At 59.3% G+C, this 115,343-nt stretch carries 76 protein-coding genes and 1 tRNA gene (1 of these 77 running past the window's edge); 65 read left to right on the forward strand and 12 right to left on the reverse strand.

Annotated elements, in window-relative coordinates; all coding sequences use genetic code 11:
* The 7 genes from RWL87_RS02880 to RWL87_RS02910 form a co-directional block, all read left to right on the forward strand.
* Window positions 1-1,302, forward strand: a 1,302-nt coding sequence (locus RWL87_RS02880) for an LPXTG cell wall anchor domain-containing protein (protein WP_313968839.1), incomplete at its 5' end; no start/stop codon positions are given.
* 737 nt (window positions 1,303-2,039) lie between these two features.
* Window positions 2,040-3,992 carry an adhesin gene (locus RWL87_RS02885; protein ID WP_313968840.1) on the forward strand — a complete coding sequence of 651 codons (1,953 nt, stop codon included), beginning with the start codon at window positions 2,040-2,042 and terminating at the stop codon, window positions 3,990-3,992.
* 298 nt (window positions 3,993-4,290) lie between these two features.
* Window positions 4,291-6,066: a propanediol dehydratase gene (locus RWL87_RS02890; protein WP_313968841.1), complete on the forward strand. Its 1,776-nt coding sequence runs from the start codon at window positions 4,291-4,293 to the stop codon at window positions 6,064-6,066.
* Between the two features lie 498 nt (window positions 6,067-6,564).
* A complete protein-coding gene (locus RWL87_RS02895; RefSeq protein ID WP_313968842.1) occupies window positions 6,565-8,409 on the forward strand; it encodes a hypothetical protein in 1,845 nt (614 codons plus the stop codon).
* A 338-nt stretch (window positions 8,410-8,747) separates the two neighbouring features.
* Window positions 8,748-10,367, forward strand: coding sequence for an enoyl-CoA hydratase (locus RWL87_RS02900; RefSeq protein WP_313968843.1), 1,620 nt, complete (start codon window positions 8,748-8,750; stop codon window positions 10,365-10,367).
* 196 nt (window positions 10,368-10,563) lie between these two features.
* Window positions 10,564-13,305 (forward strand): HtaA domain-containing protein, encoded by a 2,742-nt coding sequence (locus RWL87_RS02905; protein ID WP_313968844.1) that lies wholly within the window; start codon window positions 10,564-10,566, stop codon window positions 13,303-13,305.
* An 83-nt stretch (window positions 13,306-13,388) separates the two neighbouring features.
* Window positions 13,389-14,129 carry a CbiX/SirB N-terminal domain-containing protein gene (locus RWL87_RS02910; RefSeq protein ID WP_313968845.1) on the forward strand — a complete coding sequence of 247 codons (741 nt, stop codon included), beginning with the start codon at window positions 13,389-13,391 and terminating at the stop codon, window positions 14,127-14,129.
* A gap of 129 nt (window positions 14,130-14,258) precedes the next feature.
* Here the strand turns inward: RWL87_RS02910 and nirD are convergent, their stop codons facing one another.
* Window positions 14,259-14,585 (reverse strand): nitrite reductase small subunit NirD, encoded by a 327-nt coding sequence (gene nirD / locus RWL87_RS02915; RefSeq protein WP_005505749.1) that lies wholly within the window; start codon window positions 14,583-14,585, stop codon window positions 14,259-14,261.
* Window positions 14,586-15,129: 544 nt separating this feature from the next.
* On the opposite strand from nirD, the gene nirB reads away from it, so the two are divergent.
* Window positions 15,130-17,799 (forward strand): nitrite reductase large subunit NirB, encoded by a 2,670-nt coding sequence (gene nirB / locus RWL87_RS02920; RefSeq protein ID WP_313968846.1) that lies wholly within the window; start codon window positions 15,130-15,132, stop codon window positions 17,797-17,799.
* A 1-nt stretch (window position 17,800) separates the two neighbouring features.
* Window positions 17,801-18,712: a uroporphyrinogen-III C-methyltransferase gene (gene cobA / locus RWL87_RS02925; RefSeq protein WP_049352392.1), complete on the forward strand. Its 912-nt coding sequence runs from the start codon at window positions 17,801-17,803 to the stop codon at window positions 18,710-18,712.
* Between the two features lie 275 nt (window positions 18,713-18,987).
* On the opposite strand, the gene RWL87_RS02930 is transcribed toward cobA, so the two are convergent.
* Together RWL87_RS02930 and RWL87_RS02935 are read right to left on the reverse strand one after the other, a co-directional pair.
* The gene (locus tag RWL87_RS02930; protein ID WP_313968847.1) at window positions 18,988-19,962 is read right to left on the reverse strand and encodes a DUF6318 family protein; all 975 of its coding nucleotides are present in this window, start codon (window positions 19,960-19,962) and stop codon (window positions 18,988-18,990) included.
* 334 nt (window positions 19,963-20,296) lie between these two features.
* Window positions 20,297-21,232 carry a DUF6318 family protein gene (locus RWL87_RS02935; RefSeq protein ID WP_313968848.1) on the reverse strand — a complete coding sequence of 312 codons (936 nt, stop codon included), beginning with the start codon at window positions 21,230-21,232 and terminating at the stop codon, window positions 20,297-20,299.
* A 1,526-nt stretch (window positions 21,233-22,758) separates the two neighbouring features.
* Here RWL87_RS02935 and ileS point away from each other — a divergent pair.
* The 17 genes from ileS (at window position 22,759) to RWL87_RS03020 (ending at window position 45,285) form a co-directional block, all read left to right on the forward strand.
* On the forward strand, window positions 22,759-26,100 hold the full coding sequence (gene ileS, locus RWL87_RS02940; protein ID WP_313968849.1) for an isoleucine--tRNA ligase: 3,342 nt from the start codon (window positions 22,759-22,761) through the stop codon (window positions 26,098-26,100).
* 116 nt (window positions 26,101-26,216) lie between these two features.
* A complete protein-coding gene (locus RWL87_RS02945) occupies window positions 26,217-27,878 on the forward strand; it encodes a folylpolyglutamate synthase/dihydrofolate synthase family protein (protein WP_313968850.1) in 1,662 nt (553 codons plus the stop codon).
* A 436-nt stretch (window positions 27,879-28,314) separates the two neighbouring features.
* Complete coding sequence (locus RWL87_RS02950) at window positions 28,315-28,992, forward strand: TenA family protein (RefSeq protein ID WP_313968851.1); 678 nt, start codon at window positions 28,315-28,317, stop codon at window positions 28,990-28,992.
* A 362-nt stretch (window positions 28,993-29,354) separates the two neighbouring features.
* Complete coding sequence (locus RWL87_RS02955) at window positions 29,355-30,017, forward strand: vitamin K epoxide reductase family protein (RefSeq protein ID WP_313968852.1); 663 nt, start codon at window positions 29,355-29,357, stop codon at window positions 30,015-30,017.
* Between the two features lie 281 nt (window positions 30,018-30,298).
* Window positions 30,299-30,538 carry a hypothetical protein gene (locus RWL87_RS02960; RefSeq protein ID WP_005505761.1) on the forward strand — a complete coding sequence of 80 codons (240 nt, stop codon included), beginning with the start codon at window positions 30,299-30,301 and terminating at the stop codon, window positions 30,536-30,538.
* Between the two features lie 557 nt (window positions 30,539-31,095).
* Window positions 31,096-34,920 carry an Rne/Rng family ribonuclease gene (locus RWL87_RS02965; RefSeq protein ID WP_313968853.1) on the forward strand — a complete coding sequence of 1,275 codons (3,825 nt, stop codon included), beginning with the start codon at window positions 31,096-31,098 and terminating at the stop codon, window positions 34,918-34,920.
* A gap of 497 nt (window positions 34,921-35,417) precedes the next feature.
* A complete protein-coding gene (rplU, locus tag RWL87_RS02970; RefSeq protein ID WP_005505764.1) occupies window positions 35,418-35,729 on the forward strand; it encodes a 50S ribosomal protein L21 in 312 nt (103 codons plus the stop codon).
* Window positions 35,730-35,769: 40 nt separating this feature from the next.
* Entirely contained in the window at window positions 35,770-36,027 is a 258-nt protein-coding gene (gene rpmA / locus RWL87_RS02975; protein WP_005505766.1) for a 50S ribosomal protein L27, read from the forward strand.
* 193 nt (window positions 36,028-36,220) lie between these two features.
* Window positions 36,221-37,828, forward strand: a complete 1,608-nt coding sequence (obgE, locus tag RWL87_RS02980; RefSeq protein WP_070831046.1) for a GTPase ObgE — start codon at window positions 36,221-36,223, stop codon at window positions 37,826-37,828.
* Window positions 37,829-38,192: 364 nt separating this feature from the next.
* Window positions 38,193-38,942, forward strand: a complete 750-nt coding sequence (gene nadD / locus RWL87_RS02985; protein WP_049354513.1) for a nicotinate-nucleotide adenylyltransferase — start codon at window positions 38,193-38,195, stop codon at window positions 38,940-38,942.
* Window positions 38,935-40,002: a sulfite reductase subunit alpha gene (locus tag RWL87_RS02990; RefSeq protein WP_313968854.1), complete on the forward strand. Its 1,068-nt coding sequence runs from the start codon at window positions 38,935-38,937 to the stop codon at window positions 40,000-40,002. The genes nadD and RWL87_RS02990 overlap by 8 nt, the downstream gene beginning before the upstream one ends.
* A gap of 66 nt (window positions 40,003-40,068) precedes the next feature.
* Entirely contained in the window at window positions 40,069-40,506 is a 438-nt protein-coding gene (gene rsfS / locus RWL87_RS02995; protein WP_044142238.1) for a ribosome silencing factor, read from the forward strand.
* A gap of 194 nt (window positions 40,507-40,700) precedes the next feature.
* Window positions 40,701-40,773: transfer RNA gene (locus RWL87_RS03000), tRNA-Ala, on the forward strand.
* A gap of 112 nt (window positions 40,774-40,885) precedes the next feature.
* Window positions 40,886-41,851: a cation diffusion facilitator family transporter gene (locus RWL87_RS03005; RefSeq protein WP_313968855.1), complete on the forward strand. Its 966-nt coding sequence runs from the start codon at window positions 40,886-40,888 to the stop codon at window positions 41,849-41,851.
* Between the two features lie 358 nt (window positions 41,852-42,209).
* Window positions 42,210-43,586, forward strand: coding sequence for a glutaminase (locus tag RWL87_RS03010; RefSeq protein ID WP_313968856.1), 1,377 nt, complete (start codon window positions 42,210-42,212; stop codon window positions 43,584-43,586).
* 345 nt (window positions 43,587-43,931) lie between these two features.
* A complete protein-coding gene (locus tag RWL87_RS03015; RefSeq protein ID WP_313968857.1) occupies window positions 43,932-44,969 on the forward strand; it encodes a polysaccharide deacetylase family protein in 1,038 nt (345 codons plus the stop codon).
* A gap of 43 nt (window positions 44,970-45,012) precedes the next feature.
* Window positions 45,013-45,285 (forward strand): hypothetical protein, encoded by a 273-nt coding sequence (locus tag RWL87_RS03020; protein WP_303976317.1) that lies wholly within the window; start codon window positions 45,013-45,015, stop codon window positions 45,283-45,285.
* 95 nt (window positions 45,286-45,380) lie between these two features.
* Here the strand turns inward: RWL87_RS03020 and RWL87_RS03025 are convergent, their stop codons facing one another.
* The 3 genes from RWL87_RS03025 to RWL87_RS03035 form a co-directional block, all read right to left on the reverse strand.
* Window positions 45,381-45,926 (reverse strand): excalibur calcium-binding domain-containing protein, encoded by a 546-nt coding sequence (locus RWL87_RS03025; protein ID WP_313968858.1) that lies wholly within the window; start codon window positions 45,924-45,926, stop codon window positions 45,381-45,383.
* A 262-nt stretch (window positions 45,927-46,188) separates the two neighbouring features.
* A complete protein-coding gene (locus RWL87_RS03030; RefSeq protein WP_313968859.1) occupies window positions 46,189-46,941 on the reverse strand; it encodes a DsbA family oxidoreductase in 753 nt (250 codons plus the stop codon).
* Between the two features lie 233 nt (window positions 46,942-47,174).
* Entirely contained in the window at window positions 47,175-48,290 is a 1,116-nt protein-coding gene (locus RWL87_RS03035; RefSeq protein ID WP_313968860.1) for a polysaccharide deacetylase family protein, read from the reverse strand.
* 177 nt (window positions 48,291-48,467) lie between these two features.
* Between RWL87_RS03035 and RWL87_RS03040 the strand changes: the two genes are divergently transcribed.
* From RWL87_RS03040 to RWL87_RS03085, 10 genes are all read left to right on the forward strand, one after another.
* Entirely contained in the window at window positions 48,468-49,577 is a 1,110-nt protein-coding gene (locus RWL87_RS03040) for a phosphatase domain-containing protein (RefSeq protein ID WP_313968861.1), read from the forward strand.
* 785 nt (window positions 49,578-50,362) lie between these two features.
* Window positions 50,363-50,587, forward strand: a complete 225-nt coding sequence (nrdH, locus tag RWL87_RS03045) for a glutaredoxin-like protein NrdH (protein ID WP_294641911.1) — start codon at window positions 50,363-50,365, stop codon at window positions 50,585-50,587.
* Window positions 50,588-50,661: 74 nt separating this feature from the next.
* Window positions 50,662-51,192: a class Ib ribonucleoside-diphosphate reductase assembly flavoprotein NrdI gene (gene nrdI / locus RWL87_RS03050; protein WP_313968862.1), complete on the forward strand. Its 531-nt coding sequence runs from the start codon at window positions 50,662-50,664 to the stop codon at window positions 51,190-51,192.
* Window positions 51,165-53,345, forward strand: a complete 2,181-nt coding sequence (gene nrdE, locus RWL87_RS03055; protein WP_313968863.1) for a class 1b ribonucleoside-diphosphate reductase subunit alpha — start codon at window positions 51,165-51,167, stop codon at window positions 53,343-53,345. Before nrdI ends, nrdE begins: the two co-directional genes overlap by 28 nt.
* A gap of 146 nt (window positions 53,346-53,491) precedes the next feature.
* Entirely contained in the window at window positions 53,492-54,469 is a 978-nt protein-coding gene (gene nrdF / locus RWL87_RS03060) for a class 1b ribonucleoside-diphosphate reductase subunit beta (RefSeq protein ID WP_049354717.1), read from the forward strand.
* Window positions 54,470-54,724: 255 nt separating this feature from the next.
* Window positions 54,725-55,768, forward strand: a complete 1,044-nt coding sequence (locus tag RWL87_RS03065) for a zinc-binding dehydrogenase (protein WP_313968864.1) — start codon at window positions 54,725-54,727, stop codon at window positions 55,766-55,768.
* 244 nt (window positions 55,769-56,012) lie between these two features.
* Window positions 56,013-57,725, forward strand: coding sequence for a formate--tetrahydrofolate ligase (locus RWL87_RS03070; protein WP_313968865.1), 1,713 nt, complete (start codon window positions 56,013-56,015; stop codon window positions 57,723-57,725).
* Between the two features lie 1,262 nt (window positions 57,726-58,987).
* Window positions 58,988-59,761 (forward strand): MBL fold metallo-hydrolase, encoded by a 774-nt coding sequence (locus tag RWL87_RS03075; RefSeq protein WP_313968866.1) that lies wholly within the window; start codon window positions 58,988-58,990, stop codon window positions 59,759-59,761.
* Window positions 59,762-59,902: 141 nt separating this feature from the next.
* Window positions 59,903-62,791, forward strand: coding sequence for an excinuclease ABC subunit UvrA (gene uvrA, locus RWL87_RS03080; RefSeq protein WP_313968867.1), 2,889 nt, complete (start codon window positions 59,903-59,905; stop codon window positions 62,789-62,791).
* A gap of 44 nt (window positions 62,792-62,835) precedes the next feature.
* Window positions 62,836-64,038, forward strand: coding sequence for a histone acetyltransferase (locus RWL87_RS03085; protein ID WP_313968868.1), 1,203 nt, complete (start codon window positions 62,836-62,838; stop codon window positions 64,036-64,038).
* 98 nt (window positions 64,039-64,136) lie between these two features.
* Here RWL87_RS03085 and RWL87_RS03090 read toward each other — a convergent pair whose 3' ends face one another.
* Both RWL87_RS03090 and RWL87_RS03095 read right to left on the reverse strand, forming a co-directional pair.
* Complete coding sequence (locus tag RWL87_RS03090; protein WP_313968869.1) at window positions 64,137-65,636, reverse strand: glycoside hydrolase family 1 protein; 1,500 nt, start codon at window positions 65,634-65,636, stop codon at window positions 64,137-64,139.
* Window positions 65,637-65,829: 193 nt separating this feature from the next.
* The gene (locus RWL87_RS03095) at window positions 65,830-67,329 is read right to left on the reverse strand and encodes an anion permease (protein WP_313968870.1); all 1,500 of its coding nucleotides are present in this window, start codon (window positions 67,327-67,329) and stop codon (window positions 65,830-65,832) included.
* A gap of 391 nt (window positions 67,330-67,720) precedes the next feature.
* On the opposite strand from RWL87_RS03095, the gene RWL87_RS03100 reads away from it, so the two are divergent.
* The 7 genes from RWL87_RS03100 (at window position 67,721) to RWL87_RS03130 (ending at window position 79,250) form a co-directional block, all read left to right on the forward strand.
* Window positions 67,721-68,419, forward strand: coding sequence for a lipoyl protein ligase domain-containing protein (locus RWL87_RS03100; protein WP_313968871.1), 699 nt, complete (start codon window positions 67,721-67,723; stop codon window positions 68,417-68,419).
* 101 nt (window positions 68,420-68,520) lie between these two features.
* Window positions 68,521-69,411 (forward strand): fumarylacetoacetate hydrolase family protein, encoded by an 891-nt coding sequence (locus tag RWL87_RS03105; protein WP_313968872.1) that lies wholly within the window; start codon window positions 68,521-68,523, stop codon window positions 69,409-69,411.
* A gap of 940 nt (window positions 69,412-70,351) precedes the next feature.
* Window positions 70,352-72,916 (forward strand): YPDG domain-containing protein, encoded by a 2,565-nt coding sequence (locus tag RWL87_RS03110; protein WP_313968873.1) that lies wholly within the window; start codon window positions 70,352-70,354, stop codon window positions 72,914-72,916.
* Window positions 72,917-73,046: 130 nt separating this feature from the next.
* Window positions 73,047-73,481, forward strand: a complete 435-nt coding sequence (locus RWL87_RS03115; RefSeq protein ID WP_313968874.1) for a metalloregulator ArsR/SmtB family transcription factor — start codon at window positions 73,047-73,049, stop codon at window positions 73,479-73,481.
* 132 nt (window positions 73,482-73,613) lie between these two features.
* Window positions 73,614-75,647: a threonine--tRNA ligase gene (thrS, locus tag RWL87_RS03120; RefSeq protein WP_313968875.1), complete on the forward strand. Its 2,034-nt coding sequence runs from the start codon at window positions 73,614-73,616 to the stop codon at window positions 75,645-75,647.
* Window positions 75,648-76,058: 411 nt separating this feature from the next.
* Entirely contained in the window at window positions 76,059-77,876 is a 1,818-nt protein-coding gene (locus RWL87_RS03125) for an AIPR family protein (RefSeq protein ID WP_313968876.1), read from the forward strand.
* A gap of 1,104 nt (window positions 77,877-78,980) precedes the next feature.
* Entirely contained in the window at window positions 78,981-79,250 is a 270-nt protein-coding gene (locus RWL87_RS03130) for an aminotransferase (protein WP_313968877.1), read from the forward strand.
* Window positions 79,251-79,339: 89 nt separating this feature from the next.
* On the opposite strand, the gene RWL87_RS03135 is transcribed toward RWL87_RS03130, so the two are convergent.
* From RWL87_RS03135 to RWL87_RS03145, 3 genes are all read right to left on the reverse strand, one after another.
* A complete protein-coding gene (locus RWL87_RS03135) occupies window positions 79,340-80,347 on the reverse strand; it encodes a hypothetical protein (protein WP_313968878.1) in 1,008 nt (335 codons plus the stop codon).
* Between the two features lie 183 nt (window positions 80,348-80,530).
* The gene (locus RWL87_RS03140) at window positions 80,531-83,437 is read right to left on the reverse strand and encodes an FAD-binding and (Fe-S)-binding domain-containing protein (protein ID WP_313968879.1); all 2,907 of its coding nucleotides are present in this window, start codon (window positions 83,435-83,437) and stop codon (window positions 80,531-80,533) included.
* A gap of 240 nt (window positions 83,438-83,677) precedes the next feature.
* Window positions 83,678-84,613 (reverse strand): hypothetical protein, encoded by a 936-nt coding sequence (locus RWL87_RS03145; RefSeq protein ID WP_313968880.1) that lies wholly within the window; start codon window positions 84,611-84,613, stop codon window positions 83,678-83,680.
* Window positions 84,614-84,734: 121 nt separating this feature from the next.
* Here RWL87_RS03145 and RWL87_RS03150 point away from each other — a divergent pair, with 121 nt between their 5' ends.
* The 21 genes from RWL87_RS03150 to RWL87_RS03250 all read left to right on the forward strand — a co-directional run bounded on the left by RWL87_RS03150 (window position 84,735) and on the right by RWL87_RS03250 (window position 112,897).
* A complete protein-coding gene (locus RWL87_RS03150; RefSeq protein ID WP_313968881.1) occupies window positions 84,735-86,435 on the forward strand; it encodes an ion channel in 1,701 nt (566 codons plus the stop codon).
* Between the two features lie 492 nt (window positions 86,436-86,927).
* On the forward strand, window positions 86,928-87,578 hold the full coding sequence (locus RWL87_RS03155) for an aspartate ammonia-lyase (RefSeq protein WP_294458606.1): 651 nt from the start codon (window positions 86,928-86,930) through the stop codon (window positions 87,576-87,578).
* Between the two features lie 87 nt (window positions 87,579-87,665).
* Entirely contained in the window at window positions 87,666-88,241 is a 576-nt protein-coding gene (locus tag RWL87_RS03160) for an HIT domain-containing protein (protein WP_313968882.1), read from the forward strand.
* A 533-nt stretch (window positions 88,242-88,774) separates the two neighbouring features.
* Window positions 88,775-89,953, forward strand: a complete 1,179-nt coding sequence (locus RWL87_RS03165) for a hypothetical protein (protein WP_313968883.1) — start codon at window positions 88,775-88,777, stop codon at window positions 89,951-89,953.
* Window positions 89,954-90,169: 216 nt separating this feature from the next.
* Window positions 90,170-91,453: a Mur ligase family protein gene (locus RWL87_RS03170; protein WP_070543618.1), complete on the forward strand. Its 1,284-nt coding sequence runs from the start codon at window positions 90,170-90,172 to the stop codon at window positions 91,451-91,453.
* On the forward strand, window positions 91,453-92,220 hold the full coding sequence (locus tag RWL87_RS03175; protein ID WP_297604976.1) for a type 1 glutamine amidotransferase: 768 nt from the start codon (window positions 91,453-91,455) through the stop codon (window positions 92,218-92,220). Before RWL87_RS03170 ends, RWL87_RS03175 begins: the two co-directional genes overlap by 1 nt.
* A 136-nt stretch (window positions 92,221-92,356) precedes the next feature.
* The gene (locus RWL87_RS03180; RefSeq protein WP_313968884.1) at window positions 92,357-93,115 is read left to right on the forward strand and encodes a YebC/PmpR family DNA-binding transcriptional regulator; all 759 of its coding nucleotides are present in this window, start codon (window positions 92,357-92,359) and stop codon (window positions 93,113-93,115) included.
* Between the two features lie 284 nt (window positions 93,116-93,399).
* On the forward strand, window positions 93,400-94,056 hold the full coding sequence (gene ruvC, locus RWL87_RS03185) for a crossover junction endodeoxyribonuclease RuvC (protein WP_313968982.1): 657 nt from the start codon (window positions 93,400-93,402) through the stop codon (window positions 94,054-94,056).
* 209 nt (window positions 94,057-94,265) lie between these two features.
* On the forward strand, window positions 94,266-94,886 hold the full coding sequence (gene ruvA, locus RWL87_RS03190) for a Holliday junction branch migration protein RuvA (protein WP_005505871.1): 621 nt from the start codon (window positions 94,266-94,268) through the stop codon (window positions 94,884-94,886).
* 171 nt (window positions 94,887-95,057) lie between these two features.
* Window positions 95,058-96,044, forward strand: a complete 987-nt coding sequence (gene ruvB, locus RWL87_RS03195; RefSeq protein ID WP_172855776.1) for a Holliday junction branch migration DNA helicase RuvB — start codon at window positions 95,058-95,060, stop codon at window positions 96,042-96,044.
* A 315-nt stretch (window positions 96,045-96,359) separates the two neighbouring features.
* Entirely contained in the window at window positions 96,360-96,719 is a 360-nt protein-coding gene (gene yajC / locus RWL87_RS03200; RefSeq protein ID WP_313968885.1) for a preprotein translocase subunit YajC, read from the forward strand.
* Between the two features lie 99 nt (window positions 96,720-96,818).
* Window positions 96,819-98,510: a protein translocase subunit SecD gene (gene secD / locus RWL87_RS03205; protein ID WP_313968886.1), complete on the forward strand. Its 1,692-nt coding sequence runs from the start codon at window positions 96,819-96,821 to the stop codon at window positions 98,508-98,510.
* A gap of 2 nt (window positions 98,511-98,512) precedes the next feature.
* The gene (secF, locus tag RWL87_RS03210; RefSeq protein ID WP_313968887.1) at window positions 98,513-99,715 is read left to right on the forward strand and encodes a protein translocase subunit SecF; all 1,203 of its coding nucleotides are present in this window, start codon (window positions 98,513-98,515) and stop codon (window positions 99,713-99,715) included.
* 298 nt (window positions 99,716-100,013) lie between these two features.
* Window positions 100,014-102,491: a bifunctional (p)ppGpp synthetase/guanosine-3',5'-bis(diphosphate) 3'-pyrophosphohydrolase gene (locus RWL87_RS03215; protein ID WP_313968888.1), complete on the forward strand. Its 2,478-nt coding sequence runs from the start codon at window positions 100,014-100,016 to the stop codon at window positions 102,489-102,491.
* Between the two features lie 388 nt (window positions 102,492-102,879).
* On the forward strand, window positions 102,880-104,505 hold the full coding sequence (locus tag RWL87_RS03220; protein ID WP_313968889.1) for a type I restriction-modification system subunit M: 1,626 nt from the start codon (window positions 102,880-102,882) through the stop codon (window positions 104,503-104,505).
* Window positions 104,506-104,507: 2 nt separating this feature from the next.
* Window positions 104,508-105,617 carry a restriction endonuclease subunit S gene (locus tag RWL87_RS03225; RefSeq protein WP_313968890.1) on the forward strand — a complete coding sequence of 370 codons (1,110 nt, stop codon included), beginning with the start codon at window positions 104,508-104,510 and terminating at the stop codon, window positions 105,615-105,617.
* 160 nt (window positions 105,618-105,777) lie between these two features.
* Window positions 105,778-109,173 carry a type I restriction endonuclease subunit R gene (locus RWL87_RS03230; RefSeq protein ID WP_313968891.1) on the forward strand — a complete coding sequence of 1,132 codons (3,396 nt, stop codon included), beginning with the start codon at window positions 105,778-105,780 and terminating at the stop codon, window positions 109,171-109,173.
* Window positions 109,174-109,591: 418 nt separating this feature from the next.
* Window positions 109,592-110,488, forward strand: a complete 897-nt coding sequence (locus RWL87_RS03235) for a hypothetical protein (protein WP_313968892.1) — start codon at window positions 109,592-109,594, stop codon at window positions 110,486-110,488.
* 401 nt (window positions 110,489-110,889) lie between these two features.
* Window positions 110,890-111,138, forward strand: a complete 249-nt coding sequence (locus RWL87_RS03240; RefSeq protein WP_005505891.1) for a hypothetical protein — start codon at window positions 110,890-110,892, stop codon at window positions 111,136-111,138.
* Between the two features lie 231 nt (window positions 111,139-111,369).
* Complete coding sequence (locus tag RWL87_RS03245) at window positions 111,370-112,101, forward strand: DUF6318 family protein (protein ID WP_313968893.1); 732 nt, start codon at window positions 111,370-111,372, stop codon at window positions 112,099-112,101.
* A gap of 88 nt (window positions 112,102-112,189) precedes the next feature.
* A complete protein-coding gene (locus RWL87_RS03250; RefSeq protein WP_313968894.1) occupies window positions 112,190-112,897 on the forward strand; it encodes a DUF6318 family protein in 708 nt (235 codons plus the stop codon).
* 340 nt (window positions 112,898-113,237) lie between these two features.
* On the opposite strand, the gene RWL87_RS03255 is transcribed toward RWL87_RS03250, so the two are convergent.
* Window positions 113,238-114,506 (reverse strand): DUF349 domain-containing protein, encoded by a 1,269-nt coding sequence (locus RWL87_RS03255; RefSeq protein WP_313968895.1) that lies wholly within the window; start codon window positions 114,504-114,506, stop codon window positions 113,238-113,240.
* Between the two features lie 302 nt (window positions 114,507-114,808).
* Between RWL87_RS03255 and hisS the strand changes: the two genes are divergently transcribed.
* Window positions 114,809-115,343 carry the 5' portion of a histidine--tRNA ligase gene (hisS, locus tag RWL87_RS03260; RefSeq protein WP_070847768.1) on the forward strand. It continues 827 nt past the right edge of the window, so only the first 535 of its 1,362 coding nucleotides appear in the window; its start codon is at window positions 114,809-114,811; its stop codon lies off the right edge, out of view.

Below are 115,343 nucleotides of genomic sequence, written 5' to 3' on the forward strand. Positions count from 1 at the left end.
CCCACTACCCCCTCCACCCCGGCTCCCGAGGTGAAGCAGGCTAACCCCTTCGTCTCCATCGAGAACGCACGCTTCTCCGGTGATGCGCAGTTTAACACCGTGAGCGTTGTTGGTACCGGCTTCTACGGCGAGAAGGTCGGCCCCGGCGTCCAGGTCAGCATCTACGCGCTGGATGAGAACCAGCAGATTACCGGTGACGCCATCACCACCGTGTCCGTGTCTGCGGACCAGATTCAGGATGGCTCCTTCAAGACTTCCTTCACTGTCGAGGCAAGCAAGCTGCCCGCCGGCGCTTCTTACGCCCTGGTTGCTGTAAGCAACCCGCAGGCTGCTCAGGCTGACCAGAAGCTCGTGGCTCTCTCCTCCTTCAAGGTCACCGAGACCACCTCTACTGAGGCTCCCAAGAACGAAGAGACCCCCGCTCCCGTAACCCCGGCACCGGAGACCCCGAAGGCTGACGAGACCCCGGCACCCGAGGCTCCCAAGACTGAGGCGCCCAAGGAAGAAATTCCTGCTCCGGAAGCACCCAAGACTGAGACCCCCAAGGCTGACGAGACCCCCGCTCCGGAGGCTCCCGCAGCACCCGAGAACGCAACCCTCACCACCGAGGATGCTTCCCTGGATCCGAACGACCAGTACAACGTTCTGACCTTCAACGGCTCCGGCTTCACCCACGAGTCTGTTGCTAACGGCGTGCAGATTGCAATCTTCCGCCTGGATGCAAACGGTAACATCACCGGTGACGCTCTGGCAACCCACGACGTTCCCGCTTCTGAAATCGTGAACGGCACCTTCCGCGTCAAGGTCAGCGTTCTTGCAGAACTGCTGCAGCCCGGTTACGCCTACGCAATGGTGGCAACCAGCGACCCGAACGGCCTGGTACACCAGGTAGCAGTCACCACCGCTACCGTGAGCGATGCGAACAACCCCGCACCGACCCTGCCGGCAGCTACCGAGGACGATAACACCACCGTTCGTGATAACGGCGACGGCACCACCAGCGTCTTCACCGCTGAAATGCGCGAAGACGGTTCGGTTGTCGTAACCGAGACCCGCATGCCTTCTTCTCAGGCACCCAAGGCTAAGGTTGGCAACGCATCCGCTGCTACCTCTTCGAAGGGCCACGGTCTGAGCACCTCCGGTACCAAGGGTTCGACCTCGACCTCTTCGTCGGCTTCTTCCTCTTCGAAGCAGCAGCTGGCACACACCGGTGCTGAGGGTGTTGCAGGTATCGCAGGCGTTGGCGCCGCAGCTCTGATTGCTGGTGCTGCACTGATGCTCCTGCGCCGCCGCAGCCTCTAATAGCTCAGGCTCTATAGCCAGGCTCTGAACATCCGATGCTCACCGCACGGTGAGTGGATTAAGTGCCGTCAATACTCTGAAAGGGTATTGGCGGCACTTTTGCGTGTCGGCAGTTTTGTGTTGAGCTGTTTTGAAATGGAGGCGGGTGGCAAAGTGTGTGCGGCAAGCTGGGGGAGAGGTGCGGGTGTTCTCTTTCGTGGTGGAGGCGCGGGGCGGTGTAGCGAAATGATTTTGCTGGGTTATTTGGCGCGCAATTATTGGTACGTATGCTTGTAATCAATGCGCATGTAAAAGCGGTGTGACCTGCTATTTTTTCACTTAAAAGAAATAAATTAAATGCATGAATGTGCAGAATATTTTTATCTCAAATCCATTAAAACTGCATATGCATGCAATAAAACCTTGAGCTTCAAGGGAGAGTTGAAAAATTTTACCTAGTCCATGCAGTTTGAGTGCTCTTGATGCTGTTCTGAAGGGTAAAAAATATGCCGTGTGGGTTATTGCACAGGAAAATAGTTGGGACGTAAAGCGTCTTTACAGCAATAACAAGAAAAGTATTGTTAGTGTGGAATTACCGATAAATAGAGCGATTCCCTTCGCGGTAACTTCCACTAATACATGAACGTTATGACTAGTCCGTACGTTATAGCGTTCAATCCCGAAGAGACACCCGTCCAACTTCGATCCGTGGCACCCTCCGGAGGGTATCGTTCACACTCACAGAAAAGGTGTGTCCCATGCCCGAACCCGCTCACTCAAAAACCCGAGCAACAGCTGCTATTGCTGCTTCGGTCCTCTCCGTCACCGGTGTTGGTGCTGCGCACGCAGATGTGCAGGTGCAGAATACCGGTGGAATGGCTTCACCGACTACGGTGGAACCCGATAACCCTCCCTCCGAGGCAAACGCAACCCCCATCGAAAACGTTGTTGCCCAGAATTCCCCTCAGGTGTACGTAGAGCAGGGCGTTGTCATTAACCCCGCACGCTCCCAGAGCATCACCGTCAGTGGTGAAGGCTTCACTGGTGGTCCTGTTGAGCGGTACGGTGTGGCAGTGTACGTCAGCGAGTACCGCCAGTATCCCCTCTACGCGCTGGGCCGTGGTTCCGCAGTGACGATGACCCTAGTGCCTGAGCTTGATGTAGAAGGTGGCCGCTTCAGCACCCAGCTGACCCTGCCCGCAGGTACCCTCGACCCCGACCAGCAGTACGTCGTGGCAACCGCCGTGGTTGACCCTGCCAAGGGCTACGCGACGGAGGATCCCTCCTATAACTCCTCCGCACCCCTGGAAATGCTGCCCACCAATACCCAGGACGAGCCGCTCAATGTTCAGATCCTCTCGGGTCAGATGGAAATCCCGCAGGAGAAGAACCTGGTGGTCTACAAGGTTACCGGTCTGGGTGAGGCGCAGGCTTTCGAAGTGATGACCTACGTCTACGCCCTGGATAGCCAGGGTAACCGTATGCTGCTGGCTGTTTCTCCCGCACGTGCCGACGTCGTGAACGGCACCCTCCTGGACGGCATTGAAGTGCCCGGATCCATGTTGGAAGAAGTGCAGGGTGTCCACGAGAACCTGCGTTACGTGCTGAGTGTTGAGGTTGCACCCTCTGCCGCTAATGGTTACACCGCCCAGGAAGTTGAGGTTCCCTTCATGAATGGTTGGAATGTACAGCACGGCTCCGCTCCGGTTGCCACCGCTGAGCGCGCAATGGCGGAGCAGGCACAGGTTGAAGAGGAGGCGCAGTCCGAGCAGGGTGCCCAGGCTGAGCAGGCTCAGACCGACCAGGGGGCCCCGAGCGTTCAGCCTGAGCAGGCAGTTGCCGCGAGCCCCGTCGAGCAGTTCGACCACGTACTGCCCGAGAACGACCCGCGCCGCCACTACAGCCTGCCGCGCAACACCGTCTTTGACCGCGTCCACAACACCACCGAAGAACAGACCAACAACACCGCTAACCCTGTGATGACCGCCCGCCTGCACGTAGAAGAAACCGTAGTCCCTGAAAACGATTCCGCGAAGACTCTGACCCTGCGCGGCGAGGGCTTCACCGGCGTTAACTCGGTGCACCTGATGGTTAATGCTGTCGACGAATACGGCGTAGCAACCGGTGGTGTGATTGCTTCGGCTGATGTCTCTGAGATTGACGTCTCCGGCGCTTTCACGGCCCAGGTACAGATTCCCGGCTCGGAACTCAAGCCCGGCACCACCTACCGCGTGAGTGCTGTAGCGGAGGATGAGCAGGGTACCGTGCGCATGGTCAACGGCGGCTTCACGGTTGCGCGCGATAGCGTGGATAACGCGCCCGCAACCCCAGAGCAGGATGCACCTGCGGCGGATGTACCTGCGGCTGAGGCTCCTGCAACTGACGCCTCGGCACCTGCTGAGCCCACCGAATCTGCATCTGCCGATTCTGTATCTGCAGAGTTTGCTCCCGTGGCTGATCAGGCCTCCGCCACCGAGCAGAAGGCAGGGGAGAGTACCCCCGTTCAGCATGCTTCTGCTCAGAAGGTTGAAGCACAGGCATCTGGCGGTCAGAAGGCTACCGCCGGTACCCAGCAGAAGCGTGAGCAGCTGGCGGCTACCGGCGCCTCCAATATGCTGGTCATTAGCGCAGCTGGATCGCTGTCGTTGCTTGCCGGTATGCGTTTGAGCCGCCGTCGCCGTAGTGAGATGCAGCTCAATTCTCGCCGCTAAAGCGGAGCAATTATTGCCCCACTAGGCAAAATATGCACATAGATGTAGGGATGTCCGAAATGCAAGATTCGGGCGTCCCTACATCTTTAACTTTTTCTAAGGTTATACCTATAATTTAGAGTGCTGTCATAGACGGTACTATCACTCTTTACCACCTCGCTCACCCCGAGGTGGGGAGTCGCTGTGAAGCGCCTCCGGTCACCGATATCAGAGAACCGTTATTCTGCGCCTACTTCCGACCTTTGGGCGCAGGAGTCATACGACGATTCATCGCACTCACTCACGAAAATAGGTGACCATGTTTTCCACGCAGCGAACTGCTCGCGGCGCGGCGCTAGTAGCGTCTGCCGCCCTCGGTTTGGGCGGCTCCGTCGCGCCTGCAACTCTGGCCCCCGCAACCTTTGCATCTGCCGCTCACGCGCAGACTCAGCAGACTGAAAAGCCTGAACTTCCCATCGCCGTTGCCACCGATGTGGTTAGTCACGACATTACCCTGGACTTGGTTGCTCAGAGCAAAGACTACACCCTGCTGTCGATGACTGGCGTGACTTCCCTGGACAATCTGAAGGTTCGCCTGGTCGCTATTTCCGTTGATGACGGTCCCGTGGCGGCAATGACCGTGCCCGCCTCCCAGATGACTGCCTCCCTGAACGATGAGGGCGCCCTGGAAGTGAGCCTTCACCAGCGCCTGAACGTTGAGCAGCCGTACATGGTTGAGGTGCTGAACCTGCGCACCAATGACACCGTCTCGGTGGAGTTCATGCCTGAGCACGGTGTGACTGTCGACGAGATTCTGGCGAGCCGCCAGAACATTTTCTTCCCCGACACCCCCGGCGTTCCCCGTGCTAACCGAGCGGAGGCGAACCCCGCCCCCGAGGTGTCCCTGAGCCCCAGCGCATCCCCGAGCACCGCGAAGGATAGCCCGCGCCCGACGGTTGCCCCGGCACCTTCTGTATCGCAGAGCGTTTCGGCGCGTCCTTCCGCGAACGCATCCGCTAGTGCGTCGGCGAATGCCTCGGCGAGCGCGTCTGCTGCTGATGCGACGCCTGCTGAGGTGACCGAGGATCGTCTGCTGGTGCATTCCCGCTCCGATCAGGCTCCCGCGGAGACCCGCGAGGCGACCCTGGAAATTTCCACCGCAGAACTGCGCGGCTCGGATGAGCTGCAGCCGATTAGCGTGCGCGCTAGGAACGTGGCGGAGAGCGGCCTGGGTTATGACGTGATGGTCTTTGAAATGCCCGCCGATGGCGGTGCGGTGGGTTCGCCGCTGGCGACCACTCACGTGAGCCCGCAGCAGGTGACCGACGCTTCCTTCTCTGCTGATTTGAAGGTGCCCGGAACCTCCTTGCATGCGGGTAAGCGTTACCGCGTGGTTGTGGTGGGTGGTGACTCCACCGAGGAGCTGAAGCTCATGGCAACTAGTGCTTTTGGTGTGAGCGTGATTCAGCGTGCGGTTCCTGTTGATTCGGCTCCGAAGCCTGCGAATACTACTGTTCGCCCGGTGATTTCTGATGTGAATCAGCGTGTGAGCCCTTCGGCTCCTTCGGGCCGTGTGAACGCTGTGGATTCTTCAGATGCCTCTGCGGATGCTTCAGATTTGGTGACTGATTCTGTCGCCAAGATTCCGTCGGTGGATAGTGCCCTGGGTTATATTGTGCAGGCGCAGCAGTCGGCGCGTGCGATTACCGCGCAGGCTCGTAGTTCTGTGGCTGAGACTGCGGTGGTTCCCTCGACGATGGTGATGTCTGGTTACGCCGTGATGTTGCCTGGTCGTACCGTGGTGAACCTGCTGGGTTACCAGTCTCCTGAGGGGGAGACGGTGACTGTTGCTTCGCCGCAGGAGAATGTGGGCGCCGCCGGTTCGGGTAGTTTCTATACGCGTAGCTCGAAGTCGCGCGGTGATTCTTCTGGTTCCAAGCTGGAGGCGAGTGCTCAGGATAACGGTCCGCTGCCGGAGGGTACTTTGCCGCTGAGTATTGCTCTGCTGGGTTCGGTTGCCTTTGTGGGTACTGCTGTGGCGGTGAATGTGTATCGTCGTCGCCTTGAGGGTGTTGAGGAACTGAGTGCTGAGTAGTTTAGTGCATCCGTTTCTTGGTGCTGTTTAGCGCTGTGAGGCGTGTGGGTGGCTCCTTGTAGGGGAGTTGTTGAGTGGGAGGCGCTCTGCCGAGTGCGTGCCGTGTGGGTGCGTGTTTGGTGGGGCGCCTTTTGCGTGCCTGGGGGTTGGCTCTGTTATACAGTGACACTGTTCTATAGTGGCACTGTTATACAGTGGCTCTGTTGCGCCTTGGGGCGGTGTAAAAATTTCTTTTTAGTGCACTGCTGGGAATATTTTATAGCATTCGAATTTTGCGTTATTTATATCTCAGTAAAGTATTTAATTCCCTTTTATTTCGGTAATTATTGCGACATAAAGTTTTAGCACATGAATGCAATACAACATTTAGTGCAATATCCGTGTTAGGCTAGGGTGTAACCGACGTACTGGTGCGCAAATACTTGGATAGAAACACCGGGCTTGTGGTGAGCCGTCCCTAGTCCACGCTTTGCGCCTACATCGATCGAAATGGCACACATGACTATCACTCGACTTCCGAAACGCATTCATGCTTTTTCGCTTGCTGCCGCTCTAGGCGCAAGCGCTTTTGTGCTTCCTGGCGCCTCCGCAGTAGAGGCTGAAGCAATTAACGTGAATGATTGCCTGACGGCTCTGGTTAATAGCGAATTTGAATCAAACTGCCCCTACGAAGACCTCGAACTTGAAATTGACACCATCGAGATTCAGGTTCAGTCCATCAAGGACGGTCAGGCAACTATTAAGCTCGCGCCCCTCTATGAGGGTGGCTACGTGGGCGACGCCTCCAAGGTGTACCTGGTAGTGCAGTACTACGGCACCACCGGCACGGTGCTCGGATCTGACACCTACGAGCCGTCCGCACTGCAGGTTGAGCGCGCTGATGATGGCTCCATGCTGGTCACCTTTGAGATGCCGCAGATGCCCCAGGAAGGCTACTACTCCATGAGTGCCATGGACCTGGTGACCTCCGATGCGGGCTACGGCGAATTCATGATCTCTGAGGGCTCCCTCGTTCCGCACACTATCCCGGTAGAGGACGACTCTGACGAGGTGATGGTGGACAAGAAGGAAAACGCCCACCAGGTGCCCACCATTGACGAGCTGAAGACGCTGGATAAGCTCCGCGAAGAGGAGCAGAAGAACCAGCAGTCTGCAGACCAGAAGGGCAGTAAGGACAAGGTTAAGACCGAGGTTCCCTCTGAGTCCGCTGAAAACCCAAACCTCGAAACCCACACCCAGAAGCTGGAGCAGGTCCCCGGCGGCTCCACCTCTTCGCGTGATACCCAGACTCTGAGTGCTACGGAACTGAAGGTTGCGTATGCTGAGGTCCGATCCGATAAGGAAACCAAGCCGGTGACTATCAGCGCGGAGCGCGTGCCCGCGAACGCGGCTGGCTACGACCTGATCGTGGTTGAAACCGATATGAGCGGCAACCACAAGGGTGATGCGCTGTCCATTACTCGCATCAGCTCTGACCGCATCGTGAATGGTTCCTTCAAGGAAGAGATCGGCATGCCCGGCTCTCTGCTGAAGACCGGCTCCGTGTACACCGCCTACCTGGTGCGTGCCGACGATACTGAGTATGCAGAGGAAGTTGTTTCGGTGCGTTTCAAAGTCAGTGGCGCGGCGACCGGCGAAGCAACCTCCTCGACGAAGGATGAGCTGTCCCGCCAGGATGCAAGCGCATCGCACACGCCCAGCACCAATGCAGCCGAGGCAACCGGCGGCACTCAGGGTAGCCCCTCCGTTGCTACTAGCGTCGTCTCCAATAACGCCGTCTCGACTCGTTCTGACGCAACCCAGTCGGGCTCGGGTCAGTCTGCCGCGAGCGCACCCCGCTCCACCCTGGATGCGGTGAGCGCCATGTCTAAGGCAAAGGAAGCGAAGGCTGAGCGTCAGCGTCAGGCTCTGCAGACTTTGGCTCAGGCGCGCACGATGAGCCCGCGTTCGGCTTTTGAACCGACCCGCACTAACCAGGTTTCGGCGTATAGCTCGGGTTCTGACCCGGCGTCTATTGCTGTTGCCGCAAACCTGGACGCTCTGACCGATGAGGAAAAGGCTGCTTCGGCAAATTCCGGTAACGGCAATAAGGGCTTTACGCCCGTCGTCCATTCGGAGGCTAATAGTCGTTCTGCTTCTGCGAACTCGAATGCTGTTCAGATGTACTCTAACCCGAATACTGACCGCCAGGACGGCGTGAAGGCTGCGGTTTCCACCGCGGCTCCTGCCAGTGAAGAGGTTGCTCAGCACGGTGTTGCTTTCTGGGCTCTTGGCGGCGTTGGTTTGGCGCTCGTGGTTGGTGCCGCCTGGATGGCGCACCGCCGCGGTTTCTTGGGTGGCTAATGCGCTAGTCAGGCGTTTTCTGCCGGCCGTGTGCAGTATGTTTTTCGTTTCATGAGGAATGCTCGCCCCCGCTATCTGTAGGTGCAGATAGCGGGGGCGAGTCGCGTGTTCAGGGTGTTCAAAAAAACTCTACCCTCGCGTGAATAAACCTTAAGGTTCGTGATAGGGTTGAAATAACCGATAAATAGATGCGAGCTATTGTCAGGTCTTCACCACCTGAAATACGAAGCGGAGCATGGTACGACGGATCCGGGTGCATGACGCGCCTGAAGGGCTCCACGCGGCACGTGAAGAACGAGCAATAGTGCGCATATTTCCACCACGAAAAGACGCATTGCATGAGTAATTATTCAGCGAAGCACCGTATTGTCACCGCAACCATTTTGGCTGCGGGGCTTCAATGCGGGCTTGTTGTACCCTCTGTCGCGGCGGAGGCACCCGTCACGACGCACTCTGCCGTGCAAAAAACCGCCACCCCGAACCAGACTGAAGACAATCAGCAGGTGCAGGGCGCAGCCTCCACGATTACCATGAAGGCGCAGCTCAAGGACGGCGGCTATCTTCTACGCTGGACGGGCTTCCCTGAGGGCCTGGAGGCATCCAGCGTGCTGGTTGACGTGAACTTCTACACTCCTTCCGGTGAGTACGGTGGCTCCGTCCTGGAGAGCCCGACCCTATCCGAAGGTGTCAAGGAGGGGGAGTTCCGCCTCCTGATGAGCCCTGCAACGGACTCGAACGTCGTGTACGTGATCGTTCTGGAGGATACCGCGCACGGTGTCTCCTACGAATTCTTTGTGACCGAGCAGGGCAACCGCCTGGTCCAGACCGCTGACCCGCGCAACGGCAAAGCAAAGCCCACCGAACCGCCGGTCGATATTGAACGTGAAGAAGCAGAAACCGGTGAGGTGACTGCTCAGCCGACCCCCGAAGCGGTGAACCTGCCGGCGCCCACCGCTACGTCATCCACCGATACGAGCGATAACACGGTTCGCCGTACCGTAGACAACCCGCAGAACCATGATTCTGGGCAGTACGTTATCTCCGAAGACAACAGCGTGTACGATCCGATGAACCAGCGCGATGGCAAGGCGCACCTGTCCATTCAGGACTCGCAGGGCGACTCTCAGGATGACACGAAGCCCGTCACGGTCCGCGCCACGAACTTCCCCGGGAATGACAAGGGCTACGACCTGATCGTCATGGAAATCGACTCCAACGGCAACACTGTTGGTGATGCGCTCGCCATTGTTCATGTTGGCCCGGAATCCATTTCTGCGGGCGCTTTTGAGGCTGTGATTGGCGTGCCCGGTGCGTCCCTGCAGATCGGTAGGACCTACTTGGTAGCGGCTTTCGATGCTTCCGGTGACGGTAACCTTCAGCTCAATACGGTGCGTTTTACGGTGACCCAGGCGTCTGCTGAGAATGATGGCTCAGCGTCCGGTTCGTCGGCTTCGAATGGGGAGAAGCCGGTTGCGGCGCCTTCCGCGTCTTCTTCGGTTCCCGCTGATGCTGCGGGCGCATCCGGTACGGAGGCACCCGCCGCGGGGTCTAAGTCTAAGACCCGCGGAATTCAGGCCGACAGTGCTATGGCTCCGGGCACGAACGACGCCACGATTTCTATTCCGCGCCCCTCGGGTGGTTCTGCTACCGAGTCTTCCTCGGCTCTGGGATACCGCACTGAGGAGGCGCAGCCTGTTCAGGTCGCGACTCCCGAGTCTAATCTGCCTTCCGGCACCGATTCGGCGGCTCAGTCTCGCCGTGCCGCGATTCTGAATGGTTCCTCCTCGCAGGTGCGTACCGATCCCGGATCGCCGAATGGTGTGAAGGCGTCGGAGGCGCAGATTACCCGCAACATGGATAAGAGCTCGCCCCTTCTGCCGATTTTGGTGACCCTGGGTGGCGGCCTGATTCTTGGTGCCCTGGGCATGTCACGTATGCACACCTCGAAGAAGGATTAGCGGCGGTAGGGCCGGGGGAGTAGCGGCCCTTCTTGCCTGTTGGGATGTGCTGGCGTGGGGTGGGTGTATTGCCCTGTCAGTGCACGGTGAGGTGCTTTGTCATAAAACGGTTCACTTGGTGCGTATCTTGAGAAATACTCACTCTATCGATATAGTAAGCCTGTCCTAACAGTGTCGATAGTATGGATACACACCAATGAAGATTTTCACATCTGGCACCCGCCTCTCCAAGGGAGCCTGCGCCCTCGCTGTTGCTGGCGCTGTTGCCCTGCCCCTGGCACCCGTTCTCGCCGAGAACATTAATATCGCCGCACAGAACGTTGCCGCACAGAACGTCGCTGCAGGCGACCAGGCAACCGCTGGCGCATCCTTCGGCTGGGGCGTGCGCGCCTCCTTCCTGTCCTACAACGGTATGCCCCGCGAAATGACCGATGGCGCTGCCTGGGACGCAACCGCAAAGCAGTTCACCTTCACCCCGACCTCCACCACCGTCTCTGAAGACGGCAAGCAGGTCACCCTGCAGGCTTCCGGCCGCCTCTGGTTCACCGGCCACTGCGCCGAAGGCCAGGACCCCGAAACCGGCTGCGCCCTGAACCTCACCTTCTCCAACCCCCGCGTGGAACTGAACCTCGCTGACGGCACAGGCTCCCTCTACATGACCGTGCGCACCAAGAACTACGCCTCCGGCAAGTTCGAGGGCCCCATGGAAGTCAAGATGGCGACCCTGAGCACCGGCACCGCCAAGCAGAGCGAGAAGGACGGCGTGGTCAGCATCAGCGGCATCTCCGCGAACCTGACCGCCGACGGTAACCACGCCTTCTCCGACTTCTACAACGAAGGCGCCAGCCTCGACCCGCTGAGCATCTCCTACAACGGTAGCGCAGCTAACACCCCCAAGAGCGCCTACAGCGTCGCTGAGTCCTACAACACCGGCGCGGGCGTGAGCCTGCCCCAGAACACCGCACGTCTGGGTCAGAACCACATCGTGCACGTGGCACCCCCGAGCTTCGGTGGCGACACCACCTACACCGTGCTGACCAGCTCCAACCTGAAGATGACCGATACCGGCGTCCTGAAGGCAATCAAGGGCGTTTTCGCGGTGGACGCTGACGGCAACCGCATGCTCGTCATCGGCAGCGAGACCAACAAGCCCGAGCTGTACACCGTGACCGCTGAGGGTAAGCTCGTCTCCTCCGGTACCTACTCCGACGTTGATCTCGGCGCCAACACCGTCAAGGCAATCGGCTACAACCCCGCCAACAACACCTGGGGCATCGTCAGCATTGACGGCCAGGGCGGCGGCAAGCTGACCATCATTGACGCATCCGGCAAGGCAACCTCGCAGGCTCTGCCGAAGCCCGCCTCCATCGACCCGCAGGCTGTGAACACCTACTCGGTCGACGAGTACTACGGCGACGCGTTCTCCAACAACACCGTGACCCTCGCACCGCTGCCCGACGGCAGCTTCGTGTACGCGCCGTCGACCTCCATCTACGATGCGGCCGGCGAAAAGGTGGTTCAGAAGGGTCACCTGCTGCACATGAGCAGCAACGGCGTATCCCTGGTGCCGAACTCCTCGCCCGAGGGGTACACCACCACCCTGTCCTCGACCCTGGTCAGCCCCAAGGGCTACATTTACCGTTGGAACAACTGGTCCGGCGGTAAGGTGCAGATCCTCAAGTACGAGAACGGCACTTTCAGCGTGGTCCGCGAGTCCGCCACCCTTGAGGGCTTCGAGAAGACCGAGATCGCTACCATGTTCCTGACCCGCGCGGGTAACGTGGTCGTGGTGGACGCATCCGGCTCCCGCCTGGTGTTCATGGATGACACCCTGAACAAGGTGAACGAGGTGGTTCTCTCCTCGATGCGCAAGACCGACAAGAGCGGCGGCTACAACGCCCTCGAGCTGCCCAACGGCGATATTATCTACCCGACCAGCTTCGAGAACCCGAACACCTACGAGGATCAGCTGTGGCTGAACCGTTTGGCAGCGAACTCGGCACCGGAACCGACCCCGGCACCCGAGCCCACTAAGTCTGCTGAGCCGACCGTTGCTCCCACTGTGGCACCGACCGCAGAGCCCACTAAGTCTGCTGAGCCTACTGTCGCACCGACCATGGCACCCTCTGCTGAGCCGACCGTCGCGCCCACCGAGGCACCGACTGTCGCGCCTTCTGCTGAGCCGACTGTTGCTCCTACCGAGGCACCGACCGCAGAGCCCACTAAGTCCGCTGAGCCGACTGTTACGCCCACCGAGGCGCCCTCTGCTGAGCCGACCGTGGCACCGACCATCGCGCCTTCTGCTGAGCCCTCGGCAACTGCAGAACCGACTGCTGAGCCCACCAAGAGTGCAGAACCCACCGCAGTGCCTTCGGAGGAGCCCACCTCGCCGTCTCTGCCGACCGCGTCCGTGGTTCCTTCTGTAGCTCCTTCTGCAACCCCGAGCGCTTCTATGTCCCCGAGCGCATCGGTGAGCGCGTCCCCGACCGCGGTTCCGAGCGTTCCCGCCGTGACCCCCTCGGCGAGCGAGTCCGCATCCGCTAGTGCATCTGCTTCTGCGAGCGCATCGATGAGCGCATCGAGCTCCGCAAGCAGCTCCAGCAGCGCTTCGGCAACCGCGTCGACTAGCGAGTCTGCATCCGCAAGTGCATCCGCATCTGAGACCGCCACCGCTGACCAGAACGCAGCCGGCCACAAGGGTGGCTCCAACGGCGGTTCTGACGCAGGTTCCGGCGCCTCCGACAACTTGGGTGTGAGCGGCTCCAACGGCGGTTCCTCTAACGGTGGTTCTTCCGCAGGTGGTTCCTCGACCTCCGGTAGCTCCTCCTCGAAGCTGGCACAGACCGGCGCATCCGGCGCTATGTTCGCAGCAGCAGCTGGTGCTATCACCCTGGCTGCAGGTACCGCACTGGTCGTGGCACGCCGCCGCAAGAGCTAAAATTTAGCCTTCGTGCAACACCCCGTTTCGTCACTCGTGTTCATGAGTGGGGAAGCGGGGTGTTCCTTTCATACAATGGAAATATGACTATTCTGAATGTAATCGCAACCTCGCACGGCACCGACTCGGTCGCCGGTCGCGAGGCTATTACGCTGATTCGTGAGCAGATCAAGTTCCTGCTCGCGCAGCGTAACGACGGCGTGGAGTACCGTATCCACGCCGCATATGTGGATGTGGAATCTCCCAGCGTTGATGATGCCGCAGCCTCTCTGCCCAATGATGAGCCCTGCGTGATCGTGCCGATTCTGCTGTCGACCGGTTTCCACACTCAGGTGGATTTGCGCCGTGCCGCACGCAATAGCGGTATTGAGCGTATTAGTATTGGCGAGTCTCTGGGCCCGGATGCGCGCCTTGCCGCACTGACCCGCGCCCGCTTGGAAGAGGCTGGTTGGACTCCCGGCGATGGCCCCGTGGTTCAGGGGGCTGCCGGTTCTTCTCGTGCTGATGGTCGCGCGGATATGAGCCGTGCGGCTGAGCTGCTGGCTGAGGAGCTGCACGTTCCGGTGCATCACGGCTTCGTTGCCGCTATCGATCCGAAGTTCCACGAGGTGGTTGCTGAGCATCAGCCTAAGTTTGCCGCGACCTACCTGCTGGCGGAGGGGTTCTTCGCCGGTAAGATGCGCCGTGATGCTGAGTCGACCGGTGTGCCGGTGAAGGTTGCCGCGCCGCTGGTGAACGCGCAGGGTGGCGCTTCTGCTGCCGTGGTGGCGGAGTGCTTTATTGACCGCATGGATGCGGCTATTGCGCAGCTGGACGTTGCCTAGTGACTCAGGTTTGCGGCGCGTGTAGATGCGCTTGCAAGGCTGAAAGTGTTAATACAAAAAACCTCGGGACGTTATGTTCCCGAGGTTTTTTGTGTTGCTGTGGTTGAGAGCCGTGGAGGCTGACCGTGCTTAGGCGGTCTTGAGGTAGACGTCGCCGTCGCGGACCTCTACGGGGTAGACCTTGATGGAGTAGGAGGGGTCAGAGACGCACTCGCCGGTGGTCAGGTCGTAGACCTCCTTGTAGAGGGGGGAGGTGATGGTGGGGTTGCCGTTCTTCTCGCCGACGATGCCGCGTGCGAGGACCAGTGCCTGGCTGTGCGGGTCGAGGTGGTCGCCTGCGAAGATGCCGTGCTTGGTCTTGTAAATCGCGTACTGGTAGCCGTCGACCAGGGCGACTTCGCCCCAGTTTTCTTCGAGGTCAGATTCGGCGCAGATGCGTACCCAGTTCTCAGCCATGGGGGTTTCCTTTCGAAGCGGTGGTCTGCGCCGCGTGGGTGCAGGACACAATAGCGGTTCGTGTGTTCTTTGTTTGGAGTTTACCTTATGAAACCCACATTTGGAAATAGGGCACGCGGAGGGTGCTAAAGGTTATTTTTACCCTAAAAGATGACCTTGAATTTTATAGATTAGCCTTACCTAAATTGAGTTTAGATAAGGTAAGAATACCCTATTTCAGCCCGGTATTCCGCGGATTTTTTAGAAAATTTTCCCAAAAAATACGGATTTTCGATGCTTCGACCCCGCGCCAGAGTGTACGATAAAAGTCGTAGTTTAAAACGCCTTTTGACTGCCTGAAGAAAACAACATAATCCCACACAAAAATGTTTCGTAATTTTCAGATGCATTCTAAAGAAGCGGGCGCTCCAACTACTCGGTACGCATCAGGTACGAGCCCAGTGGCACGGAAACTAGGAGTTCCAACGCCAGGCACGACCCAGCCGCACACTGAGGGTAGATAAGTGCCATGAACTACCTGCATTACAACTAGGAAGGAAAATCCATGTCGCACACCCCCCGCAACATTCTCGTTGTCGGCGCAGGCCCCGCTGCGTGGCGTTTTGTACGCGCGTACCACGAAGGCGCTGAAGCTGCCGGTCGCGCGGCGGACACCATCACCGTCCTCAACGATGAGCCCTACATCCCCTACGACCGCGTTGCTATCGAGCAGATCTTCAAGGACACCGAGAAGGACCTGACCCTCGGTGATCCCGAACTGTGGAATGCAGAGAACATCAACCTGGTCAACAACTGCCACGCAGAGAAGCTTGACCGCACCCGCCGCGTCGTCACCGACACCGAAGGCAACGAGTACCCCTACGACGTGCTGGTCTTCGCGACCGGTTCCCGCGCGGTTCGCATCCCCATTCTTAACTCGGACGCCGCACACGTCTTCCGCACCATCGACGACGTGAAGAACATGGTCGCCGAGGTCAAGCGCCTGCAGTCCACCCTCGGCCGCGCACCCCGCGGTATCGTCGTCGGTGGCGGTCTGCTCGGTCTCGAAGCAGCTGAGGGTCTGAAGGACCTGGGCGCAGAGCCCACCATCCTGGACGTGGCACCCTGGCTGCTCTCCGTTGAGGTTGACCAGGGCGGCGGTTACGCCGTGAACGCCCAGATTAAGGCAACCGGCATTGAGATTGAGACCGGCGTGTACATCTCCGGCATCAACAAGGACGCTGACGGCAACGTCGTCTCCGTCTCCATCGCAGATTCTCCCTCCGAGGATGCAGAAATCCGCACCCTGCCCGCCGATATGGTGGTCTTCGGTGCCGGTATCCGCCCCAACGACGAGCTGGCACGTGACGCTGACCTGGCACTGGGTGAGCGCGGCGGTATTCTCGTCAACGACGCATGCCACTCCTCCGACGAGCACATTTGGGCTATTGGTGAGGTCGCCTGCGTACTGGGCCGCACCTGGGGTCTGGTCGCACCGGCTAACGCTATGGCTGACGCTGTGGCAGCTAACCTGCTCAACGACAACGAAGAAGCTCAGGTTGAAGAGTTCGACATCGCAACCAAGCTGAAGTTCTCCGGCGTTCAGGTCGCTGGCTTCGGTGACCGTCGCGGCACCACCGAGGGTTGCCTCGAGGTTCTGTTCGCAGACCCCGCACGCGGCATGTACCAGAAGATCGTGACCAGCGGCGACGCAAAGACCCTGCTCGGTGGCGTGTTCGTCGGTGACACCGCTCCCTTCGACTCCCTCAAGCCCCTGCTCGGTCGCGAACTGCCCGCTGAGCCGAACGTCTACCTGACCGCTGCTGGTGGCGGCGACGGCATCCCCGACACCGAGCTGCCCGACGACGCAATCCTGTGTTCCTGCAACAACATCAGCTTCGGCGCTGTCCGCGAGGCTATCGTTGACGGCAACCACGATGTTGCATCGCTGAAGTCCTGCACCACCGCGGGTACCCAGTGTGGTTCCTGTGTCCCGATGCTGCAGAAGACCCTTGAGCAGCAGATGAAGAAGATGGGTCTGACCGTCTCCAAGGCACTGTGTGAGCACTTCGACTTCTCCCGTGCAGAGCTGGCTGAGGCTGTGCGCCTGACCAACCTGGACGACTTCGACTCCGTGCTGGCACGCTTCGGCCACGGTGGCGACGGCTGTGCTATCTGTAAGCCGACCGTTGCATCGATTCTCTCCTCCTTCCGCAACTCCTACGTTCTGGATGCTGGCCGCGGTGGCCTGCAGGAGACCAACGACCGCGCACTGGCGAACATGCAGAAGAACGGTACCTACTCCGTCGTTCCGCGTATTCCCGCAGGTGAGATTCCCGCTAAGAAGCTGGGCGTCATCGCAGAGGTCGCTGAAGAGTTCGGCCTGTACGTGAAGATTACCGGTGCACAGCGTATCGGTATGTTCGGTGCTCGCCTGGAGCAGCTGCCCTACATTTGGGAGCGCCTGGTGGATGCCGGCTTCGAGTCCGGTCAGGCATACGGTAAGTCCCTGCGTAACGTGAAGTCCTGCATGGGTTCGACCTGGTGCCGCTTCGGTGTTCAGGACTCCACCGGCATGGCAATCCAGCTGGAGAACCGTTACCGCGGTCTGCGTTCCCCGCACAAGTTCAAGTTCGGCGTGTCCGGTTGTAACCGTGAATGTGCTGAGGCACAGGGTAAGGACGTTGGTCTGATTGCAACCACCAACGGCTGGAACCTGTACCTGGGTGGTAACGGTGGTGCAAACCCCGCTCACGGTCGCCTGTTCGTCAAGGATGCTTCCAGCGAGGACATCATCCGCTACATCGACCGCTACCTGATGTACTACATCCGTACCGCAGATAAGCTGCAGCGTACCGCTCGCTGGCTTGAGGATCTGGATGAGGAGCACGGCGACGGTCTGGCACACCTGCAGTCCGTCCTCATTGAGGACTCCCTGGGCGTGTGCGAGGACCTGGAGCGCGACATGCAGCGTCACGTTGACTCCTACGAGGACGAATGGGCAGCAACCCTGCGCGACGAGCGTCGCCTGCGCCGCTTCCGTGCCTTCATCAACGAGCCCAACGGCAGCGACGAAGGTTCGCACCTGTACGTGCTGGAGCGCGAGCAGATTCGCCCCGCAACCCCCGAGGAGATTGCGGCGGCAGAAGCTGGCGAGTCCGACACCGTCCTGCTGACCGGTGCCAAGATTCCCGTGGGTAAGCCCAGTGACCTCAACCCGGTCCCGGCAGCGTAGTATGTGCCCGAAGATTCCTCCGTTCCCGCCCCGCGAGTTCGCCACTATTGACGAGGTGCTCGCGGGCGGGGCGCCCGGGCACAGCCTGGACGATAGCGTGACGGAACGCGGCATTCTTCTGCCCGGCGAGCCCGCCGAGAACCCCGGCAAGGTCTACATTGTGGGTGGCGGCCCCGGTGCCGCTGACCTGCTGACCCTGCGTGCGGCGCGTGCCCTGAGCGAGGCGGACGTGGTTCTTCTGGACCACCTCGCCCCGCAGGAGTACGGCGAGTACGCACCGAACGCCCTCATCGTTGATGTGGGCAAGGTTCCCGGTAAGCATGCTGTTCCGCAGTCCCGCATCCAGCAGCTCATGATTGATTACGCGCTCTCGGGTAAGACCGTGGTGCGTTTGAAGGGCGGCGACCCGTACGTGTACGGTCGCGGTGCTGAAGAGCTGGATGCGTGCATCGCCGCCGGCCTGGAGGCCGAGGTTATCCCCGGCATTACCAGCGCTATTGCGGTTCCTGCGCGTGCGGCGATTCCGGTGACCCTGCGTAAGGTGTCCTCGATTTTCACCGTCATTTCTGGTCACTCCGGCCTGTCGGAGACCGAAGTTTCGGCGGTTGAGGCGACCCTGCGTGCACAGGGCACCGTGGTGCTGCTGATGGGCGTTCGTACCCTGCCCGATACGGTGGCGTCTCTGCTCTCTCGTGGGATTGAGGCTGACACGCCACTGGCAACCATTGAGAACGGTTTCTCTGAGAAGGAGCGCGTGACTGTCACGACCCTTGAGAACGCTCAGGTGGATTGCGCATCGGTTAAGGCGCCGGCTATTACCGTCATCGGTGAGGTCGTGCATTATGCTCGCGATAATCAGAACCGCTTTGTGAGCGAGGTTCACGAGCGTCTGCGTGAGCGTTCTACCTCTTAGAAGGCGGCGCGCCAGATAGTCGCGCCAGATAGTATTGCACAGCCCCGCATCCTTGGTTTTCCTAGTTGCCAAGGAGCGGGGCTGTTGCTGTGCCTGCTGGTATTGCTGTGCTGTAGTTGCCACCTGCCGGGCGCTGAGGCGCTCGCTGGCGCAGTAGCGGGGGAGCGCTGCGGTACAGAAGCACAGGAACATACGAAAGCGGGGCGGGTATCAGTCGATACCTGCCCCGCCTCATGCTTAGGGTCGTTTATTCTTATGACCTCTAGGTTGAGCGACTAGATCTTGAAATCGCTGCTGCTACCGGAGCTAGAGCCACCGGAGCTGCCGGAGCCGCCACCGCTGGACTTGCTTGCCGAAGCCGATGAGGAGGGGCCCTCAAAGACCTGGCGGAATTCGTCGCTGTACTTCGATACGAAGTACTCGCGGCTAGTCACGCGCCACTTGCCCTCGGCGTACACCACGTAGATCACGACATCCAGGGTGCTTGCCTTCTGAACCTCACCGGTACCCTTCTGGTAGATGGTGTATTCCTTGACAACGTCCCGGCAGGGGAACGCCACAACAGCCAAGTCGGTAGAGGCAAGAGCCTTCGCATCCTTGTCGTCACGGATGCTCAGCTTGCTCTCGTAGTCCTTAGTCCAACCGCCCGCAGCGTAGAGCTTGGCAATAGCCTTCAGGTTGTTGACCAGACCGCTGTCAGCGCCGTGGACCAGACCCTTGAGGTACTGCAAATCGCCGCTGTACATCGCGGCAATGTACGCGCTTTGGTAAGCAGCCAGGGTCTTGTAGGCGCCCTCGAGACTGACGGTACGCTGAGCCACCGTATCAATGACCGGAATCGGGACGTTCTTCGCGGGGGAGGTGTCGGTCGGCTCAACATAGTGTGCAATGGCGGGCTTGTACTCGTACTTGACGTCGCCAATGTACTTCTTATAGTCCTTCAAAAACTCGTCGGACGGAATAATCTTCGCGCTGTTACGGCTCGACGAGGACGAAGACGACGAAGCGGATGCCGAAGCCGAGGCAGACTCAGAAGGCGAAGCCGACGCAGATGCCGAGGGGGAAGCGGAGGCGCTCGGGGAGCCGGAGAAAGTATCACCGGTACCGGTGGGGCGAATATCCTTGTTGAAAGCGCATCCTGCTAGAGCCAAAGCACCGGCGGTCAGACCGCCAAAAAGAACGGCGCGGCGGGTCAATCCGTTTCGGTCGTTAGCAGAGAAGCTGGTGTGTGCACTCGGCCGGAAGGACATGGTATCTCCTGAAAGTGGTTGATCGAGGTAACTCGCAACGCTGCGATGCGTACGAGAGACTCTTCCTCATCGTTTTGTATGGTGCGCGGTACAGGGGAAGTACCGGGATACGAGTGTGCCGAAGCGTGAACTGCGGCGATATGAAGTATCCACTTCTTACTATAGAAGACTGGTTTTAAAACTTCGTCAAAAAACCCTGGACATTGTCTTTAAAGCACAATAACCCAAAGTCGGTGAGGTGCTGAGGGGGCACCTTCACGACTTTGGGCTAGTGCGTATGAAATTAATGAAACGGGGCTAGTTTAGACTGTGCCGGAATTATGCCCCTGCGGATTTAGACCTTAGTGGAGTCGCGGCCCGAAGAACCACTAGAACCAGCGGAACCGGAACCTCCGGAGCTAGAAGAATCGGAAGAGCCCTTGCCGCCATTCAGACGCTCGTTCAGATAGTCGTTGCCGATTCGCCACCACTTACCCTCGGTGTAGAGCATCACGTGCGGAATGGCTACCTGAGTAATCGCCGGTATCTTGCGTTCGGAGCCGTCCGGCTGATGGATGGCGGTGGCAGAATACTTGGCGTCTATCATGATTTCTACGTAGCCGTCACCGTTCTTCAGGGCGGTTCGAGGCTCCGTATTCCGCATGGAAATGCTGCACGTGAAGTCCATGTACCAGCCGTTCTGCTCATACAGTTCCTTGACTGCTTTAACCTCGTCGACGGCGCTCTTGTCTGCCGGGTAGGTCAGCTCAATCGCCTGATCTGCGTAGCGACCATCCTTGAGTGCGGTGATCTGTGCGCTGTAGTAGGCGCGCAAGGTCTCGTAGGCACCCTGGAAGGTCGGTTCCTCACGGTGCGGAACGGTCTTGAGGGGCTTGGGTACGTTCTTCGCCGGGGAAGAATCCGTTGCGGGCTGGTACTCACCCATGTATTCGCCGGTCAGCTTCAGGGGGCCGGGGTACTTTTCCCAACCCTCAACGAGTGCATCCTTAGATACGGGTACGCGCGCCGCACCGGACGAACTGCTCTTAGCGCTTGCTGATGCGGTCGCCGAGGAAGTAGCGGTAGCAGACGGTGAACTAGAGGCAGAAGCGGAAGCGCTCGCAGAAGGAGCAGCGGTGGGGGAGCCAATCTTAGCCTTCGCCTCTTCGCTCAGCGGGCGAATATCGGAGGCGCAACCAGCCATGAGGGAAACCGCGCCACCGAGCAGCAGGGTGCGGCGGCTTAAGAGGCGGGAAGTAGCGGAACGGGTACTCGAAGAGGGTGAGAGCATCGGTGAACTCCTTGATTATTCCCGAGGCGGGCTCGGGGCACCCGGTGGCGGGCGCGTGGTTGTATGGCGTGTTGGGTGAGGCTGTGAAAGGGGTAAAACCTAGGCTAGGTGCCGCGGGTTTAGTTCCTGTCCGGAAGTGACCTCGGGGTGTACTCAACGCCGGGGCGAGGGGTACAGGCGAACTCATCGAAGAGATTGTCAGAAACATGCCAGATTCGTACCGTTCCAGCTTGTACTCCGGCGTGTGCCGGTCTAATTTCTGTTGGCTTTAGCTACCTCTCATCTGTGTCTCAGCAGCGAAAGCTTCTTGAATCGTCGTTGATGTGTTACACGGTTCATTTTAGACTATTTTGAATTCAAAATGCACGAAAAGCCACCTTAGTAATTCCTGGGAGCCTATAGACCGCTCAAGATATCAATCACCGTAAAGTATTGTGACTATGCCTCAGTGATGGGGAATTGTTTGATGGGGCGGGTCATTTGGTGGGGGTCTCTGCGCGCACCAGATTTAGTGATTTCAGTCATATTTATGGCTAGGGTAGTCGAGGGAACTGTGTCGTAATATTTCCCGAGGGTGGGGGATGGGGCTGTGACTATCCCAGTCTTCGGGTGTTGAGAAAGCCTTGAGTACCGCGGGAGAAATACCCGATTCAACAAGGGGAAATCCGCTCGGTATTCCCGAAATATGCACTCTATTCACCCACTATGCACTGCCCTTCGACCTGGAAAAATCGGTTCCCACACGGGGTGTTGAGGGGGTGAAAACTTTCAAGGGTGAATATCTAGTGGAATTACATCGGTGTTCACCCCATATCTTGTGGTTGCACTGACTGCAATCCTGTGGGATCCCTCGAAAAAATCGAAACCCACTTAAAGCAACACCGAGGGAATGTAAAAACATACATCCTTAAACACGCCCGAGCGCGGGTAGGGTAAGACTCTTTAAGCCCCCTACTCGCTCTATATATCGCCGAACGAAGAACCATTCTGTTTTGCGCCTCCAGCATTGGCGCATCAGAAAAGTACCGTTCAAACCCACAGCCCGCGGGGTTGCATACAGACACAAAAGCCACATAAACTATTAGTGTTTGCAACGACCCGGCCATCACCGGCGAGCAATTCGGAAGAACGGACCGCACCTGCGGGCGCCCGTCAATCGCTGCGGCGAGGGCGTCTTAGCGGAAGAGATGTAGTCCCAGTAGAACCGGACGGTTAAGCCCGATATAGCTGTAATAAGCGACTGATACCCGCCCAACGCGCCGCTCTTCCGGTGGCTAGGTATCGCGGACACGCGACACCCCGCTAGCCCCGGGAGGGTTCGGTGCGTTGAGCTGGTTAACTCAGTAAGCAAGGTGGTACCGCGCCGCATCCTGACCCCCGGAACAACGGTAAGTCAGCGATGCCCAGGCGTCCTTGCACCCGTCATGTCAACCCTCACCCGCTGAGAGGTGACGAGTGCACGCACCCGCGTACCGCGCCCGTCACCCGCATCTCAGCGTTGAGAACAACAGATAAGGGCGCACCCAATGTCTAACGTATACCCCAAGGCGAGTGCCTTCGAAGCCGCAGGAAGCGGCGTCACCGCATCGCCCAAGTTCCCCGCACTTGAAGAAGCAGTCCTCGACTACTGGAAGAAGGACAACACCTTCTCTGCATCCGTCGAGAACCGCCCCGCAGGCGAAAACGGCGAAAACGAATTCGTCTTCTACGACGGCCCTCCCTTCGCTAACGGCCTGCCCCACTACGGCCACCTGCTTACCGGCTACGCCAAGGACCTCGTCGCACGCTACCAGACCCAGCGCGGCCACAAGGTGGAACGCCGTTTCGGCTGGGACACCCACGGCCTGCCCGCAGAACTCGAGGCAATGAAGCAGCTCGGCATGACCGACAAGCGTGAAATCCTCGAAATGGGCATCGACAACTTCAACGACGCCGCCCGCGCATCCGTGCTCAAGTACACCAACGAGTGGGAAAAGTACGTCACCCGCCAGGCACGCTGGGTCGACTTTGAGAACGACTACAAGACCCTGAACGTTGAGTACATGGAGTCCGTCATCTGGGCGTTCAAGCGCCTCTACGACAAGGGCCTGACCTACCAGGGCTTCCGCGTGCTGCCCTACTGCTGGAAGGACGAGACTCCTCTCTCCAACCACGAGCTGCGCATGGATGACGACGTGTACAAGGACCGCCAGGACCAGACCGTCACCGTCGCATTCCGCCTCACCGCAGACACCGCCCTCGGCGCTGACGAGAAGGTCGCCGCTGAACTCGACGGCGTCGAAGCACTCGCATGGACCACCACCCCCTGGACCCTGCCCACCAACCAGGCACTCGCCGTCGGACCCGAGATTGAATACTCCGTCGTACCCGGCGCAGGCAAGTTCGAGGGCCGCTCCTTCCTGCTCGCCTCCGACCTGCTCGGCTCCTACGCCAAGGACCTCGGCTACGAAGGTGACAACCCCGCCGAGGACGCTGCCGCAGCCGTCACCGCACGTTACACCGGCTCCCAGCTCGAGCACGTGCGCTACACCCCGCTGTGGGACTACTTCACCGACACCGAAAAGTGGGGCACCGAAACCTCCTGGCAGATCCTCGTCGCCGACTACGTCACCACCGGTGACGGTACCGGCATCGTCCACCAGGCACCCGCCTACGGTGAAGACGACCAGAAGGTCTGTGAAGGCTACGGCATCCCCGTGATCCTCTCCCTTGACGAAGGCGCAAAGTTCCTGAACCTCTTCGCCGAGCCCACCGCCTCCGGCTCCACCGCCTTGGCAGAAATCGCAGGCGTGCAGGCATTCGACGCGAACCGCACCATCATCAACGCCCTCAAGGCAGACGATGTGCTGATCCGCGAGAAGTCCTACGTGCACTCCTACCCGCACTGCTGGCGCTGCCGCACCCCGCTCATCTACCGTGCAATCACCTCCTGGTACGTGAAGGTCACCGACTTCAAGGACCGCATGTACGAGCTGAACAAGCAGATCAACTGGATCCCGGAAAACGTGAAGTACGGCCAGTTCGGCAAGTGGGTTGAGAACGCACGCGACTGGTCCATCTCCCGTAACCGCTTCTGGGGCTCCCCGATCCCCGTGTGGGTTTCGGACGACCCGAACTACCCGCGCATCGACGTGTACGGCTCCCTCGAAGAGCTCAAGGCAGACTTCGGCCGCCTGCCCCTGAACAAGGACGGCGAACCCGACCTGCACCGCCCGTACATCGACGAGCTGACCCGCCCAAACCCGGACGACCCGACCGGCAAGTCCACCATGCGCCGCGTGGAAGACGTGCTCGACGTCTGGTTCGACTCCGGCTCCATGCCCTACGCACAGGTGCACTACCCCTTCGAGAACCAGGAATGGTTCGAGAACCACTACCCGGCGGACTTCATCGTCGAGTACATTGGCCAGACCCGCGGCTGGTTCTACGTGCTGCACGTGCTGGCGACCGCGCTCTTCGACCGCCCCGCGTTCAAGAACGTCATCAGCCACGGTATTGTGCTCGGCTCGGACGGGCAGAAGATGTCCAAGTCCCTGCGCAACTACCCGGACGTCTCCGAGGTCCTCGACCGCGACGGCTCCGATGCGATGCGCTGGTTCCTGATGTCCTCCCCGATTCTGCGCGGCGGCAACCTGATCGTGACCGAGCAGGGCATCCGCGAGGGTGTTCGCCAGGTCATGCTGCCGCTGTGGAACGTCTACCACTTCTTCGCCCTGTACGCTAACGCCGCCAACAACGGTGAAGGCTACAGCGCAAAGCTCAAGTACGACTCGCAGCACGTGATGGACCGCTTCATCCTCGGCAAGACCCGCGAACTCATCGAGCAGGTCACCGCAGCGATGGACTCCTACGACATCTGGAACGCCTGCGAATACCTGCGCCAGTACGCCGACGCACTGACCAACTGGTACGTGCGCCGCTCCCGCGAGCGCTTCTTCAACGAAGACACCGACGCATTCGACACCCTCTACACCGCACTGGTGACCGTGTCGAAGGTTGCCGCATCCCTGCTGCCGCTCAGCAGCGAGGAAATCTACCGCGGCCTCACCGGTGAACGCTCCGTGCACCTGGCTGACTGGCCTGAGGCATCCGCTTTCGCTGACGAGTCCGACCTGCTGGCTCTCATGCAGACCGTGCGTGAGGTCTGCTCCGCCGGTTCGGCACTGCGCAAGGAAAAGAAGATCCGTGTGCGCCAGCCGCTGCAGAAGATGACCGTGGCAATTGCACCCGAGCAGTTCGCTGCGCTGGGTACCGCCTTCGGCGAGAAGGGCGCGGAGTACTTCGCGAACATCGTCGAGGACGAGCTGAACCTGCGCCAGGTGGAGCTGGTCAGCGCCGACACCGTCGACCCCGCCGACTACGGCATCTCCCAGCAGCTGAAGGTCAACGCACGTGCGGCAGGCCCGCGCCTGGGCAAGCAGGTGCAGGTTGCCATTAAGGCTTCCAAGTCCGGTGACTGGACCGTGACCGAGGACGGTACCGTCCTGGTCGGCGTGGCAGCTCTGGACGGCGGCCTGGCTCTGGAAGAGGGCGAGTACGAGCTGGCAACCGTGGTTGCCGCTGACGCTGAGGGTGCTGAGCACACTGCGGCTGCGGTTCTGCCCGGCGGCTTCCTGGTCCTCAACATTGAGCTGACCGACGAGCTGGTTGCCGAGGGTATCGCCCGCGACACCATCCGCGCTATTCAGCAGGCACGTAAGGACGCCGACCTGAACGTTGCGGACCGCATCAACCTGAGCATCGCGGCACCGGAGGAAACTCTGGCAGCTCTGCGCGCCAACGAAGCACTGGTGACCGGCGAAACCCTCGCCGTGTCCCTGCAGCTGAGCGAAGCAGACGAGCTGAGCATTAGCGTCGCCAAGGCATAAAACGCCTGAACCGTACGGCCGTCCCGCCCCCTTGATTGGGCGGGGCGGCCCGTCGTCTATCCCGCCGCACGGTGGGCCCCTGCCGGCACCGGCTGGCTATCCCAGTGAGGAGAACAATGAGCGAGAAGAACTACCCCGCAATTCCCGACCCCGAGGGCGTGGAGCGGGTCTACGGTGAACTGCTGGCGCGAGCACCCGAAAACAAGATGGCGCCGCGCCTGGACGCCGTAGCCCGCGCCGTCGAAATCCTCGGCGACGTGCACCGTGCCGCACCGGTCATCCACATCACCGGCACGAACGGCAAGACTAGCACCGCCCGCATGATTGAGGCGCTGCTGCTCGGCCACGACCTGCGCGTGGGCCGCTTTACCAGCCCGCACCTTGAGAGCGTCACCGAACGTATCTGCATTAACGGTGCACCCGTACCGGACGCCACCTTCGTGCGCATTTGGGACGAAATCGCCCCCTACCTGCAGATTGTGGACGCGGAGATGACCTCCCGCGGCGAGCCCGCACTGACCTTCTTCGAGTCCATTACCGTGCTCGCCTTCGCGATTTTTGCGGACGAGCCGGTGGACGTGGTGGTGCTCGAGGTCGGTATCGGTGGCACCTGGGACTCCACGAATGTTGCCGACGGCGTGGTCTCCGTGGTCACCCCGATCGGTCTGGACCACACCGATATGCTCGGCGAAACCCTCGCCGAGATTGCGACCGAGAAGTCCGGCATTATCAAGCCCGGCGGCTTCCTGATTTCTGCCGCTCAGGACCCGGAAGCGGCGGACGTGCTGCTCGCCTCCGCCCGTGAGAAGGAAGCATCCTTCGCCTTCGAGGGCGTGGAGTTCGGCGTGGTCTCCCGTGAGCTTGCGGTCGGCGGTCAGCTGCTGACCCTGCGCGGCCTGGCTGGCGAGTACCCGGACGTGCCGCTGTCGTTGCACGGTGCGCATCAGGCTCAGAACGCCGTGGTGGCTCTCGCTGCCGTGGAGGCGTTCTTCGGCGGTCAGCGTCAGCTGCCCGAGGACGTGGTGCGTACCGCGTTTGAGACGGTGCGCTCGCCGGGTCGCCTGGAGGTGGTGCGCACCGAGCCGCTGACCATCCTGGACGCGGGCCACAACCCGCACGGTGTGCGTGCTTCCGCGGCCGCGCTGACCGAGGCGTTCAAGCTTTCGCACCTGCACGCCGTGGTCGGCATCCTGGGGGAGAAGGACGCCCTGGGCATGTTTGAGACCATGCGCGAAGAGTACGTGGACGCCTCGGACGGCACGTTCCGCCTGTACCTGTCGGCCTCGGATTCGCCGCGCGCGATTGCCCCGGAGCGCCTGCACGAGCTCGCCCTGGACGCTGGCATTGACGAGGACTCGATCGAGGTGTTTGAGCACCTGGACGAGGCGATTGCCACCGCCATGGAGAACGCCCTCTTCGAGCAGGAGTCGGCGGGTGTGCTGATTACCGGCTCGATCACCGTGATCGGCGAGGCACGTACCCTGCTGGCCAAGCACGCGGAGGCGAAGACCCCCGGTGCCGAGGCCGAGGAACTGCCGGACGAGCTGCCCGCCGAGGGTGCTTATGCGGGTTCTGCGGGTGCGGCGTCGGCTTCGACTCTGGCTGCCGCGGCGGCTGCGGCTGCCTCCGCTGAGCCGGATGAGCTGCTGAACGACATCATGGCCGAGCTGGGCGGCGAGTCCGCGGCGGGTTCTTCGCTGGAGGATTCGCTGGGCCTGCCGCTGGGTGATTCGTACACCGATGATTTCTTCGGTGACGATGACTCCGAAGACGAATAAAGCCCACTGAGGTTATTGATGAGAAGGCGGGGCGCCGCTCTCTGCTGGTTTTACTGAGCTAGTATTACCGGCTGGGGGAGCGGTGCCCCGCTTTTTCGCGCTCTGCCTTTTCGCACCCGGCCTTTTTGTGCCTCCGCCTTTCTGTCTTTTGCCTCTGCCCTCGCGCTCCCACTTGAACCCACGTTCCCTCACGCGTTCCCAGGGGCTCTCACCTAACCCCAATCACCCGATTTTCTTCGGCATACCCCGCCCTCACCCACCCAAAAAATCGAAAAGAACGAAAATTTTGGGCACCGGGGTCCCAAAACCGGGCACGCCTTGGCGTCACGGTGCTATATTCGCTGAGGCGCCGGCCCCAATGTCTGAGGCCGCACCAACACACCCGCACACATACGCATACCAGCGACGGTATGCCACATAGCGAAAGGCACCCATCATGCCCGCACCCTTCACCGATTTGATCGGCACCGATTCGTTCACCGAGTCCCTACGCCAGGAGAACATTGCCACCTGGCTCTCCGCCACGAATCACCGCTTTGTTGCTGAGCTTTTTGACGGCTCGATTGCCCCGCAGGTCATGGCGGGCTACCTGGTGCAGGACTACCGCTTCCTTGATACGTTCCTCGCCCTGATTGGTGGCGCTATCGCCAACGCTGACACTCTCGCAGGCCGCCTGCGCCTGGCACAGTTCGCCGGTGAAATTGCCGGTGACGAGAACACTTATTTCCTGCGCTGCTTTGAGACTCTCGGCGTGACCGAGCATCAGCGTGAATCCATGCCCGATACGGAGGCGACCACCGGCTTCAAGCGCCTCTTCCTGGATGCGGCGGCAAGCGGCAGCTACGCGGCGATCCTGTCGGTGCTGGTGGTTTGCGAGGGCCTGTACCTGGATTGGGCGTCGAAGGCTCCCGCCAAGCGCCCCGATTCTTTCGTGCACAACGAGTGGATTACCCTGCACGACTACCCGGAGTTCCGTGAGCTGGTTGATTTCCTGCGCCGTGAACTGGACCGTGTGGGCCCGGCGGATGCGCAGGCTGCCCGCGAGTTCTTTAGCCGCGCGGTGGAGCTGGAGCAGCAGTTCTTTGACGATTCGTACACCCACCCGCTGCCCTAGGTAATACCGCCCTAGGTAATGCCCCGGATTAAAGCCCTAGAAATGTCCCGTTGAGACCCCCGGAAGGTTCCACCCGCCGCTAAATTGCGGGCTCCTCCCGGGGGTTTTCGCGCGTTAAAGACTTCCCGAAGACACCTCGAAAGCGCCCCGAACGAGCCCTGAAAGTGCCCCGAAAAAGCTCAGAAAACGCGCCCATCTGCGTAAAATAGCACGTCATAAACGGAACATACAGGCTAACAGTGTGCCATTTGGCGGTGTGAGAGGCTAGGATAAATGGGGTACCGCTTCCGGGGTGCTGGCTATGCCGCACCGGTATGTACCCGCTACTGCACGAGGTGAAACACACTATCTAAAGGAGTCGTATGAGTACCGCCGCATCGAGTACTACCGAGCCCAACCACACTGAGGCAGAAAAGCAACAGGGGCGCACGGGAACCGCTGGCGGCTACTCTGACCGACAGCTCGGGTTCTGGCTGATTGGTGCGGGTCTGATTGCGCTGATTTCTTCGGCGATTCTGGTGTATGAGCGCCTGCAGATTTACATTGATGCCGGCCACTCCACGGTCTGCGACATTAACGCCCTGCTCAGCTGCGGTACGGTGATGCGCACCCCGCAGGCGGAGGCTTTCGGCTTCCCGAACCCGTTCATTGGCCTGGTGGGCTTCTCGATTGTGGTGACTATCGGTGCCGCGATGATGGCGGGTGCACAGTTCAAGAAGTGGTTCTGGGTCTGCATGGACATTGGTTTGGCTGCGGCGACCGCATTCATCATGTGGCTGTGGTACCAGACGACGTTCCAGATTAACGCACTGTGCCTGTTCTGCATGATCGTGTGGATTATGACCATCACGCTTTTTGTGAAGACCACGGTTCGCAATATTTCGGTGGGGGTTATCCCGGCGTCGCAGTCGGTGCGTGAGAGCGCTCGCGGTTGGTCGTGGTTTGCGATTAGCCTGTGGTTGATCCTGATTTTCGGCATTATTGTGATCCGCTTCTTTGAGGTCATTGTGAATATGATGCGCTAAGCGTTGAGCTGTATCGCCCCGGTGCCTGTTGGTGCCGGGGCGTTGCTGTACCCGCAGGCAGATTGCGCCGGTAGATTGCGGCAGGCAGATTGCGGCGGGCAGCGGGGGAGGCGCCGGCGACCCGTGTAGTGAAGTCAGCGGGGAGGCGGCGCGGGTGCGTATAATGGTCAGGTATATTCATGAGCGGCATGAGCCGGAGCCGTCCGCGGGTTTCACCTGCGGCGTCGACTGCCTGCCGTTCTGCTGGACGCTAGATTCTTGATACCCCTTCGAGGAGAACCGTGAAGACTGCCGGAATTGCCGCAATGGGCGCTGCTGCCGTTATTTTCTTGACTGCCCTGCTGTTGCTGACTGCCGGTCACTTCTCGCTGCTGTGGGTGATTCTGCTGGTGGTTTCTCCGTTCGTTTTCATTCTGGGTGTTCCGTTTGCGACCGGTTCCGGTCCGGAGTACCTGCCGACTGACCCGAAGCTTGCTCAGCAGGCTCGTGAGGCGCGCGATGCGGAGCTGGGTTTGGACTAGTCCCTCCTCTCAAGAACTTTTGAAGCCGGGTGGTGCGTAGTGGCACGCCCGGCTTTGCTGTACCCGCTACGGTGCTCGCCGCAGTGCCCGCGCATCCGGCTGGGAAGTGATGCCCGGATTGGGTGCCTTGGGTGGCTTAGAGGCACCCGCTACCGGGTATAATGAAAAACGGTGTCTTGTGCGCCCCGCACGCGCATGAAGATCCCCACCAACGCATCGAGGGAGAGTACCCGATGAGCGCCGGCTATAAGCCGCGGAGCATAACTGTCGCACCGCGCGGGCCGCCCGCCTCGGCGAAGAAACCCGAAGACCGGCAGGGCACCCAGGAAGGGTGTGAGCGTGCCGTGCTCGAGAGCGAGGTGGCTGTGACCGTCGCGGCGCGCTCTGCGTTCCGCCCGCTCGCCCCCTACGGCAGAAGCACTGAATGAGATAGTGCCCGCGAAGAACGCGCACCGTAGGGTGAGGCTTGAGCCGCGGTGGCAGCAACTAGGCTTTGCGCTGTATGCGCGCTGTTAAAATCCTTGCGGTGCGGAGCAGGGTGTAACGAAAGAAGATTAATGTCTGACGAGAAGAACGTCGAACTTGGGGTTTTTGAGGCGCTGAACGCCCTCGCGGAGGAGAAGAACGCCTCTGCAGAGACCCGTGAAACTCTGCGTAAGAATGTTCGTGAGAGCTCTGAGGCTCAGCAGGGTACTGAGCGCCGCCGTCCGGGTCGCCCGAAGAAGGAGAAGGCTCCTGAGGTTCCTCTGGATGAGGCGATTGCTGCTGGCCTGACCAACCTGCGTAACGCGAAGGCTAAGCATGCGCCGGCACCGAAGGTTGCCGCTCCCGTTGCGTCTGAGACTGAGGTTGCTTCTACCCTCGATAGCCTGTTTGCGGCTGCTGAGAAGAAGGCGGCTGAGCCTGCTGTTGAGGAGAAGACCGCTAAGGTCGAGACCGTCGAGAAGACCGCGAAGGTTGAAGAGATCGCCAAGGTCGAGAAGGTTGCTAAGACCGAGACCGTGGAGAAGGCCGCCAAGGTCGAAGAGATCGCCAAGGTCGAGAAGGTGACCAAGGCAGAAAAGACCGAAGAAGCCGCAGAAGAGACTGCCGAAGCTGAATTCGTTGAGGGCGAGGCCGCCGCAGAAGCCGAGGTTGCTGCCGAGGCTGAGGAGACTGCCGAGAAGCAGGCTGAGAACACCGAGGCTGACTCCGCAGACGCAGAGCCCGCAACTGAAGCATCTGCAGCTGAGGAACCTGCCGCTGAGGAGCCCGCACCGGCTCCCGAGCCCGTCAAGACCATTAGCGACCTGCAGCGCGAAAAGCTGCAGGAGCTGCGCTCGCGTACCCCCATGGGTGCTATGCCGCTGTTCATGGCGCCCGAGCCGGAGGAGCTGAGCGAGCTCGCTGTTGCCGCCAAGCTGGAGCGTGAAGCCCGCCGCGCCGCTGCCGAGGAGCAGAAGCGTAAGGAGCGCATGGAGCGCCGCCGTGAGGAGGCTGCCGCTGAGGCTGAGGTGACGAGCCACCGTCGCCGTCGCCGTCGCCGCGGTACCGAAGATATTGAGATTGAGGGCGGCGTTGATGATGACGTTGAGACCGTCACCAAGGTGCGTGCGCCGCGCCTGGCTGACTCTCACGCATCCAACACCGTGACCGGTGTGCGCGGTTCTACCCGCCTGGAGGCGAAGCGTGTGCGCCGCCGCGAGTCCCGTTCCCTGGGCCGTCGCCGCCACATCGTGACTGAGGCTGAGTTCCTGGCTCGCCGTGAGTCCGTGGACCGTCAGATGCTGGTTCGTCAGAAGGACGGCCGCATCCAGATTGGTGTGCTTGAGGACGGCGTGCTGGCTGAGCACTTCGTGTCTAAGACTCAGCAGGATTCTCTGATTGGCAACGTGTACCTGGGTAAGGTTCAGAACGTTCTGCCGTCCATGGAAGCTGCGTTCGTTGACATTGGGCGCGGCCGCAACGCTGTGCTGTACGCGGGCGAGGTCAACTGGGATGTTACCGGTCTGGACGGTGCGCCCCGCAAGATTGAGAACGCCCTGAAGCCCGGCGATTCGGTTCTGGTGCAGGTCACCAAGGACCCGATTGGCCACAAGGGCGCCCGCCTGACCAGCCAGGTTTCCCTGCCCGGTCGCTTCCTGGTGTACGTACCGGGTGGTTCGATGACCGGTATTTCCCGCAAGCTGCCCGACACCGAGCGTGCTCGCCTGAAGAAGATTCTGAAGGACAAGCTGCCCGAGGGCGCTGGCGTGATTGTTCGTACCGCGGCGGAGGGTGCTTCTGAGGAGGAGCTGACCCACGACATTAACCGTCTGCGTGCTCAGTGGGAAGAGATTCAGGAGAAGGCTAACTCCCGCAAGGTGCTGGCTCCAGAGATGCTCTACCAGGAGCCCGACCTGATGATTAAGACCGTGCGTGACGTCTTCAACGAGGACTTCACCGCGATGATCGTTCAGGGCGAGAATGCCTGGGATTCCATCGAGGCGTACGTGACCTACGTGGCGCCGGACCTGGTCTCCCGCCTGCAGCAGTGGGATGGCGAGGATGACCTCTTCGACCACTACCGCATCAACGAGCAGCTGGCGAAGGCTCTGGACCGTAAGGTGTACCTGCCTTCGGGTGGTTCGCTGGTGATTGACCGCACCGAAGCTATGACTGTGGTGGACGTGAACACCGGTAAGTTCACCGGTAGCGGCGGCAACCTGGAAGAGACTGTCACCAAGAACAACCTGGAAGCTGCTGAGGAGATTGTCCGTCAGCTGCGTCTGCGCGATATTGGCGGCATTATCGTCATTGACTTCATTGACATGGTGCTTGAGTCGAACCGTGACCTGGTTCTGCGTCGCCTGATTGAGTGCCTGGGCCGTGACCGCACCAAGCACCAGGTGGCTGAGGTGACTTCGCTGGGTCTGGTTCAGATGACCCGTAAGCGTCTGGGCACCGGCCTGCTTGAGGTCTTCTCGGAGCCCTGTGAGCAGTGTGCCGGCCGTGGCCTGATTGTGCACGATCAGCCGCTGAGTGGTCGTAGCGGTGGCGCGTCGGATTACATCCACCGTCACGAGCGTAATGACCGTAAGCGTGCCCGTGCGGCTGCCCGCGAGGATTCTCGTGATCAGCAGAAGCAGGATGCTCTGGAGTCGAAGAAGGCTGAGCGCCGTAACGCTATGGCTGCGGTAGCTGCCGCATCCGCTCAGGCTGACGAGGCTTCGGAGGAGACCACTTCGACCCGTAAGAAGCGTAAGCGTCGCAAGCGTTCGCGCCGCGCGGAGACCGCTGAGCTGTCTCTGGAGCAGGAGATCCAGGGTATTGCCGAGGCTGCCAGCGAGCAGGCTCACGCGGAGGTTGCTCAGCGTGAGGACAAGGTCGCTGAGGTGACCGGCGGTAACTGGATTGGCGAGCAGGGCGGTTTCTCCCTGGAGCAGCTGGCGAGCGCGTTCGACCGTGTGGAGGAATCCGCTGAGGATTCTTCGAAGGGCTCTGACCAGGAGCGTTCTGCAGAGGACCGTTCGGAGGAGCGTCGTTCGTCCAAGCGTGGCGAGAAGAAGTCTTCTCGTAACCGCCAGCGCCGCGAGCTGACCGATGCGGATATTGCCGCTGTGGAGGATTCCGGTGCGGGTGCGCTGGAGGACGAGCACCACGTTGACCCGGAGCTCGACCCGCGCTTTAGCCGCTCTTCGGATCGTTTCGAGGCGATTCGCGCTGGCGAGGCGAAGGCTCGTGCTTCTCAGAAGGCTGGCCGTCTTGCCCGCACTGAGGGTGAGTCGTTCCGTTCGAACCGCGAGGATCGTGCGGCGAAGCGTCAGAACCGCGAGCAGCAGAACGCTGAGGCAACCTCCGAGAAGGCTCAGGAGTCCAAGCGTGTTGAGCGTGAGGATCTGCGCATTGAGGATGTCCGCGAGACTCCGCGTGCGTCCCGCCGCCGTGCGCGTCGTGCCGCTGATGAGAAGCGTGCCGAGAAGGCTGCTGAGCAGAGCGTGGCAACTGAGCAGAATGTGGCATCTGAGCAGGCACCCGCAAAGGATGGTAAAGTTGAGAAGTCCGCGAAGACTGAGTCTCGCCCGGTGGTGACCGGCGTGATTGGTGCTCCGGCTGTGACCGGTGTGATCGGTTCGGCTCCTGCCGCAGTTGAGGCTGAGGCTCCGGTTGAGGAGGCTCAGAAGCCTGCGGCTCAGGTGCCGGGTTCGACCCCGCGTAAGCGTCGCACTCGCCGTGCGGCTTCGAGCGCTGGCGCTGGTGCTCAGGTCGTGACCGTGGACGCTTCCGAGCGTGCTGAGGGTTCCGTGGTTGCTTCCGCTTCTGTGGCGGATGTGGCTCCGGTGGCTGATGATGCTTCGGCTCCTGTCTTGTTCGGCATTGGCGTTGCCGCTGCCGATATTAAGCGTGAAGGTAAGGACGATTAGTCTTTAGCTTCCGATCATCGGAATTCCGATGGTGTGTATGTTGCGCCCCGGCGGGGTGGAGTGATCCACCCCGCCGGGGTTTTTTATGCCCGGTTTATCTGCGGTGTATCTGCCGGGGTTGAGTAGTATCACGTGCCGACTTCGTGCGTTCCGAAAATTTATCTATTGCGCGGCGCGTAGATCATGCCGTATCCTTAAGGACTGGTGTTTATCTCAGTGAAGCCCTATCGACGCAGGGCCAGCGGGAGACACCGCTCCCACCCGCATCGTCTTCGGCACGGTCGAGTATTCGGCTGAGTTAGGAACGTGCGGGAGAGAGACACCACCGGTGAGCCTCGCGTGTTGGCTTCGGCGGGCAATCCCGCCGGAACGCACGGGCCGTTCCTCCTTGTTCGCGGTTATTCGACTGGCGGGGGAGGGCGCACAGCAATGAAAGCGCAGGCTGCTCATTCGTGTGAGATTCAAGAAGCAAGTTGTCGAGAAAAGTGAGTCCCATAGTGGCATACGCGATTGTACGCGCTGGCGGCCGCCAGGAGAAGGTTTCCGTAGGCGACCTCGTTACCCTTGACCGTGTTGCAGGCGAGCCCGGCAGCACCATCGAGCTGCCCGTGCTGCTGCTCGTCGACGGTGACAAGGTCACCGCTGACGCAAAGTCCCTGGCTTCCGCCAAGGTTGTTGCTGAGAAGGTTGAGGACCTGCGCGGTCCGAAGATCGTTATTCAGAAGTACAAGAACAAGACCGGTTACAAGAAGCGTCAGGGCTTCCGCGCCGAGCTGACCACCGTCAAGATTACCGCTATCAACGCGTAATCGAAACGACCGGAATTCAACCCTAAGGTAGGAATACAGAATGGCACACAAGAAGGGCGCAAGCTCCACCCGTAACGGCCGTGACTCGAACCCCCAGTACCTCGGTGTTAAGCGCTACGGCGGCCAGTCCGTCAACGCAGGCGAGATTCTCGTTCGCCAGCGCGGCACCCACTTCCACCCCGGCCTGAACGTTGGCCGCGGTGGCGACGACACCCTGTTCGCTCTGGCAGCAGGCACCGTCGAATTCGGTACCCGCAAGGGCCGCAAGGTCGTTAACATCCTGGCAGCAGCTGAGTAATACTCACCGCTAGGGCAGAGGGGGTAGGCGTTAGTCTACCCCCTCTCGCTATGACCTCGAATGCCGTGGACGCCCGTGCTGGGCTCCACGATGAGGCGCACCCCAACCCGGTCGCGCCTGCTACCGCATCCGCAGCATGATTGGTGTGTGCCGTGCGGTGGCGAAGTGAAGATGTTCAAGATAAGGAGAACCCGTGGCAGAGTTCGTGGACCGCGTGGTCTTGCATGTATCTGGCGGTCGCGGAGGTAACGGCTGCGTCTCCGTGCGACGTGAAAAGTTTAAGCCCCTGGGCGGCCCTAACGGCGGTAACGGTGGTAATGGTGGCGCGGTGATTCTGCGCGTGGATAACCAGACCACGACCCTGTTGGAGTACCACCACAGCCCGCATCAGCACGCCCCGAATGGCGATATTGGTCGTGGCGATATGCACCACGGCTTCAACGGTGAGGACCTGATTCTGACCGTGCCGCAGGGTACTGTGGTGAAGGACCGCGAGGGTAATGTTTTGGCTGACCTGCTGCGTGTGGGCGACGAGTATGTTGCTGCGCGTGGTGGTATGGGCGGTCTGGGTAATGCTGCGTTGGCTTCGGCTAAGCGTAAGGCGCCCGGTTTTGCTCTGTTGGGCACCCCCGGTGAAGAGGCTGATATTGTTCTGGAGCTGAAGTCCATTGCGGATGTGGCTCTGGTGGGTTACCCCTCGGCGGGTAAGTCTTCGTTGATTGCTGCGATTTCTGCGGCGCGTCCGAAGATTGCTGATTACCCGTTCACCACTTTGATCCCGAACCTGGGTGTGGTGCAGGCGGGCGATGTTCGCTACACCGTCGCGGATGTTCCGGGTCTGATTGAGGGCGCTTCGGAGGGCCGAGGCCTGGGCCACCGCTTCCTGCGCCATGTGGAGCGTTCTTCGGCTCTGGTGCATGTGATTGACTGCGCTACTTTGGAGCCGGGGCGCGACCCGATTAGTGACTTTGAGGTAATCCGCGGCGAGCTGCAGAACTATGAGGTTGACCCGACTGCGGGTGTGACCGTGCCGCTGCATGAGCGTCCGCAGATTGTGGTGCTCAATAAGATTGACGTTCCTGAGGCTCGTGAGCTGGCTGAGTTTGTTCGCCCCGAGTTTGAGGAAATGGGCTTCAAGGTCTTCGAGATTTCGACTGCTTCCCATGAGGGTCTGAAGTCCCTGATCTTTGCGATGGCAAAGCTCGTGGAGGAGGACCGCGTGGCTCGTGCCGCTGCCGAGAAGGAAGCGGAGCGCGTGGTGGTTGAGGCTCCTGTGGTTCGTCCGAAGGGCTTCCGCGGTAAGAAGAAGCAGGAGTTCATTATTCGCCGCGAGGAGCGTAACCTTGAGCCGCTGTTCCGCGTGATTGGTGAGAAGCCTGAGCGCTGGATCCAGCAGACTGACTTCAATAACGATGAGGCTGTCGGCTACCTGGCGGACCGCCTGGCGCGCCTGGGTGTTGAGGATGAGCTGTTCAAGGCTGGTGCTCGTGCCGGTGACGCCGTGGTGATTGGTGAGAACGACAACTCGGTCATCTTCGATTGGGAGCCGACCATGGTCGGTGGCGCCGAGCTGCTGTCTTCCCCGCGTGGTACGGACGCTCGCCTGGAAGAGATCATTCGCCCGACTCGTGCGCAGAAGCGTGTGGAGTACAAGGAGCGTATGGACGCGAAGGCGGAGGCTCGTGCCGAGCTGGAGTCCGAGCGTGTTGCAGGCGTGTGGACCGAGTCGGTCGAGTACCGCAAGAAGCTGAAGGAAGGCAAAGTCGACGAGAATATCGACATGCCGAACGTTGACGACTAATAGCTGAGCGTTAGCTGTTGCCTGGCTGATGCTTGGTCGTTAGGTATTTGCGCCGCGTGCCGGGGTTCGCTCCGGTGCGCGGCGCTCTTTCTTCCTGACGCTTTGGCTGCCTTTTATGCTGCATCTTGCACTGGTTTTGCGCGCCGGAACATGCGGATGGGCGTGCTGGCTGGGTATTCCACTGGCGGCTTAGCTCACCCCCGTCATTTCGGTGTTTTTGACCGTAAGAAGGTAGCATAGAGGGGAATGTACGCAGGCACCGTTTTCGGTGTTGCGTACCTTCTGTGTACCTGCCCGCATCCGCGCCTGTGGCGGCTCCCAAGTTGCCGTGGTGCGGTCTCTGTCCCCAGCAAGGACGGCATTTGTGACTGACCAGCCTGTTCACCTTGATTTTGGTGCTCCGAGCACCGAGTCGATTCCCCCGCGCACTCCCGGTCGGGTGCGTCTGGGCGTGATGGGTGGAACCTTCGACCCGATTCACCACGGACACCTGGTGGCAGCTAGTGAGGTTGCCGCCGTGTTTGACCTGGATGAGGTCGTGTTCGTTCCGACCGGTCAGCCCTGGCAGAAGGTGGGGGAGCGGCATGTGAGTGACGCTGAGCATCGCTACCTGATGACGGTGATTGCGACCGCGTCGAACCCGCGTTTTACGGTGAGCCGTATTGATATTGACCGTGGCGGCGCCACGTACACCTTTGATACGCTTAACGAGCTGAGCGCCCTGCGCCCGGATGCTGACCTGTTCTTCATTACCGGCGCGGACGCGATTAGCCAGATTATGACCTGGCGCAATGCCCATAAGCTGTGGGATTTGGCGACTTTTGTGGGTGTGACCCGCCCCGATCATGAGCTGGATCCGCCGCTGGCTGAGGGTCGTCATATTACGACCCTGAAGATTCCTGCGATGGCGATTTCTTCGACCGATATTCGTCGCCGCGCAGCTGAAGATGCCCCCATTTGGTACCTGGTGCCGGATGGTGTGGTGCAGTACATTGCTAAGTACGGCCTGTACAAGAAGGACGCTTTGACGGCGTACCGTGACGGCTTGCCCCGCGTGAAGGATGAGTCTGGGCAGGCACCCCAATCGACGAATAATGAGGGAACACATGAGTGAAGCTACGGGTTCGAAGCCCTATAGCGAGGACGAAGCGTACCTCTACGAGACGTACGTGACCGAGGACGGCATTGAGGTGCCGCCGCCTACTAAGGTGATGGGTCCGCGTCGTCTTGCCCGCTACCGTGAAGAAGTTGCCGAGTACCTGCGTGCAGCCCGCCGCGGTGAGCCCGCGAAGCCTGTTGCGAACATGGGTTCTGTGGTTCATGCGGATGCTATTGACCCGCAGGTTTTGGCTGTTCAGCGTCGTTTTGCGGCGTTGGCGGCTCAGGGCAAGATTGAGACTGAGGCGAACGATGAGGAGAAGCTGCATGAGCCTGCTCCTCTGACCAGTAGCCTGCGTGTGCTGCGCCCCGAGGAGATTGCGCAGAACCGTGTGGATGCGACCAGCCCCTCCGCAGTGGATAACCCGATGACTTCTTCGATCCCGGTGATTGCCGTGGTCAAGGAGGAGGAGCCGGAGCCCAAGCTACACCAGTACCTGGTGCGCGATGAGCCGAAGGTTGAGGAGCTGGACAGCTCCGTCGCTGAGGTTGAGGAGACTGAGGCTGCTCCCGTTGAGGAAGAGACCGTTGAGGCTGTCGAGGTTGAAGAGTCTGCGGACGAGCTACCCACCCGTGTGAGCGCGGTGAACGCGCAGGGTCTTGACCTGAGCGTGCTGGATAGCGCCTCCGCTGGTGACGCCGTGGATTCGGTGGACGGCGACCCGACTGTTGCTCTGAGTCCGGATGAGGTTGAGGAGCTGCTGCAGCGCATGGTGGATCGTCAGGATCCCGAAGAGTCTGCTGCCCTGGTTGAAGAGGTCACCGAGGAAGCCGAAGAGTCTGAGGAAGCTGCGAAGGACGCCGAGTCTAAGGCAACTGGCTCTAAGTCTTCTGATTCTAAGTCTGCTCCGGTGCCTTCCGCTGAGGCTTCCAAGGAGTCCGCTTCTAAGGGCGCTGTTGAGAAGGCTGAAGAGGTTCTGCAGCCTGCGCAGAAGGCCTCCCTGGCGTGGCTGTGGATTGTGCTGCTGCTCGCCCTGGTCGTTGTTGGTCTGATTATGATTTTTGGCCCTAAGTAGGCCGTGAACAATGCATCCCTGTTGCGGGTGCTGCCGGCGGGTGTTCTGCCGGCAAGGAAGGAAAATATGACTGCTGCACAGTCCTCGGTTGAGGCTCTGCGCATTGCCGCCCGCGCTGCGGAGGAGAAGCAGGGAACGAACCTGTTCGCTGTGGATGCATCCGACGCGATGGGTCTGATTGATGGCTTCCTGGTGGTTTCTGCCCACAATGAGCGCCTCGTGAACGCTGTTGCGGATGAGGTTGAGGACGCTCTGCGTGAGCAGGCTGACCTGAAGCCGGTCCGCCGTGAGGGTCGTTCCTCGGGTCGTTGGATTCTGCTGGACTTCGGCGATATTGTCGTGCACGTTCAGCATGAGGAGGACCGCGAGTTCTACGCTCTGGATCGTCTGTGGGCTGAGGCTCCGCGTATTGAGCTGGGCGTTGAGAACGAGGCTCCCTTCGACATCGAGGGTGAGACTGAGGAAGATGCTGCACGCATCATTCCCGCTCAGGATGAGGCGTAGGCTTCTGCTTGATTTTTAGCTGATGAGGGGTGGGCTCTGCTGGCACTGTACGGTGCCGCGGGGCCCGCCCTTCTTGCTGAGCTTCTGGCATAGCCGCCGGTAACTTTTGTGGTTTTGGGTGTTCGGGTTTGCATCGCTTGGCGTGGTGTGTGTAATATATTCATGTTGCCTCGTTGAGGTCACTAACAGAATATGGGGATATGGCGCAGCTGGTAGCGCACCTGCATGGCATGCAGGGGGTCAGGGGTTCGAGTCCCCTTATCTCCACGTTTTCCTCGGTTGAGGAGCTTGTCGCCCGGTTCTTGTGAATCGGGCGATTTTGCTATCCACTGATAACTCTCGATAGTCAACAACGCAGTTCATAGTTGAGGAGAAGCGCATGGGAACGCACGCACATCACGGCCACGGCGGGCATCATCACGATCATTCGCATGCCCCGAGCCCGGAGGAAGCCGCCTCGATGCGTCCGCGTCTGCTGATTGCGTTCAGTCTGGCGGTCGTTATTGTGTTGGCGCAGGCGATTGGTTCGCTGGTCACGGGAAGTCTCGCGCTGCTGACTGATACGGCGCATGCTGTTACGGATGCCTCCGGTCTGCTGGTGGCGTTGACGGCGGCTTCGCTCATGACGCGCCCGGCAACGTCCCGCCGCACGTGGGGTTTCCGTCGCATTGAGGTGCTTGCCGCCCTCGGGCAGTCGGTGCTGCTGCTGGCGGTGGGTATCTACACGGCGGTGGAGGGCGTGCATCGCCTGTTTGCCCCGCCGGAGGTGCCCGGCACCGAGTTGCTGATCTTTGGTGTTGTTGGCCTGGTGGCGAACGCTATTGGTATTGCGGTGTTGGCGACGGCGAGGAACGCGAACTTCAATATGCGTGCCGCGTTCCTGGAGGTGCTCAATGACGCCCTGGGTTCGCTGGGTGTGATTGTGGCGGCTATCGTGATTTGGCTGACCGGCTTCTACCAGGTGGACGCCCTGGCGGGTCTGTTCATTGCGGCGCTGATTGTGCCGCGTGCGATGCGTCTGATGAGGCAGACGACTGCGGTGCTCATGGAGTTCACCCCGGACGGTCTGGATTTGGACGCGATGCGTGAGCACATGCTGCGCGTTGAGGGCGTTGTAGAGGTGCACGATGTGCACGCTTCGATGGTGGCGACCGGCCTGCCGGTGGTGACCGCGCACGTGGTGGTTGCCGATTCGTGCTTCCATGACGGGTCTGCGGTGGCAATTCTGGACCGTATCCGCTCCTGCGTGGCGGGCCATTTTGAGGTGTCGGTGGAGCATTCGACGTTCCAGTTGGAGACTGCCGAGCTGGGTGGTCGTGAGCCGGCTTCGATTCGCCACCCGTAGGCTGGCTCGCGTAGGTTTTGTCCGGGTTTCGTCGGCGGTTCTGCCCGCCGCGGTAAATTACGGCAGAAAACGGCAAACCAGAACAGGTACCAGAGCCTGAAATAGCGGGGGAGTAGCGACCGTTATATTTGGTGGCTTCAACACGCAAAAGATACACTCTTTAGGGAGCAAAAGGTGCTCCTCACCCACACACTTTGACAGGCCCGCTGGCTGGCTCTTTAGCTTGGTAGCCGCGGTAGCCTGTAACGATGAGCGCCTCAGCCCAGTTGAAACGGAACAGCTGAAACGGAACAGCGGGCGGGCGCATCCATAGATTTTTGACGAGAACAACCACGATTAGCAGCAGATACGGAACACTATGCATTCACCTATTGCCACTTACCTGACCGAGACCCTCGAGTCGGTCGCTTCTGATACCTCCGGTGAGTTGGCAAACTACATTCCGGAACTTGCCGCCGTGGACCCGGACAAGCTTGCCGCGTCTATCGCCATGGTTGATGGTGAGCAGTACGCCGCCGGTGACTCCGATGTGGAGTTCACTATTCAGTCGATTTCTAAGCCGTTCGTGTACGCCCTCGCGCTCGCGGACCGCGGCTATGATGACGTGCTTGCGAAGGTGGGCGTGGAGCCTTCCGGTGAGCCGTTCAACGAGCTGTCCCTGGAGGACGGCTCCGGTAAGCCGCTGAACCCGATGATTAACGCGGGCGCGATTACCACCCATTCGCTGGTGGGTCCTCCCGGTGCGACTCAGGGCGAGCGTATGGAGCGCGTCATTTCTGGTTTGTCTGCGTTTGCGGGCCGTCGCCTGTCGGTGAATGAGCGCGTGTACGAGTCTGAGCTGGAGCACGCGCACCGCAACTACGCGATTGCGCACATGCTGCGCGGCCACGGCATCCTGACCGGTGACCCGACTGTGGCGGTGCAGGGTTATACCCGCCAGTGCTCGCTGATGGTGACGGTCAAGGATTTGGCGTTGATGGCGGCGACTTTGGCGAACTATGGTGTGCATCCGGTGACGGGTGAGCAGGTGGTTCCTAAGACTGTGGTGCGTCAGGTGCTGAGCGTCATGTTCACGTGCGGCATGTATAACTCTGCGGGTGACTGGGCGACCCAGGTGGGTGTTCCGGCGAAGAGCGGCGTGGGCGGCGGCATCATTGGTGCGGTGCCCGGTCAGCTGGGTGTGGCAACGTTCTCGCCGCGCCTTGACGGTCACGGTAACAGTGTGCGCGGTGTGGAGCTGTTCGAGCAGTTCTCGGATGACATGGGCATGCACGTGATGAACGTGCCGACCGTGGCTCGTTCGGCGTTGCGCGCGAACTACCAGATCGGTTCGGGTGATGAGTCTATGCGTCTGATTCAGTTGCAGGGCCGCATCCGTTTTGCGGGTGTGGAGCGCGTGATTCGTGAGATTGTGGAATCCCCGATGGAGGGTTCCAAGGTTGCCCTGGATGTGACGCGCGTGTACGCGGTGGATGAGGTCGCTCAGAGCATGCTCCTGGAGCTGATGCGCCGTCTGCGGAATGACGGGTACAAGGTGTACCTGATTGATAATGACGAGACGATCACGAACACGGAAGCGCTGCGCAGCATGGGCGTGAAGATTCTAACGAACCCGGCGGCGGTGACTTCTGCCGAGTCGGATGCTGAGCGCGTGGCTGAGGCTGACGCTGAAGAGGCTGCGGAGGCGGAGGCGCTGGAAGCATTGCAGGTGTCGGAGTCCGTTGAGGCGGAGTAGTCGGTAGAGGCTGAACCCGAGTAGGTTTCTAGCCGAGTATTTGGCTCCACGGTTTCGTGAACTTTATAGATTGAGGCCCCTTTCCCGGGCGCGTTATGAACGCGTGCTGGGGAGGGGCCTTGCTGTGCTTACTGTGCTGTGCTTACTGAGAACTGTGCCTTGAGCTGTGTCATGAGCTGTAGCTGGATTACCTGGTGCGTAGGCAGCTTGGGGCGTTGAGCGTATTCTTTGGTAAGTGAGTGGAGCGAAATCGCATAAAGGTTCTTTAATAGTTCCGTTGTTAATCATTAAGTAATATTTTGAATTTTTCGATATCTAACGGCGACCTCATCGTACACTCGTAATATGAACACTGTTCCACACTCAGAAACACCTATCGCTCCTCGTCAATCCGCTATCGCTGACCCCGCCGCTGACCGAGCGGCAGCGGGTACTTCTGCCCGCGCCTCCATGGGTCGCCGCGAACTACTTCACCACGTTGGTACCTTTGGTTTGGGCGCGGTGGGCTTCGGCGTGCTGGGTCTTGGCTTGACCGGTTGCACCCCCTCCGCGGCGGAAGGCACCCACGGGGCGGCTAGCGGGTCAGCATCGGGCGGCACCCCGTCCGGTAGTGCGTCGGGTAGTGCCTCGGCGACTTCTTCGGCAAGCTCCTCGGCTACCCCCTCCCCATCTGCAACTAGCTCCACATCGGGGACCGCATCCCCGACCGCCGCGGCATCTCAGACGGCTTCTGCATCCGCAACCTCCTCGAACCCGGTCCCTGCGGCTCGTGCCTGGGACGGCCCGCAGACCGGCCTGCCCGGTGAGGGAAAGTACATTGCGTGGACGGTCGATGACGGTGCCGACCCGGAGGTGGTGCGCGCCTACGCGGAGTTTGCCCACCGTACCGGCACGCGCCTGACCTTCTTTATCAACGGTCAGTACCCGGCGTTTAAACAGCATCGTGACCTGTTGCTTCCGCTGGTGAAGAGCGGCCAGCTGCAGATTGCGAACCATACGTATAGTCATGCGGCGTTGACGAGCCTGACGGATGAGCAGATTGTTCAGGAGTTGACCCGTAATGATGAGGAGATTATGCGGCTGTTTGGGGTGTCTTCGAAGCCGTATTTCCGCCCGCCGTACGGGTATTATGATGCGCGCGTGTTGGCGGCTGCGGCGTCGTGCGGTTTTACACGTCCGGTTCTGTGGTTCGGGTCGTTGGCGGATTCGTCTAATATTTCTTCGGCTGAGGTGTATGCCTATGCGGAGAAGTATGCGTTGGCTCAGCATATTGTGATCGGGCATTTGAATTATCGGGGTGTGGTGTCTGAGCTGGACCGTATTCGGGCGTTGTTGGATCGGCGCGGGTTGAAGACGGTGACGATTCGCGACTATTACGGGTAGCGCGGGGGAGCCCTGGCGGGGTCTGGTGGGTATACTGGGAGGCATGACGAAGCTTCCTCAGAACCCTATTCTTCGGCAGGTGCACCGCTTCCGTGAGGCGCTGCTGTTTTTGCTGTATTACACGGTCTCTTTTCAGGGTGTGCGTTGGATGCGTGCCCGCCACCCGCGCCTGGCGACGGCGTGGTCGGTGACCTTGTGGGTGAAGATGGTGTTGCGTGGTATGGAGCAGGTGGTGCGTATGCTGGTGCCGGTCCTGCAGGATGCGGAGGCGCGCCGTGCCCGCGCTGAGCGTGCCCGCGCCTACCAGCCGCGCTAACCTCACCGGCTGGGCTAACACATTAGGCTGATACGACGAAGCCCCCTTGTACTGAAAAGTGCAAGGGGGCTTCGCTATATCTGGGGGGCAGAAGCCTAATGCTTCTTCTTCGGCTCACACGCCACGCCGTCACCATCACGGTCCAGACCCGGACGATAACCAGGCTGACCACGATACAGAGGTGCAGCACCCGCAGCACGAGCATCAGCACACGACTCATAGTAAACACTCGACTGCGCCGGAGCCTGCTGCACCGGCTGAGCAGGAGCCTCAGCCGCCGGAGCCTGCTGAACAGGAGCCTCCTGCTGAACAGGTGCCTGCTGCGCGGGAGCCTCAGAAACCGGAGCCGCCGGCGCCGCCACAGAAGGCGCCTCAGCCGCCGGTGCCTGGGACGGAGCCTGCACGGGAGCCTCAGTCGTCGGAACCGGTGACGGGGTTTCCGTCGGGGTAGGAGACTCCGAAGGAGACACACTCGGTGTCGAAGAAGCAGTAGGGGAAGCCGAAACAGAGGGGCTAGCCGAAGCAGAGGTCGACGATGACGCAGACGGCGTAGACTTCGGAGCACGAACAGACGAAGAACAACCGGTCAGCAACAGGGCACCCGCAAGAACACCAGCGGTCGCGGCGTGAATTTTCAACACAATATTCCTTTGGAAGTGAGTGGACAAGCGTGTTCACCGTAGAACACACACTCCAGTGTAAAGGAAAACCGCCCCACCCGCAGACAACATCGAGCCGCCCACAAAGAGCCCGATAAGGAAAGACGCAATGTGCGGGCACGGCAAAGCCCCCTTGCCCCGGTTTAACTAAGAACCAGGACAAGGGGGCTTTCGTCATATCTGGGAGCACTCACCGGGAGGCGCTAGGGGAGTAGCACCCCCACTGCGCTTTCCTCAGTAGATACTAGGAGCAGTTGCCGTTCACATCGCAGGACGGACCCGCCTCCGCAGTGCCAGTACCAGCGCCATTACCCGCATCGTCACCAGCCGCACCCGCCAGCGGGTTCAAAAACTCCACACGGTGAGTCTCCTCCCACACCTGACGCAGCGCCTGCACCAGCATCTTCGCAGGTTGCGCACCACTCACCGCCCACTTCGACTCAATCAAAAAGAACGGCACACCGTTAATACCCAGCTGGCGCGCCAACTGCTCATCGGCACGCACATCCTCCGCGTAACGGTCACTCTTCAGCACCGCCTCAACCTCGGCAGTATCCAGACCAATCTCAGAAGCAATATCCAGAATTGACTCGTGATCCTGCACCGAACGGCCCTGTGTAAAGTACGCCAGCTTAAACGCCTCCTGCGCCGCCGACGCCAAACCCTGCTCCGCCGCATAATGAATCACACGGTGCGCATCAAACGTGTTACCGTACCGCGCCTGCCGCCAATTGAAATCCAAACCCACCTCGCGGGCACGATCCGCCAACGACTCCTGGCTCGCAATCGCCTGCTCTAACGGCATCTGATACTTACCGGCAATCAGCTCAGGCAGCGAACCGGCAGGATGCTCCGTAGCCGACGGATCCAGCTCAAAACTATGCCACACCACCTCAACCTCGTCGCGGTGCTCAAACTCGGCGAGCGCCTGCTCCAGGTTACGCTTGCCCACGTAGCAGAAGGGGCACACAATATCGGACCAAATATCAATACGCATTGTCGTCTATTCCTCTCACACTCGGATGCGGCACACAGCCGCCACTATACGCTCACCTAACGCCCGGGGTGCCGTGCTTATTCCCGCGGCTATTACCCGCGGTTATTCCCCAGAGTTTATTCTCGCCGGGCACGGCAAAGCCCCCTCGCGCCGGTCCGTACAGAATCTCAACACAGGAATATCTGCACGGGAACCGGGTCAAGGGGGCTTCACCAGGGAAGGTCTACACCAACCTATCGGCGGGCGGCCGCCGGTGCGGTAGTGGCAGTAGCCGCGGGAGCAGTCGTAGCCGCAGGTGCAGTGGTCGCTCGAGCAGGCGGAGCAGTCGTAGCCGCAGGTGCGGTCGTCGCCTGCTGGCTAGCCGCAACCTCATCCTCATAGCGGGTGGTCGGTGCCTGAGTCGGAGCCTCAGTGGTCGGCTCCGGGGTAGGGGCCTCCGTGGTCGCCTCGGGGGACGGGGTGTGCTCCTCCGGGGTGGGGGTCGGCGAAGGTGCCGCCGCCTTAATCTCTTCCTCGGATGCGTCACCGTAGTAGTCACGAATCGTCACTGCAGTCAGGCCGCGGTCATCAATCAGGCCCTTCACCTTATCCAGGATCGGGATGATCGTCTCGTAGTTCAGGTGGCCCAGCACAATCTGCTGCGGCAGCATGTAGCGGATGCAGCGCATGTAAACCACGCGCGAGCTGGTCTTCGCCTCATCCCCGGTGGTGCCGTTCCACATGACAGGGCGGGTAAAACCAATCTCGCCGGCAGCCTTCAGAACCGTATCGTTGTAGCGGCCGTAGGGCGGGCGGAAGTACGGCTTTGACGAGACGCCGAACATGCTCATAATCTCGTCTTCGTTACGCTGCAGCTCTTCCTTCACGCCCTCAGCATCCAGGGTGGTCAGGTCGGCGTGGTTGTACGTGTGGTTCGCAACCTGAATCTGGCCGCTCTGAACCAGCGGACGCAGCAACGACACATGCTCCTTGAAGCCGGTGTACGAAGCGTTAATGAAGAACGTCAGGCGAGTATTCGTACGCTTCGAGAACTCAGCGTAGCCGCGAATCGCCTCCGGGCTCGCGCCGTCATCAACAGTCCACGCAACATACTTACCCTCACCAACGAGGGAGTTGCCGATACCGGGCCATTCGCGCGGCTTATCAACCGGGTTGCCAGCAGCGGCAACCGTCGGCGAATTCGTTGCGGCGGGGCGAGTAGCAGCAGAGGTCTCGCCGCCAGCCTGATACGGAGTGAAATTACCGCTGGTGCCGTCGTAGTCATTCGACTTCTTCGAGCAGGCAGCAATCAGCGGAAGCATAGCAGTGCCGAGCACAAAAAGTCGGCGATTAGGCTGTGAGTGGGTCATACCTTCCAGGATAACGCCCCCACCTGCAAGGAACGAATCTGAACAGCAAATACACCCCAAATAATGTGCACATCACACCGCGAGCTCAGCACCACAGTATTAATAGGTATAAGAACTAGGCGTAAGAACACAGAATCAAGAAGCCGCAAGCCGGTAACGCTCCGCTACACTAGTGGGATGGAGAATTTGGGCACTCACGAACTGCGCAACCTCGTAAACGATGCTGCCGACGAGGCAGTCAACATCGGCTACCGCGTTGCAGACCGGCTGCACCGGTGGCGAGAAAAGCGCGCCATCGCAGCCGGACGCGAGCCTATCCTCGTACCCACCGAAGGCTACGGACGCGCCGCATCCGACGGAAACCCCGGCTGGGTCCGCGTTATCGCCCGTGCCCTCTACAAGACGGTCACCCTCGAACGCCTCCTGCAGGTCGTCGACGGCACCCAAGACACCGCCAACCCCATGCGCGGCTGGCGCTCCTTCACCGCAACCGCAATGTCGGATGCACCCGTCACCATCGTCATCGGCGGCACCAAGTACGAGGCGTACACCGACCGCGGCGGCGTGCTCGACGTCAAACTCACCATTGACCTGGAACCCGGAATCCACGAAGTCGTCATGTACGTGCCCGGCTCCCGCGCCGTAGCAACCAGCGTCTACATCGTTCCCGAAAGCCAGAAGCTCGGCGTCATCATGGACGTTGACGACACCGTCATGGTCACCATGCTGCCGCGCCCCCTCGTCGCCGCCTGGAACTCCTTCATCCTCGACGAGCACGCACGCATCCCCACCCCCGGCATGGCGGTCATGACCGACCGCATCCGCCGCAGCCACCCGGATGCGCCGTTCATGTACCTGTCCACCGGCGCCTGGAACATCACCCCGACCCTGCGCCGCTTCCTCAGCCGCAACGGCTACCCGCGCGGCACGTTCCTGCTCACCGACTGGGGGCCCACCCCCGACCGCTGGTTCCGCTCCGGCACCAAGCATAAGGTGGAGTCGCTGCAGCGCCTCGCTGAGGAGTTCCCGCAGATGAAGTGGATCCTCGTCGGTGACGACGGGCAGCGCGACCCGTACATCTACAACGGGTTCGCCGTACGCTACCCGGACAACGTGGCGGCAATCGTCATCCGCAACCTGACCGTGGGGGAGACCATGCTCGCCTCCGGCCGCGTATGGAGTGATTACCGCGCTGAGCAGATGATGCGCTCGCCGCTGTGGATTGAAGCCACCGACGGCGTAACACTGAGTAAAAAACTGCGTGAGCTGGGCCTGATTGATTTCTAGGCGGCTGTCGCGCCGGTACTTCCTGCCGGTTGCTAAAACCAGCGCCGATACCCAGTAAACCCACCGTAAATACCGTGAAATACCGGTATATGCGGTGGGTTTTGGTGTTTCAGCGGAATTAACCAACTTAAACCCACGACACACCGGCTACCGAAAAAGAGTTAAAAATCTTTTCTACAGCCTTAATCACACAGCTTAAACCCGCTCGAAGGGGGTTAACCCCCGCCTTTAAGAAAGTCCGTTCTGCTTTAAAACCGCGCCGTTCCGCGCAAGAACGGGGGAGAGTTAAGATCTCTTTAAAATCAAGCCCGAATCTGCCGGGTTTTATGCCCCCGAAAGCATACATGAGGTTAACTAAACCTCAACTCAGCGGGCGAATGAACCCTTAAAAATCCTGCCCAACTTAAACCCCACCTGTGGATAACCCGGCACACCCCGCGAAAATACGGCGAACTAGCCCCGGGGCAGGGTGTGGATAAGCTGTAGGCACCCCCTCTTAAGTGGGTTCAGCTGTGGGTTTATCGAACGAAACACGACCCTCGCACCACATCATCTTGTGGTGAAGAAATTTCTCGACACTAGATGTAGTATTAATACTCGGTTCCACCACTACGGCACTTTTGAGCGTCCTGCCCCAGCGCAGGAAACCGCCACACCCCACTAGGAGGGGGCAGCGGACGGCACAGCGCCCGCCGTAAACAACACGTGGTGAACCACCGACGAAACACGCCAGATTCATTCACGAGATAACCCCGCCTGAGCGGGAGAAAGTAAGAGGCACCCCAATGGTAGTGACCGTGTACACCAAGCCCCAGTGCGTCCAGTGCAACATGACCTACCGCGCCCTCGACGCGAAGGGTATCAGCTACACCAAGGTTGATATCACCGAAGACGCTCAGGCCCTCGAAATGGTCAAGTCCCTCGGCTACATGCAGGCACCCGTTGTCATCGCAGGCGAGGACCACTGGTCCGGTTTCCAGCCCGACAAGATCAACGCTCTGGCAGCGTAACAGCCCTGCCGAAACCCGTACCAACGGAGAATCGGCACGGAACCACACCGGCACACGAGAATAAGGAGTACACGTTGAGTACCGCCCTCACGCCCAACCCCGTCGACGAGCACGCAGAAATCCGCAAGATTCTTATGGATGCACGCAACGCCTCCGAGGGTCGAGCGACCGAGGAGCCCACGGATTCCTCCGCACCACTCATCGTGTACTTCTCCTCCATCTCGGGTAACACCCACAAGTTCGTGGAGAAGATTCGTGCCCGCCGCCTCCGCCTGCCGCTGCGCACCGGCGAAGACACCCTCATTCTCGATGAACCGTTCGTGCTCATCGTCCCCACCTACGGCAAGCCTGAAGGCGCCGGTAACGTTCCCCCGCAGGTGGTTAAATTCCTGAACGTGGAGCAGAACCGCCAGAACATGCTCGGCGTGATTGGCTCCGGCAACACCAACTTTGGTCCGCTCTTCGGTATCGCGGCAGACATTGTCGCCAAGAAGTGCGATGTGCCCGTGCTCTTCAAGTTTGAGCTCATGGGCACCGATTCAGATGTAGAAAAAGTCAACGAAGGATTGGAAGCATTTTGGACGCAAAACTGCCCTCAGCACTAGAAACTCTCGGTGCAGGCCACAACGGCAAGAGCGTGCCCGAGAAGTTCAAGGGTATGAGCTACCACGAGCTGAACGCACTGCTGAACCTCTACGATGAGAACGGCCAGATCCAGTTCGATGCAGACCGCCAGGCAGCACGTCAGTACTTCCTGCAGCACGTCAACAACAACACCGTCTTCTTCCACGACCTGGAAGAGAAGATCGAGTACCTGATCGAGAACCAGTACTACGAGCCGGAACTTTTCGACAAGTACAACTTCCAGTTCATCAAGAACCTGTTCAAGCGCGCCTACGCCGTGAAGTTCCGCTTCCCGACCTTCCTGGGTGCCTTCAAGTTCTACACCTCCTACGCGCTCAAGACCTTCGACGGTCAGCGCTACCTGGAGCGTTTCGAAGACCGCGTCTGCATGGTCGCACTGCTGCTGGCAGAAGGCAACGAGAAGCTCGCCGAAGACATCGTCGACGAGATCATCTCCGGCCGTTTCCAGCCGGCAACCCCCACCTTCCTCAATGCGGGTAAGAAGCAGCGCGGCGAGCTCGTCTCCTGCTTCCTGCTGCGCATGGAAGACAACATGGAGTCCATCGGCCGCTCCATCAACTCTGCACTGCAGCTCTCCAAGCGCGGCGGCGGCGTGGCATTCGCCCTCACCAACCTGCGCGAGTCCGGTGCGCCCATTAAGAAGATTGAGAACCAGTCCTCGGGCGTTATCCCCGTCATGAAGCTGCTGGAAGACGCCTTCTCCTACGCAAACCAGCTCGGCGCACGTCAGGGTGCCGGTGCCGTGTACCTGCACGCACACCACCCCGACATCTACGCCTTCCTGGACACCAAGCGTGAGAACGCTGACGAGAAGATCCGCATCAAGACCCTCTCCCTGGGCGTTGTCATCCCCGACATCACCTTCGAGCTGGCGAAGAAGAACGAGGACATGTACCTCTTCTCCCCGTACGATGTGGAACGCATCTACGGCGTGCCCTTCTCCGACATCAACGTCACCGAGAAGTACTACGAGATGGTCGACGATGCACGCATCACCAAGACCAAGATCAACGCACGCGAGTTCTTCCAGACCATCGCAGAGATCCAGTTCGAGTCCGGCTACCCGTACGTGATGTTCGAAGACACCGTCAACCGCGCGAACCCCATCGCCGGTAAGGTCATCATGTCCAACCTGTGCTCCGAGATTCTGCAGGTTTCCGAGCCGTCCACCTACCACGCTGACCTCGGCTACGAGACCGTCGGTAAGGACATCTCCTGCAACCTCGGCTCGCTGAACATTGCACTGACCATGGATGGCGACGACTTCGGCAAGACTGTGGAAACCGCGATTCGTTCGCTGACCTCCGTCTCCGACCAGTCCGACATCCGCTCCGTACCCTCCATCGAGCGCGGCAACAACATGAGCCACGCCGTGGGTCTGGGCCAGATGAACCTGCACGGCTACCTGGCACGCGAGCATGTCTACTACGGTTCCGAAGAAGCACTGGACTTCACCAACATGTACTTCTACACCGTCGCCTACCACGCAATCCGCGCCTCCATGGAGATTGCTAAGGAACGCGGCCAGCGTTTCGAGGGCTTCGAGAACTCGAAGTACGCGACTGGTGAGTTCTTCGCCAAGTACATTGAGAAGGAATGGGCACCGCAGACCGAACGTACCCGCGAACTGTTCGCTAAGCACCACATCCCCACCCGTGAAGAGTGGATTCAGCTGGCTGCTGACGTGGCACAGTACGGCATGTACAACCAGAACCTGCAGGCTGTTCCGCCGACCGGCTCCATCTCCTACATCAACGGTTCGACCTCTTCGATTCACCCGATTGCCTCGAAGATTGAGATCCGCAAGGAAGGCAAGCTCGGCCGCGTCTACTACCCGGCACCGTACATGACCAACGACAACCTGGAGTACTACCAGGACTCCTACGAAATTGGTTACGAGAAGATTATCGACACCTACGCCGTGGCAACCCAGCACGTGGACCAGGGCCTGTCGCTGACCCTCTTCTTCCGCGATACCGCAACCACCCGCGATATCAACCGCGCCCAGATTTACGCATGGCGTAAGGGCATCAAGACCATCTACTACATCCGTCTGCGTCAGATGGCTCTTGAAGGTACCGAGGTTGAAGGCTGCGTATCCTGCATGCTCTAACCTGAATGCTGCGACGCATTCAGCCTGAGCTGGCACACTATAACTAAAGACTGGAAGGGGCGGTTACGGTGAACACGCAATCCGCCTGCGCGACTGGCTGGGCGCGCGTGGCACCGTAACCGCCCCTAAGAATCGGAGAAATACTAATGAGCGAAAAGGTGAAGCTCGTCGACCACGTGGTCGAGGCTATCAACTGGAACCGTATTGAGGACGAGAAGGACCTTGAGGTTTGGGATCGTCTGACCGGTAACTTCTGGCTGCCGGAGAAGGTGCCGCTGAGCAACGACGTGCCCTCCTGGAAGACCCTGACCGAGGAAGAGAAGCAGCTGACCATGCGCGTCTTCACCGGTCTGACCCTGCTGGACACCATCCAGGGCACCGTCGGTGCTGTGTCCCTGCTGCCGGACGCCGTGACTGCGCACGAAGAGGCCGTGTACACCAACATTGCGTTCATGGAGTCCGTGCACGCAAAGTCGTACTCCTCGATCTTCTCGACCCTCGCCTCCACCAAGGAGATTGACGAGGCGTTCCGCTGGGCTTCTGAGAATGAGCACCTGCAGAAGAAGGCGAAGATCGTTCTGTCCTACTACACCGGTGACGACCCGCTGAAGAAGAAGGTTGCCTCCACCCTGCTGGAGTCCTTCCTGTTCTACTCGGGCTTCTACCTGCCCATGTACTGGTCTTCGCACGCGAAGCTGACCAACACCGCTGACCTGATTCGTCTGATTATTCGTGACGAGGCAGTGCACGGCTACTACATTGGCTACAAGTTCCAGCGCGGCCTGGCAAAGGAATCCCCGGAGCGTCAGGCAGAGCTGAAGGAGTACACCTTCAACCTGCTGTACGAACTGTACGAGAACGAGGTGGCGTACACCCACTCCCTGTACGACGGTGTGGGCTGGAGCGAGGACGTGAAGAAGTTCCTGCACTACAACGCTAACAAGGCTCTGATGAACCTGGGCTACGAGCCGATGTTCCCGGCGACCGTGACTAACGTGTCCCCGGCGATTCTGTCGGCGCTGTCCCCGAACGCTGATGAGAACCACGACTTCTTCTCGGGTTCCGGCTCTTCCTACGTCATTGGTAAGGCTGTGAACACCGAGGACGAGGACTGGGACTTCTAAGCCCCTTTCTCAACGTGCCTCATATCGACGTGAGATAGCGTGAGATAAACCGAGCGGAACCCCCGCGTATCCCACTGTGGATGCGTGGGGGTTCCGCTATTTAACCAGGTGAGGAGCGGGGGAGTGGGAGCGGTTTTGCTGGCCCCGGCTGTCAGAATTTCTACCTTCACCCCGTAGCATAAAAAATTATTGATATATCGGGGTGCGGGGCGTACTGTTGGACTACTACCCAAACGCACCCGCGAAAGGAACATCATGCGTTCAGTTGTTATGGAAGAACCCGGTAAGGTCGTCGTTAACGAGGTCGACAAGCCGACCCTGCTCGAACCCACCGACGCCATCATCAAGCTCGCCGCCTCCTGCATCTGCGGCTCCGACCTGTGGCCCTACCGCGGCGCACAGCCCGTCGACCACCAGGCAATGGGCCACGAATACATCGGCGAGGTCGTCGAGGTTGGCTCCGAGGTCACCACCGTAGCCCCCGGCGACTTCGTCGTCGGCTCCTTCTGCATCTCCTGCGGCGAATGCGAAACCTGCACCGCTGGCTACCCCTCCCGCTGTCTGAAGGCAATCGCAGCGGGCGACGCCTTCATCGGCATGCGTTCCAACGGCACCCAGGCAGAATACGCCCGCGTACCCTTCGCAGACGGCACCCTCGTCAAGACCCCCGCGGCACCCACCGCAGAGCAGATCCCGCACCTCATGGCGGCATCTGACGTGCTCGGCACCGGCTGGTACGCAGCAGACGCCGCTGGCGCAGCCCCCGGTAAGACCATCGTCGTTGTTGGCGACGGCGCGGTCGGCCTGAGCGCAGTCATCGGCGCTAAGCAGCTCGGCGCGGAGAAGATCATCATCATGTCCCGCAACCCCGAGCGTCAGGCGCTCGCTAAGGCATTCGGCGCAACCCACGTGGTGGAGGAGCGCGGCGAAGAGGGCATCGCCAAGGTTCTGGAACTCACCGACGGCGTGGGCGCACACGGCGTTGCGGAGGCTGTTGGCACCCAGCAGTCCTTCGACCAGGCTCTCGGTTGCGTACGCCACGGCGGCTACATTGGCTTCGTGGGCGTGCCGCATGACAGCTCCATCGGCACCGATAAGCTCTTCGGCAAGCAGGTTCACCTGGAGGGTGGCCCCGCCCCGGTGCGCAAGTACCTGCCGACCCTCATCGACCTGATTTACAAGGGCGAAATTGAGCCCGGTAAGGTCTTCGACCTGGTCCTGCCCATCGACGAGGCAGCTAAGGGTTACGAGGCAATGGATCAGCGCACCGCCACCAAGGTTCTGCTGACCATGCCGTAATAGCCGGTCTAGCGCCGGTTCTTGTACCGGCTCCTGCACCGGCATTTGTACCGGTAACCCGGCGTATATGCGCTACTGATCCCCGCACCGACCCAATCACTCCATATGAGTGTAGGGTTCCGGTTGCGGGGATTAGTGCATTAAAAATTGAGTTTATTTGTCGGAATCCGGCGAGGTGAGGGACAAACACGTGAGCTGAGGCATAAAATAAAAGAGCATGATTCGTACAACTCGAAGGATGACAATGACGAAGAAGCCTTTCCCTTCCGACCTCGAAATCGCACTTGCCGCCGATCTCTGGCCCATTACCAAGATCGCAGCGGAAAACGGCATCAGCGAAGATCGCCTTGAGCCTTACGGCAAGTACGTCGCTAAGGTTCTCCTCGACGAAACCACCAACGCAGAGACCGCCCGCAAGCGCGGCTCCAAGTACATTGTGGTCACTGCAGTCACCCCCACCCCGCTCGGTGAGGGTAAGACCGCAACCTCCGTCTCCCTCGCACAGGGCTTCGCCCAGACCGGCCGCAAGGCAATCCTGGCTCTGCGTCAGCCCGCAATGGGCCCGACCTTCGGCATTAAGGGCGGCGCAGCGGGTGGCGGCTACTCCCAGATCGTTCCCATGGAGAAGCTGAACCTGCACCTGACCGGCGACTTCCACGCCGTCACCGCAGCACACAACCTGCTTGCCGCCATGATTGACAACCACCTGCACCACGGTAACGAGCTGCGCATCGACCCGCGCGCAATCGAGTGGCGCCGCGTCATCGACATGAACGACCGCTCCCTACGCAACATCGTCGTGGGTCTGGGCGAACGCATGGACGGCGTGGTCCGCGAGACCGGTTTCGACATCACCAGTGCTTCCGAAATCATGGTGATTCTCTCGCTGGCAACCTCCTTCAAGGACCTGCGTGAGCGCCTGGCAAAGATTGTTATCGGCCTGAACTACGACGGCGAGCCCGTCACCGCAGCCGACCTGAAGGCTGACGGCGCAATGTCCGTCATCCTGGCAGACGCTATCAACCCGAACCTGTTGCAGACCCTGGAGCACACCCCCGCCCTGATTCACGCGGGCCCCTTCGGCAACATCGCAACCGGTAACTCCTCCGTGGTTGCTGACTACGTTGGTCTGGAGTACTCCGACTACGTGATTACTGAGGCTGGCTTCGGCGCCGACATGGGTGCGGAGCGTTTCTTCAACGTCAAGTGCCGCGTCTCCGGCCTGAAGCCGGACGCAGCAGTGCTCGTCGTAACCGTGCGCTCCCTGAAGTCCCACTCCGGCCTGTACAAGATTGTTCCGGGCAAGCCCCTGCCCGAAGGCATGCTGCAGGAAAGCCCCTCCGACGTGGAGAAGGGCGCAGAGAACCTGAAGAAGCACATCGAGATTGTGCGCAACTTCGGTGTTCAGCCGGTCGTGGCAATCAACGCCTTCCCGACCGACTTCGAGTCCGAGCACGAAACCATCCGCCGTATCGCTGAGGAAGCTGGCGCTCGCGTCGCTATCCACCGCGGTGTGGCAGAGGGCGGTAAGGGCACCGTTGACCTGGCGAACGTTGTGGCCGAGGCCTGCGACGACGTTTCGGACCTGAAGTACACCTACGATCTTGAGGACTCCATCGAGACCAAGATCGAGAAGGTTGCGACCAAGGTCTACGGCGCGGACGGCATCTCCATTGCTCCGGCTGCCGCTAAGCAGCTGAAGCGCTTCGCTGAGCTGGGCTACTCGCACCTGCCCGTGGTTATCGCGAAGACCCACCTGTCCATCTCCTCGGATGCAACCCTGAAGGGTGCACCGACTGGCTGGACCCTGCCCGTGCGCGAGGTTCGCCTGGCTGCCGGTGCAGGCTACGTCTACGCAATCTGCGGCACCATGCGCACCATGCCGGGCCTGAGCAAGAGCCCCGCAGCTGAGCGCATCGGCTTCGATGAGAACGGCGTGATGGTCGGCCTGTCCTAATGTGACTATCTCAGCTGATTTATAGCTAGTGGAGGCGGCGCTCCTTCCCCAGAGCGGGGGAGGGGCGCCGCCTTTGCTGTGTCCGGGTAGCGTGTGACTGGGTGGTAGCGCTTGGCGGGTTTGCGGCATGTGAGAGCAGAGGTTGCGTGTCTGAAAACGAGTTGAAACTAGGCTGAAACTAGGCTGGAACCAGGGGGAATCCGGGGGAGTGAAGGATCCTAAAACCCCTGGTGGAGGGGACTTTCAATCTTTCATTGAGGCTTGTGGGGTGCCTAATCTGAGGGTGGAATTGGTACGTGCGGGTTAATAATTGGGCTCTATTTATGCTTGAAGGTCAGGTTTTATTAAACAATCTGTGGAGGTTGATTTTTGAATAGCCCACCATCTTGCATTGTGTGAAAATATGGTGTTGACTAGGTATTTTGATTTTTTAGGAGGGGCTTACTGGGTGTGCTCAATGAACCTAACGAGGGGTGCAATATTATTGTTTTGTAATAAAACCTCCACTTTAAGGGGCGTCTACAGGGGTAAAACAGACCAATTGATTTTGCCCTCGCGCGAATAATTGTGCAGATTTTGAACAGTGGGCGGTGCATTTTTTCCGGTTTATGTAGTTGCAACTACTTGAAGATACTTTTACCTTAACCCTCTACTTCCGCGGAATACCGGGCTAAAACCGGACATTGAGCCTTCGGGAATGGTGGGTGTGAAGCTCAACTTAAAGGTGCACTAAAGTGCTAAAAGAGGGAAAATCTAAAATTATTTTGGGTGAAATAAATCACATGCAAACTCGAAAAAAATGAAATTGGTATGCATGGATACCCTAAAAAACAGCTCTTTTTATTACAGAATGATTACAATGAGGTGTGGGTCACTAAAATCGGCTCCCCGTACCAAATTAGGTGGTAAAACAGCCCCCAAAAAGTTCGCTACTATTGAGTCATCAAGTAATCGTGAGATTTCCAAAGTCCTCGGGTTGCTTGTGTTTGAGTGAGTGATAGATACCCCTGGGTGTCATGAGAAGCGACTGTGTATCGATGCGCAGTCGCTTCTCTGTTTAACTTTTGGATTTCACCGGAGCATCAGATGGAGCCTCAGAAGGACAAGCTCTTGGCTAGAGCCTGTTCCGAGCCGAGCTTGCTCCAATATCTGTGCCATCTGCATCCGGCACATGTACCCCGTGCGTTCAATGCCGAATGCGCTCATAGGGGAGTATTACGCATAGGTGCCTGCTGCGCCGCCACACCCCCTACACTGGAACTATGACTACTTACCCCGAACCCACCCTCATCTTTGAGAACCCCGAGCTGACCGTGCGCGCGCTCAGTGTCTCCGAGATGGACAATAGCGTCTACCTCATCACCATGCGCGCCACCGGCGAGCAGGTGCTCATTGACCCCGCAGCCGAGGCAGAAGAGCTCTATGCCTTCACCCTGGACGCGCTCCTGAACGACTGCCCGCAGCTTGAGCTGACCGACGGCGAAGAACGCCGCGTGCGCGTTATGGAGAAGGAAGAGGACTTCGACTCCCTCAAGCCGCGCGCTATCGGCCTGACCGGCATCCTCGTTACTCACGGCCACTGGGACCACATTCGCGCTATTAAGGAGCTCGACCACCTCACCGGTGCCGTGACCTCCGCGGGTGCAGCTGACGCAGCCGCCATTAAGGAACAGGAAGACTACACTGTCGAAGAGGAACTGACCGGCGGCGAAAGCTTCGACTTCTACCTCTCTGACACCGTCATTCGTGCCCTGCACGTACCCGGCCACACCCCCGGATCCATCGTCTACACCCTCGAAACCGCATGGGAAGACGGCACCCCTGTAACCCTGTTGTTCACCGGCGACTCGCTCTTCCCTGGTGGCGTGGGTAAGACCGACTCCCCGCAGCAGTTCGGCGAGCTCTTCTCCAACGTGCTCGAAAAGCTCTTCGGCGGCTTCGAAGATGACGCAATCGTGCTGCCCGGCCACGGCCGCTCCACCACCCTCGGTGACGAGCGCCCCCACCTGGAAGACTGGGCAACCCGCGGCTGGTAAACTGCGCCTGGCGAATTGCGCCTCCTAGTCCGCCTCATATAAGTACTGCACCCTCATGCCTTCACCTGCCGCATAATCGCGCCGGTGAACGGCGTGAGGGTGTAGAATTTAAGTTCGAAGATTAAGACGAAAGGATTTTCGATGACACCCCGTCCGGCACACGGAAGCACCGCACTCAAAGCGAACGATCTGACCAGCATCCGGGTTCAGGGTGCCCGCGAAAACAACCTCAAGAACGTAGACCTGACCATCCCGCGCGACGCGATGGTTGTCTTCACCGGCCTTTCCGGCTCCGGTAAGTCCTCCCTCGCCTTCGACACCATCTTCGCCGAGGGTCAGCGCCGTTACGTTGAGTCGCTGTCCTCCTATGCGCGCATGTTCCTGGGCCAGGTCGACAAGCCTGACGTCGACTTCATCGAGGGCCTCTCACCGGCGGTGTCCATCGACCAGAAGTCCACCTCCAAAAACCCGCGTTCGACCGTCGGTACCATCACCGAAATCTACGACTACATGCGTCTGCTCTGGGCGCGCATCGGTCACCCGCACTGCCCCGAATGTGGCGAGGAAATCACCCAGCAGACCCCGCAGCAGATTGTGGACATTCTGCAGGAGTACCCCGAACGCACCCGCTTGCAGATTCTAGCGCCCGTCGTCAGCGCACGTAAGGGCGAGTTTGTGGACCTGTTCAAGGACCTGCTCACCCAGGGCTACTCGCGTGCCCGCGTGGACGGCGAAACCGTGCAGCTCTCCGACCCGCCCAAGCTCGCCAAGCAGTACAAGCACACCATTGAGGTGGTCGTCGACCGTATCGTCATTAAGGACGGTATTCACCAGCGCCTGACTGACTCCATCGAAACCGCGCTCAAGCTTGCCGACGGCCGCGTGCTCATCGACTTCGTGGACCGCGAGCAGGACGACCCCGAACGTACCCGTTCCTTCAGCGAAAACCTCGCCTGCCCCAATAACCACCCGCTGCAGATTGACACGATCGAGCCGCGCGCCTTCTCCTTCAACTCGCCGTTCGGCGCGTGTAGCGCCTGCGACGGCATCGGCTCGCGCCTGGAAGTCGACACCGAACTGCTCGTACCCAACCCCGACCTGACCCTCGGCGAGGGCGCCATCGCCCCCTGGTCGCAGGGCAAGGCCACCACCGAATACTGGCTACGCCTGCTCGCAGGCCTGGGGGAGGAGCTCGGCTTCGACCTGAACACCCCCTTCAAGGACCTGCCCGCCAAGACCCGCGCCGCCATCCTGGACGGCAAGGACTACAAGGTTGAGGTGTCTTACCGCAACCGCTTCGGCCGCGAACGCCGCTACACCTCCGGATTTGAGGGCGTGAAGGCGTACATCAAGCGCAAGCACGAAGAAACCGAATCGGACTTCGCCCGCGACCGCTACGAACAGTACATGCGCCAGGTCGCCTGCCCCTCCTGCGGTGGCGCGCGCCTGAACCCGACCATCCTCGGCGTGAAGGTCGGCGGCAAGTCCATTGCAGACATTACCGACCTGTCCCTCGCTGACGCGCTCGCCTTCATGCGCGGTCTGCAGCTCAGCGCCCGCGAAGCCAAGATTGGCGAGCAGGTCCTCAAGGAAATCGACGCGCGCCTGCAGTTCCTGCTGGACGTGGGCCTGGACTACCTGACCCTCTCGCGCTCCGCAGGCACGCTCTCCGGCGGTGAGGCGCAGCGTATCCGCCTCGCAACCCAGATTGGTTCCGGTCTGGTCGGCGTGCTCTACGTGCTCGACGAGCCCTCCATCGGCCTGCACCAGCGCGACAACCGCCGCCTCATCGAAACCCTGACCAAGCTGCGCGATATGGGCAACACGCTTATTGTGGTTGAGCACGACGAAGACACCATGCGCGAAGCCGACTGGATTGTGGACGTAGGACCCGGCGCGGGCGAGCACGGTGGCGAAATCGTGCACTCCGGCAGCTTCGAGGAGCTGCTGAAGAACACCAAGTCCATTACCGGCGACTACATGGCTGGCCGCCGCAGCATTGAGGTGCCCGCCTCCCGCCGACCCGTGGACAAGAAGCGCCAGCTGACCGTGCACGGCGCCCGCGAAAACAACCTCAAGAACGTGACCGTGTCCTTCCCGCTGGGCGTGTTCACCGCGGTGACCGGCGTGTCCGGCTCGGGTAAGTCCACCCTCGTCAACGACATTCTGTACACCGCCCTGGCGAACAAGCTCAACGGCGCCAAGCAGGTACCCGGCCGCCACAAGAGCATCGACGGCCTGGAACACCTGGACAAGGTCATTCACGTGGACCAGTCGCCCATCGGCCGCACCCCGCGCTCGAACCCCGCCACCTACACCGGCGTGTTCGACCACATCCGCAAGCTGTTCGCAGAGACCAGCGAAGCGAAAATGCGCGGCTACACCCCCGGCCGATTCTCGTTCAACGTCAAGGGCGGCCGCTGCGAGGACTGCTCCGGCGACGGCACCCTGAAGATTGAAATGAACTTCCTGCCGGACGTGTACGTGCCCTGCGAAACCTGCCACGGCAAACGCTACAACCGCGAAACCCTCGAAGTGCACTACAAGGGCAAGACCATTGCCGACGTGCTCGAAATGCCCGTGGAAGAGGCCGCAGAGTTCTTCGCCGCGTTCACCCCGATTGCGCGCCACCTGAACACCCTCGTGGACGTGGGCCTGGGCTACATTCGCCTGGGCCAGCCCGCAACCACCCTCTCCGGCGGTGAAGCGCAGCGCGTGAAGCTCGCAACCGAACTGCAGAAGCGCTCCAACGGCCGCTCCATCTACGTGCTGGACGAGCCGACCACCGGCCTGCACTTTGAAGACATCCGCAAGCTGCTCGCCGTGCTGCAATCGCTGGTCGACAAGGGCAATAGCGTCATCACCATCGAGCACAACCTGGACGTGGTCAAGTGCGCCGACTGGATTATCGACATGGGCCCCGAAGGCGGTAGCGGCGGCGGCACCGTCATTGCCGAGGGCACCCCGGAGCAGGTGGCTCAGGTGAAGGGTTCGCACACCGGCGCGTTCCTTGCTGAAATCCTGAACTAGCCGAGATCCTGAACTAGCCGAGACTTGAACTAGAGGAAACCTACGTGACTGATACTCAAGGAACCGAACCTAACTCGGGAGCCGGGCGCTCTCCGGGTGCTGCGGGCTTCGGCGCGCGCCGAGACACTGTGAACCGGGGCGCTGTGAACCGCGGTCTTGCGAATCGTGGCGCCGTGAATCGTGGCGCCGTGACCACCCTGGACCGGGCGCGGCACATCCTGCACACCCAGCTTGAGGCGGACTTCTGCCAGGCGCCCGGCTCGATTAGCCGCGCCCTCGAAGAGCTGCGCGACTACCCGGAAGCCGAGAGCCTGCCGCTGCTCGCCACCGTGCAGCCTCCCTCCGAGAAGATGGGTGCCGCACGCCGCCGCAACGACGACATTTGGGAGTTGCGCGTCGCCAACTACGCGAGCGTCGGTATTCTCTGCGCCAAACATCCGCGTGTGCTGGAGAAGGCAATCGACTACATGCTCGGCGACCAGTCGAACTGGCTCGGCGACTACGCGCAGCTCCGTCAGCTCAACGAACTGCTCACCCCCTACACCCAGCAGGTCAGCGGCACGAGCATCTACTACACGCCCGGCCGCGCCCTGCTGAACTCGGTCGTACCCGAGGGCGTGCAGGCACAGGAGGTCAAGTGTGCCGTGCCCGGCGTGGGCATGATGCGCCGCGTTGACCCCGCCGAGCTGAAAGCGGCGCTGCTTGCCGAAATCACCGGCGAGCGTACCATCCGTAGGGAGGCGAACGCCTCCGCGGGTGCGCTTGAGGTTGACCCGGAAGACACGGAGGCGCGCGTAACCCACCTGCGCGTGGAGCTGCTGGACGCTGAGCAGATTGAGAGCTTCCGCGGGGATAAGCGTTACTCGAACGCGCTGGGCTTTAGTGAACGCCGCCCGGATGTGCTGGTACTTGCCGCATACCCGGTGGACGAGGACGCATCTGACGCACCCGTAGCGGGGGAGAGGGCCCCCGCGCACGCAGACCCTATCGCTATGGTTGGCCTGAGTGATGATTCGCCGATTATGCGCCAGATCGGTATTGATGTGCTGCCCGCCTGGCGTGGTGCTGGCATCGCCAGCGTGCTGGTACGTGATGCCGCCCGACTCACCCTGGCGGAGGGTTACCTGCCGTTCTACGGTACGAGCCCGTCGCACATGCTGTCGCAGAGGGTTGCGATGAACGCCGGGTTGGTGCCGACCTGGTGGGAGTATGTCTCCACCAGCCTGAACGATTTGCCCATGGACTAGTTGCTATACATAAAAAGCCCTCGAGGTTCAGAGTCTCGAGGGCTTTTTGTTGCTGAGTTTCGCGGGCTAGCTGTGCGGGGCTCAGCGTCTAGAACTTTCTAAAGCTCCGCGCCGTTGCTGGCAATCACCTCGCGGTACCAGTGGAAGGACTTCTTGCGGTAGCGTGCCAGGGTGCCGGTGCCGTCGTCGTTGCGGTCCACGTAGATGAATCCGTAACGCTTGGACATCTGCGCGGTGGAGGCGCTAATCATGTCAATGCAGCCCCAGGTGGTGTAGCCGAGCACGTTTACGCCGTCCTCGATAGCTTCACGCACCGCGCGCAGGTGCTGGCGCAGGTAGTCGATGCGGTAGTCGTCTTCCACGGTGAGTTCGCCGTTCACCTCGACCAGTTTGTCGCGGGCGCCCAGGCCGTTCTCCACGATGAACAGCGGCTTCTGCCAGCGGTCCCAATACTGATTGAGCACCACGCGCAGGCCGGTCGGGTCAATCTGCCAGCCCCACTCGCTGGCGGGCAGGGTCGGGTTCGCCACGCCGCCGAGGATATTGCCCTCGCCGCGCTCGCCGCGTGCCGGGTCGCCGGTCGCGCAGGTGGACATGTAGTAGCTGAAGGACACGAAATCCACGGTGTTCTTCAGGTCTTCGCGGTCCTGTTCGGTGATGTTCAGTTCCACGCCCTTCTCACGCAGGGAGCGCAGGAAGTAGCCGGGGTAGGTGCCGCGCACGTGCACGTCACCGAACGCGAAGTTCGCCTGCTCAGCCTGCATGGCGGCGAGTACGTCGGCGGGGTCGGGGGTGAGCGGGTAGGTGGGCATGGCAAGAATCATGCAACCAATCTGTGCGCCCGGTGCCAGTTCGCGTGCCGCGGTGGTGGCGCGAGCGGAGGCGACCAGTTCGTGGTGCATCGCCTGGTAGAGGTCGGCGTCGCTGAGCTGCTCCGCCGGGGTGTTGATGCCGCCGGACATGAACGGCAGGTGCAGCATCGAGTTGATTTCGTTGAAGGTCAGCCAGTACTTCACGCGCTTGCCGTAGCGGGCGAACACGGTGCGGGCGTAGCGTTCGTAGAAGCCGATGAGCTCGCGGCTGGTCCAGCCGTCATACTGTTCGACCAGGTGCAGCGGGGTTTCGTAGTGGCTGAGGGTGATGAGCGGCTCCATGCCGTGCTTTTCGAGCTCGTCGAGCACGCGGTCGTAGAAGGCGAGGCCCGCCTCGTTCGGCTCGGATTCGTCGCCGCGGGGGAAGATACGCGACCAGGCGATGGAGAAGCGGAAGACCTTGAAACCCATCTCTGCGAGCAGGGCGATGTCTTCGCGGTAGCGGTGGTAGAAGTCGATGCCCTCCAGCTTGAGGTTGTCCTCGGTGGGCTCCGCGGTGCGCGGGTACAGGCCGCCGGTGGGCAGCACATCCTGCAGGCTGGGGCCCTTGCCGTCTTCGTTCCAGGCGCCTTCGAACTGGTTGGCGGCGGTGGCGCCTCCGAAGAGGAAGCCGTCAGGGAACGCGCCGAGCGGCTGCGGCTCGGTCAGCGCCGGGCTACTGAGCTGCGCGGGGTTGCTGCCGGACAGGGTGGTGGTTTGTGCGGTGATGTGCTGGTCCTGATGCACGGCATCCTCCAGGGTGCTTTGGGTCTTTCTTCTACCCTAGCGGAGGGGGTGGGGGATTGCTAGGTTTTGCGCGGTTTTCGGGCATTATGCGGGTACGCGAAAGCCCGGCATCCTCGCGGGGAGGATACCGGGCCTTGAGCTGGGGGGGCAGTAGGGGTTTACGGCGCTAAACCCAGCCCGCTTGCCCCGAACGCTAGTTCGCGTAGCCGAGTGCGAACAGCCACGCGGTACCGACCGAACCCCAGACGACGAGGTTCACGATAGCCGCCATGAAGCCGATCTTGAACCATTCGCTCACGCTGAAGTAGCCGGAACCGTAGTACACGCCTGCCGGGCCGGAGGCGTAGTGGGTGATGCCGCCAATCAGGTTACCCATGAAGCCGAGGAACAGCGCAGCGAACATCGGCGGAACACCCGCGGTAACCGCCGCACCGAGGAACACGGCGTACAGCGCCACGACCTGCGCGGTGTTCGAAGCGAACATGTAGTGGATGAAGAAGTACGCCAGAACCAGGATCGCGAACGCCATGGGCCACGCCATGCCGCTGATGCTGTGCGCTACCTGCTGACCGATCCAGTCAACGACCCTGAGCTTCTTCAGGTGGTCTGCCATGCCGACGAGCACTGCGAAGAAGATGAGGGTGGACCATGCGCTGGAGTTCTTCGCCATGTCCTTCCAAGTCAGGACCTTGGTGACCAGCAGAATCGCGATGCCGAAGAAGGCGGCGCTGGTCGCGTCAATACCCAGGGAAGTACCGGTAACCCACAGGATGAGCAGCATCACGAAGGTGCCGAGCATGATCCATTCCTTGGAGCTCATGGGGCCCATTTCGTGCAGTTCCTGGCGGGCGTGCTCGGGTGCGTCCGGGGTCTTCTTGATGGTCGGCGGGTAAATCTTCGACATAATCCACGGCATCACAATCAGCGCGGCAAGGCCGGGAACGATAGCGGCGAGCGCCCAGGTACCCCAGTCGAGGTTGATGTTGTGGTCGTGCGCGAACTTCTGCGCCAGCGGGTTACCCGCCATTGCGGTCAGGAACATTGCCGAGGTGATGGTGTTGACCTGCGCCTCGGTCATGAGCAGGTAGGAACCGAGCTTACGGCGCGATTCGGGAGTCTCGTTCGTGGAGCCGTTGACCTCGGAGAGGGAACGGATAATCGGGTAAATCACGCCACCGGCACGCGCCGTGTTCGAGGGGGTGGCGGGGGCGAGAACCAGGTCGGTGATTGCCATACCGTAGGACAGGCCAAGCGAGGACTTGCCGAGCGCACGCACGAACAGCAGTGCGATGCGCTTGCCCAGGCCGGTGATGAGGAAGCCGTCGGCGATGAAGAACGCGGCAACAATAATCCAGATGGAGGAGTTGCCGAAGCCGGTCAGCGCTTCGTTCTTTGCCGCCATGGTGCCGGTAATCATTGCGGCACCCAGGCCGACGAGCGCCACGGAGGGGGTCGGCAGCGGTTGCAGGATCAGGCCGAGGATGGTGCCGACGAAGATGGCGAGCATGTGCATGCCGCGCGGGTCGACGCCTTCGGGGGAGGGAATGAACCAGATGGCGAGGGTCGCTACGAGGATGATGGCAACGTGCAGAATCAGCTTGTTTCGCTGTTTGCGGGCTGCGCTCACTTCCTGGCCGTTCACCTCCGGTTTGGTTGCGGCGGCGGCTGCCGCTGTGTTGGTGGACTGTGTCATGTCCGTACTCCTTATGTGAAACGTACAGTTTGGTCCGTGGCGGGTGGGCCGTCACGGTGTGCGCGTTTCTTCTGCGTTGTCATGCTGTGTTGTGTACTTGTGGCAACGTGTGGGATGCCACGTAGTCTTTTAATCGTAATGGTTTGGATTCACGGAGTGAAGAAATTCGGCATAAAAAATGTGAATATGATCGGGTGTATCGGCGGCTGGGATTCCGCGGGTAGGCGGCGGGAATGCCGTGGGAAATTGTCGGGAAATGACCGGGGGAGAGCGCCAGGGGAGAATCGAGGAACGCACCGCCCTGGAGCTACCCCTAATCTGTTCTTGGGTCACCCTTGAGACGCCCCGCCACCCACACGCCAGCGTGACGGGCGCAACGTAAAATAGGAACGTGCAGATTATTCGAGAGACCGGCCCCGAGTCCGGCGAGATCCTCATTCACCACGACCAGACGGTGCAGATGCTCCGCGAGGTGGCAACCGGCAAGCGTGAAGCCACCCTACGCATGTATCAGCCGAACCCGACGGTTGCGTTCGGCCGCCGTGACGAACTGAACCCTGGCTTCGCGGAGGCGTCCGCGGCGTGCGCCGAGCACGGCTTCGAGGTGCTGGTGCGCAAGGTCGGCGGGCATGCTGCCGCGTACCATCAGGGGTGCCTGGTTGTGGACCATTTTCAGCCCGCCTCCGACGCCCGCAGCGGCAACACCCTACGCTACGAACTGTTTGGATCCATGTACGCGCAGGCACTGCGCGAGGTCGGCGTGGATGCGCGCATGGGTGAGATTCCGGGGGAGTACTGCCCCGGCGAGTATTCGGTGCACGCGCAGCTGCCCGCATCCGCAGGTGGTGGCCGCATCAAGCTGGTCGGCACCGCCCAGCGTGTGGTGACCGGCGGTTGGTGGTTCAGTACCGGCATCGTGGTCTCCGATTCTGCGCCCCTGCGGGCGGTCACCGCGGACGTTTACCGCGCCCTCGGCATGGACCTCGACCCCGCCACGGTGGGCGCCGCACAGGATGCGAACCCCAACCTGCTCATGGAAGACCTGGAAGACGCCATCGTTGAGGTGTACGCCCAAAATGGCTTTCACTGAGTGACTTACCGAGCGGTTTTCGCCCAGATCCGTCCCTGACTTTTACCCCTAAACCACCCCGATTACCCCCGATTTACCCCACCTGAAGCGAAGGAGCATCTATGCGTTGGGCACAGATTAAGGATTCGAAGGGCAGCCGCGCGGTCTGCTTCTTCGAGGAGACCGTGTACGAGCTACCGGCGAAGCTCAGCCCGCTACTGAATTTCTACAGCCGGTTCCGCCTGAACTTTGGCGACCCGAAGAACGCCGTGGCGATTCTGAAGGAGAACGGTGCGACCGTCATGGGTCACGGCGAGGAGCTGTGGAGTTCCCTGCCCTTTATTCGCCCGCTGGATAAGCCCGGCAAGATCGTGTGCGCCGGCTTGAACTACCGCGACCACGCCGCAGAAATGAACCTCGAGGTGCCCGAGTACCCGTCGCTGTTTGCGAAGTTCCCGAACGCGCTGATTGGCCCCGGCGAGCAGATCCGCATGCCCGCCGATGACGGCACCGGCAGCACGAAGGTCGACTGGGAGGTTGAGCTCTGCCTTGTCGTGGGCGCTCGCCTGCGCAACGCCTCGGAGGAGCAGGCGCTTGAGGCTCTGATGGGTTACACGGTCCTGAATGATGTGTCGGTGCGTGACTGGCAGGGTCGTTCCTCGGAGTGGTTCCAGGGCAAGAACTGGGATGCGATGACCCCGTTCGGTCCGGTAATCGTGAGCGCCGATGAGGTTGACCCGGTTGCCGGCCTGGAGCTCGTCTGTGAGGTGGACGGCGTGGTGCGTCAGCGCGGCACGACGGCGGATATGGTGTTCACCCCGGCGCAGCTGCTCTCCTATATTTCTCGGTTTATGACCCTGGAGCCGAGTGACCTGGTGGCGACGGGTACGCCCGCCGGGGTTGGCTTGTCGCTGCACCCGCGTCAGTGGTTAAAGCCGGGGCAGACGGTGCGCACCCGCATCGAGGGCATTGGCGAGCTGGTGAATGTCTGCTCGGAGGCGGGCGCGCTGTAGCTATCCTGCCCTGTAGCTATCTCGTGCTGTAACTAACCCGCGGCGCTGTACATCTGCCGTAGTTCCCGTGGTTATTCAGTAGTTCTGCGAGCAATCGCGAATGAACCCACGTGAACCCACTCGGGTGTCTGCGGCACCTGCTATTGGGTGCACTGAAAGGCACCTATAAATGAATACTTATGCACCCCGCATGTGTTTTTGAGGCGCATGCGGGGTGTTTCTATGCCTTCTAAAGCTCCCGGTGAGCGGCTTGGGATTCCTCTAGTGCGCAGCGGAGAGTGCCTCGAGTGGGGGAGTGTGGCGAATGCATGGTTACGCACTGTCAAACACACGAAAACTTTAAACTTTGACCTAAATATTAGGGTTTGAGGTGGGTTTTGTGGGTCTGTGGGGGTGAAGCAATGCATGTGCCCCGACTGCAGATCTGGCCCAAAAGCTGCCGATTGAGCACACAAAACCCCCTGTTTCAGTGACTGAGACCATATCTACCCAGAGTGCAGAATTCCAAATTGTGGGCACGTGTGAGAAATTCAACAGGGAGTTTTGGCGCGTCATTTCGGGAACTTTGAGGTTGAAGGTTTAGTTTTCCGTGCGCGTTTTTCGTTTTTCTCAAGTTGCCCTCTCCTGACTAGGAATAAAGCCTAAACACTGTGGTGCAAATTTCGAAAGCCTGAACATCTATCAGTGCACGCGGGTGTAAAGAAATGTGACTCTAAACCTGAACCTTTAGTAAAAAATCAGTGCCCCGAATCACAAACTCGTTTTGCGTTCGCCCAAAAGACTATGTAGGGTATGGGGATTATCTGAGAGTTTCCTGAGAATTCCTGCCAGAAGATCAGGACCCACCCGGGCACACCCTCAGATGCATATTTCACTCACGTCCGTGTTTGTTCATACAAACGCACTCACTCAAACAAGCCGACACGAACGGAAGAAAAACATGACCATAACTGCATCCAAAAACCCGGCACAGCGCCCGGCAAACCGCCGCCGTGCCTCCATCGCTGCCTCCGCAGCACTGGCAACCGTCATCACCGGCGCGAACCTCCCCGCGACCTTCGGTGCAACCGCCCCCACCCGCAACGTAGCCGGTACCACCTGCGTCGAGGCAGGCTACCGCACCGTGCCGACCCTGGCGAACCTCACCAACGTGGCGCCCGGTCCGACCTGCTACTGGAACCCCGACCAGAAGGCACAGAGCATTGCGACCCTCGCACCGGTTAACTCCTCCCTCACTAAGGCGCAGCTGACCACCACCGAGAACACCTCGCCTCTGAGCGGCAAGCTCGCCCGCGATTCATTCGCCGCCAAGAAGCTCACCGGTACCGAAGCCGTCGTAGCCAATAGCAGCGAAATCAGCCGCACCTTCCTCGAATACTCCGCCGATGCGAGCAACCACCCCATCACCACCGCCATCAACGCGGGCACCGTGAAGAAGGACCGCGCCCAGACCGTTGGCGGCCACGAGAACATCCCAACCCTCGCCGTGAACTCCGCGAACCCGCACCAGGAGTACGTCGAGGTCGTCTCCCGCGACAACCGCGTTAACGCTAACGCGGAGAACAAGCGCATCCTGACCGGCGGCATCCCGATCCCGAAGTGGCTTGCCGAGGACCACGGCCTCTCCGGTGACCAGTCCGTCGCCCTGTACGACGAGGCAACCGGCATCTGGCGCTCCTACTTCAAGTTCATCAAGGATGCAGACGCACAGACCTACACCAGCACCGCCCGCGTGCAGGTTGGCGGCGGCAACGCGTCCACCCCCAAGAGCGCCAAGATTCAGTACGACAACGTTGGCCGTGGCAACGCAGGTCAGACCGTCACTATCAAGGCGCCCGTCAGCATTGATGCGAAGTCCGGCAACGCCCGCACCTCCTACTCGATTGCTCGCGGCGCGAAGTTCCGCCTGGCGAAGAACGTGCCCGGCGCGTCCATCAACGAGAAAACCGGCGAGATTACCTACAAGATTCCCGCCGGCACCCGCGGCACCGTGGACATCCCCGTGGCGGTTGACTACCCGGCAATCTACCACGTGTCTTCCGGCGGTTACATGCTCGCTAAGCCGAACTTTGGCGGCGTGGGCGAGGACAACTACTGGCTGACCCTCAAGAACGGCACCTCCTCTGTGGTGGGCATGGCGAATGAGCTCACCCAGATTGGTGTGGACGAGCTCAAGGCGGGCAAGATCAACCACATGGTGTCCATTACTGCCGCTGACTATTCCTCGCTGACCTCCTCCTTCCCGGCGAAGGGCACCGACGGCAAGATTGACGTGAGCAAGTACCCGAACGCACCCCGCGCGGGTCAGCGCGGCTTCCTGCCCGCGAACTTTGACGTGGAAGAGCACCTGCGTAACACCGGCCACGCTGACGACCAGCTCAGCCGCATGATTCTGACCGCGATGAAGGAGTACGGCTTCATCATCACGGACCGTAACCTCTTCACCAACGCATTCAACCTGGAGTCGGCAAGCTCCTACGCGCCCTACGCCCGCCAGGGTAAGAACGTGTACAAGGAAGACCCGAAGCTCGCGGCAATGTTCGCGAACTTTGTGCCCAGCGGCTTCACCGGCAACCAGTTCCCCTGGCAGCAGGTGCAGTGGATGCCCGTGAACTACACCGAGTCCGCTGAAAACAGTGCAGGCCGCAACACCGCCAGCGCAGATACCAGCGTGAAGTTCAAGTACCCCTCGGACTCCTACGGCAAGACCGGCACCGGCTCCGGCGTGATCTACCAGCCCGCCGAGCACCACGCTACCGTCTACTCCGGCGAGACCGCGGTTGCGCAGAGCGTACACCAGTCGCACAAGGTTTCCCCGAACTACCGTTACGCCCGTGACTATAACTTCCAGGAAATCGAGCAGACCCCGAACTTCCGTCCCAGTCGCTGGGTGAACAAGGAGAAGGTCAACACTGCTGGCGGCCAGTTCTCCAGCGCAGAGACCGGCATCCGTTTTGCCTCCAACGGCAAGACCGGCACCTACTCGATCGACCTGAACACCCACGACGTCACCGGCACCACCTGGGACCTGCGCCGCGACAACGGCACGAACATCACCGTGAACCGCACCGGCAAGGCACCCGCCCGCATGTCCGATGTAAAGGCGAAGAAGGGCTCCGCCGCGCAGCTGTACTCGATCCCGCTGAAGGTTCACGTGGTCGATAAGAACAGCCCCATCGCACGTGAGGACTCCGTCTCCCTGTACTCGGGCACCACCCAGAACGTGGCAGTCCTGAAGAACGACGAGGCATCCTTCGGTGCGTTCAGCCGCGGTGAGACCGTGAAGAAGCTGGAGCTGCTCAACGAGCGCGGCCAGGTCGTCAGCTCCTACAGCGACGAATACGGTACCTACCGCGTGGTGACCCTGCCGAATGGCACCCAGGGCATTGCGGTTTCTGCTAAGAATAAGCAGGGCTTCGCACCGCTGGTTCGCTACCGTGCAGTGACCGACAAGGGCGTAAAGTCCGCTGAGGGTTATCTGCAGGTGGCAGTCGCTAACCGCTAAGGGCACCCGCTAGGGTTGCATGCCCGCGAGCTGATGCGCAGTTAGGGGAGAGGGGCACGCTCAAGAAAGCACGCCGCGCAGGCGTAACTTTCTTGACGTGCCCCCTTCCTGTACCTAAGGTGAAAATACTATGACTCAGAGCCACCACACAGACCAGAACGAAACTAACACCACCCACACCCACGCCGCAGAACATGTAGCGGCGCATGTGGCAGACCACGCCCACGAGGTGCCCGCTAACGCGCCCCTCCTCGAAGGCAACAGCCCCAAGGACTGGGAGGAACAGTTCGGCCCGTCCGTGGCGATTTTCTCTGCGCTCGCGAACCCGCTGCGCTTGGCGATTGCGCACCACCTGATGCATCGCCCGCACAGTGTGAGCGAACTGCACACCTGCCTGGGTATTTCGCAGCCGCTCGCCTCGCACCACCTGCGCATCCTGCGTGAGGCGCACGTGATTGACCGTGAGCAGCAGGGCCGCACCACTATTTACCGTCTGAAGGATGACCATATTAGCCACATTGTGGTTGACGTGTATGAGCATACGCGTGAACATCATGCGGACTAGTCTGTCCTCAAGCTGAGCGTTGGCTGGGAGCCGTTGTAAGATGGTGTGTGTCCGTGCACCAGTACAGTGCGGAATAGTATGCGCACCCGCGGCGCCCATGTGCGGCCGCGCGCGCCTGAGTTAAGGAGACTTATGTCTGCCGCTGATTCTTCAGCAATTGTTATTAGCGTTTCTGGTGAGGAACGCGAGGTTACCGCGAAGACTGCCGCTGAGCTGTTCGCTGACGACCCGAAGATCGTTGTGGCACGCGTGAACGGCGTGCTCGTTGATCTCTCCCATGAGCTGTCTGCTGGCGATTCCGTTGAGCCGGTTTTCATTCATGAGCCGGACGGCCTGAACGTTCTGCGCCACTCTGCTGCGCACGTGATGGCGCAGGCGGTGCAGGAGTACCGTAAGGACGCCAAGCTGGGCATTGGCCCGTACATTACTGACGGCTTCTACTTTGACTTTGATGTGGCTGAGCCCTTCACCCCGGAAGATCTGAAGAAGATCGAGAAGTCGATGATTAAGATCATCAAGTCCGGTCAGCTGTTCCGCCGCCGCGTGGTCACCCACGACGAGGCTGTCGCTGAGATGGCGAACGAGCCGTACAAGCTGGAGCTGCTCTCCTTGAGCCAGGGCCCCGGTTCTGGTGCTGATGCTGCCGAGGGCGCATCCGTGGAGGTCGGCGAGGGTGAAATCACCATCTACGACAACGTGCACCCGAAGACCGGCGAGACCGTCTGGAAGGACCTCTGCCGCGGCCCGCACCTGCCGAACACCAAGCTGATTGCTAACGGCTACGCCCTGATGCGTGCCGGTGGCGCGTACTGGCGTGGTTCTGAGAAGAACCCCATGCTGCAGCGTATTTACGGTACCGCATGGCCGACTAAGGAAGAGCTGGTGGCGTACAAGGAGCGCATCGCTGAGGCGGAGCGCCGCGACCACCGCCGCCTGGGCCGTGAACTGGACCTGTTCTCCTTCCCGAAGAACATTGGCCCCGGCCTGCCGGTGATTCACCCTAAGGGTGGCGTGATTAAGCGCGAGATGGAAGATTACGTGCGTACCCGCCACATTCAGGAGGGTTTCCAGTACGTCAGCACCCCGCACATTTCGAAGGAAGACCTGTTCTACACTTCCGGTCACCTTCCGTACTATGCGGATGGCATGTTCCCCTCCATGGAGCTGGATAACGGTAACTACCGTCTGAAGGCTATGAACTGCCCGATGCACAACGAGATTTACCGTTCTCGTGGCCGTTCGTACCGTGAGCTGCCGCTGCGTTTCTTCGAGTTCGGCACCGTGTACCGTGACGAGAAGTCCGGCGTGCTGCAGGGCCTGACCCGTGTGCGCATGATTACTCAGGACGACTCGCACTCGTACGTGACGAAGGAGCAGGCACCGGATGAGGTGCGTCACCTGCTGAAGTTCATGCTGAGCCTGCTTGAGGACTTCGGCATGACTGACTTCTACCTTGAGCTGTCGACCCGCGACACTGAGGGTGATAAGAAGGATAAGTTCATCGGTACTGATGAGCAGTGGGAAGAGGCTACCGCGGTTCTGGAGCAGGTTGCGAAGGAGACCGGTCTGGAGCTCGTTCCGGATCCCGGTGGAGCTGCGTTCTATGGCCCGAAGATTTCGGTTCAGGCGAAGGACGCGATTGGCCGTACCTGGCAGATGTCGACCGTTCAGTACGACTTCAACCAGCCGAGCCGTTTCGGTCTGGAGTACCAGGCTGCTGACGGCACCGTGCAGGAGCCGGTCATGATTCACTCGGCGAAGTTCGGCTCGATTGAGCGCTTCTTGGGTGTGCTGACCGAGCACTATGCGGGTGCGTTCCCGGCTTGGTTGTCGCCGGTTCAGGTCATTGGTGTGCCGGTGGCTGAGGCGTTCAACGACTACATGACCGAGATTGCGGACAAGCTGCGTGCGCACGGCGTGCGTGTTGAGGTGGACTACGGTTCGGACCGCTTCACCAAGAAGATTCGTACCGCGTCTACTGAGAAGGTTCCGTTCATTCTGATTGCTGGCGGTGAGGATGCGGAGCACGGCGCTGTTTCGTTCCGTTTCCGCGGCAACAAGCAGGAGAACGGTGTGCCCGTGGATGAGGCTGTGGCACGTATTGTGGAGCATATCCGTAACCGTGTGAACGAAGACCCCAAGCCCAGCACTGAGGCTGCTGAGTAGTACTAGGCTTTCTGGTCTAGCGCATATATAGAAACCACCCCCTTTGCGGCGACAAGCTGCGGAGAGGGTGGTTTTTTGCGCGCTTTGAGGAGGCGCGGGTGGGGGAGTGCGGTGGGGTGCAGAAATGTTGTGTTGTGCGGGAGTTTCTCCTAGTCCGGGCGGGTGTCTTCGTGCTAATGTGAATGATGGTACTTACGTTCGTTGCCGTTCGGAAGTGCTGGTAATTGTACGATTCGGATAAGGATGTCTGAGTGCGACCTAAGTACCTTGTATGTACTTATATTGCGAGGCATACTATTTTCACAAGTTTAGGAGGGGTTTATCGAGGGTTATCGTTAATCCATTTAATAATGTAGGCGTAACACTGCCTGACTGTTGTTGTTAAATCCCTTGTTTAGCGTAGGAGAAAATATGGTTAATAGGAATGACTATTTACTTGTAGACCGAAAGAGCATGGAGGCTTATCGGAATGCGTGTGAATCGGGGGTAATCCCTGATTCCTTTGAAGATAATGAAAAAACAACTGATCTTGAGAGAAAAAGAATCGGTTTTTATTTTCTAATTCTGAAGAATATAACTGATATTGATAGTGATGAAGATATTTCAAAAATGATCATTGATACAGAATACTTTGCTAAAATTCGAGGCGGAGTAAACAATGATTTGGGTGTTGATGCTTATTATATAAATGAAAATAACAAAGAAATTAATCTTTTCAACTTTAAATACAGAGAAAATTGGAAGATTGAATCTAAATTCAAGGGCGGTGAAACACATAGCACCCTCAGGTTTCTTAATGTAATCTCAGGGGAGGAGGAGCCGTCTAAAATTCTAAGTGATTATGAAGATGCTGAATATACAATTAAGGTTCTGGAGGAAATTGATAAATACAGGGAGCAAGAAGAAGATGCATCAATTAATCTGTATTTTATTTCGAATGAAGTGAATCCCTTGGATAATCGCGAAAAGAAACGTCTTGAAAAGATGTATAACCTGACTGTAAAGCCGGTTTCTCTGGGGGATATTTCAGACCTGCTAGTTCGAGTAAAGAAAGATATTTCTGCAAAACTAAAAATTCGGAGGGAAAAGGTTATGACTTACAGGGAGTCAGATGATTCTTCCGATACTTCTTATGTTTTTAATATTCCGCTCCTTGAGCTTGCTCGAATCACAAGTAAGGACGAGGATGTGCGTAATGACTTGAAGGAACATAATGTAGTTGAGTTTTCAGATGAAGAATGTGTTGAAGAGTTGAAATATATTGAACTTGAGCCTGCACTCCTTCATGATAACGTTCGTGGTTTTTTGGGGAAGACCAATTTTAATGCTGGAATCATTGGAACCATTGAAAAAGATCCTAGGAAATTCTTCATGTTTAATAACGGTATAACTATTACAGCTGAGGATATAAAAAATAATCCTCGTGATGGTGTGCCAACTACAGTTCTGAAACTTGTAAATTACCAGGTTGTTAATGGCGGGCAAACCTTGAAGTCAGTGCATAAATTTATTGAAGAAAACGTTGATAAGGATCCATACGGCGTTGTGTCCTCGCTGAGGGAAGCGTCAGTTCTTGTTCGCGCATATTCTGTTGGTGCGAGCGATGAGGATGATGAGGATGTGCATGCTAATGGAAAGGCTTACTCTGTAGGAACTCAGATTGCTCGGTTTACTAATAGTCAAAATGCTATCAATCCTGCTGACTTGCATTCAAATGATGCCTGGCAAACTAAACTTAAAAAATATCTCGATGGTAAGCAGTATGAATATATTCTTAAGCGTAGTCATGTTTCTGGAAAGAAAAAGAATGGTAAGCGTTCTGTGTCCATGGAATTAGTCGCTCAGATACTTATGGCTATTATTAAGGAAGAGCCTGGCAAGGCAAGTAATCAGAAACGAAAGCTGTTTACTGATTTTTATGAAGATATATTTGATGGGTCAACAGAATTTGATAAAATTAAAGATCTTCTTGATAAGTACTTTATGGTTATGGAATATTATGAATCTCAGGTAGATGAAAATGGTAAAAAGCTGGGAAAGAGTGTCCAACGCGATTTGTATACACTGTATATCATGGAGAAAACTGGAATTAAAGATATTTCTGAGGCTGAAAAAGTGCTAGACGATGCATTTGCAACATTTATGGCAGGTGTAGATATAGCGAAGTATAGGCGCCTTGCGTATGCAAAATTTAAGGACGCTGTAGACGAGCAAATTGCTATGCTGTAATACATATTTTTAAGTATAAAGACCCGATGAATGTTTCTGTATCATTCATCGGGTCTTCTTTATATTGTGAGATATGCTCAGGGGAACACTCTAGTTCCAAGAGCTCTCAAGGTTCTGTAATGAGACATTTAATGAATAGCCTGACCGATGGTTGCTAGTTACGAACTTTTGAGGTCAGAGCAGATGGTGTTGCTTTCCGCAGATTATCTTTTCTTGGTCAGACTTAGCTCCAGAGTGCTAGCATGGTAGTAAGGCAAACGTCCATAGTCATTCAGAAAATGGGTAGCTGGATGACTCTGAAAATGATGTATCGCCGTTGATTATTGAGGGAGCACGAGCGTATGAAGTCGAATAAGTATGTTCCTGTTGGGATGCTGTTCTTGATCCTGGCAATTATCTTGAACGTAGTGTCAAATGTCAGCGACCTGGTGCTTGGAATCCTCTACGGCATCTCGATAGCAGTATTGATTATTGGACTATCTAATAGTCGAAAATAGGTGCTGCAACTGAGAAAAGGGGGCTGGGGGTCTTCCCGTTTTGGCCGCTCAGCTGGGAGTAGCTGCATGGAGCTGCCGAGGTGAATTATAAGCAACCAAGGAGGTATATTATGAAAAGTATTAGTTTTCAGAGCATCGGTGCTTTTATCCTCGTATTTTCTCTTTCCTGTCTGTTCTTGACAGTGATTCAGGGAATGGGAAATCTTTGTTCACCAAACGTTCTTATGATTTCCTTAGGTATGGGTTTGGTATCGGCTACCATGTACTTCTTTGCATTCAGGAATCATGACTAGTCAACCGTGCTATCTTAAAACATCTTAGAGGTAGGGCTATTGTCAGCCCTACCTCTCTTTTGTGTGTCTATGCCATATGGTGTGTCTACGGTAGCGCACTAGGGTTCGTTTGAAATCCTGTACTCGCACCTAGTTGTTCCCAATCTTTTTGCGCGACGGCGGCGGTCAAGCACGGTGCTTGCGCGGGTATACCTGTGCCTTCGCTATTACATAGTCGAAGAGAACCGACCCCTGAATAGTATTATCGAAAGCAACGCCGCTTACGAAGAAGCAACAGTCTTTATCGTAGAAGGCGCATTTGAAAGGATTGAAGAATGGCAAGCATTGAAGTGATGAAAGAAAGAGCTCGCATCGCGGGACGCTTCAACCTGTCTGCCCGCCGAAACCCGGAGCATAGGGCACTTGTTGCGCTCGCTGTACAGAAGGCAGGAGGGGAGTGCCACGTCATCCCTGCGGCTCCCGGCGAAGATGAGGCTGACGTACTCGACCGTGCGCGCAAGGTTGCGGGCGGTAGACCCGTCATTATCGTGACGGAGGCTGACGGGAAGCTTCGCGCTCGCCTCGTCAATGGCGAGAACAACTAGGCTGAACAATTCTAAAACTAGCAGAAGACCCGGCGGGTACTACAGATGTAGTATCCGCCGGGTCTTCTCATACACAGCAAACAGGGGGATTAGTTCTGAGAACCTTCAAGGTTCTGCAGGAACACACCCAGCGAAATGTTCGGATCAGACTCCAAAACCCAATCCGCGTTACCGCTTGAAGAGCCGCCCAGAACAAAACGGGAAGCAGCAGACTGGCTTGTAAACTCAATCGGTTTCACAATCTTCAAACCATCCAGGTGACCGGCGGCAACCTGCTCAGCGCGGGTAGCCTCCAAAGCCTCCAAATCCTTCAGATAGCTCGCCTTGGCCGTCTTTGGTGCACGCACCGGCAGGAGCTCACCCTCAAATACCTCAACGCCCACACGATTACCAGAGATATTAACAATCCGCGCGCGAGCCGGATGCTTCAACTCCTTGCGCTTAATACGGAATACTGCATCAGCCAAAGCGGCAGGGAGTTGAGCTTCTTCCGGCTGAGAAATAGTAGAAGAATCAACAGCCGGCGCATTCGCCGTTACCTCTGTACCCGTCGACTTAGCCTTCTTCGGGGTGGTGGGCTCAAACATGCGGTGACCACTCGCGCGTAGCATCAGTAGAACTTCAAGGACGAGGGAACGCAGAATTGCTTTCTTCACTTTTGCGATATTTCCGGCGAAGGGGATAATGCCATTCTCCAGACGATATCTGCCAACCTTCTGAGCCTCACGACAGAACGCGCTTTCCAGGTAGTTGAGCTCTGTCGCTTCCCAAGAATTGTCGGTGGAAGTAATCAGGTACGCGGTATCCCAGAAATCCTTAGAGCGGTCATGCTCACGAATACGGCCTATCAGCCCATTTCCATTCAGGCGTTTTGCCGCCTGGCCAATATACAGGCGGGGGTCGTTTGCTGAGGAATTCGTGAGGAAGTAGATACCGGAGAAATGCAGTTCCTCTTCGTTTTTGTATTTCTCAAGCAGAGTGCGGGGGAGCTTATCAATCGTGATGTTTCGGTTATAGAGCTGGTAAGTAACACGCTCTACAACATCGCCCTCCCAAAGAGTTGTATATAGCCGAACAGTAGTCGGGGTGATAGACACGGTGCTCCTTCGCTGCCGTTGTGAGTGAACAATCAAGATGAGACCCTTATAGGGTTCCTGAGTAGCAATAATACAGGGTTATTGATTCCTGTGAGATACTTCAAGTCATCAAAAAGACCCGGTGGACTATCACATAAGATAGCCCGCCGGGTCCCTTCTTTATACCGCTATGCGCTCAACCCGTTAGCGGGTGGTGCGTTCCAGCAGCTGCAGCACGTTCTGGTAGCTGTGGCCGGTCGCCTCCGTCATGCCCTGCTCACAGGTACGGTTAGCCGAAATGTATGCGGCAAACTGCTTCTGCTCGCTCAGCTCCGCAGCCTCCGCCTCCGTAGCGCTCGCAGTCAGCTCCGGGTGCAGCATACCGCGGTCACCCGCATAACCACAGCAACCCCAGTGCTTCGGCACATACACGTCGTCACTCATCGCGTTCGCAATCTTCTCAAACGCAGGCTGAGTGCCCAGGTGAGTCATCGAACAGGTCGGGTGCAGTGCAACCGACGGCAGGGGAGCAGACACGGTCAGCTTGTCCAGCATGTTGTCGGCGGCGAACTGCACCGCATCGTACAAGCGCAGACGCGAGTAGTCCGGCTCGCCCGGCTGCAGACCGTTCACAATCTTGTGCTCAAGCGCCTTAATAACCTTCTCGCGCATCACCTCAAGGCCCTCAGTACAGGACGAAGCGTCACACACAACCGGCAGGCGGCCACCGTCGGTAGCCTCCCACAGGGACTTCAGCACGCGATCACTCATGACCGAGTAGCCGTCGGTGAAGCCCTTCGACTTCCACGGGGTAGCACAGCACATCTCACCAATATTGTCAGGGATGCGGTACTTCACGCCGGCACGCTCGCACAGGCGGATGAACGCCTGGGTTGCGTTGACCGGGTCGTGCTTGCCGTCGCCGTCCACACCGCCGAACATGGCGTTCACGCAGGCGGGGAAGAACACGATCTCAGCGGTTGCATCCTTGTGCGGCTTACGTGCCGGGCCACCAACCGGCAGGTCCTTCTTGTAGGAGGGAACCATATCGTCACCCATGACCTTACGGGCAATGTTGGTGGTACCGTGCACCACGGGGAACGGCAGCTTCTTCGCCACGGTCAGGGCCTTGCCGGCGACCTTGTCCATGACGCCCCACTGCTGCGCGGCGACCTTCCAGCCGGCGGCAGCCATCTTGTCCTGGTTCTCAGAACGCAGGCGGCGAATCAGGTCACCGGTGTTAATGTTCACGGGGCAGCGGGTCTGGCACATGCCGTCCACAGCACAGGTCTCAATGCCGTAGTACTCGTACTCCTTACGCAGGCGCTCAGCGAGCTCGTGGTCGCCGTTCGCCTCAGCGGCGGCAATCTCACGGCGCAACACAATGCGCTTACGCGGGGTCAGAGTCAGGTTGCGGGAGGGGCAGACCGGCTCGCAGTAGCCGCACTCCACGCAACGGTCGACTTCTTCCTCAACGGTCTCTGCGACCTTCAGGTTAGTCACGTAGTCGGTATCCGGCTCAACCAGCAGAACGCCGGGGTTCATGAAGCCCTTCGGGTCAATGAGGCGCTTAATCTGGCGCATCACGTCGAAGAGTTCGTCACCGAACTGGCGGCTCACGAACGGCGCCATGATACGGCCGGTACCGTGCTCAGCCTTCAGCGAGCCGTCAGCAGCAAGAATCAGCTGAACCATTTCTTCGGTGAAGTCGCGGTAGCGGTCGAGCTGCTTCGGGTCGCGGAACTGCTCGTTCAGCATGAAGTGGATGTTACCGTCCTTCGCGTGACCGAAAATCACGGAGTCCTTGTAGCCGTGTGCGTCGAACAGCTTGGTCAGGTCGCTACAGGTGTTGCCCAGAACCTCGACGGGCACGACCACGTCTTCGAGTAGTGCGTTGGTGCCGGAGCGGCGGTTACCCGCCACGGTGGTGTACAGGCCACGGCGGGCAGCCCACAGGGCGTTACGCTCAGACAGCTTGCTGGTCATCGACACGGGCGAAGCCACCGGCAGGCTCTTAAACATGGGTGCTGCAGCGGCGGCAAGGTCGCTCAGCTCCTGCTCGGAGTTGCCCTGGAACTCAACCAGCAGGGCGGCGTGATCCTTCACGTCGATGGCGGCGAGCGCCTCCGCAGCCTGGCCGGTACGCTGAGCCACACGAATACTGGTAGCGTCCATCAGCTCGACGGTTGCCAGCTTGTTAGCAACCAGTTCGGGCACGGAGCGTGCCGCGTCAATCAGGTTGTCGAACACGAGCAGGCCGGTGGAAATGTTCTTCAGAATCGGCAGGGTGCGGTAGGTTGCCGAAGCAACGAAGCCGAGGGTACCCTCCGAACCAATCAGCAGGTGCTGCAGAATGTCCACGGGGGTTTCAAAGTCGACCAGGGAGTTCAGGCCGTAACCCATGGTGTTCTTCATGGAGTACTGCTGGCGAATCTTCGCCATGGATTCGGGGTTCTCAAGCACGCGCTTGCGCAGGCGCAGCAGGCCCTCGTGAAGTTCAGGTTCGAGGGAGCGCAGCTTCTGGTCAGCGTCCGGTTCGGCGGTGTCAATGATGGTGCCGCTGGGGAGCACGAACACCATGGAGTCGAGGGTGTTGTACGTGTTGTACTTGGTGCCCGACGACATACCGGAGGAGTTGTTCGCAACCACACCACCGATGGTACATGCGGACCAGGAGGCGGGGTCCGGGCCGAGCTTGTAGCCGTAGGGTGCCAGGTAGTTGTTGACCATCATGATGGTCGCGCCGGGCTGTACGCGCACCTTCTTGCCGTCTTCAAGGACTTCAATCTTCTTGAAGTGGCGGCGGGTGTCGACCATGAGGCCGTCACCGCTTGCCTGGCCGGAGAGGGAGGTACCGCCGGAGCGGAAGGTGAGGGGCAGACCGAGGTCGCCGGCTGCGCGGAAGATGTTTGCGACGTCTTCAGCGGAGTCGGGGCGAATCAGGCCGGCGGGCACGAGCAGATAGTGGGATGCGTCGTGCGAGATTGCCAAGCGTTCGAGTTCGGAGACGCTGGATTCGACTGCCTCAGCGCGCGCGTCAGAGAGTAGGCGCTTGAGGGTGTCTTCGTAGGGGGACTTGAGTGCTTCGGACGTGTTTGACACGACGGTCATGATTTTGCTTCCTTACTGGTGACAGGTGCGTGAATGCTGTCTTTATTCCAGTATCTTCCTTTGAACGCCGTCTTTTCTGGTTAGTTATGGCTAAGCTTGGCGACTACTTGTCACTATAAAGGGGGTGGGTTATACACCGTGCTGATGCGTAGGTTTGCCGCGTATTTGCTGGTTTTCCGGGGGAAATACGCCCGGGCCTGCGGAGGCGCACCCACCACATTCTGAACGCCGCGGCTGCTCTTAGGCGCGGCCGCCGAGGGCCGTAACATTCCAGCTGGCAGTACTATCAGAAGTCACCACACCACAAAACAGGGGAGACCCCGCCGAAGCACGCACCCCCAAATCCTCCACAAACACGCGGCCACCCGCAGGCACACTACGCTCCTTACGATCCACACCCGCACAATACACCGTCATCTTCGCACCCGAACGGTTCTCCACCGCAACCGAACCGCCACCAGATACCGTATCGTGCACAAAACCGCGGCTGCCCTGCATCTGAATCTCGCCAACCTCCGCGCTCTGACTCGTCAACGGCACACCATCAGGCGCCTCAAATACGCCCGAAGAATCAACACCCGCCGCACGAACCGACACCATCCACTCAGCATCATCAGCCAGCTGCGACGTCGAAGCCGTCACACGCGCCGAACTATACGGCACACTCACCGCACCGGCAGACTTAGCAGTACTAGAGGGACTTGGCGCAGACGCGCTCGCCGTATTACGAACCCACACGCCCGCACCCTCACCCGAACCGCCAGCAACCACCTCAACCGTGGTACCCGAACCGTCCGAAACCGAAACCTTCATCGTGCCCTCCGGTTCACCGCGACGCTCAAACTCCACATACGAATAGGAGGCGGGAGCCGCCGGGCCCTCAAAGACCGCCTCCTCAACAGCGCCGCGACCGGCAAATAGGCGGAAACCCTCAGAATCCTGAATCACCGGCGCCGTCGCGTGGCTCGCAGCAGTCGGCTCAGACGAAGCCTCCGCAGATGCAGAAGGGGAGGAATTCAGGGTTGCGCACCCGCCCAGGGCGGCGGCGAGCGCACCGGAGAGGCAAAGGCTCGCGCCCAACTGACGGAAGCTCAGTTGACGGAAACCCGGCTGACGGAAGTTCGGCTGAGGAAAACCCGACTGGCGGAAGAAGAAAGCGGTGGTGTGTGAAGACATGAGGCACTCCGATGTGCGGGGTAGCAACATAAGGTTGCTTTGATAGGTACAACACGCATTTTGCCAGGTTGGGTGCGCTCAGTGCAACGAAGATTAGGGTGCGCGGAGTATCATTCACACTATGGATAAGGCAGAACAGAACCAGACAGACAACACGGTAAAGAACGGCACAGCACCCAATACCTCGGGGAATACCTCGGGCAATATTCCGGGGAACAGCCCGGTGGGTGCGTCTGCGCGCCCTGAAACTGTTGCATCTGAAACTACCGCATCTGAAGCCGCCGCTGAGAATACCACGAAGGCTGGTTATACCCAGTCGGCACCGGCAGAATCCAGTGCCGCCAAAACTAGTGCTGCAGCAAGTAGCCCCGCAGAGGCTACCGCCCCCGGCATGGAGGCAGTACAGGTTGATGCCGTGCAGATTGATAGCGCCCGCCTGGACAGCACCCACTCCGTCTACTCCACCGACCTGGACCCCGACGACGACTACGAAGAGGTCGTCGAAGAGTACGCCACCACCGACGCGCCGGACGGTACGCACCGCGAGGAGCGTCGCATCACCCGCACCACGCATCACCCGCACGGCAAGGGCGACCAGAAAGCTGGCACCCAGAAGGCAGGCACCCAGGGTAACCCTGATAGTGCCGCCGAGATTATTGACGCGGGCGAACCTGAAACGCACACCACGACCATCCGCACGGTCACCCGCACCGTCACGGACCCGCCGCGTCGCGCCCCGCGCACCCGCCTGTTCCGCACGCTCAGCAAGTACCGCGGCGAGAAGAACCTGGCCGCGTGGGAAGACCGCACTTCCACGCCCATGTTCGTGGCGTCCGTGCTGTACCTGCTTGCGTTCGCCGCGCCCATCATGAGCACGCGTATTCAGGAGCCGTACGACGGGTACCTCAACATCATTCAGATGATTCTGTGGGGCCTCTTCGCCGCCGACTACTGCGTGCGCCTGTACCTGGCGCCGCGGCGACTCTACTTCATCACGCACAACCTGATGAACCTGGCCATCGTGCTGCTGCCGGCGTGGCGTATCGTTAGCTTCCTGGCCATGATTCACCTGACCGCCAACCGCCAATACAAGAGGCTCTCCGAACTGGGGATGAAGCTCTTCGGCTACACCGCGATCTTCATCATCATGTTTGCCCTGTCGATCTATTCGGTGGAGTCCTCCGAGCCGGGCGCGATGATTCGTGACCTGCCCACCGCCTACTGGTGGATGTTCACGACCCTCGCCACGGTCGGCTACGGAGACGTTTACCCGGTCACCGGTATCGGCAGGGTCATCGCCGTGATCGTCATGCTGTACGGCGGGGGCTTGGTCGCGGTTGCTACCGGTGCGCTCGCGAGCTGGATTATCGAAAAGTTTGGTGGCAGGGAGGAGCAGGAGTACCCCGCAACCAAGGCTGACGTGGACGATCTTCGCCAGGAGATTTCTGAGTTGCGTGCCCTGCTGGCTCGTGAGTATGCGCGCCGTGAAGCCCGCGACTACACGTTGCGTGAGGTCGTGGATGAAGACGGTGTGCACCCGGTTCCTTCGGATGCGGAGGCGGCACGCCGCGCCGGTTTCAGCGCCGCCGCGGGCTTTACTGCCCCTGGTACTCCTGGCGCTCCGGGTGCTGCTGCGGCAGCTTCTGCGGAGGCTACCCCGAACACCGCGCCCGGCGCCGCGCGGGCTGGTGAACCTGCCGACTCCTCGGCATCTCATGAGGTTGCGGTGCGCGAGCAGGAGCCGGTCGCCCTGCTGGAGGAGACCCGCCAGACGTTCACGATTATTCGTGAGAAGTTCTCGCTACGTTCCCGCAAGCAGTAGTCCGCTCGCAAATACCCTGCGGACAGTAACCGGGCTGTAGCGGCTCGGTTGCGGTAGCGCAGATAGCAGCGCAGATATAACAGTTCAGTTGAGGCTTGGCGCTCAAACCCACACCGCATACTTATTGAAGCGGTGGGTTTGGGTGCCGAGCCCACGCGAAGGCAAGACGAAGGCAAGAAAATTGCCGCCCACGCCACCGTGCGGGATATTTCGCCTTGTCGAGGCAAAATTAGCCCGTGGAGAGTGCAAATTGGGGCTCGTGTGCGCGAAAAACCCCTCAACTTAAGATCTAATGTGACCAAACTATCTTTTAAAAATGGCCGCCACTGGTGAAACTCCTAGCCAGAGCCTATAAACTATCTACCGTGCCGGTTATCGAACGCCCTGTAGCCCAACGCGCTACGGGGTTTCGTTATATCCCCACCTCACTCACGGGGAGGCACCACTCAACTCACAAACTCACTCAAACACATACACTGTTAGGACACGTTCGTGGCACCTAAGTCCGCCCTGGGCGCGCTCACTCTACTCGTCGGCGCGCTCTCCCTCACCGCGTGCGCATCTGCGCCGAATAATGCCTCCGCAAGTGCGGTTGTTGACCCCGCAGCTTTTGAAACCGCCGAGCCCAGCGCCGCCTCCGCTCCCGGCGACGCTAGCACCGGAATCAAGGCGGCGGCTAGCGTCTCGCACGACCCGTCGATTCACCCGACCGCAACTCAGCCCACTGAGACCCCCGCGCCGGACAACACCAGCAACCAAGAGCCCGCCGCATCCGACGCGACGGCTGTGCCCTCTTCCGTGCTCGCAACCCGCTCGACTGCGAGCGCTGACGGCACCTGGGTTCAGCAGGACTCCACCAACCTCGAGAACTACATGGATGCCGTCATTCACGACGGCGTTATTGAGGTGACTTACCACCTGAACCACGAAGAGCTGGCAACCCCCTTCTGGGTCGGCACCTTCGAAGCAAAAGACGGCAACTTCAGCTACATTTCCCGCGTGGACCGCGCGAAGCTGGCGCGTGCGCCGTACGCCTCCGACAAGGAGACCAAGGAATTCACCATGGAGAACGGCGTGCTGAGCTTCCCCATGACCTTTGAGGGTGCCACTCGCATCATTCACCTGGAAAAACAGCACAGCTAAGCGCGCTGCTGGGGGAGTCATCTCATATCTGGCACGCATGACGGACGGGGCATTCCCGTTGCCGCGCGCGGGCTATAGAATGGGACTATGAGCGAGAACACGACCCCCGAGCACGGCACCGCAGCCTCGGTGCAGGATTCCTTCGAGCTGCCCGGCGCACCGGACCAATTCCAGCGCCTGTGGACCCCTCACCGCACCGCCTACGTGAGCGGCGGCCAGAAGGATTACACCGAGAAGACCTGCCCCTTCTGCACTGCGCCCAGCCGCAGTGACGAGGAGTCGCTGATTGTGCACCGCGGCGAGCATGCCTTCGTGATTCTCAACCTCTACCCGTACAACCCCGGCCACCTACTGGTCTGCCCGTACCGCCACATCCCGTTCTACGATGATGCGACCGAGGCGGAAACCATTGAGATTGCGCAGCTGACCCAGCTTGCGATGAAGGTTCTGCGCGAGGTGTCGCATAACGACGGCTTCAACATCGGCATGAACCAGGGCAAGGTGGGCGGCGCGGGCATTGCTGATCACCTGCATCAGCACATTCTGCCGCGCTGGAGTGGGGACACGAACTTCCTGCCGATTATCGCTCAGACGAAGACCATGTCCCGCACGCTGGATGATATGCGTTCTGCGATTGCGGAGGGGTTTGCTCGCCTCAGCTAGACAGTCTAGTTGTCTGGTTGATGGGCGTGGCGGGTTTGCGAACCTGCACTCATTGCTTTAATTTGCCAGCCAGTGCACAAAAAATCTGCGTCATAAATGCGTAGATTAGGCGTTTAACGCTTATTTGAATGACGTTATGTCTGCTATATGTGGCAAAGTTTTAACTGCAGCGTCGCTGCGGGGAAGCTTCCGGCTTCCATAAACACCGCATAGCTCACCGAAAATAGCGGTCACCGATCGCTTTCCGGCTTGGCAGGGTAAGCACCCTGCATCAACCACAGAGGTCAGCGCCTCAGCTGAGAACCCACCCCGCCGTGCGTGAACGCACGGCAACACTGCGGGGGTGCGGATCAGCGTGAAGGACGCTGGCCTCTTTTTGTGTTCTGCGGATGCGCGTGGCAGATGCGTGTGGGGGCGAGCGCGCGGGGAATGTGCGGAACGTCTAGGGTGAGCCCGCCGGTCGTGCCACGAACCCGCCAGACCCGCTAGATTTGCCAGCACTAGATGTACCAGACCCGTTAGAGTGGAATGCTATGGACTACCCCAACCTGCTTGAGACTGCTTTCGACGAGTTTAGTGCTGCGCCCGCCGCCGGTAATAATGCCGCTGTCGGGGATTCAGCAGGCGCGCCGCAGCTGCTCATCTGGAGGCAGATCCGCTGGTCCAACCGCCGCCCGCTCATTGAAGTGGAACCGGTCGTGCCCGGCGGGGTCGCGGAAGGAACTCATAACCGGGCGTCTCAAGCGGCGGGGGAGAGCGCCCCTAACCAGGAAAGCAACCCTGCGCAGCGTGGCGTTCCGAGCGGGGTTCGCATCCAGATTCCGCTGACCCCCGGCGCCTACCTGGGGCTGCGCATTCCGCGCGATAGCGAGGGGGAACTCTACCGCTACTGCGCTGGATACACCACCGGCACGAGCAATGACGCCACCCCCGAGACTGGGGGAACCTCTGCCGGAATCCGCCGCGTACCCTGCCCTGAAGGCACCCGCATCCAGCGTGGTCAGCAGTGCCCGCGCTGTACCGCCCGCGATGAATTTACCGCCCTGCACAGCGCGCACCTGTACCCCGGAACGCTCACCGAATCTATGCGCGCCTACGCCATGCTGGAGCATCGCCTCTACATCGCGACCTTCCCCGACGGCACGCACAAGGTCGGCACGAGCTCCCTGCATTCGACCCCGCGCCGCCTGGACGAGCAGGCGGTCGCCACCGCCACCTACATTGCGCTCGCACCCGACGGGCTTGCCATTCGCCGCGCCGAGGACGCCGTGACCGCGCTTGCGAAGATTCCACAGGTCAAACAGGTGGCGAGCAAGTACCGCGCCTGGACGAACCCGCTGCCCGGCGCGCAGCTTCGTGTTGCCCACCAGGAGGCGGTTGCCCGCGCCCGCGAAGCGCTCGCCGAACTGGCGCGCACCGACCCGGAGGTGCCGCTCACCGCCCTGGATGAGCCGTGGATTCCGTCGCTCGCCATGAACCGCCCGTATGCGGCTCTGCGCGCGCATTCGCCCGAACCGCTGGCGCCCTGTGATTCCGGTTTGGAGAGCGGGGCGGCTGGCTTCTTCTGTACGGGTGCGGCGGGTCAGTTTTTGAGCGCCCACACCGGCGATGCTGACGCGGCGTTCCTGGTGAATACTGCCGCGTGGCGGAACGTGCTGGTGGAGCCGGCGCAGGAGTTCACGCGGGTGAGGGTCCAGGGCTCGCTGTTCTAAATAAACCCGCCGCCGGTGAGAAGTAGGGGAGAGCCTCGCTAGAAATAGTGCGCAGCTCGAAAACCTCGGCGCCCTATTTCAAACCCCCGTACCAAAACCTCCACACCAAAACCACTGCACCAAGCCTCAGGCGCACCAAACCCCCGCCCCCGCCCCTTCCGGCCTGAGCGAACGAGACCCCACGCACCATTCAGCCGCTGGTGTGCGTGTACTAAAATGGTAAGCATGTCCAAACCCCTCATTCGTCTCCTCGGCCAGGGCGTACGCGCCGCGACTAAGCTTCGCGGTGGCGGCTCCGCGTTCCCCGGCCTTGTCATGGAAAAATTGCACCCCGACTTCGTCGCTGAAGAGCTCGCGAAGCTGCCTTACGGCGTGGTTGTTGTCTCCGGTACGAACGGTAAGACCACCACCACGAAGATGGCTGTGCAGCTGCTTGAAGCTCAGGGTCTGAAGGTTTTCACTAACCGCACCGGCTCGAATTTTGTGCGCGGTGTTGCCGCGGCGCTGCTGGGCGAGATGACTCTCGGCGGCAAGCTTGACGCTGATATTGCTGTGCTTGAGCTGGACGAGGCGCACGCCGTGCACTTCGTGAAGGCTGTCAAGCCCGACTACGCGCTGCTGCTGAACGTGCTCCGCGACCAGCTGGACCGTTTCGGTGAGATTGACACGACCCGCCGCATGCTGGCGACGGTCGCCTCCGCAACGACCGGTACCGTGGTGCTCAACCGTGAGGACCCGCGCATCCGCTCCCTCGCTGAGAACGTGCAGCCTGGCGTGACCGTCAAGTATTACGGCCTGGATGAGTCCCTGCGCTCGTACTTCCCCTCGGATGATGAGATGCGCGGCGGCACCGTCGCGAAGGCAACCCTGCCCGAGGCAGACGTCACCTTGACCGCGTTCTCCGGCACCTCCGCAACCTTCGACCTGGCGGGTGTGGAGCGAGTCGGCGAGATCAACCTCTACGGCATTTACAACATCTTCAACGCGGCTGGCGCTATGGCGCTGACCCGCGCCGTCATGGGCGAGAAGCTCAACGAAGATAAGCTCATCGCGGAGCTGGCGAAGATTACCCCCGCCTTCGGTCGCGGTGAGACTCTGAACGTGAACGGCCGCCCGCTGCAACTGCTGCTGGTGAAGAACCCGAGTGGTTTCCGCCTGTCCCTGGCGAGCGCGAACGCTGACGACTACGCCACCATGATTACGATTAACGACCAGTACGCTGACGGTCGTGACGTGTCCTGGCTGTGGGATGTTGACTTCGACAGCTTGAAGAAGACCGGCGTGCAGATGGTTTCGGGTGTGCGCGCCTGGGATATGGCGCTGCGCCTGGAGCATGACGGCGTGAAGGTTGACGAGGTCAACGAGAACCTCGCCGATGCGCTCAAGGGCTTCATTGCCTCCAGCGGTAACGCGCCCATGCGTATTTTCTGCACTTACACCGCAATGCTGGCTCTGCGTGAAGAGCTCGCAAAGATTACTGACGTTGAGAGGGTCTCCTAATGACGGCAACTCACACTTTTGAGGGCACCCCCGCCTCCGGCCCCAATAACGGTAAGACTCTGCGTATTCTGCAGCTGTACCCGCTCGACATGAACATTTACGGCGACTGGGGCAACACCCTGGCGCTGGCTCGTCGCGCGCAGGCGCACGGCTTTGACGTGCAGATTCTGGACCACAACCCCGGTCAGCCCTTCCCCGAGGACGTCGACATCATCCTTGGCGGCGGCGGCCAGGACTCCGGTCAGTCTGTGATTCAGGACGACCTGCACGCTAACGGTGACACTCTGCGTTCGCTGGCTGAGGACGGCGTGCCGATGCTCGTCATTTGTGGTCTGTACCAGCTGTTCGGTAAGGAGTTCCGCACCCGTGAGGGTGAGGTGCTGAAGGGTATCGGCATTTTTGATGCGCACACGGTCGGCGGCGATGATCGCCTGATTGGCAACATTGTTGAGGAGTCTGCGGAGTTCGGTACCGTGATTGGTTTTGAGAACCACTCGGGCCTGACCTACCTGGGCCCCGGTTGCACCCCGCTGGCTACCGTCACCAAGGGCGATGGCAACAATGTGACCGATACTTACGAGGGTGCGCGCGTACACAACGTGATTGGCACCTACCTGCACGGTTCGCTGCTGCCGAAGAACCCGAAGATTTCGGACTACCTGATTGAGCAGGCGGCAAAGCGTAAGTTTGGCGAGTTCACGCCGAACACGATTGACGACTCGCTGGTGGAGAAGGCACGCGCTTCGGCTGCGTCTCGCCCCCGCTAGCACCCTATTCCGGGCGGTGGCGTGCACTTTTTGAGGTGGTGTGCGCCTCCGCTACGGTATAGTTGATTGAGTTATAGTACAGTGCGCGGGGCGTTTCGCCGTGTCCGTGCAGAGGTTTTGACTAAGGGAGATACGAATGTCGGGTCACTCTAAATGGGCGACTACTAAGCACAAGAAGGCCGCTATCGACGCTAAGCGCGCGAAGGCTTTCGCGAAGTTCATTAAGGCAATTGAAGTTGCAGCACGTATGGGCGGCGCTGATATTGCTGGTAACCCCGCTCTTGACCTTGCTGTGTCGAAGGCGAAGAAGAACTCCGTTCCTAACGACAACATTGACCGCGCAATCAAGCGTGGCGCTGGCCTGACCGGTGAGACCATTGACTACACCGAAATCATGTACGAGGCACGCGGCCCGCAGGGTACCGCTCTGTACATCGAGTGTCTGACCGATAACCGTAACCGCGCAGCTTCTGAGGTTCGCCTGGCTGTGACCCGTAACGGCGGCACCATGGCTGACCAGGGTTCGGTTGCGTTCCTGTTCGAGCGTAAGGGCGTTGCTGAGGTCACCAAGACTGACGGTCTGACCGAGGACGACGTTCTGATGGCTGTCCTGGATGCAGGCGCTGAAGAGGTTCTGGACGAGGGCGACGTGTTCACCGTTGTCTCCGCAGCAACCGACCTGCCCGAGATTCGTAAGGCTCTGGACGAGGCTGGCCTGCAGTACAACAACGATGACCCGGTCTTCCGCCCGACCATGCAGGTTGACCTGGACGCTGAGGGCGCTAAGAAGTTCCTGAAGCTGGCAGACGCGATTGAAGAGCTCGACGACGTTCAGAACGTCTACTCGAACGCTAACGTCTCTGACGAGGTTATGGCAGAGCTGGAAGCTGAGTAATCACAGCTGAGTAATCACTCGGATTCTGATATCTGATGCTTGAAGAAGCCGCTCCTTTGACCGACCCGCCGCACGGTGGCTGGCTGGTTGGGGGAGTGGCTTCTTAGCGTCTGGGGTTTATTTTTGGGAGGCACGGGGGACTTGGGCGGCGCGCGGTGACCGTTCCCGTGGCGTGCCCCGGTGCCGGGTGCTAGGATTCTGGAGGACTGGAATCTAGAGATTCTCTAGGGAGTTTGTCGAAAGGGGAGATGATGGCTGCCGCTCAACCTGCCGCACGCGATAGCATGCGTGAGAACCGTACCGCCGCCGCTGTGGAGCGCGTGCCGGGTGCCACCCGCATCATGGGCGTTGACCCCGGTCTGACCCGCTGCGGTTTCTCCATGCTCGATATGACCGCTGATCGTAAGGCGCACTTCGTGAACGTGGGTGTTGCCGGTACGGTCCCGGCGGAGTCCCTGGACCAGCGTATTCTCTGGATTTTCAACGCCGCCTCCCACTGGTTGGATACCTACAAACCGGATGCCCTGGCGATTGAGCGTATCTTCGCGCAGGAGCAGGTGAACACGGTGATTGGTACGGCGCACGCTTCGGGTGCGGTGATTTCTGCGGCGGCAATGCGCGGCGTGCCGGTGTTCTTCCATACCCCCTCGGAGGTGAAGGCGGCGGTGACCGGTAGCGGCCGCGCCGATAAAGCCTCCGTGGGTCGCATGGTGACCCGCATTCTGGGGCTGGAATCCATGCCGAAGCCCGCCGATGCTGCCGATGCCCTGGCGATTGCGATCTGTCACGGCTGGCGTGGCGGCGGCATTGGTTCGGGTATCAACATGGCGGCCCAGACGCAGACGCACCAGGGTTCGCGCCCGGCGCAGGCGCCTCGCGGTGGGTCGTTGACTCCGGCGCAGCGTGCCTGGATGGAGGCGGAGGCGCGCGCTCGCCGCTAACGGGCGGGGCGTGTGTGGGTCTTCTGAGCGCTCGCAGGTATTCGCTAAGAAGTTCGAATATATGCTTGATTTCAGAAGAAATATTCTAATATACTTGTAGTGTCTCCCCGTTGAACTGGGGGAGTGCGTTCTGTGGGTGCCGGAGTTCCCGGTTCCCTCACACTGCCGCGAGCCTCATTCCTGGGCGCGGTGTTGAAAGGTGGAGAGAAATGATTGCATCCCTGACCGGTCGTGTGGCTCAGGTGGGCCTTGATCATGCGGTGATTAACGTGAACGGTTTCGGCATGCTCGTGTACGCGACCGCGCGTACTCTCTCCAAGCTGCGCACGGGTGAGGAAGCTACCGTGCTGACCACCATGATTGTGCGTGAAGAGTCGATGACTCTGTACGGTTTTTCGGAGCCTGCCGAGCGTGAAGTGTTCGATATGATGCTTTCGGTTTCCGGTATTGGCCCGCGTATTGCGCTGGCGGTGTTGAGTGTTCACACTGCCGCTGAGGTGGAGCGCGCCGTGGCGACCGGTGACGATAAGGCGTTCACGAAGGTTCCCGGTATCGGTCCGAAGGGTGCTCGCCGTATTGTGCTGGAGCTTGCCGGCAAGCTGATTCTCAGCGACGGCCAGACCGATGAGCTGCCGCTGAGCCAGGGCATTGTCTGGAAGCCGCAGGTGCTTGATGCTCTCACCTCCCTGGGCTGGAGCGAGAAGGACGCTTCCGCCGCTATTGACGCTTATGTGCAGCACAACCCTGCCGCAGAGACCGAGCCGGTGGGTGTGGCTCTGCGCGGTGTGCTCGCCTCCTTGGGTACTCAGAACACGGTGGGCCGCCACTAGACGGCGCGCCCTGCCAGACGTATCCCACTCAAACTTTTGTGAAAGAAGAATTCTATGAGCCAGAATCCCTATGAGTCGCAGCCCGCGGCGTCCCTGGTTTCCGGCGGGTATTTTCCCGGTCAGGTGCCCGGCACTCAGGCGTCTTCAGCTCCCGCCCAGCGCCTGGTGGCGATGGAAGAAGAGCCTGAAGAGAAGATGATTGAGGCGGCACTGCGCCCTAAGTCCCTGGATGACTTTGTGGGTCAGCGCCGTGTGCGTCAGCAGCTGTCCCTGGTGCTGGAGGCTTCGAAGATGCGTGGCCGTAGCGCCGACCATGTGCTGCTGTCGGGCCCTCCCGGTCTGGGTAAGACCACTCTCGCAATGATTATTGCGGCTGAGATGGAGGCGCCGCTGCGCATTACCTCGGGCCCGGCGATTCAGCATTCGGGTGATTTGGCGGCGATTCTGTCTTCGCTGACTCCCGGCGAGGTTTTGTTCCTGGATGAGATTCACCGTATGAGCCGCCCTGCTGAGGAAATGCTCTACATGGCGATGGAAGACTTCCGTGTGGACATCGTGGTCGGTAAGGGTGCGGGTGCGACCTCCATTCCGCTGGAGCTGCCGCAGTTCACCCTGGTGGGTGCGACGACTCGTGCGGGTCTGCTGCCCGGTCCTCTGCGTGACCGTTTCGGTTTTACCGGCCACCTTGAGTTCTACTCGGTGGAGGAGCTGGAGCTGGTGTTGCGCCGTAGCGCGGGTCTGATGGACATGCAGATTACCTCCGAGGGTTTCACGGAGATTGCCGGTCGTTCCCGTGGTACGCCGCGTATTGCGAACCGTCTGCTGCGCCGTGTGCGTGACTGGGCGCTGGTGAACGGCGTGGACCGCATTAACGCGACCGATGCCGCAACCGCGCTGGACATGTACGAGGTGGATTCGCGCGGCCTGGACCGCCTGGACCGCGCCGTGTTGGAGGCGCTGATTCACAAGTTCGGCGGCGGCCCGGTGGGTCTGTCTACCCTCGCCATTGCGGTGGGTGAAGAGACGGAGACCGTGGAGACGGTTGCCGAACCGTACCTGGTGCGTGAGGGCCTGATTGGTCGTACTCCGCGCGGTCGTGTGGCTCTGCCCGCGGCGTGGGAGCACCTCGGCTTGGAAGCGCCGGAGATTCAGCTCTAGACCCGCACCGGTCAAGACATAGTAGCCCGTGGGAGGTACAGCCTCCCGCGGGCTCTTCTGTACCTCCCCGTAGCTTTTCAGCGGGCACGGTAGCTCTTTTGCGGGCTCCAACGGGCTCTGCCGCGCTCCATCGGCGACATAAAATTACGCCGAGAGAGTCCAAAACTCAGGTTAACCTCACAAAAACGCTGGTTCGGGGCGCTAAAGCCCATGCTCTCGCGTAGGATGGATACGTACTGTATCTACGATTCCACACCTTCTGGTACGCTCAACCCTCGCGGTGAGCGGCACGGGTGCGGATGTGAAAGTGAGACCATGGATTTTAACCTCCTGATTATGATTGCCATGATGGCGCTGCTGGCTTGGATGATGTTCTCCGCCCAGAAGCGTCAGCGTAAGCAGATGGAGGAACTGCGCGCAATGCAGCAGTCTCTCGTCCCCGGCACCCAGGTGATGACCGGTTCGGGTATCTACGGCACCGTCGTCAGCACCGACCTCGATAGCAACAAGCTGCAGCTTCAGATTGCGGACGGTGTTGTTATCACCCTGGCACTGAACGCGATTATGGCTGTCGTCGAGGAGGAAGCCCCCGCAGCACCCCTGACTGAGGACGTGTACGAGGCTCCCGCATCCGAAGCTCCCGCTTCCGATACCTCTTCTGATACTGCTAAGTAATTCAGCGCGTATGAGCCCGGCGCCCCATGAGCGGCGTCGGGTTTTCGCGTTACGGAATCTGTAGAACACTCAATTCTATTCACACGAAGAAGGAACATTATGGCTAAGCGTTCACCGCTTGCAGCCGCGCGAGGGGCGCTCCTCTCGATGGTCCTGCTCATGGTTGTTATGGCTGCCGGTATTTTCGGTAGCACCTATTCGGGAGGTTCGTGGGCGCCGAAGCTCGCCCTGGACCTTTCGGGTGGTACTCAGATGATTCTTACTCCGAAGGTTAACGGCTCTTCGGATGAGAACGTCTCCCAGGAGCAGTTGAACCAGGCGGTTGAGATTATTCGTCAGCGCGTTGATGGTGCCGGCGTTTCGGAGGCGGAGGTTACCACCTCCTTCGGCTCGGGCAATAACGTGGTTGTTTCGGTTCCCGGAACGATTAGCGCTGAGACTCGTCAGCTGATTCAGGCGTCTGCAAATATGACGTTCCGCCCGGTTCTTGTAGCCGGTGCCGGTACTGCGGTGGCTGAGGATGCCCGCACTGCGGACGATAAGCTGCCCAAGCCGTCCGCGGAGCCGACTGACGGTTCGGACCGTAACTGGATTACTGCGGACCTGTACAAGCAGTACGAGGCGAAGGACTGCACCGCGGCACGTAATGAGGATGCCGATAGTGCTGACCCGACTAAGCCGATGGTGGCGTGTTCCACTGACGGTCAGGAGAAGTACATTCTGGGTCCTGTGGAGCTGAGCGGTAGCGATATTTCTACCGCAAGCCACTCGCAGGAGACGAGCGGCCAGGGCGTGACTACGGGCCGTTGGGCTGTGAACATTCAGTTCAACGATGAGGCTCGTGAGAAGTTCCAGAACATTACTTCTCGCCTGAACGCGATTCGTGCGCAGAACGCACATGATCCGCGTGCCCGCTTCGCGATTCTGCTGGACGGCAAGGTGCTGTCTTCCCCGGTGTCGCAGGCAGTGATTTCTGATGGTAAGCCGCAGATTACCGGTAACTTCACTGAGCAGGAGGCGAAGGCTCTCGCTGATCAGCTCAAGTACGGTGCCCTGCCGATTAGCTTCACGATCCAGTCGGAGCAGCAGATTTCTGCGACCCTGGGTTCGGAGCAGCTGCGTGTGGGTCTGCTGACCGGTCTGATTGGTCTGCTACTGGTGTTTGTGTACTCGCTGTTCCAGTACCGTCTGCTGGGCTTTGTGACGATTGCGTCGCTGGTTGTTGCGGGCATCATCTCGTATGAGGCGATTGCGCTGCTGGGTTGGGCGTTGAACTACCGCCTGTCCCTGGCTGGTGTGGCGGGTCTGATTGTGGCGATTGGTGCTACGGCTGACTCGTTCATCGTCTACTTTGAGCGTATCCGTGATGAGATCCGTGCGGGCCGCACGATCCCGTCGGCGGTGAACCACGGTTGGCAGCGTGCATCCCGCACTATTTTGGCGTCGAAGGCTGTGAACCTGCTGGCTGCTGTGGTGCTGTACGTTGTGTCGGTCGGTTCGGTGAAGGGCTTCGCGTTCACCCTTGGTTTGACTGCGATTGCTGACCTTGTGGTCGTGTACCTGTTCACCCACCCGATGCTGACTCTGCTGGCGAATACCCGCTACTTTGGTGAGGGTCACCGCCACTCGGGCTTGTCGCCTGAGTCGCTGGGCGCTACGCCGCTGTACCGTGGTGCCGGTCGCCTCCGCAGCCCGGAGGAGAAGCAGCTGAGCATTGCTGAGCGTCGCCGTGCAGAGCGTGCTGCCGCTGAGGCTGACGAGTCTGCTTCTGATGAGAAGAAGGAGAGCTAAGCATGGCTACCGATGTGAAACCTAATGCTTTTGCCCGCTTCGGTAATGACCTGCATTCGGGTGCCCGCTCGTACCCCTTCGTGGGTAAGCGCCGCCTGTGGCTGCTGCTGGCTGCTGTGCTGATGGCGGTTTCGGTTCTGATTCCGGCTGTTGGTGGCGGCTTCAACCTGGGTATTGATTTCCGTGGCGGTTCGGAGTTCGTGGTCTCGAAGACCGCGCACGTTGATACTGCTACGGGTGAGCGCATTATTCACGAGAAGGCGAAGGACGCCTCCGATGTTCGCGTAACCAATATTGCGCCGGGTACGATTCGTGCCCAAATGAGCAAGCTCAGCGATGATGAGACTCTGCAGGTGAAGGCGGCTCTGCAGGAGGGTTACGGTGTCTCTGAGAACGACGTGACCTCCTCGTTTGTGGGCCCGACCTGGGGTGCGGATGTGACCCGTCAGGCGTTCTGGGGTCTGATCGCGTTTGTGGTGCTTGCGCTGATTGGTATGGCGTTCTACTTCCGTACCTGGAAGATGTCGCTGGCGTCTATTGCGGGCCTGTTCTTCACCGTGGTGGTGACGGTTGGCCTGTACGCCGCGTTCGGCTTCGAGATTACCCCGAGTGCAATTATTGGTTTCTTGACGATTCTGAGCTACTCGCTGTATGACTCGGTGGTGGTGTTCGATAAGATCCGTGAGAACACTGAGGATGTGCTGGAACGCCGTGACACGACCTTTGCCGAGCAGATTAACCTGGCGGTGAACCAGACTCTGGTCCGTTCGATTAACACCGCTATTGTGGGTGTTCTGCCGGTGGGCGCGATCTTGTTCATTGGTGCGTTCATCCTGGGTGCGGGTACTCTGCAGGACCTGTCCCTGTCGCTGTTCGTGGGTATTCTGGTGGGCATGTTCGGTACGCTGTTCGTGTCTGCGCCGCTGTATGCTTCGCTGCGTTTGGGTGAGCCCCAGATTCGTGAGCACACCGCGAAGGTGGAGAGCGGCAGCTTCAAGGATGCTGAGGATGCTGACGAGGCTGAGGACTCGGAGGGTTCGGATGAGCCCGCCGAGGCTGCGAAGGCTGAGAAGTCCAGCAAGTCTGCGGACTCTGCCGACGAGGCGACCGATGCGGACAACGCAGCCGAGAAGGCAACCGAGAAGCCCGCTAAGAAGCCGGCACGTGCAACCATTGAGATTCACCGCGTGAACTTGAACGGTTAGCCAGCGTTCCGCCAGCGCTACTGGCGTTACTAACGATAGGGGAGTCGATACCGAGAGGTGTCGGCTCCCCTTTAGCGTGCCTGAACCTTTAGCGTGCCCAAATATTTCCCACACAACGCGCTCTGGCGTGTTAAAACGTCGCATAGTTTGGTGCCTTCCAGGCCGCTGGGTAGGATAAGAAGTGAAGATACTGTGCGCTCGCGTTTGAGCCTGCTGATGGCTGGTTTGGCCGGTGTAGCCCTCAACGATGAGGAACTTGAGTGTGCGGCTGATTATCTTGAGCCCGAAGGAGCCTGGAATGAGTGCAGAACCTGCCGTGAACGCTAACGCTGAGAACCCCGCAGGGACCGCCGAGAAGCCCGCGGTTCGGCCCGCTGGCCCGATTCCTCTGCCTGAAACTGATTCGTCTGACGCAAAGAAGAAACGCGGCTCGCACCGCGTCATGGCTGCTGGCGGACGTGTGCCGAACCGCCTGGTCTTCGGTAGCCGCAGCAGCAAGATGGAAGCCTCCGACTCGCACGGTGGCACCATCCGTTTCTCCCCGATGATTGCCCCGGTCGTACGTGCCGTGCGCCGCTACCACCCGGACGAAGACATTCAGGTGCTGCAGCGCGCCTACGAGGTGGCGAACCGCTGCCATGAGGGTCAGAAGCGTAAGAGTGGCGACCCGTACATCACCCACCCGGTCGCTGTGACCGCGATTCTTGCAGAGATGGGCGCGACCGGTCCCGTGCTCGCCGCCGGCCTGCTGCACGACACGGTGGAAGATACCGACTACACGATGGAGCAGCTCACCGAAGAGTTCGGTGAGGAGGTCGCCTACCTGGTCGACGGCGTGACCAAGCTGGACAAGATGACGTACGGCGAGAACGCCTCCATCGAGACGATTCGTAAGCTCGTGCTGTCCATGAGCAAGGACATTCGTGTGCTGCTCATTAAGCTCGCCGACCGCCTGCACAATGCCCGTACCTGGCGTTTTGTGCCGCAGGCTTCCGCCGCGAAGAAGGCGGAAGAGACCCTGAAAATTTACGCGCCGCTCGCGCACCGCCTGGGCTTGAACACGATTAAGTGGGAGCTGGAGGACTTGTCCTTCGCCGCCATGAGCCCGGAAATTTACGCCGAAATGGTGCGCATGGTCGGCGAACGCACCCCCGCGCTCGAAAAGTTCCTGAACGAGGCGCGCACCAAGATTACCGAGCGCCTGAAAGAGGTGGGCATCGACGCGACCGTGACGGGCCGCCCCAAGCACTACTACTCGATTCATCAGAAGATGAAGACCAAGGGCCGTAGCTTCGACGAGATTAACGACATCCTCGCGGTGCGCATCATGGTTGAGGAAGAGGCGGAGTGCTACACCGTGCTCGGCCACGTGCTGTCCCTGTGGCCGTCGATGACCGGCCGGTTCAAGGACTACATTAAGAACCCGAAGAACAACAACTACCAGTCGCTGCACCTGACCGTGTACGGTCCGGGCAACCTGCCGCTTGAGATTCAGATCCGCACCTACAAGATGCACGAAGAGGCCGAGTACGGTGTGGCTGCGCACTGGCGCTACAAGGCGGCGTCGCGCGGCGAGAAGGTCGCTGCTCGTGGCGGCGCGCCCGCGAAGGACCCGAAGGAGCCGGGCACCCAGACCTCGGCGATGATGAACGTCGGCATCCTGCAGTCCATCGCCGAGATTTCGAACTCCAACCCGGAATCGGAGAAGTTCTACGAGTCGCTGGCAGACACCCTCGACACCGACGAAATTGTGGTCCTTACCCCCAACGGCGAGGCGATCGCCCTGCCCAACGGCTCCACCCCCGTGGACTTCGCCTACGCCATCCACAGCGAGGTCGGCGACCGCACCGTCGGCGCGAAGGTCAACGGTCGCCTGGTGCCGCTGCACACGGTCCTGCCCACCGGCGCAACCGTGGAGATTATGACCACGAAGAACGAGGACGCCGGACCCAGCGAGGACTGGCTGAAGTTCGTTCGCTCCTCGCGCGCTCGCACGAAGATTCGCCAGTACTTCGCGAAGGAACGCCGCATGGAGGCGCTGCTCGCTGGCCGCGAGATGCTCACCAAGAGCATGCGCAACAGCGAGTTGCCGCTGCAGAAGATGATGAGCCCGGAGATTATGACTCAGGTGGCTCAGCTGTTGCACAAGAACGATGTGGCGTCGCTGTACCGCGCGATTGGTGAGCACGAAATCTCGCCGAAGCTGGTCATTGACACCCTGGTTGAGGTGCACCGCGGTGACGAGCCGGCACCCGAGGTTGAGGTCAGCGACTTTGATGAGACGCTGCTGAAGTCGACCCGCAAGGCGATTGGTGATAACGGCGTGATTGTGCCGGGTGCTGAGGGTGTGCTGACGAAGATTGCGCGCTGCTGCACCCCGGTCCCGCCGGATGACATTATCGGCATTGTGACCCGTTACAACGGCATTTCGGTGCACCGCCGCGACTGCCCGAACATGCGTAACGCCGACGAGGAGCCGCGCGTGACCACCGTCGAGTGGGCTTCGACCCCGTCCGCTACGTACCGCGTGCAGATTCAGGTGGAGGCGCTGGACCGTAAGGGCCTGCTGAGCGACCTGATTCGCGCGATTTCTGAGTCGGGCGTGAACATCCTGGATGCGCGCGTGCACACCTCGGAGGACCGTACCGTGGTGGACCGCTTCGCCCTGGAGTTGGGTGACCGCTTCATGCTGGAGCACGTGCTGAACGTGGTCCGTAACGTGACGGGCGTGTACAAGGCGTACCGCCTGACCGGCGCGAAGCCCTCGGAGGCGTAGGCTCTTCTATACGCCTTAAGACGCCGAAAAGCCACATGTGTTTGAAGCACATGTGGCTTTTCGCTATTTAAGGGGGGAGGGGAGGGGCCCTTCGATAGGTTAGTGTCTTCACTGCGGTTTAAAGACCCACGGCGAAGACACTAACCTATCGAAACAACCAGTGGGTCGGCGATGACGAACGGGCGAGTACGGGGTCTGGGGAGCCCGTATACTGAAAGGGTTCGCGCCGCCGGGTACGAATTGGCTTGTGGAAGCTATGAACGCTCCCACGGAGTACGGCATCTAGACCGGCGCTGGCGCATGTGTACGACCGGGACCGTATGGGTTCCGAATATTTGACGTTTCTTCGAGTGGAGAAACGATTACTGATGAGAGGTTGACCGCCCCTATGACGACGCAGTCTACGGATTCTTCCGCTACCACTGACGAGCACCGTAACCGCAATGCGGAGCGTGCGCAGCTGCACTCTACGATTTGGCGTATTGCGAATGACCTGCGCGGCTCGGTAGATGGCTGGGACTTTAAGCAGTACGTGCTGGGTATGCTTTTCTACCGTTATCTCTCTGAGAGCCAGGTGCGCTTTGTGGAGAAGAAGTACGGTCTGGATCAGGCTTTTGAGCAGATTCCTGATGAGGCTTTTGACGAGGATACTCGCCGCATGCTGGTGGAGGAGCGCGGCTTCCTGCTGTTGCCTTCGCAGCTGTTCTCTGTGGTGCACGCGAAGGCTCGTCAGGACCAGAACCTGAACGAGACCCTGGCGAACGTGTTCAAGGCGTTTGAGGAGTCGGCGCGTGGCACCGAATCTGAGAATAATGTGAAGGGCCTTTTTGATGACTTTGTGCTGGATTCGAACAAGCTGGGTGTGAGCCCGGCGGCTCGTCACGAGAACCTGCTGAAGCTCATGGACGCCGTGGCGGACATGAACCTTGAGAAGGGTTACGAGGATAGCGAGAATGACGCTTTCGGTGACGCCTACGAGTACCTGATGGGCATGTACGCGGCGAACGCTGGTAAGAGCGGCGGCGAGTATTACACTCCGCAGGAGGTTTCGGAGCTGCTGGCGAAGATTGCTATGGATGGCCGTGACGCTGAGAAGATTCGTACCGTGTATGATCCGGCGTGTGGTTCGGGTTCGCTGCTGTTGAAGTTCAAGCGTGAGCTGGGTAAGAACTCGGATGGCCTGCGTTTTGTGGGTCAGGAGATTAACCTGACGACCTATAACCTGTGCCGTATGAACATGATGCTGCACGGTGTGCCGGTGGATGATTTCAGCATTGCGCACGGTGATACTCTGATTGACCCGAAGCATCGCGGTGGTGCGGGCGGCGATTTTGAGGAGCCGTTTGGTGCGATTGTGTCTAACCCTCCGTATTCGACGAAGTGGAAGGGTGATGATGACCCGACTCTGATTCACGATGACCGTTACGCCCCGGCGGCGGTGTTGGCGCCGAAGTCGAAGGCTGACCTGGCGTTTACGATGCATATGCTGGCGTCGCTGGATGAGGCTGGTACGGCTGCTATCGTTGAGTTCCCGGGTGTGCTGTACCGTGGCGGTGCGGAGCGTAAGATTCGTGAGTACCTGCTGAAGCAGAACGTGGTGGATGCTGTGATTCAGCTGCCCGCCAACCTGTTCTATGGTACGAGCATTGCGACCTGCATTCTGGTGTTGAAGAAGGGTCGTCGTAAGGACCATTCGGTGCTGTTCGTGGATGCTTCGCAGCTCTTTGATAAGGGCACGAACCAGAACATTCTGGGTAAGGCGCACCGCGAGAAGATTCTTGAGGTGTTGGCGGCTCGTGAGGAGCGTGAGCATTTCTCGGCGCTGGTTCCGGTGGAGAAGCTGCTGGAGCAGGAGGCTAACCTGGCGGTGTCGAGCTGGGTTGAGCCGGAGGATACCCGTGAGCGCGTGGATATTGTCGAGTTGAACTCTCGGATTGAGGGTATTGTGGCTCGTCAGGCTCAGCTGCGCGTGGAGATTGACGCTATTGTGGCGCGCCTGGAAGGTGGCGAGTAGTCGTGGCAGACGTGACGAATTATATTGACCGCCTGGTGGCTGAGCTCTGCCCGGATGGGGTGGAGTACCGCCCGCTGGGTGAGCTCCTTGCCTATGAGCAGCCGACGAAGTACCTTGTGTCGTCTAAGGATTATGATGATTCGTACCCTACGCCGGTACTGACTGCGGGTAAAACGTTTATTCTCGGCTACACGAATGAGACTGAGGGTATCTACCCTGCATCTGAGGAAGAGCCCGTCATTATTTTTGATGACTTTACGACTGCCTTCAAATGGGTTGAATTCCCGTTTAAAGCTAAGTCAAGTGCTATGAAGATGCTGACTTTGAAGAGTGGAACTAATTCACTTTTTAAGTATGTCTATTATGCTATGCAGTGCATTGTATATAACTCTTCTGACCATGCGCGACAGTGGATTTCTAAGTATTCGAATATCGAGGTTCCTGTTCCTCCTTTGGAGATTCAGGAAGCGATTGTTGAAATTCTCGACAAATTCACGAACCTGGAAGCGGAGCTGGAAGCGGAGCTGGAAGCGCGTACTCTACAATACGAGTACTACCGTGATTCGCTCTTCGAAGCCCTCGACTGCCCCCGCGTTCCTCTAGACTCGTTCGCAAAGATTAAGAACGGCAAGACCTATAAGGACTTCGGCGCAGGAAATATCCCGGTATATGGTTCTGGTGGAATCATGACCTATGTCGATAGGTTTTCATACGATAAGCCGACAGTGCTTATTCCGCGCAAGGGTTCTTTGGGGAACCTCTTCTACCTGGAAGAGCCCTTTTGGAACGTCGATACGATTTTCTACACCGAAATCGACGAAGAGCAAGTTATTCCCAAGTTCCTGTACTACTTCTTAAAGACGGCACACCTTGAAGATTTAAACACTGCCGGCGGTGTTCCTAGCCTGACCCAGAAAGTGCTTAACAAGGTTCTTGTTCCGGTCCCGCCTCAGGAAGAGCAGCAGCGCATTGTCGATATTCTCGACCGCTTCGACGCTCTAACCAGCAGCCTCTCCGAGGGTCTACCCGCAGAGCTCGCAGCGCGTCGCAGCCAATACGAGTACTACCGCGACCAGCTACTCACCTTCCCCCGCAAGGGCGACAACCAGTAGCCACCGCGCATCAAACCGCGCATCACGCGCACACCCCGTGCAGGGGCGGAAAACACCACCCCTGCACGGGCCCCACACCTCAACCACACTCAACAAACTGGGCTCACCAACCCTGAGCCCAACCATCCACACACTCAACCCCTACGCAAAGGAGCACCCCGTGGAAACCGTACCCAACCACCCCCGCCCCACCGAAGGACGCACCGAAAGCATCCTCAGCTCGGACGACTTCACCGTCATCGCCAAGCTCAAGGGAACTGACCTCTACGAGGAATGGGACGCCCAGCACAAGCAGAAGCGCGAACACCAGAGCGAAGCGCAGCTCGAAGCCGAACTCATCGAAACCCTCAAAACCCAGGGCTACGACTACCTGCCGCGCCTCACCGACGAAGCCGCGCTCATCCGCAATCTGCGTGAACAACTCGAACGCCTCAACACCCGCCCCGAAGAAGGCACCTACGGCCCCACCAGCGGCTTCCACTTCACCGACGAAGAATTCGGCCGCCTGCTCACCGAACACATCGCCCGCTCCAATGACGGTATCTTGGAGAAGGCCAAGCTGATTCAGGAAGAACGCTTCATCGACTTCCGCCTCGAAGACGGCACCCTGCGCAACATCATGCTCATCGACGCCGCCTACCCTGCACGCAACCGCATGCAGGTCATCAACCAGTACCGCGTACCCGCCCCCAACGGCAAAGTACTCAACCGCTACGACGTGACCATCCTCGTCAATGGCCTGCCCCTCGTACACATCGAACTCAAGAAGCGCAACGTGAGCATTCGCGAAGCCTTCAACCAGATCGAACGCTACCAGAACGAAGGCTTCCAGCAGGACCAGCACCGCCTCTTCGAATACGCCCAAATCTTCGTCATCAGCAACGGCTTCGAAACCAAGTACTACTCCAACACCGTGCGCCACAAGCACGTCGAAGACCAGCAGAAGGCCAGCCGCAAGACTGCCTCCGGCGGCTCCGCAGGCAAGAGCTTCGACTTCACCAGCTACTGGTCAGACGAACAGAACAACCGAATCAACGACCTGATTCTCTTCGCGCGCACCTTCCTCACCAGCCACACCCTCGCCAACATCCTGACCCGCTACTGCATCTTCACCGTAGGCCAGGACCTGCTCGTCATGCGCCCCTACCAGATCGCGGCAACCGAACGAATCATCAACCGCGTCGAAATCGCCAACAACGACACTCAGCGCCTCGGCACCAAAGAAGCCGGCGGCTACATCTGGCACACCACCGGCAGCGGTAAGACCCTCACCAGCTTCAAAACCGCACGCCGCCTGGCAGAAACCGGGCTCGTCGACAAGGTTCTCTTCGTCGTGGACCGCAAGGACCTCGACTACCAGACCATGCTCGAATACAACAACTTCCAGGCAGACTCCGTCAGCTCCACCGGCAGCACCCGCGAACTCAGCAACCGCCTCGCCGACCGCGGAACCAGCATCGTGGTCACCACCATCCACAAGCTGTCCAACCTCATCACCGCCGAACCCGAACACCCCGTCTACGGCCAGCGCGTAGCCATCATCTTCGACGAATGTCACCGCTCCCAGTTCGGCCGCATGAACACCGCCATCAAGAAGCACTTCAAGAAGTACAGCATGTTCGGCTTCACCGGCACCCCCATCTTCGACAAGAACTCCGTAGGCGGCCCCGGCACCACCACCGCCGAAGTCTTCGGCGACTGCCTGCACACCTACACCGTCGTCGATGCCATCAACGACAAGAACGTGCTGAAATTCCACCTGGAATACACCAACACCAGCCCCCACTTCGCCGAACTTGAAGAAGCCTCCTACGCCGCGGAAATCGCCGCCGAACGCGCCGAAACCCCCGACGCGAAGGAACTCGAAAAGTTTGCCAAGAGCAAGGAAGTACTCGAAAGCCCCGAACGCATCGAAGCCGTAGCCACCTACATCCTGGACAACTACGACCGCAAAACCAACCAGAGCGCAGCCACCAGCTACGACATCAAGAAGACCCGCACCATCAACGGCGTCACCGAACACTACGTAGAACGCGTGCGCGGATTCAACTCGATCCTGGCGACCTCGTCCATTGATGCCGCCTGTACCTACTACGACACCCTCAACACCCTGCAAGAAGAACGCATCGCAGACGGCACTCTGCGCCCCGAACAGAAGCTCAAGGTCGCCATCATCTACTCGCAGGGCAACGGCGGGCAGCTCTTCGACACCTTCGGCGAAGAAGAAAACTTCACCTTCGCCACCGAAGGCACCGGTAGCCGCATGGACGGGTTCCTCGAAGACTACAACACCATGTTCGGCACCAACTTCAGCACCGACGGCGACTCCTTCGACAACTACTACAAGGACGTCTCCCGCAAGATGAAGATGCGCGAACTGGACCTGCTCATCGTCGTCAACATGTTCCTCACCGGCTTCGACTCAAAGACCGTCAACACCCTCTGGGTCGATAAGAACCTGAAGATGCACGGCCTGGTGCAGGCATACAGCCGCACCAACCGAATCCTCAACTCGCTCAAGCCCTCCGGCAACATCGTGTGCTTCCGCGACCTCGAACAGGCAACCAAGGACGCCTTCACCCTCTTCGGCGACACCGAAAACAGCAACGGCCAGTCCGCCCTCGATATCGCCTTCACCCGACCCTACAAGGAAGCCTACGCCGCATACGACAAGGCCGTGTCCGACCTGCGCGAGGAATTCCCCATTGACGAGGGCGGCTCCATTACCGTGGACACCACCGAAGACAAGGCCCGCTACATCGAGCTCATGAACCAGGTGCTTAAACTGCAACAGGAACTGCGCGTGCACGACGAGTTCATCCGCGACGGCGGCAACGAACTCATCAGCGACTACGACATGCAGGGCTACACCGGTGTCTACAACGACATCTACGAAGAAGCCCGCGAACTGCGCCGCGAACAGGAAGAAGCGAAGGACGGCACCGACAACGAGACCGGCGAAGGCGAAGAAAAGCCGAGCGTAATTGACCTGTTTGATCGCGTATCCTTCCTGACCGAACTGGTCAGGCAGCAGGAAGTCGGTGTGCTCTACATTCTGGGGCTCGTCAAGGCAGCCCGCGAGACACGCCAGGGCAAGGCGGCAGGGGAGAGCGGCACCACCGAAACCGGACAGGACAGTGTGGAGCACTTCCGCGACCGCGTGCGCCTCGCAATCCGTAACGACGCCGACCTGCGCGAAAGCGGCGACATCATCGAGGACTACTTCGACACCTACCTGAACGAGTCCGAAGACCACGACGTGCAGGAACACTTCCACCACTACGTGACCAACCGCCGCACCCGCGAAGAAGACACCATCGTGAAGGACGAAGAGCTGGACTCCGCAGAAACCCAGCGCGTCGTCAACCGTGCGCTCAAGGAAAACCGCCGCACCATCCCCGGCAAGATCAGCCGCCTGGTCAAGGGCAAGATCTCGCTCTTCGGCGGTAAGCTCGGCGGCGCGAAGACCGAAGACGCCGCAACCAAGGCGAAGCGCGTGAAGCAGAAGCTGGAGAAGCACATCGTCCGCTTCATGCCGTTCCTTGGCGGAGAATAACCCGCGGTGATGCGCTGTAACTGGCGGTAACCCGCGGTAATCCGCCCAAAAGCCACATGTGTTTCGAAAAGCCACTTCTTTGGTGGCTTCTCGAAACACATGTGGCTTTTCGCTGTCTATGGGGGCGGTATCGGCACGGATTTACTCTGCTGGTCGGTCCCTCTGCCCGGCGCCGATTTCGACCATAGGTTAGTGACTTCTGTCGTAGTTAAAAACCATGGCAGAAGTCCGTAACCTATGACCGAATTTCCCTTGCAGCGTGTGGGCGGGGGAGCGCGCCTCCAGAAAGCCCCTTGTCACCCAATATTTTTTCTGGTTTTTCTCCGGCGTGGGCGGCGCAGTCCCTTATCTTGTCAGGGGTCTTTTCTAATCTGTAATCAGAAGCACCGAAATTCGCAGAGTTGGGAAGGGAAAGACTATGGGTAACCTCGGCATGATTGCAGCAGTGACCTCACTTTTACTGGTGTTTGCGACTTTATGCCTTATTTTCCGGATGGTTCTTGAATCAACTGGATATTATTGGTATTCGGCTGCCAGGAGGGAAATAATTGCTAATCTTCTAAAAGAATTTGGTATATCTAGAGAATCTAGAGTTGAATCTCTTAAACGATTTGGGAAGGTAGTAATAAAGAATACTGCATTTAATATATCTCATCCATTTCATCTGTTTCCACCCAAAGATGTAGATAATGAATTTAAAGATAAGGTTCAACATTTTCTAAAGTGGGTTGAAAAGGAGCCAAGCTCTACTGCGCAAAGTCATTGCATTGATTCATTGGCTCAGCTAGAAAAAATGACTGGTCTCACCCCTAAATATGACCCATTTAGGGAGGTGTATCTATCTTTAAGGGATTTTTGTTCCGAGATAGAGGGAATTAAATGTGCAGATTTTGTTAGCTATGATGACGTTCTGAACCTCATTAAAGAAGAAAGTATTCTGACAAGGTATTCTTGGGTTAAGAAGCACTGGCAATCTGGTTATCTCCTTCCCTTGATGCGTGATTTTGTTGATTACGCCGGGAGAGGAACGACTATTGGGTTGTTTATTGGTTTCACTATTGCCTTAATTCTAGGAGACCCTTTTGGTCTGGTCATAACAGTAATTCCTGTAGTTGGTGCTATTATTGGGGCAATTTCATGCCTTGTGAGAATTGACCTTGCCAAAAATGAGGTTAATAGGCTGAATAATAAAAAGTATAGAAGTCATATGAGGGTGATAGTTAAATCTATTATCAGTATTCTGTGCATTTATTTATTTATGAACGCCTATTTTCTAATCGTTGCCTTACTGCATGGGGCAAGAATTGGCGGTTAATATACCAATGATTCAACCTTTGGTAGATTATTCTCCCTCTAATGGTTGGTGAGTTGAGAATATTGATGCTATGGCATCGTCGGATTAGAACGAAGCCCCCAATATAGTTCTAGCGGTAGTGGTGTACTCTCATTCCAGCCCCCGGGTAACTAATTCGTATTGGCAGCCCGGCGGGCTGGTCTGTTTTGGTGTGTTAGAAGCTTTCACGAGTTCGTTGCTTCCGTAATCTTCCGTGGGGGAGCGCGCCTCCAGAAAACCCCTCGTCACCCAATATTTTTTCTGGTTTTTCTCCGGCACGGGGTGGTGCAGCCCCTTATCTTGTCAGGGGTGCCCCGTACTTTGGTGGTAGAGAACAACGACGCGTTCTCACCCACTCCGCCGAGCGACCAAAGGAGCCCCTCATGTACACGGTTGGTTACTACAATGACGAAGACTTCCGCGCCTTCTACTCCGGTCAGGACGCCGCCAACATTGACGACTTCTTCACTGACAACGGCGAATACCTGATGGTGTACCTGCCGGAGGTGACCGACCGCGAGTTCCTCGCCGGCCTCCGCTACGGTAACGGCTGCGACGCGCTCTGCCAGAGCGGATACGCCCTCGACGAGGCGGAAGAGGCACTCCGCGACATGTATGCGCTCGCCGTCTAGCCCTCCCACGCCAGGCACCCCCGAGATAGGGGTCCTGGCGTCTTTTTGTGCCAAACGCCGCTACATGTGGTCATGGGGCTCAACGGGATGCAAACGACCGTAAACATCCTGTAGGGTGGTGATTGTGGCGGGTCCACGCGCACCGATGCGCCCCACTGGACACGCCGCACGGCTGGCGCTTCCGGAATCTGCCAGCTGTCACACACCATAACCAACCACAGGAGAATCCCCATGGGATCCGACATCATCAACCGCCGCACCCTGCTCACCGGCACCGCACTGCTGGGGTTGGGCGGGCTGCTGACGGCGTGCGGTCAGCAGGCTGCTGACGAGGCGACCGCCTCGGTACCCTCGACCGCTGTGCCGAGTGAGACCGCGACTGCTGCGGCTTCTGAGGCTGCCTCTGAATCAGCTACCCCTAGCCCGGTCATTACCCGCGGCTACTCCGGCGGCTCCAAAGCCCCCGACGGCGAGTACCGTAAGGCAGACGGCTACGGCCCGGCTCAGAATGTGCCTGAGCCTCGTAAGGAACCCGCTCAGTACCCTGAGACTGAAGAGGGTATCGACCATATGATGCAAGACTGGTTGGCTGCCCATAACTATGCTATTCAGACGGGGGATTGCGCTCCGGTTTTCCGGTACGTCGAAAATACTTCTAAGGAATACCCGTTTTATGAGTACATTGATGATCTTTATAAGCGTGGTGGATGGGTTGTTGATGGGTTGGATGCTTACCGAGCTGAAGGTGACTTGATTTATGACAATCAGCAGAAGTTCTACCGTATGAAGGTTCGTCGTTTCTGGACCACTGTTATGTATGTGGATTCTGATGGAGAAATTACCAAGCGAGCTAATACAAATAAAGATGACGATCTTTTCAATTACTTCTATAAATATTCAGATGGGTATTGGAAGATTATTGGTAGCGGAAAAGGGGATGCTCCTGAGAACAATGAACAATAAATCGGAATAATACTGCTCATGCTGGCGAATCTCCGATTTCTTGCCAGCCCCTATTCACACACCACACCGATACGAGGAATGTATTTTCATGACTTCCGTTATTTTGACCCGCCGCGCAATGCTGAGCGGCGGCGCACTCATGGGTCTTAGCACCCTACTCGTTGCATGTGGTCAGCAAGCCGCTAACGAGGCGACCGCCTCGGCTTCTTCGACCGCTGCTCCGAGCGAAACCGCCTCGGCATCCGCTACTGAGTCGCCCTCAGCCTCGGCAACCTCTTCTACCGTCCGAGGCTACTCCGGCGGCTCGAAAGCACCCGACGGGGAGTACCGCGAAGCTGACCCTAGCGGCCCGGCGCAGAACGTCCAGAAACCTGCATCGCCTGAGGACGGATACCGAGAAAAATCCAATGAAGGTCTACGCAAAACACTCAACGCATGGATTGAATGGAACAACTACGGTGCCCAGACCGGAGACTACAGTCAAGCACGCAAATTCGTTGATAACAGCTTCACGGAACTACTAGATTCCTACGAAGGTCTTGAAGCTCTCTACAAGCGTGGTGGCTGGATTATCGCAGGTCTTGACCACTACATTGCTGACGGGAACCCTTGGAGTGAGGGAGAGACTTACTTCTGGAAGGCATACCGGGAGTGGGGCTACGTTATGTACGTTGAACCCAACGGTGATTGGAAGTCTTACGAGAACGACAGAAAGGACGACGACACCTGGAAGTTCTCGTTCAAGTACACCTCTGAAGGCTGGAAGATTATCGATTTTGAACAGGTCGATGATTAGCCCCTCCAACCGAACCTAAAATTTTGCACCCCCGCAGACATCCCGCAGACACGCAGAAGCCACGATAATGGTGGCTTTTCGAAACACATGTGGCTTTTCGCCATCTAGGGGGAGAGGATGGAATCTTTCGATAGGTTAGCGTCTTCGCCGTGGGTCTTTAACCCGCAGTGAAGACACTAACCTATCGAAAACCCCTGAACTGCCTCATCTGCATCGGGTGTGGGCGCGCATAAACTCCGCAAATACAAAGAAGCCACACGCCCACCGCCCCGCAATGGGGTCGGTGGGCATGTGGCTTCTCGGCGTTAATTAGACCGTTATTTAGACTGTCGGCTATACCTTAGTTGCCGAAGCCCTGCAGGGTTGCTGCCCAGGCGCGGCGCGCCTCCAGAGCTTCCTTGGCCTTGGCAATCTTCTTGGAGTCGCCGCCCTTCTCAGCTGCGGCGAGCTCTGCCTCCAGCTCGGCGAGGGAGTCCTCAATCTGTGCGAGCAGGGAGTTCGCGCGTGCCGCCTTGGCGGGGTCGTTGCGCTTCCACTTTGCCTCTTCGGCGCCGTTGATTTCATCCTGAATGCGGCGCAGTTCGCCGTCGATGCGGCGCAGGTCGTTGCGGGGCACGCGGCCTGCCGCATCCCAGCGGTCCAGAATCTTCTCGAAGGCTGCCTTCGCACCCTCAATGTCCTCGACGGGCAGGAGCGCGCGTGCTTCTTCGAGCAGTGCTTCCTTGACCTTGAGGTTTTCGGCGTAGACTGCGTCCTGCGCTGCTTCGGCTTCGTTGCGGGCGTTGAAGAACACGTCCTGTGCCGCGCGGAAGCGTGCCCACAGCTTGTCATCCTCACGACGGTGGCCGCGGGGTACCTGCTTCCAGGCGCGCATCAGGTCGCCGTACGCACGGGAAGTCTCAGACCAGTCAGTCGAAGTCGACAGCTCTTCGGCGCGTGCAATCAGTTCTTCCTTGGCGCGCTTGATGCGTGCGTTGCGGTCGTCCAGCTGCGAGAAGTGTGCGCGGCGGTTGCGGTCGAAGGTGGTGCGGGCCGCGCGGAAACGCTTCCACAGCTCGTCCTCTACGCTCTTTGCCAGGTGAATTTCACGCTGAGCCTTCTTCCACGCTTCGAACAGTTCGTTCATGCGGGAGTGGGAGTTCTTCCAGTGAATCTGGTCGGGGTCCTGGCCGGCAATCTGCTCGGCCTCGGCGACAATCTCTTCACGGACGGCGAGGGCACGTTCACGGTTTTCGGTGCGTGCCTGCTGCTGCTTTTCGCCGAGTTCAGCGATCTGCTCTGCGAGGGAGATGAGGCGCTTCTGCAGGCCGGAGTAGTCACCGACCATGTTGCGCACACCAATCTGTGCGCCGATGGAGGTGATGCCCTTCTGCAGGTCTGCGGCGGGGGCGTTGTTGGCGAGGCGGGATTCGAGCAGGGCAACCTGCGCCTCGACGTTTTCAAACTTGCGGGCGAAGTAGCTGAGCGCTTCTTCTTCGGAGGCGCCGGGCAGCTGGCCTACTGCGTATTCTTCGCCGTCGACAATGACGAAGACGTGGCCGTCCTCGGAGACGCGGCCGTACTGGCGTGCCTTTTCGAGGTTTACAGTGTCGTCGGGTTTGGTAGTCACCGCTATAACTCTTTCACTCGGGGGTGCTGGGGGTGGGGCGCCTTTGCGCTGTTCCCCGTGGTGGGCACCCGTTTGGGTGTGCGTGTGCACCTCCTAAGCATAGCCTCTGTGGGGTGTGTGTGAGTAGTGTCTGGTCGTGTTGTGTTGTGGGCGAACCTTCCGGCCGCGGGTTTGTGCGGGTTTGTGTCGGGTGAGCTGGGGGAGTGGGTGCTGTGCTGGGGCGGGTGTTGGTATGATGGGTAGATATGCCCGGAGGTGTTCCGGGGTTTTGTTGTCGAGTTCTTTGTCAAGGAGTATCGCGTATGGCTCGCAAGGCTTCGCTGTCTGGTTTTCCCGAGTATCTTCCGGCTGAGCGGTTGGTTGAGAATCATGTTCTGGACACTCTGCGTGAGACTTTTGAGTTGCACGGTTTCTCCCCGATTGAGACTCGTTCGGTAGAGACTATTGAGCAGCTGCTGCGCAAGGGTGAGATTGACAAGGAAGTTTACGCAATTTCTCGCCTGCAGGAGGATGAGGCCGCGAAGGCTAAGGAAAAGCTGGCTCTGCACTTTGATCTGACCGTGCCGTTTGCCCGTTACGTGGTGGAGAACGCCGGTTACCTGAATTTCCCGTTCTCGCGTTACCAGATTCAGAAGGTGTGGCGTGGTGAGCGCCCGCAGGAGGGTCGTGCCCGCGAGTTCACTCAGGCTGATATTGACGTGGTTGGTGACGGCGAGCTGCCGTTCCGTTACGACGTGACCCTGGCGCTGGTTGTTGTCGATGCGCTGTCGAAGCTGCCGATTCCCGACTTCAAGCTACGCGTGAATAACCGCAAGCTGGCCGAGGGCTTCTACCTGG

Origin of the sequence: uncultured Rothia sp., assembly GCF_963555405.1 — a bacterium.
Classification (GTDB): domain Bacteria; phylum Actinomycetota; class Actinomycetes; order Actinomycetales; family Micrococcaceae; genus Rothia.

Excerpts from the sequence above, each read along its gene's own strand:
- RWL87_RS03015 (WP_313968857.1), top strand. The coding sequence starts at position 43,932 with ATGAACACTGTTCCACACTCAGAAACACCTATCGCTCCTCGTCAATCC.
- RWL87_RS03130 (WP_313968877.1), top strand. The coding sequence starts at position 78,981 with ATGGCAAGCATTGAAGTGATGAAAGAAAGAGCTCGCATCGCGGGACGC.
- RWL87_RS03245 (WP_313968893.1), top strand. The coding sequence starts at position 111,370 with ATGGGATCCGACATCATCAACCGCCGCACCCTGCTCACCGGCACCGCA.
- nrdH (WP_294641911.1), top strand. The coding sequence starts at position 50,363 with ATGGTAGTGACCGTGTACACCAAGCCCCAGTGCGTCCAGTGCAACATG.
- cobA (WP_049352392.1), top strand. The coding sequence starts at position 17,801 with ATGTGCCCGAAGATTCCTCCGTTCCCGCCCCGCGAGTTCGCCACTATT.
- RWL87_RS03220 (WP_313968889.1), top strand. The coding sequence starts at position 102,880 with ATGACGACGCAGTCTACGGATTCTTCCGCTACCACTGACGAGCACCGT.
- RWL87_RS02890 (WP_313968841.1), top strand. The coding sequence starts at position 4,291 with ATGTTTTCCACGCAGCGAACTGCTCGCGGCGCGGCGCTAGTAGCGTCT.
- rsfS (WP_044142238.1), top strand. The coding sequence starts at position 40,069 with ATGACTGCTGCACAGTCCTCGGTTGAGGCTCTGCGCATTGCCGCCCGC.
- RWL87_RS02910 (WP_313968845.1), top strand. The coding sequence starts at position 13,389 with ATGACTATTCTGAATGTAATCGCAACCTCGCACGGCACCGACTCGGTC.
- RWL87_RS03150 (WP_313968881.1), top strand. The coding sequence starts at position 84,735 with ATGGATAAGGCAGAACAGAACCAGACAGACAACACGGTAAAGAACGGC.
- RWL87_RS02965 (WP_313968853.1), top strand. The coding sequence starts at position 31,096 with ATGTCTGACGAGAAGAACGTCGAACTTGGGGTTTTTGAGGCGCTGAAC.
- RWL87_RS03160 (WP_313968882.1), top strand. The coding sequence starts at position 87,666 with ATGAGCGAGAACACGACCCCCGAGCACGGCACCGCAGCCTCGGTGCAG.
- rpmA (WP_005505766.1), top strand. The coding sequence starts at position 35,770 with ATGGCACACAAGAAGGGCGCAAGCTCCACCCGTAACGGCCGTGACTCG.
- ruvC (WP_313968982.1), top strand. The coding sequence starts at position 93,400 with ATGCGTGAGAACCGTACCGCCGCCGCTGTGGAGCGCGTGCCGGGTGCC.
- RWL87_RS02945 (WP_313968850.1), top strand. The coding sequence starts at position 26,217 with ATGAGCGAGAAGAACTACCCCGCAATTCCCGACCCCGAGGGCGTGGAG.
- RWL87_RS03005 (WP_313968855.1), top strand. The coding sequence starts at position 40,886 with ATGGGAACGCACGCACATCACGGCCACGGCGGGCATCATCACGATCAT.
- yajC (WP_313968885.1), top strand. The coding sequence starts at position 96,360 with ATGGATTTTAACCTCCTGATTATGATTGCCATGATGGCGCTGCTGGCT.
- nirD (WP_005505749.1), bottom strand. The coding sequence starts at position 14,585 with ATGGCTGAGAACTGGGTACGCATCTGCGCCGAATCTGACCTCGAAGAA.
- RWL87_RS03240 (WP_005505891.1), top strand. The coding sequence starts at position 110,890 with ATGTACACGGTTGGTTACTACAATGACGAAGACTTCCGCGCCTTCTAC.
- nirB (WP_313968846.1), top strand. The coding sequence starts at position 15,130 with ATGTCGCACACCCCCCGCAACATTCTCGTTGTCGGCGCAGGCCCCGCT.
- RWL87_RS03065 (WP_313968864.1), top strand. The coding sequence starts at position 54,725 with ATGCGTTCAGTTGTTATGGAAGAACCCGGTAAGGTCGTCGTTAACGAG.
- RWL87_RS03040 (WP_313968861.1), top strand. The coding sequence starts at position 48,468 with ATGGAGAATTTGGGCACTCACGAACTGCGCAACCTCGTAAACGATGCT.
- RWL87_RS02905 (WP_313968844.1), top strand. The coding sequence starts at position 10,564 with ATGAAGATTTTCACATCTGGCACCCGCCTCTCCAAGGGAGCCTGCGCC.
- RWL87_RS03035 (WP_313968860.1), bottom strand. The coding sequence starts at position 48,290 with ATGACCCACTCACAGCCTAATCGCCGACTTTTTGTGCTCGGCACTGCT.
- RWL87_RS03075 (WP_313968866.1), top strand. The coding sequence starts at position 58,988 with ATGACTACTTACCCCGAACCCACCCTCATCTTTGAGAACCCCGAGCTG.
- RWL87_RS03070 (WP_313968865.1), top strand. The coding sequence starts at position 56,013 with ATGACGAAGAAGCCTTTCCCTTCCGACCTCGAAATCGCACTTGCCGCC.
- RWL87_RS03145 (WP_313968880.1), bottom strand. The coding sequence starts at position 84,613 with ATGTCTTCACACACCACCGCTTTCTTCTTCCGCCAGTCGGGTTTTCCT.
- RWL87_RS03020 (WP_303976317.1), top strand. The coding sequence starts at position 45,013 with ATGACGAAGCTTCCTCAGAACCCTATTCTTCGGCAGGTGCACCGCTTC.
- RWL87_RS02895 (WP_313968842.1), top strand. The coding sequence starts at position 6,565 with ATGACTATCACTCGACTTCCGAAACGCATTCATGCTTTTTCGCTTGCT.
- RWL87_RS03215 (WP_313968888.1), top strand. The coding sequence starts at position 100,014 with ATGAGTGCAGAACCTGCCGTGAACGCTAACGCTGAGAACCCCGCAGGG.
- RWL87_RS03105 (WP_313968872.1), top strand. The coding sequence starts at position 68,521 with ATGCGTTGGGCACAGATTAAGGATTCGAAGGGCAGCCGCGCGGTCTGC.
- ruvB (WP_172855776.1), top strand. The coding sequence starts at position 95,058 with ATGGAAGAAGAGCCTGAAGAGAAGATGATTGAGGCGGCACTGCGCCCT.
- RWL87_RS03140 (WP_313968879.1), bottom strand. The coding sequence starts at position 83,437 with ATGACCGTCGTGTCAAACACGTCCGAAGCACTCAAGTCCCCCTACGAA.
- RWL87_RS02950 (WP_313968851.1), top strand. The coding sequence starts at position 28,315 with ATGCCCGCACCCTTCACCGATTTGATCGGCACCGATTCGTTCACCGAG.
- RWL87_RS03175 (WP_297604976.1), top strand. The coding sequence starts at position 91,453 with ATGACGGCAACTCACACTTTTGAGGGCACCCCCGCCTCCGGCCCCAAT.
- RWL87_RS03095 (WP_313968870.1), bottom strand. The coding sequence starts at position 67,329 with ATGACACAGTCCACCAACACAGCGGCAGCCGCCGCCGCAACCAAACCG.
- RWL87_RS03125 (WP_313968876.1), top strand. The coding sequence starts at position 76,059 with ATGGTTAATAGGAATGACTATTTACTTGTAGACCGAAAGAGCATGGAG.
- RWL87_RS02885 (WP_313968840.1), top strand. The coding sequence starts at position 2,040 with ATGCCCGAACCCGCTCACTCAAAAACCCGAGCAACAGCTGCTATTGCT.
- RWL87_RS02955 (WP_313968852.1), top strand. The coding sequence starts at position 29,355 with ATGAGTACCGCCGCATCGAGTACTACCGAGCCCAACCACACTGAGGCA.
- RWL87_RS03180 (WP_313968884.1), top strand. The coding sequence starts at position 92,357 with ATGTCGGGTCACTCTAAATGGGCGACTACTAAGCACAAGAAGGCCGCT.
- ruvA (WP_005505871.1), top strand. The coding sequence starts at position 94,266 with ATGATTGCATCCCTGACCGGTCGTGTGGCTCAGGTGGGCCTTGATCAT.
- secD (WP_313968886.1), top strand. The coding sequence starts at position 96,819 with ATGGCTAAGCGTTCACCGCTTGCAGCCGCGCGAGGGGCGCTCCTCTCG.
- thrS (WP_313968875.1), top strand. The coding sequence starts at position 73,614 with ATGTCTGCCGCTGATTCTTCAGCAATTGTTATTAGCGTTTCTGGTGAG.
- RWL87_RS03030 (WP_313968859.1), bottom strand. The coding sequence starts at position 46,941 with ATGCGTATTGATATTTGGTCCGATATTGTGTGCCCCTTCTGCTACGTG.
- RWL87_RS02935 (WP_313968848.1), bottom strand. The coding sequence starts at position 21,232 with ATGCTCTCACCCTCTTCGAGTACCCGTTCCGCTACTTCCCGCCTCTTA.
- RWL87_RS02930 (WP_313968847.1), bottom strand. The coding sequence starts at position 19,962 with ATGTCCTTCCGGCCGAGTGCACACACCAGCTTCTCTGCTAACGACCGA.
- nrdF (WP_049354717.1), top strand. The coding sequence starts at position 53,492 with ATGAGCGAAAAGGTGAAGCTCGTCGACCACGTGGTCGAGGCTATCAAC.
- ileS (WP_313968849.1), top strand. The coding sequence starts at position 22,759 with ATGTCTAACGTATACCCCAAGGCGAGTGCCTTCGAAGCCGCAGGAAGC.
- uvrA (WP_313968867.1), top strand. The coding sequence starts at position 59,903 with ATGACACCCCGTCCGGCACACGGAAGCACCGCACTCAAAGCGAACGAT.
- RWL87_RS02900 (WP_313968843.1), top strand. The coding sequence starts at position 8,748 with ATGAGTAATTATTCAGCGAAGCACCGTATTGTCACCGCAACCATTTTG.
- RWL87_RS03165 (WP_313968883.1), top strand. The coding sequence starts at position 88,775 with ATGGACTACCCCAACCTGCTTGAGACTGCTTTCGACGAGTTTAGTGCT.
- RWL87_RS02990 (WP_313968854.1), top strand. The coding sequence starts at position 38,935 with ATGAGTGAAGCTACGGGTTCGAAGCCCTATAGCGAGGACGAAGCGTAC.
- RWL87_RS03115 (WP_313968874.1), top strand. The coding sequence starts at position 73,047 with ATGACTCAGAGCCACCACACAGACCAGAACGAAACTAACACCACCCAC.
- RWL87_RS03010 (WP_313968856.1), top strand. The coding sequence starts at position 42,210 with ATGCATTCACCTATTGCCACTTACCTGACCGAGACCCTCGAGTCGGTC.
- secF (WP_313968887.1), top strand. The coding sequence starts at position 98,513 with ATGGCTACCGATGTGAAACCTAATGCTTTTGCCCGCTTCGGTAATGAC.
- RWL87_RS03250 (WP_313968894.1), top strand. The coding sequence starts at position 112,190 with ATGACTTCCGTTATTTTGACCCGCCGCGCAATGCTGAGCGGCGGCGCA.
- RWL87_RS03170 (WP_070543618.1), top strand. The coding sequence starts at position 90,170 with ATGGTAAGCATGTCCAAACCCCTCATTCGTCTCCTCGGCCAGGGCGTA.
- RWL87_RS03235 (WP_313968892.1), top strand. The coding sequence starts at position 109,592 with ATGGGTAACCTCGGCATGATTGCAGCAGTGACCTCACTTTTACTGGTG.
- RWL87_RS03110 (WP_313968873.1), top strand. The coding sequence starts at position 70,352 with ATGACCATAACTGCATCCAAAAACCCGGCACAGCGCCCGGCAAACCGC.